Consider the following 115,343-nt stretch of genomic DNA (forward strand, 5'->3'; position numbering starts at 1 on the left):
TATTTGTGCAGCGGTTAAAACAATGCTTTGGGGTGTAGTGCCATCAGTTATTGTAATGGTATCACCTACCAAGGCTCCCGCTGGTACGCTCACCTTCACATCAACATCACCAGATAATTCAGCTTTATTGATTAAACCATCATTATTGATATCTTCAGTAATCGTCACTGTTGGAGCTAAAAGGTCATTATCTATAATGGTTGCAGCACCAGACACACCGCCTACATTCAAAGTAAAGGTTTCACTACCTTCATTGATGCCGTCATCTGTCGTTGATACTGTCGCTTCAAACTCAGTAACGCCTGCTGGCACAGTAATCTTTCCTGTGCTGGAATTGTAAGTAACTCCATTACTAAACGTCACATGTGATAGATCTGTATCGTAGTCATTGCTGCCCGCCGTGCCGTTCGTCAAGCTGAATTCGTACGTTTGCGCCATGCTGCTCGCGTTGCTTAGACTCACGGTGAACACCGCGTTTTCACCTTCAATCACAGCGTTTCCATCGGCATTTACCGCCGAGCTCACACCGCTAACTGTCGGTACACCATCACCATCAATAATCGTGGTCGTTGCACTATCAAAGGCGATAACTCCAGTCACACCTTCTAAATTGATAGTAAATTTCTCGTTACCTTCATAAACAGAATCATTAATAGTAGGAACATTTAAAGTAACTTTCGTGACGCCAGCAGGAACCGTAAGAGAACCATCAGAACCAATCGCCAATGATTGAGTTTGACCGTTTTCATCCACATAACTCGCGGTCATGGTGCCAATATCATCAGCACTTGCAGTATTAAAGGATGTCGATAATTTAACGGTAACATCCGTTGGAGAAGCTTGGTTGAGTGACAAGGTGAAAATTGCATCTTCGCCTTCAGGAGTGAATCCATTGTCATCAAGACTAGCAATGACGGTACTTTTATCTTGATACGTGCCGTCAGTTGACTCTGATGTAGCAGTAAACTCATTACCTGCAGCATCGGTACCAGTAACTCTTGCGCTAATTACATGATTAGCATCACCAGCCAAATCACTACCCGCTACATCAATACTATAAGTAAGATCACTAGTTACAAAACCTGTGTATTGCACATTGTTAATGGTAAGTGTAACTGTATCGCCCTCAGCAGCATCACCATCCACTCTCCCTGTAATCGTTACAGTACCACTCGCCTCAATAGCATTAAGTACATCATCACCAGCTATTGTATCAATGCTAATAGAGGCACTTGCTTGCGTATCTAAAGTGACATCTAGTGGAGTAGAAGTCKCTGTATTRCCAGCATTATCAGTCACTTTAACGGTAAGAGTGTTAGCACCTTCAGCTAATTGCCCATTAGTCGCTGTAAAACTCCAACTACCATCTGCTGCTTGTACTGCGTTACCTAATTTTGTTGTGCCGCTGAATACTTCAACAAGGGTCACATCACTATCAATGTTAGAAAGAGTGAATGTGGCGGTGGTGTCATTTGTTAGATTGTCGACTGAAGAATCACCAGTATCACTTGCTGAGACCAAATCAATAATTGGTGTACTAATTGCTATATCAACCGCATGAGTCGATGAGCCTGTGCTCTCAACTGTATTTCCAGAACTATTAATGGATGTTACAACTGCATCAAATTCTGTATCCGCCGCCAAATCCGAACCAGCAACCCCAACAGACCAAGTACCAGTTGAGCTAACGGTGGTTGTGTAAGTTACGCCATTAATGACCAAGACAACTTGATCACCTTGAGAAATATCTCCACCAGTAGCTGTACCTGTTACAGTTATAGTTCCATTCGCTTCAGCTTTATTTACAACATCATCTTCAGTGATAGAACTAACCGTGACAGTACCTGCAATTGCCGGAACATTACCTGTTACTGGAATCGTTCTATTTGACGTTGAAGGTGTGGTATCTTGAGTTTGTGTAGTTGGCCCACCACCATTTCCGCTTGTATCATAGCCATATGTTGGCAAAGCACTTGATGAGTCATTACCAAAAGTAGGAAGTGCAGTGTTATCATTTCGATCAATATCGACATCGACACGTTGCTGCTCACCTATAGCCTCACCTGCTGCCGGAGCTTCTTGAACTAAGGTAGGGTCATCACCCGCTAAGATGGCATCTTGTAGCGCGTCTACGTCTGTGGATGAGTCTGCAACCAGATCTTCGTTATCTCCTGTGTTGTAGATTTCATCAGTTATCTCGACAATAGAGTCACCACCAATAACCACTTCGGTACCATCAACGAAGGCTATAGTCACACTACTATTGCTGCCCGTCACAACAGTCTCGCCAAAGAAAACCGCGTCACCGATTTTCACCACACGCTCTTGGCCATCAATGGATTGAATCGTCACTGAGCCGGTTAACTTAGTGATAAAGCCGATCGCGTTGCCTAGTGTTGCAAATGGTGCTTGACTGTCGCTCATGATACGTTCCCTAAAAAGAAGACTAAAAGTAAGTCGTAATAGTTCTATAATTACTCTCAAGATAGGGCAGAAAAGGCAAGGTAGCTATTGTACCTTGGTACAGTCAGTCCACTTTTTTAACATTTTCCATCCTTTTTTGGTTCTTTTTTAGCTTCCTCCCTAAATACCGCAGCCCTTCTGCTCCATTGTCATTGCTATGCATAAATCAACTCTTTATAATTTCTGTTCTTTCGGGCACAGATCTTAAGCACGTAAGAGTCAAACGCTGCACGATACCTATTTCAGAGTCTCTAGGACTCACTCAATGAGCCTTTATGGGAGTGTTTCGCATAGCCCTAATCATGGCGCAATATTTCGAACTCATTTTTATAAAAAACGGCTAACAAGATAAAAAGCCTATAAAGCAAACCGCCAATAAGAATTAGCGACTGCTTATTTGCTCCAATTTATTCAGAAGGTAATACATGATCGATACGATAAAACGAGACTGGTTCTCAAACATTAAAGGCGACTCTCTCGCTGGCACCGTGGTTGCGCTTGCTTTGATCCCAGAAGCGATTGCATTTTCCATAATCGCCGGCGTTGATCCTAAAGTAGGCTTGTATGCCTCTTTCTGTATTGCCGTGGTTATCTCATTTGTTGGCGGTCGCCCTGGAATGATCTCCGCCGCCACGGGTGCGATGGCGCTGTTAATGGTGACCTTGGTAAAAGAGCATGGCTTAGAATATTTACTTGCCGCAACCTTGCTTACCGGCGTATTCCAAATCATTGCGGGGTATTTAAAGCTCGGCGCATTGATGCGCTTTGTCTCGCGGTCCGTCGTAACTGGCTTTGTAAACGCCTTAGCCATTTTGATTTTCATGGCACAGTTACCTGAGCTAACCAATGTTACTTGGCACGTGTACGCCATGACAGCTGCGGGCTTGGGTATTATTTATCTATTCCCACTCCTTCCTATCATCGGTAAAGCATTCCCTTCACCATTAGTATGTATCGTCGTACTGACTGCTTTTGCGATGGTGTACGGTTTAGACATTCGTACCGTTGGCGATATGGGCGAACTACCCGATACTCTGCCTATCTTCTTATGGCCAGACGTTCCGTTAAACCTAGAAACCCTAATGATCATTTTACCTTACTCACTTGGCCTTGCTGTGGTCGGTTTGTTGGAATCAATGATGACAGCAACCATTGTTGATGAATTCACGGATACAGGTAGTGACAAAAACCGCGAGTGTAAAGGCCAAGGTGTTGCCAACATTGCTTCAGGCCTGTTGGGTGGCATGGCTGGTTGTGCCATGATTGGACAATCCGTTATCAACGTAAAATCTGGTGGTCGTGGTCGTCTTTCTACCTTTATTGCTGGTTTCTTATTGTTGATCATGGTGGTTTTCTTAGACGATCTGATTAGTCAAATCCCAATGGCCGCTTTGGTTGCCGTGATGATCATGGTGTCGATTGGTACTTTTTCTTGGGAATCCATCATCAACCTGAAAAAACACCCGTTATCGACTAATATTGTAATGTTAGCTACCGTTTCTATTGTGGTTGCCACACACAACTTGGCAATCGGTGTATTTGTCGGTGTGCTGCTGGCATCTTTGTTCTTTGCTCACAAAATCGGCCGCTTTATGGTGGTGAAAAACGAGCAAGGCGAACAAACAGGTCATCGTACTTATAAAGTCATCGGACAAGTGTTTTTTGCGTCGTCAGATCAATTTAATGCGTCTTTTGATTTTAAAGAAGCGGTTGAAAGAGTTACGATTGATTTAACCGATGCACACTTTTGGGACATCACAGCCGTATCCGCTTTGGATAAAGTAGTAATTAAATTCCGTCGCGAAGGTGCCGAGGTTGAACTGGTAGGAATGAACGAAGCCAGTGCAACAGTCGTCGATAAATTTGGGGTTCACAACAATCCTGAGGAAGTCGAAAAAGTAATGGGTGGTCACTAAAACACCCTCGAATAATAACAAGGAGTGCAACATGACTAACATAATAGCTTGTATCGATGGTTCTTCTCTATCTGAGTGTGTCACCACCGCATCCGTGTGGGCGGCCAAGCAAATGGGCTCGCCATTAACCTTGATGCACTCCTTGGAAAAAGAAGCGGTGAGAACCGATGACGATCTTTCTGGTTCAATTGGCTTAGGCAGCCGAGAACATCTGCTAGAAGAGCTTGTTGCCCTGGATGCTAAACGCGCTAAATTAGCCTTAGAGCATGGCAAGCTGGTGCTCGAAAACGCCAAAGAATTTGCTCATAAGGCTGGCGCCAAGCAAATCGAATTGCTGCAGCGTCATGGCGATTTAGTCGACAACCTCCTCGACCTTGAGGAAGAATCTCGGCTTATCGTCTTGGGTCGTTGTGGCAGCGGTCATACGCAAAGTGCTCACACCATTGGCTCTCACATTGAGCGAGTCGCTCGCACATTGCATCGTCCAATCTTAATCAGCGTCGGCAAATTTAAAGCGCCAACAAACTTTATGATTGCTTACGATGGTCGTGAAGCTGCAGATAATGCGATCGCACGTATCGCGCAAAGCCCGTTACTGCTTGGCCTACCTTGCCATCTCGTCATGGCAGGAGAAGCGACACCTGAGCGCAGAGCAAAATTAGAAGAAGCTCATCAACGTTTGGAAGAAGAAGGTTTTGACGTCACGGCATCTATCATTCTAGGAAAGATCTATCCAGTGCTGACTCAATACCGTGAAGAGAACCAAATCGAACTCATGGCAATGGGCGCGTATGCCCACTCTAAAGTTCGTCAATTCTTTGTTGGCAGCAACACCAGCAAGATGATAATTGAGAGCGATATTCCACTTTTGATTTTGCGTTAGAGCATTCAATTTCTATCAAACTATACTCATCAAGCAATATCCATCAAGGGCGACTTCCTCGGAACTTGCCCTTTTTATTGCCTTCGATTTTTCCACTTCCAGCCAAAATAATAGATGAACTTTTTGTTAAATGTTCGAAATTTTAATATATGGTTTTGCATATATATGTTTTTCCACATACACTTCTATCAACATTAACTGATGTGTTTTTTACAATGAAGCCCGATCATTTCTACAAAGCGCTCGCCGATGACACTCGATTGCGAAGCCTATTACTCATAACTCAATATCAAGAACTGTGCGTTTGCGAACTCACCGAAGCACTAAATGAAACGCAACCTAAAATATCTCGCCACCTTGCCCAGCTACGAAAAAATGGCGTTCTAAGTGATAGAAGACAAGGACAATGGGTGTTTTATCAATTGCACCCAGAACTGCCCAATTGGGCGAAGAGTGTCTTACAAACCACACTAGACAACCAAATTTTGTGGCTAAAAGACAACATAGATCAGCTCGAAACCATGGGTGGCAGGCCAAAACGTACTGGAACTTGCTGCTAAACATCTAATTTTCATCATGCATTTGAGACAACACAATGACTATTAAAGTAGGAATAAACGGCTTTGGTCGTATGGGACGACTTTCTTTTCGCGCAGCTTTTGACTGGAACGATATAGAGTTTGTGCAAATCAACGACCTAAAAGGTGATGCAGCCACACTCGCTCACTTGGTTAACTTCGACTCGGTTCATGGTCGCTGGCACAACGAGGCAAGCAGCGAAGGCAACAATATCATTGTGAATGGCAAAACCATCACTTGCTCACAAAATCGTACGATAGCAGAAACAGATTGGTCACAATGCGATGTAGTCATTGAAGCGACAGGCGTGATGAAGACCAAAGCAGCGTTACAAGCCTATTTAGACCAAGGCGTAAAACGCGTTGTGGTAACCGCGCCAGTCAAAGAAGATGGCGTACTGAATATCGTCATGGGTGTTAACGATAGCGACTACAATCCAAGCTTGCACCCTATCGTCACCGCAGCGTCTTGTACCACTAACTCACTCGCACCAATAGTTAAAGTCTTGCAAGATGCCATTGGCATCAAACATGGCTCTATGACGACAATCCATAGCATCACCAACACACAAACCATCATTGATGCGCCGCACAAAGATTTACGCCGTGCTCGTTCTTGTGGCAGCAGTTTGATTCCAACCACCACAGGCTCTGCAACCGCTATTACGCATATTTTTCCAGCACTAAAAGGCAAACTAAACGGCCACGCTGTTCGCGTGCCCTTGACCAACGCATCTTTGACCGATTGTGTGTTTGAAATGAAACGTCCGACGTCAGAAGAAGAAATCAATCAACTACTCAAAACCGCCAGCGAAGGCGAATTAAAAAACATCCTTGGCTACGAAGTCCGCCCATTAGTATCAATTGATTACCGTACCGATCCACGCTCTTGCATCATCGACGCACTCAGCACCATGGTGATAAACAGTACCCAAGTAAAACTCTATGTTTGGTACGACAACGAATGGGGCTACGCTAACCGCACCGCCGAACTAATGCGGAAAGTTGGCAGATTAGACCTTAAATTTCAAAAATAACCAACACACCTGAAAAAATATAAAGAGCAAAGCGAAAACAACCAATGCTGTCAAAATTACCAAAAAGCGTTCGCCAGTACCTTATCGTCACCGGCAATTACTGGAGTTTCACTTTGACCGACGGCGCGTTGCGCATGCTGGTCGTACTCTACTTCTACCAGCTGGGATATGGCGCATTAGACATCGCTTTGCTCTTCTTGTTTTACGAATTCTTTGGCGTTATTACCAACCTCTTTGGTGGCTGGCTTGGGGCGAAATGGGGACTCAACCGCACCATGAACATTGGCCTCGCAATGCAAGTGGTTGCCCTGTCTATGCTCTTATTACCCACCAGCTTTTTAACCATTCCTTGGGTGATGACTGCACAAGCCTTGTCGGGTATCGCCAAAGACCTCAACAAGATGAGCGCCAAAAGTGCCATCAAAACACTTGTACCGAAGAATGCCAGCGGTACCTTGTACAAATGGGTCGCTCTACTAACCGGCTCAAAAAATGCCCTCAAGGGCGTGGGCTTTTTCCTCGGTGGTTTTTTACTCAGCGCTATTGGTTTTCATAATGCCATTTTAACCATGGCCATTGCTCTTGGCATCGTTTGGCTCGCCAGCTTATATCTACTTCGGGAGGATTTAGGCAAGGCAAAAAATAAACCGAAATTCTCGCAGATGTTTTCTAAAAGCGCTGAAATCAATATCCTATCTGCGGCTCGCCTCTTTCTGTTCGGCGCTCGGGATGTATGGTTTGTCATTGCAGTGCCAGTGTATTTGTCGAGCCAATTTGACTGGGATCACTGGCGTGTCGGCAGCTTCCTGGCCTTATGGGTCATCGGCTATGGCATAGTTCAGAGCCTCGCTCCACATATAACGGGTAAGAAAAAACAGCAAACACCCAGCGGCAAGCAAGCCAGATTTTGGGCCATGCTGCTTAGCGCTATTCCAGCAGCCATCGCGATTGGTTTACAGAATTTTGATCACACATTATGGATTCTATTGAGCGGACTCATAATATTCGGCGTGATGTTTGCTATCAATTCATCCTTACATAGCTATTTAATCGTTCACTATGCCAGTGAAGATGGCGTGTCATTAGATGTGGGCTTTTACTACATGGCCAACGCCATGGGACGACTCATCGGCACAATTTTATCAGGATGGATTTACCAAGACTTTGGCTTAATCGCCTGCCTTTGGGTGTCTTGTGGGTTTCTTATACTTACCAGTGTTATTTCATTCTGGTTGCCACAAAAAATCACCAGTGCAAAAAGCACCAATTAACCTCTTTTCAACCAATAGCCCGGATTTTTACTGTTATGCATGATGGCAATCACATAAAGGTTATCTGAATGCACTTGATAAATGACAGAGAAAGGAAAACGAGATAATAAAAATCTATGATGATTTGCACCGAACTTGGGCCAAGTTCGAGGAAGCGCCAGAATTGTTTTGAATGCAGGTTCAAGCTCTTTAATAAAATCATCACCAAGCCCTTTGGCTTGAAGTTGATACCAATCATAGGAGGATTTAATTTCCTGACTGAGATCAGGATGAAAGGTTAAATTCAACATATTATTTTACAACTTGAGCCTTAATTTCCTCCCAACTTACTGCCTTTACATCGCCAGACAACAAAGCATTGCTGCGATCCTCTGCTAATGCCAACCAAACCGACTCAACATCATTACTCGGCTCACCTTCAAGAGAAGACAAAAGACAATGAGCTGCCAAAGCTTTTTCACTAGGCGTTAATTGCTCCATATTATCCAGTACGGTTTTTAATGCGTCAGACATATGCATCACTCCTATCCACGTTACAAGCAATTCTATCACTGAATGCTAGCTTTTGCCTCCCATCCAAAGCCATAAAAAAACACCAAGCATGTTCGGTTCACAACCGGCATACTTGGCGTTTCTTTAATTAAGAACTAAAGGCGTTTACTTAGAGCTAATCGCTTTGATATGCAATTTGCCTACTTCGGCCTCAGTCACTTCTACTTTCGTTCCAGCTTCAATGGGTTCTTCACTTACCAAAGACCATTCAATACCGGAATAGTGGTACTTAGGAGACTGGGTTGGCGATACAGCTTCTTTCAAATAGAACTGATGATCGGTAAATTCGCTTTTGGCTTTTTTGGTGCTCACCTTAGATTGCATGCGCTTCAATGGCTTCCACAATACTAACGCGGCCAATACGGTCATCACACCAGTACTAAAAGAAGCACTCAGCAAACTATTCGGCAATACACCAACATAAACCAAAGCACCGGTCGTCATAGCAGCTAAACCAACAAAGAACAGCACAAAGGTAGAAAAGCCCAAAACAGCGACTTCGATGACCAATAGAATCAAACCAACAATAAACAAGCTTTGGGCAAGATTATTGGCAATGATATCCATAGCTAGCTCCCTTTCGTCATTTTCTGGATAATCGTCATTGCTTGAGCGACTACAGCAGAAGCTTCCGTTGCGCCATCTGGTAACAAGACAACAGACGATTCTTTGGCAATCGCGCGTTTCGCTTCAATGGCTTTGCTTGCAAGATCAAGCTGAATGGCTTTTTGACCTTCTTCGGTCGCGGCCGCTTCACCTACTTGGCGAAGGGCTTCGGCTTGAGCGGATGCGACGGCAACGATAGCTTTCGCCTCACCTTCTGCGCGCAATACTTGCTCTTCTTTATCTGCTTCTGCCGCCAAAACCACAGACGCTTTTTGACCTTCGGCACGGTTAATCGCAGCTTGACGATCCCCTTCCGATTCCAAAATCTGAGCACGCTTAACACGTTCCGCTTTCATTTGGGCTTCCATTGCTTCCATCACAGATTGTGGTGGAACAATGTCTTTTATTTCATAACGCAACACCTGAATACCCCAAGGACCTGCTGCATCATTGATCGACGCCACAATATTGGTGTTGAGCACATCGCGCTCTTCAAATGTTTTATCCAATTCCATTTTACCTAACTCAGAACGCATCGTAGTTTGCGCTAACTGAGTCACTGCAAAGACATAATTCTCTACGCCATACGTTGCTTTATAAGGGTCTAATACACGGAAATACAATACGCCATCAACACGCAAAGAAATATTATCCTTGGTAATAGCACTTTGCTCAGGCACATCTACCGCCTGTTCTTTTAACGTGCGATCAGCAGAAATACGATCGATAAAAGGAAAGATGAAATTCAACCCTGCCTCTTTTGTAGATTGGTACTTACCAAAACGCTCAATAACGTATGCCTGATTTTGCGGCACAAACTTGATCGAAGTTTTTAGTAGTACAACCACCAGTACAAGTACCAGAGTCTGAACGCTCAATATATAGCTTAATAACTCTTCCATAACAATGAATCCTTAATTTTCAAAACACACCCAACTTATATTCTTTTGATGATGTTATGAATCACCACGTACAAGAACACAAGAGGAACGACAAACTTATCGCCATTACAGTAGGCACTGTTGAGTATCAAATGTCACCAACAATCGCTTAGTACAACTATCCCAAACACACTGTACCCAACTATAGACCTACAAATAGGTTATTTAGTTGCAAACTGTCTCGCACTTTTTATAAAAGCCTCGACACCTTCTTTTGGTGTTCTAAAAGATGTTACCAGCCTGATCACACCTTCTTCCCAACGACCACCATAAAAACCAAAGCCTTCAGCTTGCAGATGGTCGATCATTGGCAAGGGCAAGGTACAGAACAGCATGTTCGCTTGAGCTGGCGTATTAATTTTTACACCCGGAACGGTTTTCAAACCATCTTGTAACAGCGCCATCATAGCGTTGGCATGAGTCGCATTGGTACGCCACAAATCATCCGTTAAGTAAGCAATCATCTGTGAAGACAACAAACGCATTTTTGAATGCAAATGCCCACCGCGTTTACGACGATAACCCAGCTCTTTAGACACTCTATCACTTGAAATCCCTTTCTCTTCAAGAGACTGTTTAAATACCACAATGGCTTCAGATGCCATAACGCCATTTTTCGTCGCGCCAAATGACACTATATCCACGCCCGCTTTCCACGTCATTTCCGCTGGCGTACAACCTAAAGCAAGCAAAGCATTGGCAAAACGCGCACCATCCATATGAACAGGCAAGTTAACCGATTTCGCCACACTCGTAATGGCGTGTATTTCATCTAACGAATACACACTACCGACTTCGGTGACTTGAGAAAGGCTAACAACAGATGGCTGACAAGAATGCACATCACCGATTTTTTGATTGACCAATTTTTGTAGCTGAACAGGATCCATCTTGGCATCAGCGCCACCAATACCAACAAAACGCGCACCACTGGTATAAAACTCTGGTGCAGTACATTCATCATTCAACAAATGGCTTTCAGCATGACACAACACACTGCCCCAAGGCGGCGTTAGCGCACTGATACTTAATACATTCGCTGCAGTGCCAGTAGAGACCAAAAAGACATCCACATCACACTCGAAAAGTTCCGACAACATACGCGTGACTTGCGCCGTGCCATCATCATTCCCGTATGGCATAGCATCGCCTTGTGCAGCTTCCATCATGGCTTTAAAAACGGAATCTGACGCACCGGCAATATTGTCACTAGTAAACGCAACCTTCATTTAGTACTCCTTAAATCAATTCATTCATATCTATGGTTATTATCATGACAGCCTTTAAAAACGAGCGCTTGGATTTTTGTGCAGATATAGCCAATAGACAGATATGCTTTTAATCTAGTTATCTCGTTGCAACCACTCTTTTTTCAAGATGGCGTATTGAAAAGTATTCTCGTATTTAGGCGTACCATCAGGATGATTAACGAAAGTTACAAACTCTATAAAACACCCTTCTTGACGCATCCCCAGCTTCTTACATAAGGCTTGGGAGCGATCATTATCATCTTCCACGTAAGCATAAATGCGTCTAACGTCTTGCTGCATAAATAGATAATCGAGCAATGCCATCGCACTTTCATAGGCATAACCTTTACCTTCATACTTGGCATTGAAGTTCCATCCGACAGAATACGTGTCTGCTTCTTTATGCGGACTTACTGTATTTGCTTCTGCACCCAACTCTTCTTTTTTGTGCATGTCGTCTTTATGCAGAAACAGATCCCCAATCACTGTACCCGTTTCTTTTATGCACACAGCAAGATAAGTATCATCTTGACTACGCTTCTCTGCCTCCTTCTTAGCTTGCTCTAAATTATCGATCTTGCCATCCCAAAAACAACTTACTCGCGGTTCAGCAAGATACTCATATATATCCTCGGCATCCGTAACTAAAAATTTTCTTAAAATTAACCGAGGGGTGATGATGTTTTGCATAATATTGTCCGTACTTGATTGACTTGCAATGCTATGTATTGCAAGTCAATTGTTTGTTTCGAAATCTAAGCTAAGCAGATAGTGTGCAGGAGTGTAACGTGAGGGTATACAAAAACCAATAATGAGAACCGATTACAACAATCGATTAGACTTTCAATACCACCGTGGCTTGAAGACGGCTCTGTCCAAAGCGCGACATTTTTTCAAACTCATCACGGGCAATAGGCACGTATTGGCAATCCAATGGACTTGGCGGATCGTCAGGTAATTTTTTATCGTCGTCTAAGTCTGGATCATGCACAAGAATGCAATGCTCGTCGTAGCCAGACATCACCACCCAATGAGGTGACTTTTTCCCGTCCATACGAAAAGTGCTGATCAAGATAATCGCTAAAGCGCCATCATCAAACGCTTCGATCAATTGCGCCAATGGCATCGCACTATAATGTAAAGGCACACCAACGTCTTCGCATTGTTGAGCAAAGCTTTCATGAACCCGAGTGATCACGTTTTTCTTCAGTTCATTACGCACGCTGTCGACAAATAACGGACCTTCTTCGCTCAACCAAACATCCGCTGACAAGCCACGCTTCTTCGCCGCCAAAGCCAACCCCATAGGGTGACAACCGCCATGACCAGAGGTCATAAAAATCGTCGTCGCTTCACGCCAAATTTCTAACTCATCGTTAGGCGTCGCTTGATAATCAGGATGCATAGAAGACAACACCATTTGCAACGACGCAGGGCCGCACGTAAATGGCGTGCCTTGTGCTAACCAAGGAATCGCGCGAGTGGTTTGTTCATCACCCGCATGACGTAAACGTTTTTGCATACGAATCGCATCGGTTTGGTCTTCGTAATAGGCATCATAATGACCAAATTCCTTGTAACCCATTTTTTGATACAAGGCTATGGCATTATGGTTCACATCACTGACTTCCAAACGCAGCAGCATCTTGCCTTTTTTCAACGCCTTTTTCTCACAGGCTTGGATCAATAATTTTCCAATACCAAGGCCACGTGCTTCAGGCGATACTGCAAGCGAATATAACCGTGCTAAATGAGTACCTTGGCGAAGGTGCAGCAAGGCATAGCCAAGTAGCCCTCCCTCCTGCATTGCGACAAATAGCGCTGAACCAGAACTGGTAATCGCATGACGAAAACTACGACGACTTAACCGATCGCCAGTAAAGGCTTTGCCCTCCAAAACGAGCAATGCTTTTAAATCGTCTATACTCGCTAAACGAACATCAATATTTGGGGGAGAACTGGTGACCGAGCTTGTGATCATTACATCGCCTCTAAAGGGCAAAAGGTCGCTAGGATCGTCGAACCGTAATCTTTATTAATCACTATAAAAGGGAGTAAAAAAGCCACGATTTTACGATGAAAATTTTCGCGCATTCTAGAGCGAAACCTGTCTAAAAGATAGCAAAAGATAGTCTATTTTTTCATCAAAAAAACATTTTATTTTTTCATTTTAGACTATTGTTAAAACAATAAATAAAGCGCACCATCCGCACAAATTGAGGGTGTTTTTTACCCCCCATTTTTGATACAACTTTTAAACACTCAAAATGATTTTTCATTTAAGCAAAAGGAAAAGCATACCCAATGTCACAGACTTACATAGTTGTTGATCAGGCCAAAGATTGGTCAGCGTTTTTACCTAGTGATCGAGTGATCACTTTTACTCAATACTTAAACTTGGCCGCGACAAAAAGCCAAGGGCGCACACGAATCATCAACCTATGTAAAAGCAGCAAATATCTGTCCGACGGTTATTACTGCTCGCTTTTGGCTGAAAGCCGTGGTCATCACGTTATGCCTTCCGTGCGCGTACTTAACGACCTAAGCAAGAAAGATCTATATGAGTTAGAGATATCTCAGTGGTTACCATTGCTTGCAAAAAAACTCGCTAAACCAGAAGCACCGATGGAAATGAAATTCCACTGTGTATTCGGTAAAACGATTCATCCAGAAATGAAGGAATTTGCACGAAAATTATTCGAAAGCTTTCCTAGCCCTGTATTGGAAGTGACTTTGAAATTCCGCAAAGAATGGCAAGTCACCGCCCTCTTCTCTACATCACAAAGTAAACTGAACGACGCAGAAGAAACCCTATTCGCCGAATCCTTAGAAGCTTTTAGCAACAAAGTATGGAGCAAAGGCCGCATTCAACGTGCTGCAAAATTCGACATGGCAATTTTGCTTAACCCAGAAGAAGCTATGCCGCCAAGTGATGACCAAGCGATTAAAAAGTTTATCCAAGCAGGTAAGCAACTTGGTATACACGTTGATACGATTGGTCCAAAAGACATTATGCGTCTGCCGGAATACGATGGCTTGTTTATTCGCGAAACAACCAACATTGACCACCATACCTACCGCTTTGCCAAAAAGGCAGAAGGGTTAGGCTTGGTCGTTATGGACGACCCACAATCTATCATGCGTTGTACCAACAAAGTGTACTTAGCGGACTTGTTTAACACTCACAAAGTGCCGTGTCCTAAAACACGTATCGTACACAAGGGTGAAAGTAACGTGGAAGACGCTTTAGAAGCGGTGATCAGCTACCCAATGGTGGTAAAAATTCCAGACGGCGCGTTTTCTAAAGGCGTGATAAAGGCTGAAAACCGTGAAGCTCTGACCGAAAGTTTGAACACCTTATTTAAAAAATCGTCTTTGCTATTGGTACAAGAATACCTATACACAGAATTCGATTGGCGTATCGGTGTACTGAACAACAAACCCATCTTTGCTTGTCGCTACTACATGGTGAAAAACCACTGGCAGATTTACCAACATACAGGTAGCAAAAGCCAAAGTGGAGGATTTGATACCTTACCAACTTTCGAAGTGCCACGACGCGTGCTACAAGCCGCCATCGCGGCCACCAAACCGATTGGTGAAGGCCTATACGGCGTAGACGTAAAAGAAATCAATGGTCGTGGTTACGTTATCGAAGTAAACGACAACCCAAGTATCGACCGCGGCGTGGAAGACAAATACCTAGGCGATGAACTTTACATGCACATCATGTCAGAGTTCTTGCGTCGCATGCAGGTGAAACGAGGTGATCATCAAGCCTAAACCACCTAACCAACCAACTTAGTAAGTTGGCAATTTAGTTCTTTAAAAGGCGACTAATTAGTCGCCTTTTCTGTTTTTACTGCCCGCTAAGACCATCAAAAAGACGCTAAAAAATACAAAAAAGATATAACAAAAACTTATTTGCCATGTCGCAAAAATCCAATACTCGATAAACCATCAGGACTAGCATGAATGTTAAGACCAATCCTGACAACGGTTTTCATCAAGTAAGTTGTACTTATTTTTGAAATAGCTAAATCAGGAGGAGGCAAAAATAACAACTACCTTCTTGGGGCATTTTTATGACTAACTCTACAAAAATCGATTTTATTTACCTTTCTGAACAAGACATGATCAAAGCTGGCGTAACCAATATGGCGGGCTGTGTTGATACCATGGAAGAGATGTTTCAACTTCTCTACAAAGGTGATTATCGCATGGCAGGTCCAAATAGCGACTCTCACGGTGCAATGATTACATTCCCTGAAGAGCCTGAATTCGAAACCATGCCAAAACACTCACCTGATCGTCGTTTAATGGCAATGCCTGCTTATCTAGGCGGCAATTTTCAAACTTGTGGTGTGAAATGGTATGGATCGAATATTGCCAACCGTGAAAAAGGCTTACCTCGCTCTATCTTAATGTTTACCTTGAACGATGCGGATACAGGCGCACCATTGGCACATATGTCAGCAAACTTATTGTCTGCTTACCGTACTGGCGCTGTACCAGGCGTTGGTGCTCGCCATTTGGCTCGTAAAGATTCTAAAGTCATCGGTTTGCTTGGCCCAGGTGTAATGGGCAAAACATCCGTCGCGGCTTTTATGGCGGTATGTCCAAAACTAGACACGATCAAAATTAAAGGTCGTAGCCAAAAAAGCCTTGATAACTTCATCACTTGGTTAAAAGACACCTACCCACAAATCTCTAATATCCATGTTGTCGATACTCTTGAAGATGTGGTTCGGGGTGCAGATATCGTTACCTACTGTAACTCCGGTGAGACTGGTGATGTTTCCGCCTACCCTGAAGTTAAACGTGAATGGGTTAAACCTGGCGCGTACCTTTCAATGCCTGCTTACTGCCGACTAGATGAAGCAATGGAAAAAACGGACGTCAGAAAAGTCGTTGATAACCCAGGCTTGTACGAAGCTTGGTTTGAGGAAGTTCCTAAACCAGCACATAAATATATCCCTGTAATCGGTGTGCGCTTCATGGACATGATCGCAGCAGGCGAAATGTCCGAAGACGAGCTTGAAGACCTTGGCAAAATTACCGCAGGTGATGCACCTGGCCGTACAAACGAAGAAGAAATAATCATTCTTTCTGTAGGTGGCCTTCCTGTTGAAGACGTGGCTTGGGGTACACAAATTTATCGTAACGCCTTAGCAAACAACATTGGTGTGAAGCTAAATCTTTGGGAAACACCAGAATTATACTAATTCTAAAGTGTCGCCTAATACTAGGTGGCACTTAGTTCAAACATAGTTGAGAGACAAAAATGACAAGTTTAAAAAAAGTAAAAACCGGCTCTAAATTCGAAGAAATTGGCAGTTACTCCCGTGTTGTTGCGGTTGATAATTGGATCTATGTTTCCAACACCGCAGGTCGCAGCCCTGAAACAAAAGAAATTCCTGAAGACATCATTGAACAGACAGCACAAGTATTTAAAAACATAGAAGCGGCTTTAGCCTCTGTTGATTCTTGCCTAGGCGATGTGGTGATGTCTCGAGTTTTCATTCAAAACCCAGAAGACACCCATGCTGTAATGACCTATATAGGTTCCAAATTTAAAGGGATTGATCCTGCTACAACCGTTACTTGTCCACCTTTAGGTTCAAATGTTTATAAAGTAGAAATCGAAGTAACAGCTTATCGCAATGCATCAACAATGGATGTTGAGCAGATAACCATCTCTCAATAGCTTGATTACGGGAATTGCGATATGACAATTACTCTCGAAAAATTCGATACGCCAAACGATCTTCCTGCCTCAACAACCGTTGTCATCATCGGTGGTGGGATTGTTGGCGTCACAGCAGCATTGACCTTAGCTGAACGAAATGTCCCAGTCGTTCTAATAGAGAAAGGACATATTGCAGGCGAGCAATCTTCTAGAAATTTGGGTTGGATACGCAAAACCAGCCGTCATTTTGAAGATGTCCCTATGGCAATGGCGGCGGATAAATTATGGCAAGACATGCCCAATCGAGTTGGCCATGACTTAGGCTATAAACAAGAAGGCATACTCTTTCTAGCCAGCTCTGATGAACAAATGAGTATGCATGAAAATTGGCTTAAATCCGTCAAATCCCTAGATCTTGACTCTAGAATGCTAACGCCGAAAGAAATTGACGATAAGGTACCTGGCGGAAAAGGCAACTGGAAAGGTGGTATTTACACACCGTCTGATGGTCGTGCAGAGCCATCAATTGCTGCTTCTACCATTGCCAAAGCCGCCATCGCTAAAGGCGCTATTATTGTCCAAGATTGCGCGGTTCGAATGCTCTCTACTTCGGGAGGCAAAGTCAGCGGAGTTGTCACTGAAAAAGGTGAAATTCGTTGCGAACAAGTACTGCTTGCGAGCGGCGCTTGGTCAAGACGCTTTTTAGGAAACCACGGTATAACACTACCTACTCTTCCTTTAATTTGTTCTGTAATGCGTACCAAGCCAATGGAAGGACCAACGGATATTGCGGTTGGCGGCCCTGACTTTTCATTCAGAAAACATAAAGATGGCGGCTTCATTGTGACCCAACGTGGCGCCTTAGATGCACCAATTACCCTTGATCATCTCACCATCGGTTGGCGCTATTTATCACAGCTACGTGCTCAACGAAGCTTTTTACGCATTTCATTCGGAAGCCATTTCTTTAAAGACCTTGCCATGAAACGAAAATGGCACGCTGAAAGTAAAACGCCTTTCGAAGATATCAGAACGTTAAACCCTAAACACAACCCGAGTTTAAACAACGAAGCGATGACCAACCTACGGAATGCATGGCCAGTTTTCAATCAAGCAGAACAGGAAGAAGCATGGGCGGGTGTCATTGACATTACTCCTGACTCAAATCCTGTGATTGATCGTGTCGCCGACCTTCCTGGACTGACTATAGCCACCGGCTTTTCAGGCCATGGTTTTGGTACAGGCCCAGCAGCAGGACAGTTAGCCGCGGATATTGTTTTGAATTCAAGCCCCCTTATCGATCCACGACCATACCGGTTCGATCGTCTTTAATAATAAAAATACACTATCGAAGGAACTTCAAAATGAGCGAAAATAATAAATCAAATGAAGCTTATCTATCCGGTACCAAAAAACTCGGCTTAATAAGTATGATGGGCATCTGCATTGGGCTAGTAATAGCTCAAGGCGGTATGATCTCTGGTTTACAGGGCATTGGTATTGGTGGAACAACTTTTGTCGCCGCATTGTTTGCAGCATTTTTGATTGCACAGTTTAACGCTATGAGCTTTGCGGAATTGTCCTTAATGTTTCCTCAAGAAGGTACCCTTGCGACCTATACCCAAAAAGCCATAGGTCACTTCCCTGCTATCGTCGCGGTGTTTTCCGGATATGTCATCGTGGCCACACTAGCTGTGCCTGTGGAGTTATTCCTCGTTGATGCCATGCTAGGACAATTATTCCCGAGTGGATACATAGAAAAATCCGCGCCTATACTCATCCTAGTGATACTGACCATTACTAACTTGGTAGGTGCAGATGTATTCTCCCGTGTACAAAACCTACTAGCTTTCGCCCTAATCAGTGCGCTTATTATTCTTGGTCTTGCTGCCGTAACTGGCGCAAGTGAACCGCACCCTGAACTTACTGGCGGAACAGTAGACTGGGGAATGGGCGGCGTCATGAATGGTAGCTTTATTGGACTAATCGCTCTGGCAATGTGGCTAATGGTGGGCGTTGAATTCATTTGCCCAATGGTCAATGAAGTTAAAAACCCAGAAAAAAATATTCCCCGCGCTATGCACTGGTCACTATTGTTAATTTTGGCAGTATTCTTACTGTTCATCTATGGCGCAAGTCTATACATGGACGCTGCGGCACTGACCTCTTCACCAATTCCATACCTAGACTATGCTCAAGCCGTATTTGGAAAAAGTGGATTATTGATCGCGACTATCATTGGTTTAACTGCCGCCTGTAGTTCAGTAAACACTTTGCTTGCTGCTATTCCAAGAATGCTTCACGGTATGGCGATGCAAAAGCAGGTATTTCCACAACTGAAATCTCTTAACCGATACAACACACCTTGGGTTGGCATCATCATGCTGGCTGTATTCATGGCGATCCCATACTTGGTATTCAGCATTGATTACCTAATCACCTTAGTGATTGCGGCAACAACAAGCTGGTTACTGGCTTACATCGTGGCGCATATTAACGTCATGGTACTTCGACATCGTTATCCAGATTTTAAACGCCCATACAAAACACCTTTCTACCCATTGCCACAGATCATCGGCATTATCGCCATGATTTATGTTGCTCTAAACAACTCACCTTCCCCAGAAATGACAAATACTGTCTTTTCTATTACAGGTAGCATGCTGTTAGTGGTAGGCGTCATTGCCGCCTTATGGGTAAAACTGTACATGAAACGTGGTTTGTTTACGCCAGATATGGATTAAACCTTTCATTTTGGTATTTCAGGGGCATTTTTGTCCCTGAAATATAGAAAGAGATTTCCCCGTTTAGCAGGTTAATTATGTTGTTTAATAATAAAAAGTACATCGCAGAATTAGAAAAAGCGCTAGAAGAGTCACAAAAACAAAACAGATTTCTAGAGGAAGAAATCAATTCATTACGCATACAAAAAAGCGAGCATATTGCTCATGAAAGCATTCCTTCTGACAATACGATTACACTTATAAGTAATCAAAAATCGGTAATTGAGTCTGCGCTAACTGAAATAAACAAGATATCAGATGAATTGTTTGAGCCAATGAGCGCTTCTGAAGGAACAAATGAAAGCATCGAAAAAAATACCCTACAGATTCAAAATCTAACGGAAAAAATGACCGATACAGCCCTTCAGGCTCAGCACAGTCAAACTGAAATTAACGTACTCAAAGACATAACTGGGGAAATAAAGGGCTTCATAGAGACCATCCAAAGCATTTCAGGACAAACTAACTTGCTCGCTTTAAATGCAGCTATTGAAGCGGCAAGAGCCGGAGAGCATGGTCGAGGATTTGCCGTTGTCGCCGATGAAGTTCGATCACTTGCCAATAAAGCTCAAAAATCCAGCGAAAACATTTCCACTTTGGTTGTTCGCATTGATGAACGAACATCTCAAGTAAGTCAAAAAATAGAAAAACTACGCCTATCCGTAGAAGAAACACATACAAGCTTTATAGATCTAAAAACCTCCTTTTCAAATACCGCCATTAACACAAAAAATCTCATGACATCGGGCTATCTATCGATGGCATTTGCTCATACGTCGTCATCCATTCTTGAACTCAATCAATGGAAGTCAAACTGTCTTATAAAAGTGTTAGAAAACGATAAAAACATCAATGATGATCATTTATCAAATACCGACTTCGCAAATTGGTATTACAAGGGCAATGATAATGAATTTGATTTTAGGTCAAATAAAAGCTTTCTTGAAATCCATGAAAAAATTGAAATCATCAAAAAAACCATGAAAACTTTAACCGATCAAAAAACCTTATCGCTGGATAAAATTATCGAGGTAGATCAAGTAGTAACAAGAGAAATAGCAGGTATTAAAGACAGTATGGAATCGGTCCAAAGTTACCTTTTCAAAAAAATAATGTAAATCCGCCGATTCTTACAATACAAAACCAGCTCCATGTATTTCAATGAAAAGAAAATAATAAGGAGCTGCTATGAACAGCATTCATAAAGATTTTAGTATTGCGAATATTCGATCTAAACAACCTTGGTTTGTATTTTGCTCAGCTGGAGAATACTCGGTCAAAATCTCAAGTATTCCATTTATTTCTCATTTTTACAGCTTTGAAGCTAAAACATCTATCGACGTAATCAATGCCATTCCTGATGGTTGCATTGATATTTTATTTGATTGCGATAGTTCAAAGCCAACAGCTATTGTCTGCGGCACAACACTAGAAGCACAAAGTGTCGATTTTATTAATCAGCATCGCTACTTCGGCGTCAGAATGTCTCCAGGTTCCATCCCTAGTTTTCTTGACATTTCTGCTTCAGAGCTAGTAAACCAAAGACCCAATTTTAATGATACTACACATAAAATAAGTGATTTATTCGAAAAAATTGTCAGTCAGAATTCCTTTACCAATCAGGTAAGCATTTTTTCAGATTTTTTAATTAAGTTTGGAATAAGAAATCATTCGTCTCTTACGCAGCAGGTAATAGCACACATTTTCCACTTAAAAGGAAATATTCAAATACAAAATCTTGAGTCGATCACTGGCTACACTAGCAGAACTATTCAACGACAATTTATCAATGACACAGGGATTACACCTAAAGCTTTTTGTCGTATTGTGCGTTGCCAATTTGCTATTTATAACATCAACCTAAACACCAAAATAAAACCATCGGATATAGCCTACAACCTAGGCTTCAATGATCAATCTCATTTTTCTCGCGAATTTAAATCTCTTATCAGCACAACACCAAACGGTTATATCAATCATCTAAAAAACAGCACTTACTTAGAAAAAATACATTTCCATTGACACTTAATTCACATGAAGAAACATTTATAAATGTATGATTTTTGCAATATTTAAAGACGTTCAATAATTTTAATAAAGTCATTTTCGATATACACATAATTTAAAAACCAATATAAAAATTACGTAATGGAGTTTAAAATGAAGAATTATCATTTAATCAACAATGGCCAAGCAATGGCGACCCTTGAAACATTCAAGGTATATAACCCATCTACATCAGAGCTTATTGCAGAAGCCCCAAAAGCGACGTTAGAAGAATTAAACACCATTATTCAAAGTGCCCGCGATGCCTTCCCCCAATGGTCCTCTCTGGCATACTCTGAACGCCAAAACTACATTAATAAAATTGCCGATATCTTGGAGCAAAATAGTGAAGAGATCGCCACTATTATTACCAAAGAGCAAGGCAAGCCGATCGGCGCATCGCTTGGCTCTATGTTTGAGATAGGTGGGGCAATTGCTTGGGCGCGCTACACAGCAACCCTAGAAATGCCGGTTAAGGTTCTACAAGACGACGAAAACGGTCGTGTGGAAATGCATCGTCGTCCATTGGGTGTCGTTGCTTCAATAACCCCATGGAACTGGCCAGTCCTCATTGCAATATGGCACATTATTCCTGCGTTACTGACGGGTAATACAGTGATCTGTAAACCATCACCTTATACACCACTCTCGACTCTTCGCATGATCGAGTTGATGAACACTGTGTTACCTAAAGGTGTTATCAACAGTGTCACCGGCGGTGATGAATTGGGTGCAGCACTGTCCAATCACCCAGAAATTAATAAAATTGTATTCACTGGATCCACTGCAACGGGCAAAAAAGTCATGTCCTCCGCTGCTAACACCCTGAAACACTTAACACTTGAACTAGGTGGCAATGATGCTGGTATTGTATTACCAGATTGCGACCCAGAAGCCATTGCTCCTGGTTTGTTCTGGGGAGCATTCATTAACAATGGTCAAACATGTGCCGCCATGAAACGCCTATACGTTCATAGATCCATTTATGACCAAGTTTGCGAGTCATTAACCAACTTTGCAAAAAGCATTAAAGTGGGCGATGGTTTTGAAGAAGGCACAGAACTTGGACCAATTCAGAACAAGATGCAATTTGATATCGTTAACCGTCTTGTTACACAGTCTGTTGAGCAAGGTGGCAAAGTGCTACTTGGTGGTCCACTAGATAATCCGAAAGGCCTTTTCTTCCCAATCACCTTGGTTGCCATCGAAGACAACCAAAACCCATTGGTGCAAAACGAGCAATTTGGCCCAGCTTTACCAATCATTCCTTTCGATACAATTGAAGAAGCAATAGCCATGGCGAATGACAATGAAGCAGGTTTAGGTGGATCAGTCTGGTCAACAGACACAGCTAAAGCAGCAAACGTCGCCGCCAGAATGGAATGTGGTAGTGTTTGGATTAATAAACACGGTGCAGTTCAGCCTAACTCACCTTTTGGTGGTACTAAGTCATCAGGTCTTGGCGTTGAATTTGGCGAAGAAGGCTTGTTAGCAAACACAAATATCCAGTGCATACTATCATAAGCAAACAATCGGTCGTCTAACTTAGTTAGGCGACCGAACTTTTAATTAATAAAGTGAACTGACAATAGTGTTTCTTTTAATAACTACATTTGAAGTTTCTTTAATGAACTTCTTTGGTGTCATATCAGAAAAAAACTTCACTTCTTTTGTAAAATGAGACTCATCATAATAAGAAGACAACATTAGATCATTCAATGAAGGTAAATGCTGATGATCATTAAAAACAATGAGCTCAATTAAACTTTGAAATCGAACAATTCTGCTATATTGTTTAGGAGACATCCCAACAGCATGAGTAAATTTATCTCTAATAAGACGCTCACTAGAGCCAATATATTCAGCCAGTTCAGATATTTTTAAATCTCCTCTACTTTCCTGTATTTTATTAATACTATAATCAATAAAATCCATTTTTTTGGGTTCAAAAAAACCAAAAACTGTCAACCAATTTTGAGTCAGCAAGATACGCTCTTTGAAGCTTTTTGCCAGTGTTATCTTTTCAGTCAACTCTTTCCCAAAATAATTTAAACCAGATAATGAAACACCTTTATTGATAAGTTCAGAGTAACGAAAAAAAGACAACCTCCTGCTTACAGAAGTCGATAACCGAATACCAAAGTAAGTTTTCCCTGAATTAAATCTGATCTGCTGAGGAGTCAGTACAGAACCCCAGATAGTAGACGAGGCATTATCTTTATCGCAACAAAACTGAATATCCGCACAACCATCTGCGACCACTACAGTATGATCAGAAGACGCACGAAACTGATAGTACAATATGGATATATTTTTGTAGTTAACAATACATTCTTTATAATCTTCAAAGTCAGAAGAAAAACAATACTGAATAGGTATAGAACGATGGCTCATAAAAAACCCTTTTTTTATAATTCTTTAGCCATATCCAATTGACATAAAAAATTAGAACAAAGTCTGCTATCCGAGCGTTTCTCCTAATATTCCTTTTAAGTATTAACAAGATAAAATTTTATCGACACGTTGATCTGAAAAAAGACGCCAAACAAGTATTCCATTAAAAAAATTAGAAATAAATTCAGCGCCTTCGTTATTAAATAGCATAAATTTAGATAAACCACACTTATTATCAGAACAAGGCAACTTAATTTAACAATTCTTTGAACCAACCAGCATGACGCAATAAATCATCGTCTTCACGGACCTTACCAATAAGCTGTAAGCCTAAAGGAACACCACTCGTATCTTTCATGCCCGGCACGTTAATGACAGGAAGCCCCATAGCTTGCCAAGGACGACTCATATGAGGTGCACCTGTTGCAGCATGACCAAGCGGAGCAATATCTGGTGCGGCTGGCGCTAAGATGACATCAGCCTCAGGTGCATAGCTCCATAACCAATCTCGACACGCTTGCGTAGCATCCAAAGAAGCCACATAAGTTGAGCGATCAATGTTCAAGCCCTGATCCATTAACGCAGCCAAAGGATCACTTAGTTGGTTTTTTTGGAAAGACTCTATCGCTAAGTTACGACAAACTTCCCACGCCATGATATTGATATGGTGATCAACCATGTCTTTTATGCGATCGCCAGCTTCTAGCACAATCACTTTGACGTCTTGCGCCTTAAGCTTATCTACGGCCTTTTGTGTAGCACTTTCCATCGCTGGTGACGTATCACCGACCAATTCACCACGACAAACCAACACGCATTTAGGCGCAACGAGTTCACTGGTTTTAGTAGATGCAGTCTGACGCAACAAGACCGCTCGCAATAGCTGAATATCTTCAACATTACGCGCAAACAATCCTAAGGAATCAAGGGATTGTGCCAATGGCTGACCGCCACGTAATGAAAACTCACCACGACTTCCTACATACCCAATAGCACCACAATACGCCGCAGGACGAATCACTGAAGCGGCCGTTTGTGAGCCCAGCGCCATTGGCACCATGCCATCAGCAATCGCTGCAGCTGAGCCACTTGACGAGCCACCTGGTGTACGAGTTAAGTCTGCAGGATTCTTAGTCTTACCCGGTTTGAAATAAGCAAACTCGGTCGTTACTGTTTTACCTAATACTATGCCACCAGCAGCACGAATTAACGCCACACAAGTTGCATCTTCAACCGGCTGTCGTCCTGTATGAATTGGCGACCCCATTTCCGTGGGCATTTCCTCAGTATCAATAATGTCTTTTACACCCAAGGGCAGACCTTTTAACAAACTGGCATCAAAGAAGGCTTTATTCGCTTGATAATAAGCGAGATATTCATCACGAGATCGCTTTACTTGCCAAGCCCCTACCTCAGGTTCACGGGCCTCTATGCGCTCAAAACAAGCATTAATCAGCGCCTCGGTGGTGCACACGCCCTCTTCTATAGCGCGTAGCATTTGGCACAAGCCCATTTCATTTAATTCAATGTTGTTACTCATAAATAAACTGCCTACTCATGTTGCATTTTAGGATAAATAAAGGTGTGCAGGACTCAGTTCATCTAAACGCTGAACGCCCATTAAATTGAGACTGCGAGACAACTCTTCTTGCAAAATATCCAATACTCTTGAAACACCGATCTGACCACCAGCAGCAACACCAAACAAAGTCGCACGCCCAAGCATCACACCTTGTACACCTAGAGCTGCGGCTTTCACTACATCGCTGCCGCGACGAATGCCACTATCTAACAATATGTCTATGTCGCCACCTACGGCTTTCACAATAGCTGGCAAAGCATCGATGGAAGACAAGGCGCCATCAAGCTGTCGGCCACCATGATTACTAACCACAATGCCATCAAATCCTAGCTTCACAGCTTGTTTCGCATCATCAGGGTGCAGTACACCCTTTAGAATCAATTTGCCATGCCATTGATCTCTAATCCTCGCGACACTTTCCCAGTTAAATAAAGTGTCAAGCTGCTCTTGGATAAATTTCATCGCGCCCAATGCGCTTTGTTCATAGGTTGGTAAATAAGGGTTTAAATTACCCATGGTCGGCAATCCATAAGGAAACATGACTCGACAAACCCAGTTTGGATGCAGCATGACGTTGGCTTTATTGTGCCAAGTTAATTGACGAGGCCTGGCAAAATTACGTCGATCCCATTCGCGATTTCCCACTACAAAAGCATCAGAGGTAATGACTAAAGTACTTACGCCAACCGCTTTGGCTCGCGCCAACAAATCATCATTAAGCTGGGCATTTTTTAGACCATAAAGCTGGAACCAGAAATCAAGCTCCTGAGCCGCTTCGCGTACCTGCTCCATGGACGCGTTCGATACAGTACTCAGACAAAAAGGAATCTTTTTCACGTTAGCGGCTTTTGCTAAAGCGACATCGGCCTGCGGCCAAAGCATGCCATTAAACCCAGTTGGACCGATCATCATGGGCAATGCACTTGCTGAACCAACCAAAGAACGAGTTAATTCTGGAGGATAATTGGCGACTAAAGTATGAGAAGTCAGTCGAATTTTAGCGAAGTCACTCTCGTTACAGCTCAAGGTCTGTTCATTTTCAGCCCCACCAGCCAAGTACTCCCAAGCAAAATCAGGCAATCGGTAGCGAGCAAGCGCAGCCATTTCGGCTACACTTTGCACTCTAGAAATATCTGCGCCTTTATAAAACCTACGCACACTCTCTCCTTAAAAAAAGCTAAGCTTTATAACCTATGCGATATTGATTGCCCTATCTAGATTACTTAGTTTGAGCGACAGATTGCTCATTCAAGCAATGATACGCTCGGTTGAAATACACTAAGCCTTGGCCATCTATGCCAACTTTTACGTCTTTCACACGACAATAAAATACAGTGTGAGAACCAATTTCATGGCTTTCATGGATTTCGCAGTCAAAGCTAACTAAGGCTTCATCCAATGCAGGTGCGCCAGTTTTTAGTGTTGTCCATTGGTGTTTAGCAAAACGCTCATCACTGTTTAATTCACGGTTAGCAAAATCCCAAGAAACACCTTGGTGATGGCTTTGCAATACGTTCACACACAGCACTGCATTCTTTTTAAAGTGGGGGTTAGCGAATGAATTACGGTTCATACACACCAACAAAGTTGGTGGCTCATCGGTCACACTGGTTACCGCCGTTGCAGTAAAACCAAAGCGTCCAGCTTCACCATCGGTAGTGATTACTGACACGGCGCCACCAAGCATAGACATGCCATCGCGGAATAATTTTGTATCTATCATGGTATTCTCCTACCCTTTATTAGGGAGTTTTAAATATCTAAGACAAGTCGTGGAGAAAGTGAACGAGAACAACACAAAGTAATTTGGTCATTATCTTCTTTCTCTTCTTCCGTCAGATAAACATCACGGTGATCTGGTGTGCCTTCAATAACGTCACAAAGACAAGTACCACATGTTCCCTGCTCACAAGAAACTTTCACTTTTACACCCGCAGCTTTTAAAGCATCAGCAATGCTTTCGTTTTCGCCCACTTGTACCGTAACGCCACTTTGCTCAGCAACAACTTCAAAACTTGCACCGCCCGTTTTCACTTCAACGTTAAAAAACTCTTTGTGCACGTTGCTATCAGCCATACCGAGATTTTTCGCAGTACTGATTACCCAATCCATAAAACCATTTGGGCCACAAACATAAAGATGGGTATCAGCATCGGCGTCTTTCAAAACTGTTTCCAGATCCAAGCGCTGATCTTCAGAATCAAAATGCAAATCAACATGGCTTGCAAATGAACTAGTCGCTAACTCATCAAGGAAACCACTTGTTTCACGAGAGCGACTGCAGTAATGCAATTCAAACGCTTTACCTTCTGCTTCCAAGGAATACGCCATTGCAATCATCGGCGTAATCCCGATGCCACCGCCAATCAATATGGAGCGCTTAGCACTTTTCTCTAATGGAAAATGGTTACGTGGGACACCAATAGTTAGCTCGGTGCCTTCTTGTAAATTAATGTGAGCAGCAATCGATCCACCACGTGAGTTCGGATCTTTTAAAATACCTAAACGATAAGCACTGGTGTCTGCAGGGTCGCTACACAACGAATACTGACGAATCAAGTCATCACTTAAGTGCACATCAACATGCGCACCAGCTTCAAACACTGGCAATGCCTCACCATTGAGGCTCGCAAGCTCTAAAGCCATCACACCGTCAGTGTGGTTTTCTCGTTTACGAACAACGACTTTCAATAATGTTTCAGACATCCAACTCTCCTCCCGACCCAGGCCTAAGTCGGGACCTTGGTTCACAGACATAACTCAAATAAAACCCGATAAGCAGACAAGGCTGCTTATCGCATAAACAAACCGCCATTGACATCCCACGTTGTTCCGGTGGTGAAGTAGGCTTCTGGACGAGCAAATTGCACAACCATGTCACCAATAAAGTCTGCATCACCTAGTTGACCAACTGGAATAGCCCCCAACAAGGTTGGTAAGCGCTCCTCTGGCACCAAAGCGGTAACCATTGGCGAATCTATCGGGCCAGGCGCTATGGCATTAACGGTCACACCTTTGCTAGCAAGTTCTTTGGCAAAGACTTTAGTTACCGTCAAAATGCCGCCTTTAGAAGCGGCATAATGAGCCCCTGTTGAAGTGCCGCCATTTTGCCCAGCCAAAGACGACATATTGATGATTCGGCCATAGCCTTGTTCAGCCATGTATTTACCCATCACCTGACAGCCAACAAACACACCACCAAGATTGATATTCACCACCTCATTAAACTCTTCAGGGGAAATATCCATAACCGGCGTGGCTTTTGTGACAGCGGCGTTATTGACCAATACATGCAAGGCACCAAACTCAGCCAGAGCAAACTTCAGTGCATTTTCGAAATCGGATTTTTTGGCGATATTTAACTCACAAGCAATGGCGCTTTTCCCTTCAGGATCAAGGGAAAGCGCAGCGGATTTAGCCGCTTCAACATTAGCATCGGTCAAGACCACACGAAAACCTGCCGCATACAAACGTGATGCGATATGAAATCCAAGTCCTTGCGCGGCACCAGTTACCAGTGCCACGTTTGATTGTGTAGATTGAGACATTATTTCGTCCTCTTTTTTGGTCATCAAAGACCGTTAAAAGATGAAACTTACCGTGCGTAAGAAACCATCAGCATGCATCAGCTTGACCACTTTACGATCAATCACAAAACCGTCAGCCGTTGGCTTTAAGCGATACTCTAAGTCTGCTGGATACGTCACTAATTTGCCGTGACGCAATTCGTTCAATGTCATAGCACAGCGTACAACAACGTAATCGGTAGTTTCTTCTAAGATACGTACACGGGATACCATACGAACCGTGCCGTTGACCGAGCCAGCCGACACAGACTCACCACTTTCCAAGCGAGCTACTCGCATACGACGCATATCGGCATCATCTAACGCTAGGTTCAAAGTGTTTTCATAATCTGTTTCATTGTTGTCAGTGGGCACAATGTATAAACCGCTTTTATCCCAAAGAGACAACCAGTCTTGATACTCTTTGTGATCCAACAAGTCTGCTTCGTGCCAAATAAACGCCGTTGCTTTGTTAAGCAGGTCTGTATTCATTGTCATCTTATTTCTCCCCTTCGGCGGCCATCATTTGCTTATATTTTTGGTACGCTCCACGCATGCCGGTTTCAGAACACACGGCACCAGCCACATTACCATCTGGTGATGTATGTAAATTCTCCATACCGCGATTAACTAGAATCCAGCCATCTTTACCCGCCATAGATCCTTTTTGAACACGCTCCCACGCTTCACCATCATCAGGTGTTCCGAAGCCCATAGGCCCTTGGAAGTGTTCGTGTAGGCGCATACGTTTGCGGTTAAATGGTGCTGGCGCACCTTCACCACCAATAGCAACGTGTTGAATCTCTGTTACCTCGGCAGTGACTGGACGCAAGACGCGGAAGAACGCCATTGAACAAGATACGTTGGGGAATAGATTCAAGTTAAAACCTGTACCATGAGCAGCACGTACAAGACGCTTAACCTGCTCCTCATCCTGACCTTCGTCACGTAATGCCTGAGCCAGTTCTTCAAAGCGCCCTGGTATCGGTTGATCCAAATCCGCTTCTAAATCCACTAAGTCAGGAATCATCACCATGACACTGTGGCCATTACCTAAATCTTCAACAAAGCCATCACCATCTAGGAAATCAAAAATGTCCGCTGTAGCATCATCTAATGAACTGATGAATGATTTATGGATGATTGGAAAGTGGTAAGCATCCGTGGTGTTTTCGAGCTGAATTTTCCAGTTTCCAGGAAAGTTAAAACGATGCTCGCCCAATACTTTTAATGGGTAACCGCCGCCTTGCTTAACAAACAGATCGATCCATTTTTTTGCGCCACCCAAGAAATCGACTAGTGGCTCAATGTCATTTTTAAAAGTCGCAAAAACCAAACCTTGGTAAGACTCATGACGCAAACTTTCTAGTGGTAAATCGCTTTTATCAAGAACACCCTCGTATTCTTCTGGTTTCGGGATTGCACGTAAGCCACCATCTAAACCATAGCCCCAACCGTGATAGGGACAAGTAAAGGCTTTAGTTTTACCTTTACGACCTTCACATACCGTTGCACCACGGTGACGACAACGGTTCAACAACACATGCAGATTCATTTTACGGTCACGACTTAGAATCACAGGATGGCGACCCACAAAGGCTGTTTTAAAACTGCCTGCTTCTGGCACTTCGCTTTCGTGACCGATAAAGACCCAGGTGTTTTGGAAGACTTTATCTAATTCTTCTTCAAAGATTTCTGGGTCAGAATATAACGCTTTATGAACGTGACCCTCTTCGACCATATCTGCCGCTTTTTGACTGATATTTTTCAATGCAATTAATTCACTCATCTTCTTTCTCTCTTTAATCTTTTAGACATCGACCCTATTTGTTTTCGTGTCAGCTTATTTAGGTACAGGCAAGGTGGCATCATCATTCCAATCCGATACCGGACGACTGAACAAATTCTCTGTTTGAAAATGCGCCATTCGCCACACGCCGTTATCACGTTGAAACGACACACTTAAACGCGCACTGTTCAAATGTGAGCCGCCAGCGCTAAAGCTCGATACTTGAATCATGTTCCAGCTACCAAAAGCCTTATCACCATCCACACGAATCACTTCTGAAGATAGGTAATGCACATTCAACGAAAAATGCGCAGGCTCAACGGTGTATTTGGACAGCATCGCAACAATGGCATCACGGCCTTCATAACCACCAAAGCTATTTGCGTAGCGAGCCCCCTTGCCTTCCCACTTAGCGTCTTCAGTAAACAGATCACCTAATTGATCCAATGGCGTAGCAGGATTTAAGTGATCACATAGATCCATATAACGGTTGATACAAGCACGAATCGCTCGGTCACTTTCTAAAGCGTCAATTCGTGCCAATATCGCTTCTAGCTCTTTCGTGCTCTTCATACCTATACCCGTCCTCTATATCTATATCGTTAAGTCTTAGGCACGTTGAACAATCAGTTCACGACCAATACGAGATTCAATCTTCACGTAACGCCAAAGCTTGTATGGCGTATCGCCAACGGCAGTGGTACGTAGCAAGTTGCAGCAAGCAACCACAGTGTCGTAATCTTTAACATCAGCCAACAGATAGGTTGTCCACGGGTAGCCAGCAGAAGGACCAACCATACTTTGGTCATCATCCATGTTGCCGATCACTTCAACGCCATCCATGTCATGAATACCATTCCACATAGCACCAAATGCTGCCCAAACGTCTAATTGCTCTTCACGTGCAGCGTCCATAAAGTTTTGGTTAATACCCATGCAAAAAAGTACGCGTAATGGTTTTTTATCGCTCATATTCATTTCTCCAATAATCAAAAAGTTCGTCTAAAATCTGATAAAATCAGACTAATTTCTTATAAATAACCCGGTAATGGTTTTTGTCCAAAGAAGATGGCACCAGCATTTTGCCAAGTAATGTCCCCCATAAAAGCGTGCTGAGTAACAACCTGAGCGTCGTTAACAAAACGCGATAATGGGCTGGCTTTATAAACGCCCGTCATTCCAGATACCATTTGAACCTTGCGCGCCACTTCAGCAGATACGCGAGAAGCGTGCGTCGATGAAAGACGTAATAAATTAATTTGCTCTACAGACAACTCTTCATTCTTCTCTAGAGTCTGCCAAGCATCATTGATGGATTCGTAGAAGAAGCAACGCGCTGCACGTAGATCCGCATCCGCTTTCGCCACTTCCGCTTGAGTTAAAGGACGTTCGCCTATATTTGGAGCACCAGTAACAGAAGCACGGCCTGCCGCCATAGCTTTAAGTTCATCGAGCGCTGCTCGCGCTACGCCTAAACCAACAACAGAAAGAACTTGAGTTGCAAAAGACAAAGAAGGATAGCGGAACATGATTTCATCTAGATTCGAAGCGCCACCGCGAACAAAAGTCCAATCCTCTGCCACATCCACATTGTTGACAACTAAGTCATGGCTGCCAGTTCCAGCAAGACCAACCACATCCCAGTTTTTCTTAACCTCCGCCTTGCTTGCTGGCATTACCGCCATACGAGGAAGACCCAGCTTATCGCCTTCTTTTGGCGCAATACCAACACCAACTACATCCGCGCCCATACAGCCACTTGAAAAACTCCAGCGACCTTTCACGCAGAAACCGCCATCTACTTTTTCAGCAGGTTGAGGAGGGAAAATCCCCCCAGCGAACACAACATCTGGTGATTTAGCATAAACTTGTTTTAGCGTATCGATTGGCAAAGCAGATAAGTACACAACGCCCATGCCAAAGCTTGCTACCCAGCCCGCAGAACCATCCGCTTTAGAGATTTCTTCAATGACTTCACAAAATTGAGCCGCGGTAATTTCATCACCACCTAGACGCTTTGGTACTAAGGCGCGGTAAATACCTAAACTGCGTAAACGCTCAATAATGTCCTGACTAATAAACTGCTGACTATCGAACTCGTTATTACGAGCACGATTTCTAATGTCACCCATCAATTGCTCAAATGCCTCAGTTCCCAAAGCATCAAATACAGATCCCGAGGCTTTTTCTTGGTGAGGCACGCCTACGTTATTCAGACTCATAATTATCTCCTCTAATGCAGATTTAGTTACTGACTCTATAGAACGAGTGAACCGTTCAGTTGAAGATTCTTATTATTTTTACTGCATTAATAAAAAGATTAAGAACTTCTCTTTCTCCATCGAACAACAACCATAAAGCGCGTCATCCACCGTCCCGTTTTGCATCACTCAAAAACATTAAATTAATGTATAACGAATACTAATAAGGTCGTACTAATTACTTTACTTGTCAACTAATTTTTCAAGTTAATTATCAATGAAATATAAGACTTAAAACTGCCCACTGAAAAAAAATTATGTCAACATAACGATCGAAAAACGAACTAAACAACTGATTTAAAACAACAAATAAGCAAATAAAACGATTTTTAATCGCAAGCAAAGAGCAAAACCAAAAGGCAATCAACTCACACCCAAAAGAATAAAACAGCAGTAAAAAGCTATTTTTCGGATATTTTTTATTTATTTTTTATGTTGTTTTTTACAAAAAACAATGGCAGGCTAACTTCGGATTAAGGTATGAATTTAATAAAAATAAATAGAAAAATAGTTACCCGCTAAAAAGACACAATGCCTGTCTTTAAGGGGCAAAAGCGCTGTAAATATCAAATAGTGTTAACTACATACAGGAAAATCTTATGACACCTAAAAAAGTAATATCTGCTGTATTTCTAAGCTCTTCGCTACTCGCACCACTAGCAAACGCCGACATTAAAATTGGCGTAGTCAGCTCCAGCACTGGCCCAATTGCACTCGTTGGCATTCCCCAAAAAAATACCATACCACTCCTTCCCACCTCTGCTGGCGGTGAAAAAATCACCTACATCTCTTTAGATGACGGAAGCGATCCAACTGCTACAGTTAAGGCATTCAAAAAGTTAATTGACGAAGAACATGTAGACGCAATCATCGGTCCAAGTGGCTCGGGCAATGCAATGAGCGTCATCCAATTTGCAGCGGAATCAGGCACCCCAATGTTGGCTCCTGTTGGAACCGCCGCCGTTGTATTACCAATGACAGAGCAAAAGAAATGGGTTTTTAAAACTACGCAGAATGACGACTTAATTGCCGAAGCATTAATCGAACAAATGAAAGCAACAGGCATTAAAACCATTGGACTTATCGGGACAGCAGACCCCTATGGTGAAAACTGGGCCAAGGTAATGAAAGACCTAACCCAAAAAGCAGGCATTCAAATTGTCGCAAGTGAACAATTTCAACGTCAGGATACATCCATGACAGGTCAGAGCTTAAAAATTCTGATGGCTAACCCAGATGCTGTGCTGATTGCCGCACCGGGCAGTTCATCAGTTATGCCGCAAACCACCCTTAAAGACCAAGGTTACAGCGGCAAAATCTACCAAACACATGGCGCAGCTTTAGACCCTTTCCTCCGCCTTGGCGGCAAAGCAGTTGAGGGCACTATCCTAGCCGCAAGCTCCATGCTGGTTCTAGATGAAGTACCGAACAGCCCTTCCAAAGAAATAGCCACAAAATACATCACAGACTACAAAAAACTCTACGGCGAAACACCTGCCACCTTTGGCGGCAACGTGCTCGATGCAGGCCTACTTCTTGAGAACGCTATCCCAAGCGCACTTAAGTCTGGCAAACCTGGTACAGCTGAATTCCGTAGCGCACTGCGTGATGCGCTAGAAAACACCAAAGAAATGCCTGCTACTCAGGGCGTTTATAACATGACAGCTGAAGATCACAGTGGCTTTGACGAGCGCGGCCGAGTTCTAATCACCGTCAAAGACGGTAAATGGGCGCTACTAAAATAATACTCTCCAGCTGGGGGACACACACAACTCTCCCAGCGAGAATATAATTATAAATTTTGCAGCCACGTAGCCGCAAAATCGATGAGAACAAAAGGAATCACACTAAATGAACTTTCAGATCGCCACACTGCTTGGACAGGATGGCCTAACCAATGGAGCCATTTATGCTTTATTGGCCCTGTCTATTTTGCTGGTTTTTACAGTCACACGAATATTACTTATTCCATTAGGCGAATTCGTAACCTTTGGCGCACTTACAATGGCCGCTATGCAGATGGGTAAAGCCCCAAAACTAGAATGGCTGCTACTCGGTCTTGTTTTGATCGATTGCGTCTTAGATTTGTACCAACAAATCAAATACCACATCGATCGAAATAAGATGAAAAAAATAGCCCTCAAACTCGGCTATGCCTTAGCAATGATAGGCTTGTTAAACAATCTGCCTTTATCAGAAATCCCAATGGCCTGCCAAGTTTTATTAACACTTTGTTTAATCGTGCCACTTGGCCCAATTATGTATCGTCTGTTTTTCCAACCTCTTGCAGATGCACCAGCACTGGTTTTATTGATTGTCTCCATTGCGCTCCATGTCGCCATGGTAGGAATCGGTCTGTTATTATTTGGACCTGAAGGCGCTCGCACTCAACCCTTCTCAGATACAGGTTTCCGCTTAGGTGCCGTAATGCTGAAAAGCCAAACACTTTGGGTCATTTTAGTCTCCATCTTCCTCATTGTAACTTTGTTCATCGCCTTTGAACGCACCCTCTACGGCAAAGCACTTCGCGCCACAGCTGTAAACCGAATGGGAGCTCGCTTGCAAGGCATATCACCCGTATTTGCCGGCAAAGCCACTTTCGCTCTAGCCGCTTTTATCGGCAGTGCATCGGGCATTTTAATCGCCCCAATCACCACACTTTATTATGACTCAGGTTTCATCATCAGCCTAAAAGGTTTCGTTGGCGCCATTATTGGCGGCCTTGTCAGCTACCCAATCGCAGCCATTGGTGCCATTGCTGTGGGTATGATTGAAGCTTTTTCCATGTTTTGGGCCAGTAACTACAAAGAAATCATCGTTTTCACCCTGATTATTCCATTCCTAATCTGGCGCTCGATGAACAGCCATCATGTAGAGGATGACGAATAAATGAAATCGCGTAATTTAATTATTTTTGGCTTAGTCGTACTTGCCATTGCACCTCAAGTGCTCCCCACTTTTCAGGTCACTCTACTTAACTATATTGGCCTATATGCTTTAGTTGTACTTGGCTTGGTTTTATTAACTGGTGTGGGCGGAATGACCAGCTTTGGTCAAGCAGCTTTTGTTGGGCTTGGTGCCTACTCCACCGCCTATCTAACCACCACAGAACAACTACCGAGTTGGCTAGCTTGGTCGGCAGGATCTCCTTGGATTGGTTTACTGATCGGTTTGATACTAACCGCTGCGGTCGCCTTATTCCTTGGCGCACTTACCCTCAAACTATCAGGCCACTATTTACCACTAGGCACCATTGCTTGGGGTATCTCGCTGTATTACTTGTTTGGCACCATGAGCTCTATGGGCGGACATACTGGGATTAGCGGCTTACCCTCTTTAAGTCTATTTGGCGTTCTTCTCGACAAAGGGGAAAAGATTTATTACTTAATTTGGGCGATTCTAATGCTAGCCGTCTGGATTACCAGCAACCTACTAAATTCCCGCGAAGGTCGCGCTATTCGCGCCTTAAAAGGCGGCCAGTTAATGGCAGAATCCATGGGGGTAAATACCTTTCGCTCAAAGATGGTTATCTTCTTGATCTCCGCTCTTTTTGCTGGTATTTCCGGCTGGCTTTACGCACACACTCAACGCTTTGTCAATCCGACCCCTTTTGGCCTTAGTATGGGTATTGATTACCTTTTTATGGCATTAGTTGGCGGTGTTGGCAGTGTCTGGGGGGCATTACTTGGCGCTGGCATTTTGACCATGCTCAAGCAGTGGCTGCAGGATTGGTTACCACTTGTCATGGGCGGCAATGGACAATACGAAGCCATTGTTTTGGGGTTGTTAATTGTTTTCATGATGCAACGCTCACCGGGCGGTATTTGGCCTCTACTAGTGAAGTTTGCACCAGCATCGTGGCGCAACCAGGATCACATAAAAATTTCCTCTTCAGCCACCGAATTACCACGCCGTGATTTACCCAAAAAAGGCAAATTGGTATTGGAGGCTTGCAACGTAACTCGTCGCTTTGGCGGTCTGATTGCCAATAACCAAATGAATCTAAAGCTGCATGCTGGCGAAGTTCTTGCGCTAATCGGCCCCAATGGCGCAGGCAAAAGCACGATGTTTAACCAGCTCTCTGCGGTCGATACACCAAGTGATGGCGAAGTACTCTTTTTAAATCAAAGCTTAAAAGGCAAAAGCTCTCGCCAAGTCGCTCAAATGGGCATGAGCCGTACCTTTCAGCATGTAAAATTGCTAACCTCCATGACGGTATTAGAAAACGTCGCACTAGGTGCACACATGCGAGGCAACAAGGGAATTATCAGCTCCGCACTACATCTTGAACGCGAAGAAGAGCAGCGCTTACTAAAAGAAGCACAATACCAACTTGAACGAGTTGGTTTAGGTGAACACCTCTACACAGAAGCTGGTAGCCTATCTCTTGGACAGCAGCGCATTCTTGAGATTGCTCGCGCACTTTGTGCCGATCCATGCGTGCTTCTACTAGACGAACCGGCAGCAGGGCTTCGCCACAAGGAAAAACAAGCCCTTGCTGAACTACTCAAGAAACTACGACAAGAAGGTCTAGCTATTCTACTGGTTGAACATGACATGGATTTTGTGATGAATCTTGCCGATCGAATTGTGGTAATGGAATTTGGTGAAAAGATCGCTGAAGGCTTACCAGAAGAAATTCAAACCAACCCGGCTGTTTTAGAAGCCTACTTGGGAGGTGCCGAATAATGACTCACGCTACAGAAAAAAATTTACTCGACGTCAGCGGACTTCGTGTTGCTTATGGCAAAGTAGAAGCCTTAACTGGTATTGACCTAACACTCCAAGAGGGAAAACTGGTCACCGTCATCGGCCCAAATGGCGCAGGCAAAACCACACTATTATCAGCTATTATGGGAATATTACCTTCCAAAGGCACAATTCATTTTAATGGCCAAGATTTTATCAGCCCAAATGTTGAAACACTGGTTGGACATGGTCTTGGTCTGGTTCCTGAAAAGCGCGAACTTTTCGCCACCATGACAGTTCAGGACAATTTATTGCTCGGCGCATTCCAACGCTACCGCCGTGGCGATAAAAGTTACGACCAAACCTTGAACGAAATTTATAAGATATTCCCTCGCCTATGGGAACGCCGCCAACAGCAGGCCGGCACTTTATCCGGTGGCGAGAGACAAATGCTGGCAATTGGTCGCGCCATGATGAGCAAACCAAAACTCTTAATGCTAGATGAACCTAGCTTAGGGTTAGCACCCTTAATTACACGGGAAATTTTTCGCATTTTTGCCGACCTTCGTAGCCAAGGCGTCTCAATCCTTCTGGTCGAACAAAACGCTCGCGCTGCGCTAAAAGTGGCTGATTACGCCTATGTACTAGAAGGAGGACAAATTGCCATGCAAGGTCCAGCAGCAGAACTAGCCAATGACCCCAAGGTGATAGAGGCCTATCTAGGATTAGCAAGCAAGCACCAAGAGCTGCTTTCCAGCTAAGAATATCCAAAAGAACTGAATTTACCAGCAGTTGGAGAGAGCTCTCATTTTGAGACTTTCTCATTTTTTAATGGGAAAATAACTATGAATATTTGTATTGCAGGCGCTGGCGCTATCGGATGCACACTCGCTGCTCGCCTAGCCAAATCAGGCCAAAATGTAAAAGTGCTTGCTAGAGGCGCAACTCTTGAGACTATTAAAAAGAAAGGCATTCATCTCACAGATATTGAAGGCGAACATAGAGTAGACATCGTAGCCTCCAACTCAGCAGAAGAATTAGGCCAGCAAGATCTTATTTTCGTCTGCTGCAAAGCACCAGCTTTACCTACCATGTTAGAACTTATAACCCCTATGCTGCATGAAAAAACCATTGTCATTCCAGTGGTAAACGGCATTCCTTGGTGGTATTTCAAAGGCATCGAGGGACGTTTTTCTGACGATTACATTCAAGCTATCGACCCAAAAGGCAGCGTCAGTAAATTACTTCCGCAAAATCATCTGATTGGCTGCGTGGTATTTATTACCGCGTTTAGAAACTCACCAGGCGTCGTCACTTCAACCAACCCTCATCTCATCGTATTTGGTGAAGTCGATCATCAAATGAGTGAACGACTAGAAGAAGTTCGCAAGGTAATTGAAGATGCTGGAATCGAGGCGCGCGCCACAGACAATATTCGCGACCAGATATGGACCAAAGTGGCTGCAAACATCACTTCCAACCCACTTTCTGTGGTGACCAAAGGAACACTTGAACAACTCTATGGCGACAAACGACTCAAGCCTCTGGTTCGCAAAATACTTGACGAAGTTTTACTGGTTGCCGCGGCTTATGGCGCAAGAATTCGTTTCGATCCTCACACCTTTATGGAACTAGGTGCAGGTATGGGCGCAGTTAAAACCTCCATGCTGCAAGACTACGAAGCAGGCCAGCCCCTAGAGCTTGACGCTATTGGCTACGCCGTCTTAGAGCTGGCAAACAAGGTAGGCATTCCGATGACCGCCACACAACAGCTTTTGGATTTAACCCATTTTATTGCGTCACAACCCTACTCTCAGAAACAAGATTAACAACAAAATTGCACAACTTAATAAGTACAATGAGGGACAAAACATGAGCGATTCAACAAAACGACCTACCCACATTAGCGAAGAAGAATGGGCACTTCGCGTTAAATTAGCCCACTGCTACCACCTTATAGACTTTTTTGGCTGGACAGAGACTATTTTCAATCACATTTCCGCCCGCCTTCCCCACATCGAAGGCGAATACCTAGTTAATCCTTTTGGTTTAAATTACACAGAAATCACTCCAGAAAACCTGATAAAAGTGGATGTTAATGGCCACAAACTGGATGACTCGCCATATGATGGCAACCCCGCCGGATTTGCACTTCACGGGGCAATTCACGCTGCACGAGAAGACATTCATTGCGTCATTCACACCCACACCAACGAAGTGTCTGCGGTCGCAATGAAAAAACAGGGCTTCAGCCATGACAGCTTTTACGGCGCACAACTTTATGGGCGTGTCGGCTATCATGCTTTTGAAGGCATCACTTTATTTGATGACGAAAAAAGCCGCATGCTAGAGAGCCTAGGACAAAAGCACATTCTTGTGTTACGAAATCACGGCATCGCTGTTGGCGAATTCGACATAGAACGTACTTTTTTCCTTTTATGGACAGTGCAGCGCGCTGCAGAAATTCAAGTCACCTCCGGAGCTCTTGGTGGTGAGGATGTATTACTAGAACAAGGCATTCGCGAAAAGTGCGCAGATTTAACCCAAATGCTGATCAAAGATAGCGGCTTTGCAGACAAATTCTACAACGCTATGGTTCGCAAAATGGAAGCTGAAAAAGGCCCCTGCTGGTAGTAACCCCTCCCCAAAAAAAGACAGCCAACTTTATAGCCAACCAAGAGTTGGCTATTTTATTAAATCCTCTTGCTTGTTGTTGCAATTGAGAATCATTATTGATATAAATACTTGATGTTTCAATTGACTAAAAACGTCATGTTTTGTACATTCTATCACTTATAAGAAGCAAGGATTTTTAATGACCAGCAAACCTAGAGCTCCACGAAGTCAGCGATATAACCCTGCAAGTGAAGACTTCCACAAAGAAGAATTTCCCTTTTACTGGCTAAATCAGGTTCATGGTCGCTATAGTGTAGCTGTTGAAAAAGCACTAAAAAAAGTCAATCTTGATATTCCAAGATGGCGAATCCTGTTCACTTTAAAAGAGGAAGGCACCTGTAGCGTTTCACAAATCGCCGTACACGCCATAGCTAAACTTCCTACCGTCACAAAAATCATCCAACGCATGAAGCAAGATGGCCTTGTAGATACAAGGGTAAGAAGTGATGACGGCCGCGTAACAGAGGTCATGATTACTGAAAAAGGCATAGCGGCCGTTGCAGATATCCGCTTTACCACCAAAGATTTATTCAAGCAAAGCTTCAAAGGCATGACGGAAGCCAAAATACAAAGACTTAACAAATTACTTGAAGAACTGTTCCATAATTTACCAGAGCACTAAAACGAAAAATGGAAACACTTCAGACAAACCACTCCTCCCACATTTTAACGCACCAAAGTTAGTTTAAACGAGATTTTTGCTCAAACTCAGTGCGTTTTTTTGTCTTTTAAATTGCAATCTTTTCAAAAAAATTTCTCTCAATAAATTCCCCCATTTACGCCCCTAGATTAATTAAAGAACGTAAAAAAACTATCACAACCAATTGAAATAAAAAGATTTTATTGTTTTTTTAATGTTTTAAAGTCGTCAAATTACACTAATTAAAACTCGAAAAAAAACGTAAATTTAAAAAAAATCGGGTTGGCATAATACTTGAGTGCATGAAAATTTACTTGAACATTCAATTAAAAATGTGTTTCTATAAAAATGCATTATGACTCTCTCATGAGACTCAAATTAAAGTTCAAATAAAAATTATCGCGGATCAAACCGCTAAATGCAGCTCAAACTATCTCTAGATAGTGAGCACCTACGAGGATACCCCAATGCCTTATAAGCCATTAGTTACTGCGTTTTTCTCATCAATAGCCATCATTGGATCCATGGGAGCAACCGCTTCTTCGGTTCGTCTAGACATTCAAAGCGCTTGGCCACTTACACTACCTGCCAGCGGCCAAAGCGCTCAGCATCTAGCTGACAGGCTCAAAACCACCTCGGAAGATATCAAAGTAAAGCTTTACTCGGCTGGAAAATTGGTTCCACCGTTAGAAATCTTTGATGCTGTTCAGCAAGGAACGCTAGATGCAGGTTACACATCACCTTTGTACGTAGCTGGACGATTCCCTGCACTACAGCTTTTTGGTGGTGTTCCATTTGGTCCATCAGCACTAGAATATTTAGATTGGATTTATAATGGTGGTGGCTTAGAAATTTGGCGTGATATCTATGCCAAACAAGGTGTTGTTACCGTTCCATGCGGCCTAATGGATGCGGAAGCAGGCGGCTGGTACAACTTTGAAATCAATAGTACTGATGACTTGAAAGGTAAAAAAATCCGCTTCGCAGGACTTGCTGGTGAGGTCATGAACAAAGCCGGGGCATCGGTTGTCCTTCTTGGTGGCGGCGATATTTATCCTAACCTAGAGCGTGGCGTCATAGATGGAACCGAATTCTCTATGCCTGCAATTGACGCCGCTATGGGGTTCGAAAAAGTGGCTAAATATTACTACCTACCTGGCTGGCACCAACCCGCTGCGATCAATGAGCTAATCATCAATAAACGCAAATGGGATTCTATGAGCGCAGCACAACAAGGCCTGATAGAAGATACTTGTCGTGAAACTCAACTATGGACAGTCTCTTCCACCACTATCGCCAATGCCGACGCTATTCAGAAATTCAAAGCCGCTGGCACTCAAATTAAATCATTTCCTCCCGCCGTTCTCGCCGCCTTCAAAAAAGGCACTGACGAAGTGTTGAATGAAGAAGCAAATAAAGATGCAGACTTCAAACGTACTTTAGATTCACTCAAGAGCTACCGCCAAAAAGTATCTATGTGGACAGAATATAAAGGCAATTAAGATTTGATAAAACCGAGAAATACATGACGTTTTTCTCGGTTTTATTCTTTCACGTCTACTACACAGTCTTACACAATCGGAGCTATTTTGATGTACACCATAAACTCCATTGCTGACAAAATCGGAGCGTTTTCCGTTGCTGTCGGCAAAGCTGGCTCACTTATTCTGCCCGTTTTAATAATCACCATCTTGGTAAACGTAATATTACGCTATGCTTTCAATATCGGCTTGGTAGAACTAGAAGAAGTTCAATGGCATCTAAACGCCATCGTTGTCATGTCCTGCTTAGCCTATACCTACCAAGTGGATGAACACATTCGTGTCGATATTTTTCATAATAGATTTAGCCCTAAACGTCGCGCATGGGTCGAGATTCTTGGTATTTTATTTTTGTTTTTCCCTTATACCATTCTCGTTTCATGGCATGCATGGGATATCACCTCTTATTCTTGGTCATTACGAGAAGGCTCTCCAATGCCTTCTGGATTGCCTGCTCGCTATATTATCAAAGGTGTAATGGCTCTCGGCTTGAGTCTTTTAGTACTGCAAGGCGCTGCAATTCTTCTCCGCAACGTTGCTTTTTTGATCCAACCCAACGCCGTATCCGCCCCATCTGTACCTGCGAAAAAGGGCTCTCACCATGAATGAGTTATTTGTTTTTCTACTGTTTTCAGCCTTTATGCTTATTCTGTTTTCAGGCTTTCCTGTTGCCTTTGTCTTAGGTGGCGTCGGCGTATTATTTGCCACGTTGGGCAGTATCCTTGTGTCATTTGATATCTATGATGTAGCAGAGCTGCGCACCATAGGTTTTGTCGCCAATAGGACGTTTTCAACCATTTCCAGCTACTCACTAATCCCTATGTCGATGTTTATTTTTATGGGATACATGCTTGATCGCTCTGGTATTGCCGAACGTTTAATTGAAGCAATGCGTCGCGTTTTAGGTAAAACACCAGGTGGATTGGCTATCGCTGTAGTTCTGATCGGTGTTGTGCTTGCAGCATCTACTGGCATAATTGGCGCATCAGTCGTTCTGCTTTCCACTATTGCCCTACCAACTATGTTTAAAGCAGGTTACGCGAAATGGATCAGCGCAGGCACAGTTGGAGCAACTGGCTGTCTTGGCATTCTTGTTCCACCCTCTATCATGCTGGTTGTGATGGGCGATCAATTACGTATTCCTGTAGGCGACCTTTTTATGGGCGCAATCATACCTGGATTATTACTAGCCACCAGCTTCGTACTTTTTATCTTTATTTATGCCCTAATCAAACCTTCCACTATGCCAAAAGTCGCCTTCGCTGAAGAAAGCGGCGTCAGCAAATTCGACATTATTCGAGACATTTCTAAAGCGCTGTTCGCACCATTAGTCTTGGTTTTAGCCGTATTGGGTTCCATCATTGCGGGCATCGCTTCACCTACGGAAGCTTCTGGGATTGGCGCGGCTGGTGCCACCTTTTTAGCTTGGAGTTCTGGTCGACTAAAATGGCAGGATTTACGTATCGTCTGTTATCAAACAGGTCGATCTGTCGCCTTCTTATATGCACTTATTTTTGGTGCGTCCTGTTTCTCGGTAGTCTTACGTGGTTACGGCGGCGATGAGGTTATTGAAAGTGCCCTGCATGCTTTACCACTCAGCCCAGAAGGCGTGTTGTTCTGTGTTATTTTAATCATCTTTTTATTAGGCTTTTTCCTAGACTGGATGGAAATCGTCTTAATCGTCGCACCTCTGGTGATGCCAATTTTAGTGAATTTTGGCTTCGATCCTGTTTGGGTCGCGATTCTTATGGCCTTGTGTTTACAGACTTCTTTTTTGACACCGCCCGTTGGCATGGCGTTGTTCTATATAAGAAGCGCAGCAAGTGGCATCAGCATGGCAGAGATATATAAGGGCGCGATTCCCTTCGTACTGCTGCAATTACTGACGCTTGCCATCGTTGCCCTTTACCCGTCCTTGGTTACTTGGCTACCGAACTAAGCACTCACAACCTTCCTCCGTCACGAGGAAGGTTGTCTCTTTTGATCAGTCAGCTAAGAACTCATCCACTGCTGCCAATGCTTGTGTACCGTAAATAACGGCCGGACCACCGCCCATCATGAGTGCAACGTTAATGGTTTCAATCAGCTCTTCTCGAGTAGCGCCCGCGCGAAGTGCCGCTTTGGCATGAGAAGCAATACAACCGTCACAACGTGAAGCAATGCCGATGCTTAGTGCCATCATTTCTTTTACCTTGACTGCCAATGCGCCCTCTTCCATGGCGGCTTTGTGCATAGCCATAAATCCATCTAGTATCTCGGGAGAGGATTTACGGTATTCACGGGCAAAGGCATTTTGGTCTTTATTGATTTCTTTATAGCTTTTCATGGTTCACCTTAATTAGACTTAACATTAGATAAACCTAATTTAAAGTGAAATATAAATAGAAGATAGCATCGGTTAATAAAAGACTGATCTACCGCAAGATAAAAAAACACCGACTCTATCGTGATTAAGCCGTCCACTCGCGGTTTTGCAATACCACTCGATAACCGTCTAGGTCTTCAAAGGTTTTGCCGACGTCGTCCCAATAATCATTGTAGGATGGCACATGCACAAAGCCTGCTGTTTGCATCTGTTCACAACATTCTTCCCATACTTGCGCATCGGTAAAATAAAAGATGAGTAAATTGTCTTGCGTAGGCGCTTTACCGACAGTCGTGCCTTTGTGGTGGGTGAATTCTAAGTGGTAGTTATGCTGTTCATGACCGACGATAGAGCCATCGAAGCCATTATGACCTTCGAAGCTACCGAGCAGCTTGAAACCCAGGCCATTAACATACATGTCGGTGATTTTAGCTAGGTTGTCAGTTGGTCTTGCGACACGCATTTTTGCGGTCTTCGGGATCATAAAATGCTCCATATTCTTGGTTGATTTAAAGTTTAGCGCCAAGAAATTCAGGAGAAATCGGATTCACCACGCAACACATCTTCCTTGACTAGCCAAGAAGCCTACTACAAGACTTTTATGAGAATCCATAATCGTCACGCTATATTCGGTATATGAATCAATTCGCTGATTAGAACCAGCTTTGTATTTTTTTCTTATCAGGAATCGAGCCGTAATGTACGACAACTTCGTCAATCACTACCGCTGGTGTGCTCATTACGCCATAACTCATAATGACTTCGGCGCTGGTTTCTTTCTCTACATTCACTGGCACTTCGTTTTCCGCGGCGATAGCTTTAATAAGCTCAGCCGTTTTCACACATTTACTGCAACCACTGCCCAGTACTTTGACTTGTTTCATTTGATTGTTCCTTTTTTAATTAGCGTTTCAGTTAACAAGATTCAAAATCCAACCCACTAAAGTGAAGGACAAAAGTAGCATCGCAAAAATGATAGTGAGCAATTTCCATGTCATCACTTGTTTAAGCAGGATAAATTCTGGAAAGCTGGCCGCGACAGCGCTCATGCAAAACGCCATAGTGGTACCGATTGGCAGACCTTTGGTAATCAAGCTTTCCATGATGGGAATCACGCCTGTGGCATTTGAATAAAGCGGAATACCAAGCAACACCGCCAAAGGCACAGACCACCATTGGCCATCGCCAAGATTGCCTTCTAGCCAAGACACTGGCACATAACCATGCAAGGCTGCACCAAGACCAACACCAATAAAAACCCATTTCCACACTCGCGAGAAAATATTCCACAGCTCATTCTTAGCAAAGTCATGTCGCTCACGAAAAGACAGCGTTGGTTTTGCGACAGAATCACCATCTAAGTCAGCGACAGGGGTTGCCGATTGATAGGCTTTTAAAGCAAAAGGCTGCAACATTTTTTCAGCTCGAATGAGGTCAAGAAATACGCCACCCAAGATACCAACCGCCATACCAACCAAAACGTACATAAAGGTGATTTGCCAGCCAACCAAACTGAGCAGTAACAAGACAGCGACTTCGTTAATCAACGGTGAGGTCAATAGAAACGACATGGTAATGCCGACAGGAATGCCCGCCGAGGTAAAACCGAGAAAAACAGGAATGCTTGAACAAGAGCAAAATGGCGTGATGGCGCCGAAGATAGATCCTGTTAAATAGCCAATAAAACGATTTTTGCTAGCGAGATAATCTCGCACTCGTTCAATATTGAGCGACGCACGTAACAGCGCAATAAAATAGATCATGATAACCAAGAGGAAAAAAATCTTGGTGGTATCTTCGATGAAGAAATGTACCGCATCACCAAGTTTCGAATTCGGTGACAAGCCAAATAATATGAAGGTGAGCCAATCTGCTAAATCAGTAAAAATAGCCAGCATCGTATTTCTCTTATTTGACGTTACCTTATAGTGAATTCACAAAGGTTACCTTTCACCCTACTCCGATGCTCGTAACAAGACTATGAATGCTTTGCTATTAACTGACCGAGATCAAATAAAAAAAGCAACCATGAGGTCGCTTTCGAATAGGTGGTTTTAAAATCGACTCTCATGAGGCTATTTATTTGTAAAGCATCTCCCCACGCATCGGCGCGAGCACTTTTAGCACCTGATTCTGCTGTGGATAGGTTAGACCTGCTTTTTTCATAGCGTTAACCAATAAATCGACAGTGGTGTTAAAGTCGGTTTCATTGATTTTTTGACCTTGATGTACTTTCAGCATAGTGTCGCCAGTGTAAGTACATGGGCCACCGGTATTCACACAAAGATGCTCGATGAACTTTTCACGGAAGCGAGTGATATTGGTTTTTTCAAAATAACGATAGATGTCTTTATTAAAGCTAATTTCGTCAATAAAGTTATCGGTAATAGCTTCGACAGTTGGCTTGCCACCAATTTCATCATATAAGCTTTGAGGTGCTTTACTTGGCGCAGCGCAGGCAACCAAAAATACGCTAAATGCAATGAGCGATGCTTTTACTAGGTTTACCATAAGTACCCCGTCATGGATAAATAAATACCTGTTTGATCTTTCTTGGTGGCAACTGTACCTAAGTCGACATAAGCCGCAGTGAAATTAACATTCTTGTTCGGCATATAACTGACAAAAACATCTTTCCAATCATCTTCTTCTACACTAGACAGATTGCTTGGCTTCTGACGATACTCCATACCCACTACCCAGTTAGGCGATAGCAGCAAACCAACACTGCCTTCCATCATCACTTGGTAATCCTTGTTGTCTGGCCCGCCGTAGCCTAACAAGCCCATTTCATTGGCTTTGGTCGCGCGAGCGGTAAGATTCCACACTAGGTTGTAACCGCCAACTGCACCTAAATGCACTTTGGTCGCCGCCACATAAAAATCCGTACCGCTGTCGTTTTTTGCCCCAAGATACGAAGCAACAACATCACTGTCTAATTGCTTATGCTGTAAACCAACGCTTACTTGAGGATAGGCGGAATACAAGACGTCGCCATACAAACGCACTTTAACGCCAAAGATGTCTTGTTTTATGTCACCAACGCTTAACGCTTTTACCAGATCAACAGGCAAATCAAACGTCTGCTGAGCGTAACTTAGCTCGACTCTGTCATAGAAGCTGGTCGAGGCACCAATGGAGGACAAGCGATAATCACTGACATTTACATCTGTCATAAAAAACGATGCAGCCGTTTCGTCGCGACTGTCGTAACCTGCCAAAGTCGCCCATGGAACCAGCCCACCACCGCCACTGCCTTCTACTTGTGAAAGCCCCGCTGTCGCCAGAATTTTGCCATCGGCTGCCATAACAAACGAAGCTGATAACACAAAGCTGCTGACAGCTAATATTTTGATCATGTTTTTATTCATTAAATTCCTGCCACGCATTTAATCTGGATCACTTTGACCATTTCTTTTTACCGAATCCCTTATTCATATTACTGTGATCCATCATCCCAATAGGAGGCAAAAGCTCCAACGAGATACTTTGCTCTACATTACTTGTGATAGCGACTTTCTTTACAGCACTCACACCCTCAATAAATCGTTCACTCCACAAAGATACGATATCGCCACTTTTGGCTGGTATCCGCACTTTACCGTTTTGGTCTGTTTTCAGCGCAAAGGAGTTATCAACAACGACAATATAACCAATCATATCGTCATGTATGTTACAGCCAAGAACAACAAGTCCGGCCTTATCAAACAAGATCGGGGCAACTTCTGTGCCTTTATAAAGTTTAATCTCGAACGTTTTGGGCTGAGAAAAGCTGTAAACGTGATGTCGAATATCATCACTATTAGGAAAGCTAACGTATTGACCTTTCTGCACGACTAATACCCGCGGCACAAAAGACTCGTCAATCTGATCCATTACAGCCACAGCTCTTGGCGTACTTACCGCATTATTAGATACAATAACCACAGCATCAGATACAGGAAGGTTATCTTGGTCCAACACGGTCAACGTCATTTCAGCCCATGCATTTGACAAGGAAAATAAAAACACCAGAGCAAATAAATGACGCATTTTTTATCCTTTTAATTAATTGGCTTTTAACCTGTACACTTACTTTTAAATATACTGACAGAGAATATAATTACAGTAATTCGCAGAGAGGTCATTATACTTTCTGTAACTCACTTAAAGGTAAGAGTAGGAAATAAGGATAGAAAACCATGCGAGATCTCATAGAAGTCATTTCCTATAAAGATACGGCCAACGCCCACTCACATGCCCATACTCAAATTGTACTACCGCTTTCCGGTCACCTAATACTAGACGTAGAAAATCGTCAGCAGGCAGTTCAGTTTGGACAAGCTTGTATGATTTCCTCAAATCAAACCCATACTCATTTGGCAAGAGAGAATAACCACTGCCTGATCCTCAACTCTCTTCCCGTTTGGGACAGCCAGATCGAAAGCAAAAACAACTTTGTTGAGCTTAATGCACAAACTAAGGCGTATTTGCCATTCCTATCTAGCTTAATTGGTGAATGTCATAATCCACTTAAAACTCAGCAAGCTTTAAATTTACTAGAACATTTACTCCCTATCCCACAAAGCAAAATACTGCAAAGCGACTCTCGTCTAGCCAAAGCCAAACATCGACTGGACCATAATTTTCAGGAGCATTGGAGCTTGGCTGAGCTAGCTTGCGATGTGCATTTAAGTCCAAGCCAACTAACGGTTTTATTTAAACGTCATTTAGGGATGACGCCAAAACAATATTTACAGCAACGTCGTTTAACAGAAGCAAAAATGTGGTTAACGTCAAGCAATAAAAGCTTAGAGTATATCGCCAATAAAGTGGGAATAAGTGATGCAAGCACCCTTGTTCGCTTATTTTCTAAGCACTATCTCATGACACCAGGCAACTATAGAACTAATCACACTTCTAGAAAAACATAACTTAATCTACACGAAAAAGGCCATACAAGAACAATTTTAAGCCCTCGTTACCACATCTAGAACACCTTACATTACTAAATTTCATATCTAGAAAAAAATATGAAAAAAAAGTAAAAAAAGACAAAACAAAAGTGAAATAGCTCTTTTACACCGTCAAAAAAGTGAAAAATATATAAAAAACTCTAATATCCCTCTTAAGGTTTCCTATCCTATTTAAGGGGGTTATTTAATGTCATCAAATATCAGCGAACTCTCAGCAAAAGATACTAAAGTGTTTCTAAAAAAACAGGATCTTATCGGCCAAGGAAATGAAAGATCTTGCTTCACCAACCCTTTAAATAAAAACACTTGTGTCAAAGTCATCAGAACAAAGCATCGCAGTCAAAACAAGATTGAGAAGTACTATTACACCAAGCTAAAAAAACGAAACAATTTGTCACCTTACATTTCGGAGTATTATGGGGAAATAAACACGAATCTAGGAAAGGGGTTAGTGTTCGAAAGAATTTTAGACAGTAATGGATGCTCTAGTGAGTCCCTTTACACATTAATGAAAAATAATGCTATTTCATTAAATGAGGCGAAAAAAATCTTAAAAACAGTTTTTGAAGACCTATACCTGAACGCCATTGTAATCGGTGATGCAACAAAAGATCAGATTCTTTTAAAGAAAACAGACAGTGGCTATACACCTAAGATAATTGATGGCTTAGGCACAAGACGTTACGGAATAAAGCTGTTCTTAATGAGTAATATAAAATCATTCGCGCGTAGAAAACTCAAAAAAAGTTGGAAAACATTAGAAGTAGATTTAGAACTAGCGTGAAGGTGTCAATCCCCCCCTGCTGACTGGCGTTAGAAATTAGTCTTCTTCGCTAATTTCTAACGCCATTTCCCAGTTACGAATAAAACGCTTTTGCTTAGCATAATCACGTCCTACCAATAATTGCTGATCTAATTCGATGATGCCAGTTGGTCCAGGCGCATTGACAACATAAGGATCATTTGGATTGTTCATATCAGGTTGAATTGGGAATAATAAACCTTGGGTTTGCATCATTTTTTGTGCCTGATCTGATAGCAAAAAATCTAGAAATATTCCAGCATCTTCTTCGTTTGGCGCACCTTTAGGAATTAAAGCTGCACGCATTAACATGAGCGTATAATCTTTCGGCAAGATCATTTTCAATCTATCATCTTCTTGGGCTCTTTGTGATGCATAAGAACCCAGCAAGTTATAACCTAGCACCAACTTACCGGAAGCGACATCATCAATAATGTCATGAGTACAACAATAAGTTTGCACATCATGACTGCCAAAGGCTTCCAACAAACGCCCCCATGTCACATCGGCTTGGCGCGCATCCTGGCTTGCCAATAAATAACCAACGCCACTTTGACGAATATCATAAGTACCAATCCGTTTGGTCATCGCTTTTTCATTTTGACGAATGGTTTGCAACAATGACTGACGATCTTCGGGTAAAACACCAGGAAAGGCTTTTTTATTCACCAGCATAACAATCGGTTCAAGGGAAAACGCAAACAGCTGATTTCGCCATTTGAAGTTACTAGGCAAACGATCAGTAAAACTCGACTGATAGGTTTGCGCATAACCATCGTTTACTAATTTAAGATGTAAATCCATGGCGCTGCTTATGACCAAACTGGCCTCTGGCTTTTTTTGATCCTTGATAGTGAGATAATACAATTCAAGTGTATTCACATCGCGATAGGCCACACGAACATCAGGATGTAACTCAACAAATTTTTTTAAAATAGGTTCAAACGACGCCAAATCCATAGCAGAATTAATTCTTAAAATACGTTGCGCATTTTCATTACCAAACCAGACAGGCTCGGTCGCCCACAGCTTTGTCGCATTCAAACTAACCACAACTGCTAGCCAGAAAAAAAACTGTTTCATACCGTATCCTCATTAAATCTAAGCTTGGCAAAATCCACTTGAAAAGTTGTACCTTTTGGCTCTGTATCCAATATTTGGATTCTTGCCGAATGGTGATCCACAATATCTTTCACCATAGCAAGACCAACACCACTACCTGCAATGTCATAACGACCACGATAGAAACGTTCGAACACGCGCTCTTTTTCTATATCTGGAATACCAACGCCATAATCAATCACCTTAATACGATAGAAGCGTTCAAACTCACTTACCTGAACGATAATTTCTGTCCCTCGCTCTACATCTTCTCGGCTATAACGAACCGCGTTTTCAATGAGATTTTGCATCATTTGTTGAATCGAAAAAGCATCACCTAAAATAAGCGTTTCTTTTAAATCACAATCAAGAGAAAGCAAAACTCCTTGATGAAGTGCTGCAACGGCCTGCTCCCGACAAGACGCGGTAATTGGCGCTAATAAATCAATCGGCTCTAATCGGTGTGTCTGTAAGCGATGAGAAACGACCGCTTGATTAAGTAATAAGGTGACTGTTTGGCTTAAGGCATCACATTGTTTAACGATGTTTTCCAAGGCCTGATGCTGCCTTTCTGGTGATGTGTTATCTCGTGCATTTTCTGCCAAGGCTCTTAAGCTGGCCAAAGGCGTACGCAATTGATGAGCCGCATCAGCGGTATAATTTTCCAGCTGCTCAAGGTTGCTCTGTAATCGCTCCATAAAATGGTTGATGGCAACTTTTAGATGGTGAGTTTCCTTTGGTGTATTGATATCAATTGGTGTGAGGTCACCCATGGCGCGCTCTTCTAACGCTCGCTCAATCCGATGCAAAGGCCTTAAGACAAGATGACTACCAATGATGATCAAGGTGATAGCAACCAAGGCAATAAACACCACCACTTCGACCGCTTTTTGCGTCACCGCGGATGCCATTTGCTCTCTTGATAATCTAGTCTGACCTAAAATAATACGAACAGTTTGTGCAGTTTCTGGATCGGTAATATGGCGCTGTACCCAGGCAAAACGCACCATTTCACCAGAGTACTCTTGGTTATAAAATTGTATTTGATCTAAAACAGGAGGTTGAGGCGGCTGACTGTCTAAATCTTGATAGCCGGTAATAAAACCTTGTTCCAAGCTCTCGACTTTATAAAAAACACGGTCTTCTTCCGCCTGCGCCAAAGTAGCAAACGCAGACCATGGAATATCTATACTGACTTCATTGCGCATCAAGCCGACGTTTTCGTCCATTTGCAATAAAGCACTACGCAATAGACGGTCGTAGGATAAATCGGCGAGTTTCTGACTGTAATCAAAAATCAGATTAATCGCCAAACCAGCAATAATCCCGATAACCAAAACACCTGCGAGAATAAAGCGAAAACGTAACGAGGGTGCGTTTTCTAAGGCTTTCTTTTCCTCGTCTTCACTGAGAGCTCGATGGTTTGGCGATTTCTGCCACATAACCGATTCCTCTTAGGGTACTAATGACTAAATCACCTTGCCCCATTTTCTTCCTTAAACGCCCTACATACAGCTCAATCGCGTTAGGACCTGGTGTTTCATTGAAGTTAAATAAATGGTCGGTAATTTCGTCTTTGCTTAATACGCGGCCTAAATGGCCAAGGAATATTTCCAGCAAGCGAAACTCTCGATTGGTGATAACAGTGAGTTCGCCATCAATAAATACCTGACGACTGTCTCGGTTTACCACTATATTACCGTGCTCTGTGATATTGGTCGCGTAGCCCTGTTTGCGGCGTAATAAAGCCCTACAGCGAGCTTCTAGCTCACCAAAATCAAATGGTTTCGTTAAATAATCATCGGCTCCGGCATCGAGCAATCGTATACGATCTTCTATCTGATCCCGAGCAGTTAAAATTAACACTGGCGTGTCATCATCGCGCTGGCGCAGTTTCTGCAGCAATTGTAATCCAGATAAACCAGGCAAATTAAGATCTAGCAGTATCAAATCTACAGACTGATACTTCAATAACTCATCCGCACGTTTACCATCCCCGATTAAATCAACGCCATGTCCTAGGCTTGTTAATCGTTCACAGATCGCTTGTCCTAAGACCTGAGTATCCTCTACCACCAGAATTCGCATAACCTTTAGCCATCATGTTTTTTTATTTTTCGATCTAAAAACAAGAAAAATCGAGCAACCTAAGTTGCTCGATTTTTTTGTCACAATGCCTCTAGTATTACAGGGCTTAAACGTCTTTAACAGCTTCTTTTGATTTAGACATTTTAGCGCGGACAATAGGGCCTACTATCATAGGTAGAATTAAACCTAGTATCGCAACAGTCCACAAACCAATACTCAAACCGCTATTGAAGAGCACCGTCCAATCACCATCAGATAGTACTAATGCATGACGAAGACTTTTCTCCATTTCTGGCCCAAGCAGCATACCCAAAATAATCGGTACTAATGGAATATCAATCTTACGGAAGATATAACCCAATACACCAAAGCCAATCATGAAGTACAAATCTAAAGCGCTATGGCTAACAGAATAAATACCTACAGACGCTATCAAGGTAACAATCGGCATTAAGTATTTAGGCGGAATGCTCAACAACTTAACAAAGATGCCTACCATTGGAATGTTTAGCAGTAACAAGACTAAGTTACCAACAAACATTGCTGCAATAACACCCCAAACCAAATCCGCATTTTGTTGGAACAACATTGGACCAGGAGAGATATTTAAAGAGATCAACATCGCTAGTAGAACTGCTGTTGTTCCACTACCAGGAACCCCAAGAGTCAACATAGGTACCAGTGCACCAGACGCCGCACCGTTATTACCGGCTTCAGGAGCAGCAACACCGCGTGGATCACCCTTACCAAATTCGCCTTTATCAGATACGCGTTTTTCCAAGGTATAACTAATAAAGCTACCTAAAGAAGCGCCTGCACCCGGCAATACACCCGCAACAAAACCAAGTACCGCACCACGGAAGGAAGCAGGAAGCACTTTAATGATGTCTTTTGCAGATAATTTCAGCTTGTTAATCGCAACTTGTTTTAAGCCATCACCAGCATGACGCTCTAAGAAGAACAACAATTCACTGATCGCAAATAAACCAACAATTGCGATAATGAAATCAACACCTTCGAACAATTCAAGGGTATTAAAAGTAAAACGCTGTACGCCCGTAGAAATATCGATACCAACTGTAGCGATCATTAGGCCAATAGCGGCAGCCATCAAGGTTTTAAATTGGTTTTTACCCGTAATACCACCCAGAGTTGCAAAGGCTAATGCAAACAAAGCAAAGTATTCAGATGGACCAAATCTCAAAGCAAATTTCGCTAAAATTGGCGCAAGAATAACCAGTCCGATTGTTGCAATAAAACTACCGATGAAAGAGGCAATTGCAGAGATAGCCAAAGCTTCAGCAGCTTTGCCTTTTAGTGCCATTGGATAACCATCTAAACAGGTCATCATCGCTGGCTCGTCACCTGGGATGTTCAACAAGATAGAAGAAATACGACCACCGTACATGGCACCCGCATAAACAGATGTTAACAAGATAAGAGAAGAAGTTGGCGACAAACCTAAGCTAAACGCCAATGGAATCAAAATAGCAACACCGTTTGCAGGGCCAAGACCTGGCAATGCGCCAATTAACGTACCTAAAATGGCACCGATAACCGCAAACATAATACTTTCCGGCGTTAACGCAACCGCAAAGCCTTGCATTAATAAGCTCATAGTATCCATATTAAAACTCCAATAGACCTAGAGGCAGTGCTAATTCAAGCACATTATTGAAAAGGAAAAAGATAACTACAGAGCTAGCCACACCAGTGATAAGACTCTTAGTAATACTTGCTCCCATTCGCCAACTTAAAAAGCTCACAACTAAAGCCGCTGCAGGCATGAATCCGATTGGCTCAATTGCCCAAGCAAAAGCAAGCATAGAAAGAACCACAACACTAAGTTCGATCAACATGGCCACAGGTGCCCACTTCTCGTCTGGATCTGGACGAACAATCATATAAATAGAACTAATACCTAAAATGATAGATAGCATAATAGGAAAAGTTTCAGGTCCAACACTTTCCTGTCCACCAAAAGGAATGGGGAATTGCGTTGCTTCCCAGCCGTAAGCTACAGCAAGAATCAGCATCAGCATGCCAAACACACGATCGTTAATACGCATGTCTCTGCTCCATGTTAATAAATCAAAGGGTGAAAAATAGTCGAAAACAGGAGAAGCAAATGTGTCAGAACAGATGCTTCCCCCAATAGCGGCCTGAGGTTATTTAATTAGACCGATATCTTGCGATAGGATTTTGATATCCAAAGTTTGGTTTTTTACAAATTGAGTGAATTCTTCACCAGACTTATGGAATGGCATCAAACCATTTTTAGTCATGATGTCTTTCCATTCTTGAGTTGTGTACAACTCATTCATGGTTTTTACCCACCAATCGTAAGAATCTTTGCTCGCATTACCTGGAACGTAGAATCCACGCCAGTTTGGAGCAACAGAGTCGATACCTTGTTCCATTGCAGTAGGAATAGAGTCATAAGGTGCTGGCAAACGTTCCTCAGAAAGCACCGCTAGAACGCGTAAGTCACCAGAGTCCATGAAGCCTTTTACTTCAGAGATGTCACCAGTAAATGCATCTACGTGACCACCAACAACTTGAACCAAGGCTTCAGAACCACCGCTGTATGCTAGGTAACGAACTTTTGGCAAGTTTTCAACATGCGCTTTTTGAGCCGTCATCAATACTTTCAAATGGTCCCAACCACCTGACGCACTACCACCAGCAAATTTAACTGCGCTTGGGTCTTTTTTAAGAGCATCAAGAACTTGTTTAAGAGAAGTGTATTTTGAATCTTTACCTACAGCGATAATGCCGTAGTCAGCACCCAGAGTACCAACCCAACGTACTTGGTCAGCATTCATACCTGGGAATTGGCCTTGAGCAAGGCGAGTTGTTGTTGCCGTACTTGCTGCAACGATAAGGTTTTCATCTTTGTCACGTTTACTGACCGTATGAGCAAATGCCACACCGCCACCAGCACCCGTCATGTTAACTGTCTGAACGTTACCTTTGAAGTAACCTTCATCCACTAATACTTTTCCAACGCTACGACAAGTAAAGTCCCATCCACCACCTGGGTTCGCTGGGGCAATACATTCACCACTGCGAGCTGGTTCGAAGGCGTAAGCCTGTCCAGCCATAGTTAGTGCTACAGCACCAGAAATTAGAACAGACTTCAAAGAAATGGTTTTAAGCATGGTTATCTCCTGCTTGTTATTTTTTTTGTTGTTAGCTGATCAAGCTCTTAAAATCGATGTTTCAAATAACTTGAGTAAGCAAACAGTACCCCTTAAACCTGTCACCACCCTGTCATTGATCAATATTTCTTACTTAATTACGATAAAAAACGTATTTTCGACAAGGTAAGTCACGCATTTTTGACAATGTTATTAACCCTTAACCAAGATAACATCTGCTTAATCAGACTAGATCAGGATTCAGGAAACAACAAGATGACAACACATTCTCCACAAGCCACACTCATTGGAAGTATCGCTATTCTGCTCTGGAGTAGCCTTGCGCTTTTTACCACTCAAGCCAACTTAGTCCCACCCTTATTGTTGCTATCCCTAACTTTTGGTGTAGCTAGCTTATTATTTTTTATCGTTTACTTAATTAAGGGCGAGCTAAAATCTTCTTGGTCGAAAACACCAATAAGTGCCATTGTCATGGGTGGATTAGGATTTTATTTTTACCACTTCTGCTACTTTTACGCGTTTCAACATGCACCACCAGTAGAGGCAGGACTCATAGCCTATCTGTGGCCTTTGCTCATTGTATTAATGGCAGGAATGACCAAAGGAAACTCTCTATCATGGACACATTTAGTCGGTGCCGTCATTGCTTTTATTGGCACAGGCATCATGCTGCAATCGCGGGCATCAATCAGCACGATAGAAGTAAACACAACATATGATTGGACAGGATACGCCGCGGCATTTGCCTGCGCGTTTATTTGGTCAAGTTATTCCGTTGCTAATCGACGTTTCCAAAGCGTCCCATCAAGCGCCGTACTTTGGTACTGCCTTGTTACCACCGTACTGGCCGCACTATCCCATTGGATGATTGAAGCCCAAAATACAGCAACATCGCTGGATTACCCTGCTAGCACTTGGATTGCCATTTTAGGACTTGGATTTGGGCCTGTTGGCATTGCCTTTTTCTGTTGGGACTTTGGTGTGAAAAAAGGCAATTTATCATTGCTTGGCGTGTTGTCTTACACCGCACCAGCACTCTCAACGGCCTGGTTAGGGCTATTTACTGAAGCTCAATTAACCACAGGACAAATCATTGCTTGCCTACTCATTACCGCTGGTGCGCTATTCGCCAGCTTAATGCCCAATAAAAAAATGCCTTCTACTTACAAGAAAGCAGAAGGCATTTAATCGAATTTTCAATACTAGCAAGGCATCTTCCATGCCTTGCATTGTTTCATGGGCGATTAAGCCACTTGATAAAGCGTACGTGGCACACTTTGCAAATAGGCTTCCATTTCCGCCATGCCATTTGGCTGATCTACCTTGACGCCTAAATCTCGCATAGTGCTACCAAGCGCATGCAAGGTACGGAACAAGTTATGCTCACGGCACTGCTCACCCATTTGACCAATACGAACGATTGGCTGACCGAATGAACCTGCAATCTCTACTCGATACATTTCGGAAATATGTCGACAGATCTGTCCAGCTGTTAAGCCTTCAGGAATATTAATCCCCACAACAGAATTTAAACGAGAAGCAGGAGGAATAAACAACTCCAGTCCCATTCCTTCAATGCCCGCTTGCAAAGCTTTAGAACAACGCAAATGACGTGCAAAACGGTTCTCTAAAGTTTCATCACATACCAGTTTCAGAGCTTCATGCAATGCCATAATGCCAGACACTGGCGCGGTATAATGATAACCATCGTTATGCCAAAAGTTTTCCGCAAGCTGAGCATCAAAACACCATTGTGCCGTTGGCTTGGTGCGACTTTTTACTGCGGCCCATGCTTCGTTTGAAAACACAAGAAGCGACACGCCAGGGATAGATGACAACCCCTTTTGCCCCCCCGTAATCACCACATCTACTTGCCATGCATCCATTTTCAACGGCATGGTACTCAAGGTACAAACTGCATCTACAACCACCAAACAACCATAAGATTTAGCAATCTTGGTGATTTCTTCTAACGAATGGTTAAACACAGTATTCGATGTTTCACCTTGCACCAGCGTTAATACTTTTGGACGCGTTTCTTCAATGGCTTTACGAACTCGCTCTGGATCTGCCGCTTCATGAACACCAACATGAAACTCATGAACATCAGCACCAATACGCGTTGCCATTTCCGCCATACGATGACTAAAGAAGCCATTGTTAATACATAAAATACGCTCGCCCGGTTGCAACAAATTGGCAACCGCCATTTCCATCGCCGCTGAAGCTGGCCCTGCTACGCCAAGTACCCATTTAGACTCTGTTTGAAACACATAACGCGCCATTGTTTTCACTTGCCCAATTACCTGTGCCATGACACTACCAAGGTGGTTAATCACCACAGAATTGGCCTTGGCGACACGCTCAGGAATAGGTACAGGGCCTGCGCCCATCATTAACAAAGGTTCGTGAGGAAGGATTTCGTCTAAAGATTTCACCTGGGGGCGAGGAATACCCATTGGCGATGAAGCAGTCATTTTATGCAGCCCTATGCTAGTTAAAATTAAAAAAAACCGGTCAATATTAAAAAAATATTTCTAGAGTAAAACGCAAATATTTACACTTTTACAGTAGAAAATATCGTGTTTTGCATTTTAACAAAATAATATTTTGCAATAGTACAATATCCCTACGAATAATAAGAGACAGTAAACTGAAAAGAGTTTAATAAACCACAAGCTTTCACTTTCGCCTTAGATCTGACTGGTTTCTATTTCAACAAGCAGTATTTTTTACTCTGCAAAATAGCGGTTAACTGTGCGAGAGAGGAATAAAATATGCCATAATGCGCGAAATCTCTTATTCAGGACCTTGTTATGATCACTTGTGGTATTGAAATCAAAGGCAGCGAAGTCATCCTATGCCTTATGTCTAAACAGGACGGACTATTTCAAATTCCGGATTGTCGCCAAACTAGACATACATTGAACAACCCAAACGACAGTGAAAACGTACGTAAATTTCAATTTACGATGAAGAAGCTCTTTGAAGACTACAAAGTGAAACGAGTCGTTATTCGTGAGCGCCCCACCAAAGGTAAATTCGCAGGTGGCGCAGTAGGCTTTAAAATTGAAGCGGCACTACAATTGATTGATACCGTTCAGGTTGATTTATTCAGTGGCGCAAAAGTAAAAGACATCATTCAGCACAACCCAATGCCGATTCCATTCAAAGCAACTGGCTTACGCGCCTTCCAAGAAAGTGCGTTTACCGTGGCGTACGCTGCGCTTTCTGAATACATTCCTGAAGCGTAAACTTAATCCTACCGGATAGACGATTGCGCTACTGTTTATCAGTCGTCACTTTACTGAACCGAGAGTGACGACTAATTCTGAGATAACAGCTTAAATACGCGACGTCCAATATTCAGGAAGTCGGGAATGATGAGCAACCGCGATAATAACAATACCTTGATTATCTTGGCGATACACAATAGAAAAGGGAAATCGATTTACAAATACTCGCTTAGTACTTTTTGAGGCGGATGACCCAGAATCAGGAAAAGCTAGAGCTCTAGCTACAGCATCTTCAACTTATTTGAGCAAAAGCCACACCAAGACCAGCCTCTGGACTCAGGCTTAATGCCTACTCTTCGATTTGTTTAAGTGAATTATTCATAATCCCCTTCTTTGCTTCCCTCAAAGTCTACACTCCATATTGATCCATGTGGAATGTTAAAAATACAATAAAAAAGAACACGACTAAAGTGTCCATTTTTTGTCTACCTATTTCACTTTCCGGCGCCCTTAGTGAAAAGCGCTTTAAACAACGCCTCTGATTTCGCTAGCCCCTCCTCGGTTAATGTCACCGATTTCGACTTACCAACTGGATTATGAATATAACCTTTCTCATGCAATCTATTAGTTATGCTCCAATCAACCTGCTTCCAAGCATGCCCCAAATCATCATGCAAAGTGAGGTAAAAAAGAGCGAGGGCGGCATCATCGATTTTGTCTTCATCTATGTTCACACTAGTCTCCTTATTAAATAGAGTGCTACACGCTATAGGCTGCTCTGCCAACGAGCTAAAATAGAAAACGCATTGCGAATTCCCCCAAGTCTGATTACTGTCACTGGCTATATGTTTTTACAAAGCGGACCATTTTGAAACTACAGCAATTAAGTGAAATAAACCAATAACCAAACAAATAGCTGAACTCCAAATCCAAAAAGCTGTGCTATTTTGCTTTATTTGTGGGTGATTCGTTACAAATGGAGCAATTAACCCGCCTACGCCACGGAACAAGTAACTAGCCGTAATTAATGACAAAGCAAGCTTAATAAAAGGCATGCTTGGAAAAAAGCCAGCACCAGACCATGCATAGCAACCCCAAACAAATAAAATTGCAGCAATACTAAGCGTTATGATTGTTGGTTTCACAGAACGCTGTTCAGCCATTAGTGCCATTGATTCCCCTGCGCCGAAAAAACGATACCAGTTTGGACCACCAATAACGACTCCCACATGCAAGGCTGCAGCTAAAAAGCTAAATGAGCCAGCAATTACCAAAAGTTCAAAATCCATGAAGAATGTTCCTATTTTTCATATACATAACCCCCATATAAAAGGCGAGCGTTAGCGAGTCCAGCTCACGCTTTTTGTGGGCGTTTTTTCATCTACTTGTTATGTATTTTCATCTGGCTTATAAAAATGTGGTTCGTATATTTGAGGATTTACCTCGTATAATCCACCCATTTCTTTTGGCCTAAGCTCAGGATAACGCTCCCATAGAGGCTGTAGCATCTCTAAGAAAATCTCTCCCATAACTTTCCCTGCATTTGACCTATAAGATTCAAAATTATCTTTGGCATCCTTATCCATAACGAAACGCACGCTTTGGTCGAGCTTTCCTGAAACTTGCATTAATAGAACACTTAGTTCTTCGGCTTCCTTCTTATTCACTTCGATCTCCGTATACATAGCGCCACATTCAGCGCTTGTGTAAGGTGGTGGCTTTTGTACGTCTTTTTTAATTCACGTCTCCAGAAGTAGCCGCGGATGCAGCTTTCGAAGTCATTACAAACCGTCCAAACAAGCGCTGGCACTTTCCCGCTCACGTTTTTCCATAAACATTTGCTTGTAAGATTGGGTTTGCAAAGCGGATGAGGTTAAGCCAAAGCGTTGAGCTAATTCTTCAAGCTCCACTTTGTAGGTAGATAACATTGACTCGTCATCCGTCATAATGGCGAACTCGGCAAAGTCACCAATCCCTTCCAAAGTATCGACTGTGATATGAAATTTATCGATAAAATAAATGCTACGGACTTTTTTCGTTTTCAGCACAACCTCGTAGCCCATCGTTTTCAACATACTCATGGCGTTGGCTGCATTGGTGATGTTGGTTGCTTCGCACCGATCAGGCTCTGGACCTTTAACAATCCATAACTTAATGCCTGATGGCTCCATGATGCGAATAGAAACACTTTTGCTTTGTGCTGCCAGCTCGCCATCTGAGGTATCAAAATGCCAGTCCGATTCTATATTGTCTTGCAGCATTATTTCGTGGGGGATACGACTTAATGTCTGCATGAAATCGGCTTTAGATTGAAGTCGATATTTAAGTTCCACTTCAAACCGTCCTTGAAAATGCTCTTGGCTCATACACTACTCCTTCGTACAAGGGCAAATAAATCTCAATGCACAATCCGTTTTATAAACGGATCTCACCGTGCGCTAACGCTAATTACTTTAAGTTCAACAGGAACTTACGAAAGTCTCTCTCTGCACGCATAACAAACAGAATGAACACTTTGTCACCGTCTTGTTTATAGAAAACACGACATGGATTAACAACAACTTCGCGATAACTTAAATGTTCTAGTTCAGGTGGAATTCGACCCGATGCAGGGAAGGTTTCTAGACGTTCAACTTTAGAGAAGATCGTTTGAACCAATTGTTTTGCAGCTTCGACATTTTCAAACGCGATGTATTCAGCGATATCATTAAGATCAGATAGCGCTGGCTCAGTCCAGACTATTTCAGCCATTTTGACATTTTGTCCTTGGCTTCAGCGTGACTCTCCACTTTACCATCAACTAATGCACGTTCGCCTCGCGCAATACCCTCTAAAATCGCCAAACGATTTTGCATAAACTCATAATCATCGACATCAACCAGGTAGGCCGAAGGTTTACCATGCTCGGTAATCAACACAGGCTCTTTAGTGTCGTGAAGATCTGCAAGGATCTTGGTTGCTTGACGTTTGAGTGAGGTAACCAGTTCTACTTTCATGAGAGCTGCTCCAAAGTAATACTAAAGTAACACTACTCTATCACTTTCGTACTGCAAGCTCCATGACAGCTAAGACTGCGGTTAAATGATTAGCAGTGGATGCAAAACAATAATTGATTTAACTCGTTTCAGGCATAAGTGGCTTGGTAAGATGGTGACAAATGATCCCGCTATTTTTTAGGGAAATATTCAAGTATCTCATCGTCCGCATCATCAAATAGGCCAGTGGAACGCCAGCCTAAGTGTCGATAAAAGCCATATGACCGAGCTTTCGGATCGGATGAGCATCCAAGAAAAAGCCTTTCAAACCCTAAAGAGCTGAAAGACTCAACCATCTGATTTAATAGAGCTTTTCCAACACCTTTATTTTCATATTCTGGCAACAGCGCCAAAACAACAATTTCCCCAGTTTCGCTATCACCGAGGCAATAGCCAATAATCTTTTCTTCACTAACGCCGACGAAACCTGGTAAGGAGCCATTGCTGATTCCTGCCTGCCAACTCTCTAAAGTAATACCGAGTTCTTTAAGTTGTTCAATAGAGAAAGCGTTTTCTCTCGTCTTTCCTCTTAGTGCGATGCATTCAGCCGTATCGTCAGGCGTTGCTATCCTGTATGCAACTTTCATCAGAGTCTCCACATTTATCTCTTGATGGTAAATCTCACGCCGCGCTAAATAGTGAGTAACGCCAACCACCTAACCCAAACCAAAACACAACTTTAAATACAAGCGCCAAGCGTTGGAAATCTGCCTTAAACGCCTTGTTAGCCATCGCTCATTTTACTAACGATGAACTGCACTCTTTCTTTAACTGAAACCTTAGGAACTTCAATTAAGTCATAGCCAAATTTAATATATGCACTCACCATTTCATGAAATGTCGCTATTGCTTCAGTAAAGTCTTGTTTTCGCTCCGCGTCATTTTCATAGATTTCTTCCCAAGGCGGAAAAATGAAAACTTTACGGCAATAAGTCAGTTCACCACATTTCGCTAACAAAAGATCCGATATAGGTATACGCTCAAGCTTACTGTACCCATACGAGTCGATAATACTTCGGTCGTAGAACGTTATTTCAGTGCCACCAAAGTTTTCGTAATTATAGATTTCTTCAAGGACCATTTCATCGCGGAATGCGGCCTTGTCCAACCATGGTAAAGCTGTACCTTGCAATTCCACTTGAGCTTGGATAACTTTTCGCCCAACTTCAGGTGCACTTGGGTACCCCATCTGACGCAGAAACTCGAGAACTGAAGTCTTCCCAGAACCTGGGCCACCTGTAAAAACTACTCTATTATTCAAACAAAACTCCATAGACGGCTAACGCCAACCATGAAGGGCGTATTGGCAGCGGAGCCCGCAGGGCCTAGCGGAGAATGCGTCCCTCTCCATGGTTTTGTTAGACCTAAGCGCCTAGCTCCGACGTTAAGGTTTACCAAGACACCCACGTTAAATTATCTTCAATTCCTCACGTGTGCCCTTTAGGGTATGAACCAACTAATATCTATAAGCCGATTTCTAAAGGTTTCGTCAGGCAATGACTCACCTCGTACAAATTGCTGAGTAAACACGGTGCCTTTATGTAGCTTATACCACCTTTTCAGAACCTCTAATGTAGACCACTTCGAGGCTTTTTCTACATTGATATGCAACACCACATGCAGATAGTTATTCATTACCGCATACGCACAAACGTCGATAGCAAAGACACTGGCAAGAAATAACAATCTATTTTCAACCCAACCTCGACGGTGCTCAAAGCTTTCACCAGAGATCGGATCTTCGCCACACAAAAACTCCCTAAGAACACAGCGAACTCTCTACAACGAAAGTACAATGATAGTAAGGCGTATCTTGTGGACTAACTTGCTGACTTCTGGCTCTTGGCATGACAAAACCTATCTTCCATGAAAAACAAACAATACTGGTTGAATATACAACATCATTCTTAGACATCAAGTTTGTGTGGGTGTCTTGTTAGTCACTAAACTAATTTGCTGACTTCTAGCTCTTGGCATGACAACTTCCCTTCCATGAGAAATAAAATTACTGGTTAAATATACAGTATACTTTCAAATCAGCTTAAATGGGTGTCCTTTTCAAATCTCGTCTTCTGAGTACAACTTAGCAATACTAATATCATCACCAGCAAACGATTTAATACAACCTAAGTCTTCCCAGTAAGTCAGCAAGGTGATTTCAGCATCCCCACCTAGATCTCGATTCAAAATTTGGGCTCCAAGGAAACCTTTAGTCGCCGATGTATCTTTTATGCCAGTCTAGTAAAGGTAAGCTATAAAGCCTTCTTCATGCTCTTTAGGACAAGTAGCTTTCCATTCTCTCGCGATCATAATTACTCCATTTTATACTGCGGTCACAAAGAACAGAGCTTAATTTAGGAGCAGATGAAAAAATACTATTTCTCATCTGCCCCTAATTCACATTGGTGAACTAATTATGTCTTTGATTATCGACGATTTTCGGTAGCCTCAGCTCTTCCCGCAGCCTATTTCTAACCAACAAGTTAAGCTCATGCATTTTGCGAAGCCAATCTGGGTTATTCCGGTCATTAGTTACAGTTTTGGCAATACTCTCTACCAAGTCAATTTCATCTTTATAACCATAAAGATAAAAGGAGACCTGAACGTCATTGAAGCCATCAAGAGATTTTGTTTTTTGAGCCCCGATGTAAAAGGATATATATTCTTCCAGAGTTTCAATGCGGTGTTCCATCTTTCTCACCGCCACTTCATGTCTTCGATTTAGTTCATTATTCACGAACCACCCCAAAACGACTATCGCAGCGGAAACAATTAGAATCCAATCACTAGCCTTCAAAATTCCTCTCCTTTCAAACATAGCGCTTTGCTCACCGGTAATTAAGGAGCGTAGCGAGTAATTTTTCCGAGTGTAGCAACTTGTTATACGCTGCTCCATTTAACCTGATACAGCCATAATAAAGATGAGCAACTACACGTTATCATTCTGTTAGATCAATATGTCTTTAGATGTAATTGTTTTCTCTCTTCCTTTTATTCTTGAACTGGATAAATCAAACCACGCGTTCTCCATCTATTTCCATTGACTAAAGACTCAAACAATACGCCATTGGTTAATGTCAATTCATCAGCATGGTCAGTGACAATAATTTGGGGACTGAATCCATAAACCTTTTCTATCTCGTTACAATAGTTCGATAACTGACTAAACAAATTTTCGACAGCGACAACATCCTCATCAACAGCTCGTTCATTGGCAGAGCGTTGTTCGTTTTCCTTAGCTTTCTGAGCTTCAAAAGACTCAGAGTTATCGCGTTTAAAATTAGGAAAATAAACTTGAGTAGGCTGATCCAAAAATAATACAGAAGGGATAGCACATTTTTCACCTAATTCAGCAAAATACTTATGCAATGCCAAAAATAACGTTACATGACAGTAAAGCCAGTTTGCGCCACTGCCCATTGAACGTAGGTAAATCTTTTCGTTATCAGGGGTTAAATGATAAAGGTCGAATGTATCAAATGAAAAATGTAGGTTAATTGGTTTATAGCTTGCTTCAAATTCAAAATGGCTGCCTATTTCAGCCATATATTTGTTTACTTTATTCGAAGCAGCTGCCAAACCTTCTTTCACATCGTACTTTTCGAGTGCTTTATTAATTTTCTTAAGCTTACTTTTTAACTCTTTTATTTCTTTTTCAAGCTCAACATCATCAGCCATATTTATAGTATCAAGAAGAGCATACAACTTAGCTTTTTGCATAATAACGCTTTCATACAAGCTCTTCTGTTCTGTTAACTGCTGATTTGATTTCTCAATTTCAGTTATTTGTTGATTGAGACCGGTTAACGACTTACTAACTATCTCTGCATTACGCTGAGATTCAATCAAAGATGACTCAAACTTTGCTTTCATTGGACGAGCTTGAGCAAGATTCCCCGATACTTTCGTAATAGCCTGCTGAAGTTTCTCAGCACTTTGCCGTAAGTTGTCATTTTCAGTATGACAGAATGGGCATACCGAGGCTGAGATATGAACATTCTGAGGAGAGTTAAGCCGATCTACATTATCAACAAATCGCTCTTCTTCTTGGATATGTTTATTAATTGATACAATTTTGCGCTGCAACTTTCGCAACTCTGCAGTTTTTTGATTGCGAGCTAGCTCCAGCTGTTCATACCTCTGTGTAATAGCATCGGAATTATGATTAATTTTCTCGGCAATTATAATACTATCAAGCTGATCCTTAGCATTTTGAGGATGTTGGAGTACCTTGATCAATGATATGGGCTCATCTTTGAACCCCATCAGGGCGAACAGTTGTTTTAGTACTGGGGCGACTTTTTTCTTATAGCTCTCCGATGCACGTTTATTAGTTTCTTTTTGCCGTTCTAAGCGTTTTAAGTCCGCACCTAACCGTTCTTTTTCTTGCGATAAGTGAAAGAACTCTTGATCGACAAGCCCTAAAAATATCTTTGTATGCTTAATTAACTGATCGCGCTTTTCCTTTTCGTCGAACCGGTAAAACAACGCATGCTTATTGGCAACCAGATTTTGATGTTGAAGTATGAAAGATGAAAAACTTCGTACCGATGGTGTAGGTGCTTTTTGATTAAATCTCCTATTAGCCCTCGCGGCTAAAGATTCATCAACATCATCAAAATCTAGAAAAAAGTCTCTTAGGAGCTTCTTGAAATCACTTAACGGACAAAAATACCTAGCATTAAAGTATTCACTATTAATATCTACCGAATCGAATGTATTAACACGGCGAAAGAATGCTTTTGTTGTAACATCGGGATTGCGAGCAATCACCATATCTTGCTCGTTAACAGCAAGCGCAACATAGTAAATCTTAGCACTTTTTGTAATAACACCTTTTGGAATAGTGTCTTCATCGCTACCAAAGCAATAATCAAAAATTTCAATCAAGGCACTTTTACCAGTTGATGACTTACCAGTCACAACATTAAGTCCTGCCTGAAAACTAACTGGGTGTTTGAGCCCTTGCTTGTCAATCACACCAATTTCATGAATAAGAGTTTTCATCGCAGTTTCACTCCTAAAAACGCATAAATATCTACCACTGAGAGCCCACTAAATAGTCGCCCTAACTTTTCTGCACTTTTTCGAGTGGTCAAGTTTGAGGCGACCTCATTACTTCTCGTTAGGGATAGTCGCTGCTCATTAACGATTAACCAATCGTTGACTAAACAGTATTGAATGCACTGTTCTGTTAGGGCTTGAAAACCGTCAATTCGTTCTTGAAGGTCGTAGAGTTTTGTCCTATTGTCAAAAATAGACCATATTGAGCTTTGTATTTTCTGCCCAAAAACCGCTCCGTTGATCTTATTAGCAAACACTGGATGGCTACAAAGTGGTATGACCAACTGGGCAAGCAACAAGTTGTTTTCAGATTCCTCTAGGGTCGTATAAAAAGAAACCAAGTATGGACCATACTCAAATGGGTTGTACTTTAATTCATACAGAGCGTCGACAATACTACTCATGGCTCAACCCTCCACTTCAAATCACGCTCGTCATCGTCCATTGCATCATGGATAAGACCATTTCTAAAAACTATATCTGGATTAGGGTAGCCCTCAATACCGAATGGAATTTCACTGGTGACTTGATCATATAGATCTTGTGATATTGCTACTGGACTACCTTTTTTTCGGCAAGCACTGCGATATTTAGCAGAGAAAATTTTAATCCACCTTTCTCGATATTGACTAACCACTTCCCTGAATTGAGGATAGCCATTTAGTTCCTCGATTAACGCGTTTCTAAGTTCAAGCCAGCTACCTATGGCCTCTGGTAAAACATCGTCATACTCAATCTCAATGATTTTATGGGCAAAAAACTCTTCAATATATGTATCTACTTCATCTTCTGTTGCATCTCTGACAGCAAAAGCAGGAATCGTAAATAAAGTAGGCCCCCATTTTGCGGTCAAGGACTCTCTTTTTTGGTCAAATGAGGTTTTATCAATTACCCATTCTGTATCATTTGCCTGCTCATAGATAAAGCCAATTAGACCTTCTGCAAAAGCTTGCCTATTAGACGGTGGAATGTAGCCACTGAGCTTATTGAAATAGCTTTTTTTCAGTGTTTCTAAATCTGCCGATTCAACATGTAATACAACTTTTCCGAGTACGTGCATCAAACATTCTTGAGCTGTATCCACCACAACGGCTTTCTGCATTTTTATGATTTCAGATGGCTTTTTAGCATTAAGCCGTTCATCAGTGCGTTCGGCAAAAATATCTTGTAGCGCAGCCAAACGTTGTTCAGATGTTTGTGTATTCCAATCCTTTAGCCGAGTGGTTGCTCCAAAAGCCTGAGTGGTATGCAGTACCAAAACACCATATTGGGTATGGTCGAACTCAGGAGCTAACCAGTTTTTGAGTGTTTTCCAGAGATTTTCGTGGTGGTCTGTAAGCCGATCAGCATAATGTTTAACTTCCGTTTGGGATGAAGCTAATACATCAGGCGACATAAGACTCACATCACCGTCTTTTTCAAACCATACGGATTGGCCTTCTTCCAATGCAAAGCACTTATCCAAGCCAATTAAAACTTGGTAATGGAAAGCTAAGGCGGTTGTTAACGCAGCATTTTTAGTTTTTCCTCCACTCATGACTTTCAGTTCCTAATATCCCTTTATGTGTAGTGGTCTAGTAAAACTCTATTCTATTTTTTAAATACGAATGTGCACAATAGTTTCTTTAGCATATAACGCTCTTTAAAACAGTGAGACATGCTATTTCATTCATATCCACAAAAATCAAAACTGGAAAAGTGATCGTACGTGTTATTTCGTTCACCCACAACGAGTTACTGTATCTGTCGATATTTTTAATAATTGATATTATTCGACTTTTTCATTTTCTACCAACCCAAGCACGCTCTATTTTGATTTTTTAGATAAAATAGAGCAGCGCTATTACAGCACGTTTCAAAATATATCAAAATGCTTTGCTTATCCTGCCCTACAGGGAATGACGCTAAGGGAGAACCGAGCGGTGGTGTTTGGTTTGCTCTAAGCGCCAAGGTGGAAATCAGGGTCAAAGCCCATTTTGAAGAAGTGCTTATGCCTGCAACATGCTTGTAGGGTAAAAAGGGGTTCGACCCTTTAGCAAACACCAAGAGCGAGGTCAAACGACAGTGTCGAGCGGTGGTGTTTGGTTTGCTCCAAGCGCCAAGGTGGAAGTCAGGGTCAAAGTTCCGAAGTAATAACAGCACCCTAGCTCCCCTTGAAAGACATAAAGAGAGAATAAATACATTATCAGTCTGGATAAAACGACCAAATTTCAGCCAACAAGCCTATCGATCATGGCGCATTGAAATAAAAATGCACCAAAACTAGGCGTTTTTAGGGGGTCGTTTTCTTGCGAGAATCACGAGTAGCACGCCACCCAGAACGCTTAAGGTGGCTATAACGAGGTGTAAGGTGATGGATTCATTGGCAAAAATCACGCCGCCTAGCGTGGCGATGATAGGAACCAGCAGTTGTAACACGGCCGCCATGGAAGCACTAAGATAAGGCAAAGCCGCATACCATATGGCGTACCCTATTCCAGACATTATTGCACCAGAAGCGATCGCTAGCATAATGCCGTCAAGCTGCGGGCTGGCGGCTTGTGCCGTATTAAAATGAATGGCGACTAGAGCAACCAGTAATATAGGAATAGTTCGAACAAAGTTGGATGTTGTTGCAAACAATGGCTTGGCCGAGATTTTACCTCGCCATGTGTACACGCCCCACGCTACGCCTGCTAAAGTCATTAGAACAAAGCCCAATAACGAAGGTGACGACAAGGTCGGTAACACCAGATAAACAAAGCCTGCAAAGGCGATGGCTAAGCCTAACCACTCTAACCACACCAGCTTCTGACCTGCCCAGACAGCCAACAATATTAGTGTTAATTGCACCGCCCCAAATAGGATCAAGGCGCCTATTCCCGTTTCCAAGGTGACATAGGCATAAGAGAAGCCCAAGGCATAGATAAAGAGTGCAAAAGCAGACAGCCAGCTTCCTTCTAGCCAGATGGTTTTCAAACCACTATGACGATGTTTGAGACAGTGTATCGCGCTTAATAAAACCAAGGTCACAGCGCCGCTAAACAAGCGCCACGTTGTAAATTGAGCTGGATCGATTAGGCCGTTATTTAATGCCAGTCGGCACAAGACAGAGTTCGCCGCGAACGCCAGCAAAGCCAAAATCACATAGACACATAAACGTAGCAAACTTGTCATCAATCTGTTCAACAGCCTAGTTAGTCTTAGGCATGTGCCTAATATGGAAAAGGCTACTTTTACGCACTGGCACCAGATTTGCAAGTCTCATACTAACGTCCACCAGCGGTATTTTGATGGACCCAAAAAGGAATCGATATGACAACGCTTTTAATTTTTACAGATTTGGATGGCACTTTACTCGATCATCATACTTATAGCTTTCAACCAGCCAAAGCTGCGATGCAGGCTTTAAAGACATTTTCTATTCCTTGTGTGATCAACACCAGCAAGACATTTGTTGAACTTATAGCTCTAAGAGAAGAACTCAACCATCAAGACGCTTTTATCGTGGAAAACGGTTCTGCGGTTTATATCCCTAAAAATTTATCCCTCGTTATAGAAGAAGCTCTAGAGGACTGCGGTGATTATTGGCGCAAGTCATTTGGTCCAAAACGTGATGAGCTAATCGAACTCACCAATGACAAACAAAACCAATACACCTTTAAACGCTTTAGCGAGATGACCTGGCAGGAACTGGTTTCCATCACAGGTTTGAATGAAGAAAACGCCAAACAAGCCATGCAACGAGAGTTTACTGAGCCGATGGTCTGGACAGATTCTAACCTTGCTCTAAATGCTTTACGTGAAGACCTTGCGCCATTTGGTGTGCAAATTCAAAAAGGCGGCCGCTTCGCGCATCTGATGGGCGAGCACTGCGATAAGGCAAATGCCATGTTATGGCTCAAAGAATTGTATGAACAACAAGGTGACGAAGACGTTACCACCATGGCTTTAGGCGATGGTGAAAACGACGTAGGCATGCTGAGCAAAGCCGACATTCCTGTGGTGATTCGCTCCCCTGTTCATGCTCCACCTGAAATTCCAAATCGTTGTGATGCTTGGCTAAGCGACGCCTACGGACCAGAAGGTTGGGCACAAGCAATCAACAAAGCATTGAATCAACAAGGCATTTTGTAACGGCACTTTTTAACGACAGAAAGAGAAGACAACAATTACGATAAGAGGCCTTTTTACAACGTCACGAGCGAAGCCAAGACGAGGCAAAAATAGACGAGAAAGCGGAGTTTATGGGTTATAAATGAGCATTTTGAGTCTATTTTTAACGAAGTAATGGCAAGCGCAGTAGTTGTACAAAGGTCGCTATAACAATACTAGGAGAACAACTATGGGCGACTTTCATCAAAACGGTATCATCACCACACTTCACAACTTGGCGCACCGCCCGTTAGAAGAAATGGAAAAAGAACTGTGTGAGTTTGCTAAAACGCGCCCAATGTCTCTTATCCTACCTTGTCTGTATTCCGAGCTGGAAACAGATGCCATGCCAAATATTTTGAAACATTTACAGCAAGTTCCGTATTTGTCTGAAATTGTTATTGGCTTAGACAGAGCAACAGAAGAGCAATATCGACATGCGCTAGAATTTTTCAGTGTTTTACCTCAAAAAGTAAAAGTTCTGTGGAACGACGGCCCGCGATTAAGAGAAATAGATAACGTGCTAAAAGGCGAACATCTTTCTCCTTCCGATCCAGGCAAGGGTCGAAATGTGTGGTTTTGCATGGGCTATAATTTAGCGGCTGGGGAAGCCGAATCCATCGCCATGCACGATTGCGATATTGTCACTTATGACAGAGAACTACTGGCTCGACTGATTTACCCTGTCGCCAACCCGAATTTTAACTACGAATTCTGTAAAGGTTTCTACGCTCGCGCTGCCAACGGGAAAATGAATGGTCGTGTTAGCCGCTTATTAGTCACGCCACTTTTGTGTTCCCTGAAGAAAGTGTTCGGTCATTTAGATTATCTAGATTATTTAGACAGCTACCGCTATCCGCTAGCCGGTGAGTTTTCTTTCCGCCGCGATGTGATGACGGATCTACGCATCCCAAGTGATTGGGGATTAGAAATTGGCGTGTTAAGTGAAATGTATCGCAACTACTCCACTAACCGTTTATGTCAGGTAGATATTGCTGACATTTATGATCATAAGCACCAAGATTTGTCTGCGGATAACGACGACGGTGGCTTGTCTAAAATGTCTATCGACATTACCAAAGCCATTTTCAGAAAATTAGCGACAAATGGCACCATTTTCAATCAAGAAACTTTCCGTACCATTAAAGCCACTTATTACCGTGTTGCTCTCGACTTTATTGAAACCTACCGTAATGATGCTGAAATAAATGGTCTAAAATTAGATGTTCATACAGAAGAACAAGCGGTGGAATTATTTGCCAGTAACATTATGAAAGCGGGCAACATGTATTTAGACAACCCAATGGAAACGCCATTTATCCCTAGTTGGAATCGTGTCATTAGTGCATTTCCTGGCGTGATGAAACAACTTGCTCAGGCGGTTGAATTGGATATGGAAGAATATGGTCCAAAAAAATAAATAATCTAAAAGCTATTTTCTTGCTGCGTTGAGCGTCACTACGTTGCTTTTCAATCATTTAATTTAACAGGTAGGTAAAGATGGAAAACACTCCAATGTCGCATCTTGAGCAACGCCTGATTGCTCATCTGCAAGTCATTTACCCAAGTTTGGATCATAAAGATTTGGCGCAAAAGTGTTTAGCGACTTTTCATTTAGATCCGTCAACCGAGTCACCTCGCCCCCATAGAAATCTATGGGATCAATCTGACATCATGCTAATTGCCTATGCAGACACACTGCGCAAGGCAGAAGAAGCACCGCTCGAAACGCTGCACAAATTTGTGAAAAGCACCTTGTCAGACTGTATTTCTGCCGTTCACCTACTGCCATTTTTTCCTTATAGCTCGGACGATGGTTTTAGCGTGATGGATTACACGACCGTCAATCCATCCTGCGGTCGCTGGGCAGATGTGGTAAGCCTGTCACAAGATTTTAAAGTGATGGGGGATTTGGTTATCAACCATTGCTCAAGTCGAAGCATGTGGTTCGAAAACTACAAAGCGGGCATCGAGCCTGGAGCCAGCTTCTTTTTCGAAGCCGATCCGAATGCCGATTTAAGCGCGGTTGTTCGCCCCAGAACCTCTCCTTTGTTGCGTGAAGTCCAAACCAAAAACGGCGAAAAACACGTTTGGTGTACTTTTAGCCATGATCAAGTGGACTTAAATTTTGAAAATCCAGCTGTGCTGCTGGAGTTTCTTCGCATTATTCGTTTGTACCTAGAAAAAGGCATTCGCTGGTTCCGATTAGATGCGGTGGCTTTTCTCTGGAAGATTCCAGGTACTTCTTGTATCAACTTGCCGCAAACTCACGAAATTATTCGCTTATTACGCTTAATGATTGAGCATTACGCGCCAGAGTCTGTGATCATTACCGAAACCAACATCCCTAATCAGGAAAACCTAACTTATTTCGGTAATGCCAACGAAGCCCATTTGATTTATAACTTTTCCCTGCCACCGCTGTTGATCAATAGCTTGGTTACAGGCAATAGCAGCCATTTAAAACAATGGTTGATGAGCATGACTCCCGCACAACAAGGCACAACTTACCTAAACTTTATTGCCTCTCATGACGGTATTGGCTTGCGACCTACGGAAGGTCTTCTGTCTGAATGGGAGCTAGAAACACTCATCAATACCATGAAGCGTTTTGGTGGCAAAATAAGTTCCCGCACTACACCGCAAGGTGAAGCGAAACCTTATGAAATAAATATCAGCTTATGGAATGCCTTGTCAGGCTCCGCATTACATGGCCCAGACAAATGGCAGTTTGCCCGCTTCCTATGTGCCGCGGGTGTAATGATGGCACTAGAAGGCGTACCGGCTTTTTACATTCACAGTTTGTTTGGCACAGAAAACGATTTAGAGCGCGTTGAAAATACTGGGCAGTTCCGCTCGATCAACCGCCATATATGGGACATGGAAGATTTAGATCATGTCTTAAATACTCCGACTCATAATCAGAAAGTCTTCCAGAGCATGACTAAGCTGATTCAAATACGTCGATCGCAACCCGCATTTCATCCCAATGCGACTCAGTACGTATTGCACATGGGTGAAAACTTGTTTGCTTTCTGGCGTCAAAGCCTTGATAGAAGACAAAGCTTATTTGCGGTTTATAACATGACAGACCAACCGCAAAGCTTTAATTTGTCAGAATTAAACCTAATCGCAACCGATACCTGGACAGATTTAGTATCAGAACAAGTCTATGAAGACCATTTAGCCAAGGTCACTTTAATGCCTTATCAATTCGTTTGGCTTGCTAACAAGAAAAGTAAGCTCAAAACCAGTTAGTTTTCGTTTCATGTTTAGCAACACACCGTACTAGGTTATAGCCGCAAAACCTGTCAATAAAAATGAGACAATGATAACCATTATCAGGAATTGATAATGGTTATTTTTATTTCAAGCTCTTTTTATTAAAGCTCTTTTTATTTAAGACATAGGTAATTGTGAACATGATGAATTTAAGAAAAATCCTAGCCATAGGAACATTGGTCGCCTTCAGCCAGCTATCTACTGCAGAAACACAATTGCCTAAAGCTGCAATTTTTGATCTTGGCAGTTTAGACACTATTGCCGCATTAGGTTTAGAAAGCCACGTAGTTGGGGTACCTAAACAAGTACTTCCAGACTATCTTAAGCAATTTAATGATGATCGGTACACTGATGTGGGCGGTTTAAAAACACCAGATTTAGAAGCAATCAAAACTCTCACCCCTGATCTTATTGTGATCACAGGTCGCCAAGCAGGCCAAAAGAGTGCCCTAGAGGCCATAGGTACAGTTAAACTAGTGGAAGCTTTTGGTGACAATTACTGGGAAAGCTTCAATGCAAACGTCACCTCAATCGCGACTTTATTTAATGCCAAAAACGCCGCAGATACAGCGCTTGCGAAATTAAGCACAGATATAGAGTCAACAAAAACTGCCATTAATGGTAATCCAACTATTCTGGTTGTTACGCATAATAATGGTTCTTTCGGATTACGAGATGAACCTATAGCGACTCAATTATTAGGCTTAGAGGCATCAAAAGTTCCGTCTCATGTAACGCCACAAAAACGCGGTACTCGTACATTTACATCACTTAGCGTGAGCGATATTGCACAGATGAAACCAACGACTTTATTTATCGTTGATCGTAGCGCCGCAATTGGCAACACAAAAGAATCACTCAATATTGAAAAGCTAAAATCAGAGCTTGCTGCTCAAGGTGGTCAATCCATACAAATCGCCTATTTGTCACCTAAACTTTGGTACTTATCTGGCAATGGCTTACAAAGTCTTAGAATGCAAGTGAAAGAAATTGCAGACGCTCTTTAAGTCTTAAAACTGCTTTACAATGGCGCCTAAAACAAAAAAACTCGCTGAAATCCATCAGCGAGTTTTTTATACTTCCAGTATTCAACTATTTATTAATGGCTTACCGTTTTAGAAAATACATTAATCACCACCACACCAGCGACAATCAAAGACATTCCAATACAAGCCGCCAAATCTAGCTTTTCACTGTTAAATAGATAACCAAATACCGAAATCAGTACGATACCTAATCCAGACCAAATTGCGTAAGTCACGCCCGTGGGCATAGAACGCATTACTATGGTTAGCAAGTAAAAAGCCACGGCATAACCGACAACCAATACAATGCTTGGGCCTAATTTAGTAAAGGATTCTGACGCTTTTAACGCCGTCGTAGCAATGACTTCAGCCAATATAGCTAGAAACAAAATAAAATACGTCATAAGCCCTTCTCTAAATTATCGATTACAACAAGAACAGTATTTTTACTTCGCGCCTTCCAGCTCAATATCTTCGATATCAATGTCTTCCGCTAAAAAGCCACCAGTTTGATGCGCCCAAAGGGATGCATAAATACCAGCATGCTGGATCAACTCTTCATGACTGCCCTGTTCAATGATGTTGCCTTTATCCAATACAATCAAACGATCCATGGCGGCAATTGTCGACAAACGGTGAGCAATCGCAATAACGGTTTTGCCCTGCATTAGTTTGTATAAGCTCTCTTGAATCGCAGCTTCTACTTCAGAATCCAACGCAGATGTTGCTTCATCTAGAATCAACAAAGGTGCATCTTTTAACAAGACTCGCGCGATGGCAATACGTTGACGCTGACCACCGGAAAGCTTGATACCACGCTCACCAACCATGGCATCGTAACCCGCATTACCAAACGGATCGGTTAAGTCTTGAATGAAATCATGAGCTTCTGCTTGCTTAGCAGCAGCAATCATTTCTTCTTCTGTTGCATCGGGACGACCGTAGAGTAAATTTTCGCGAACTGTTCTGTGCAACAAAGACGTATCCTGAGTCACCATACCAATTTGACCACGCAACGAGTCTTGCTGAACAGCACTGATATCTTGTCCGTCAATTCGAATTTGACCTGATTCGATATCATGGAAACGCATCAATAAATTAACAATCGTTGACTTACCGGCACCAGAGCGCCCCACTAAACCGACTTTTTCACCCGGTTTGATAGACAAAACAAGGTTTTCAATGACTTTACTGTCCTGCTTGCCATAGTGGAAATTGACCGCATCGTATTCAATATATCCCTCAGATACATTTAATTCAGGCGCATTTGGCTTATCTTCTATCTCGATAGGTCGAGACAGCGTTTTCATACCATCGTTCACCATGCCAATATTTTCAAATAGCGCGCTAATTTCCCACATAATCCATTGGGACATACCGTTTAGCCTAAGCGCCAAACTCACTGCAATCGCAATGGCACCAACACTAATAATGCTGCCCGTCCATAACCAAATAGACAAAGCCGCCACCGAAAATGCCAATACATAGTTACAAGTTTGAACTCCTACGCTAAGCATAGTGACCAAGCGCATTTGTTTATAAACCGTCTGCAAGAAACCATCCATACCATCTTTGGCATAATCCGCTTCACGTTGATGATGAGAGAAAAGCTTGACGGTTGAAATATTGCTATAGCTGTCGACAACTCGCCCTGTCATAGTAGATCGTGCATCGGCTTGCTCTGCTGAGATTTTTTTTAGTTTAGGCACAAAGTATATTTGCAGCAAAACATAACAAACCAACCAGCCCAACATTGGAATCATCAAGCGATAGTCTGCTTTAGCAATCAACACCACCATAGAAATAAAATACACGCCGATGTAAACCAAAACATCGAGCAATTTCATCACGGTTTCGCGAACCGCAAGTGAGGTTTGCATTACCTTAGTAGAGATACGTCCAGCAAACTCATCCTGAAAAAACGACATGCTTTGACGCAAAATATAATGATGAGACAGCCAACGAATCCGCATTGGGTAATTACCCAAAAGCGTCTGATGAATAATCGCCGAATGAAAAAATGTCACTAATGGCATAGCTACCAGAATCATCAAAGACATCATTAATAAGTGCGTACTTTCTTCAGCAAAAAAAGTGTCTGGATTTTTATTAATCAGCCAATCTACCAACTGTCCCATAAAGCTGAATAAGGTCACTTCTAAAATAGCAATGGCAGCCGTTAAAATAGACATCAATAACAGAGGAAGCTCCACGCCTCTTGAGTAGTAACGACAAAAAGCAAACAGTGTTTTTGGTGCTTGCACAGCTTCTATATCAGGATAAGCTGGCACCCATTTTTCAAAAAAACGTAACATGATCTTCCTTATCGAACTTAAAAATAGACACTATCAAGAAAAACACAGAGAAAATAAGTGCCTTACTGAACAAGAAACTTCCTGTCCACTAGAAATAGAGACGAAATTGAACCACGTTCCATAAATGAAAACCAGAAAAGATAGTCTTCCTGAATTACCGCAAACTGGGGTTTACTCAGTAATTGCACAATTAAACTAAACGACGAAGTGTAAACCTATTATAATTATCGCCCTATTACAGATTTATGATTTCTACTCAATAAAGCCGACTAACCCATCCATTAAGTTGCTATATGAAACTCACATTTCCCATTATTTTAGTACTTGGTCTTTTGTCTGGGCTGACGCCGTTGGCGATTGATGCTTACCTGCCTAGTATTCCAACGATTTCTAAAAGTCTGAACACTGACATTGGCCTCATCCAAATGACACTAAGTATCTACTTATTAGTCTTCGCTTTTTTACAAATTCTTTTTGGCCCTATTTCAGACGCTATTGGCCGACGCAAAGTTGTCGTCGGTGGCTTGACGGTTTTTGCTATTGGTAGTTTTGTTTGTGCTTTAACTCAAAGCTACGAACTGCTAATGATTGGACGAGCAATTCAAGCCTTGGGTGGTGCAGCCGTTGCTGTATGCGTTCCGGCCTTAGTCAAAGATGGCATGTCTATTAATCAATTTGCCAAAGCCATGTCGATGATCATGTTAGTCATGTCACTGGCACCTTTAGCGGCACCGATTATCGGTGGTGCCATCCTCACTATTTTAAACTGGCACTACATTTTCGTAATGTTAGGCATTTTAGCCATTATTGCTATCGCGTTATTTCTGCGTACCATACCAGAGACTCTGCCAGTAGAAAAACGCACCCCCTTCTCATTTGGCAACGCAATTCGAAACTATATCACTCTACTTAAAAACCGATCTGTTATGGGTTATATCGCAGCGTCTGCCTTTTACTTTGCAGGCATGATGAGCTTTATCACTGGCTGCTCTTTTGTGTACATTGAAATTTATAATGTTGATCCAGCTAATTTTGGTTTCTTAGTCGGCTTGAACGTCATTTCTATGATGCTGGCTTCAACTATTAATGGCCGTTACGTGGAAAAGCTTGGTACTGAAGCTCTCTCTAAATACGCGATTTATATTCCCCTGATAGCGTCAATTTTAATGATTGTCCTGAGCTTTTTTAGTCACCCTCCGCTCTGGCTAATTATCATTTCCAGCATGCTATTTATTGGCCCAATGGGCATTTTAGGCGGTGGATTTATGGCCGGCGCGTTAAAGTACGCTGGCAATAATAATGGCAGTGTCACAGCTCTTGCTGGAACGTCACGGTTTGCCTTTGGTGCCTTAGGTGGCGTTGTTATCAGTATCCTTCACAATGGTACTTTTGTTCCAATGCTTGGCACCATTGCTGCTTGTGGCATAATTGCTTTTGTTTGCTTCAAGGTTACAGTTCGATATGCCGAACCAACCACTGAGCATTAATCTTTTGCAACAACTTAATAATATCAAAAAAATAAATCTTATATATCAAACGGAGTCCCAATGCTAAGTACTCAAACGCTCATAGAAAAAATCAAGAGCACACCTGAGCAAGTACAATTTAAAGAAGTGATTGATGTGATTGAGCGTGAATACGATTTCACGCCTGCCGCGTTTTCTAATGGCAAACAAACCAATGGCATTAATGAAAACAATGGTTCTTGTAAGATTTTTTCTTTCGGATCTATTCACCAACTAACAGAAGTCGAAACCCTAAATTTGTTTGGTGACTTTTACCGTGTTGATGTTTTAGAAAATCCAGAAGCCAGCGACCACCAAAACATTCGCCAATTTATTGAAAATGGCTGGAGTGGTATTACTTTCGAAACTGTCGCGTTGACTCAAAAGAACATGTAATAACTAAAAAGGCCGGAAGCGTTACCGCACCGGCCCATATCAACTTCAGGGACAATAGGAGTGGATATAAATAACCATATTAGATTACAAAGACCTCGCCTTGCGTTTACGCTGGCGCCAAGCTACTAAAACAACCAATAAAAAAGCGGGGATGAAGAACCATTCTTTTGCAGGTCGATCAGCATCCACTTCAAATTGTGTTATTTCCCAATCAAAATCCAACTTCTGCTGTTCTGCATAACTGCCAAACGATAAATTGTCGATCAGATATTTACCCTCTTCTTCACGCAATTCAATGCCAGCACCGTTGAGCAATCTATCAGCTGCATCACCTTGACCTAATAGCGGCATATGTACCGTTTTCGAAATCCAACGACCATCTAAATTTTCACCTTCAACCGACATTCTTAGTGTATCTAAAGCTGGATGCTGATCAATGTAGCTATACATTTCTTGGGTTGGACGCTCTTTATATGGAGCCTCGACCATATCAAGCCAAAAGCCGGGACGGAAGAGTGTGAATGCAATCAATAGCAACGCGGCACTTTCATACCATTTACTTCGATGCATAAAATACCCTTGCGTACCCGCAGCAAAAATCAGCATGGCTGCCAAGGAAACAATAAAGACAATGACACCCTGAACAAAGGTCACATCAATCAACAGCAAATCGGTATTGAAAATAAATAAGAATGGTAACAGAGCAGTTCTCATCGAGTAGAAAAATGCCGTGAAGCCAGTCTTAATTGGATCGCCACCTGATACTGCTGCCGCCGCAAAGGACGCTAAACCAACAGGGGGTGTAACATCAGCCATAATGCCAAAATAAAACACAAACATGTGAATCGCGATAAGTGGCACTATCAAACCAGATTGTGCCCCCAGCTCCACAACAACACTTGCCATTAAAGACGAAACGACAATGTAGTTAGCTGTGGTTGGCAAGCCCATTCCAAGCACTAGAGAAATAAGAGCCACCATGAGTAGCATGATGATTAGAACTCCACCAGATACTAGCTCAACGAACTCCGCCATAACTTGCCCGATACCCGTCAGAGTAACTGTACCCACGATGATACCTGCGGTTGCTGTCGCCACACCGATACCAATCATGTTACGAGCACCAGTATTCAAGCCTTCGATTAAATCAAAAACACCTGATTTCGCCTGCTGAACGACGTTTTTTTGCTTACGAAACCAAGCTTTGAGAGGCTTCTGGGTGATCAAAATAAATGCCATCAACATACAAGCCCAAAAGGCAGACAAGCCTGGAGACTTACGTTCAACCATCAAAAACCACACCAACACAACCAATGGCACGAGGTAATACAAACCAGATTTGTATACTTCAGCGAAAATTGGCAACTTAATTATTGCTTCATCGCTTGCGTCAATTTCTAAGTCATCAGATTTTGATGAGATATACAACAAACCAAAATAACCGATCACCACAAACGCAAGCAAACCAATATTTGAAAAGTCCCCTAACAGCCACTTAATCGCCGAAACGATATAGTACAAAATACCTGCCAGTATCAGCATGCTGGATACAACGATACCTGTACGAATCAATTGTGCCGTCCAAGTACGTGCAGGTGTAGAGCGAGGCAAGCCTTTCATATCCGCTTTAAGCGCCTCTAAATGCACAATATAAAGTAAGGCAATGTACGAAATGGTAGCCGGTAAAAAAGCGTGCTTAACGACATCAATATATGGAATACCTACATACTCCACCATTAAGAAAGCCACGGCACCCATCACTGGAGGCATAATGACACCGTTTACCGAGGAAGAAACCTCTACCGCTCCGGCTTTTTCAGCACTAAAGCCCACTTTTTTCATAAGTGGAATTGTAAACGTACCCGTCGTCACGACATTGGCAATCGAAGAGCCAGAAATCAAACCAGTCATTGCAGATGACAAAACAGCCGCTTTTGCTGGACCGCCGCGCATATGCCCAAGCAAAGCAAACGCCACTTTAATAAAATAATTACCTGCACCAGCTTGATTTAATAAGGCACCAAACAGCACAAATAAGAAAACAAAACCAGAGGAAACCCCTAAAGCAATACCAAATACACCTTCTGTGGTTAGCCACATATGGTTCATAGCTTTTTCGAAAGAAGCCCCCTTCCAACGAAGTATCTCAGGTAAAGCAGAACTGTCTCCAAAAAATACATATAACAGAAAAAACAAAGCAACTAGCATCAAAGCAGGCCCTAGGGACCGTCTAGCTGCCTCTAGAGTCAGAATCAAACCGATAGCAGAAACAACAAGGTCTGTCGTGGTTGGCAAGCCTGGTCGCATTGCTAACTGATCATAGAAAAAATACAAATACGAAGCACATGCCGCCGCAAGAACTGCCAAAATATAATCTAACCACGGGATATGACGGGTGGGACTTTTACTAAAAGCAGGGAAAGCTAAGAAAGCCAAAAAAACAGCAAAAGCCAAATGAATAGCACGAGATTGAGTGTCGTTTAAAAAGCCTATGCCAAATTGTGATGGCAAAGGCGAGCCTGTCCATAGCTGAAACAACGACCACATGAGTGGTACAAAAAAAAGCAAACCGATAGAGATCTTTCCGGTTGGATTACGCTTACCTGTATCAGCTTCCGCGACAAGCTCTTCTAACTTATCTGGTGAGGCTGAGGTGGTTGTATTAATAGACATACAGACTCCTAGTCATACACTTCACAGTGTCGACTCATTGCAAAACTCAAAAAGCACCAGTCAAATGACTGGTGCTTCATTCAAGGTGCATGAAAATTCATGCAAAGAGATACTTACTTGATGTAGCCGTTTTCACGGTAATAACGGACAGCACCTGGATGTAATGGCGCAACAAGTGATGTATGAACCATTTCAAGTGGCTCTAGGCGAGCAAACGCAGGGTGTAATCGCTTGAAAGAATCTAGATTTTCAAAGACGGATTTAGTTAGTTGATAAACCGCTTCATCAGATACATTTGCTGACGTAACAATCGTTGCTTTAGGACCAAATGTTAAAACATCTTGGTCGTTTCCAGTGTACATACCAGCAGGAATAACCGCTTGTGAAAATGCACTATTCTTTTGAATAACCGCAAGTGATGCAGGGTCAGTCATTGGGATCAACTTGACGTCACAAGTCGTTGTTGCTTCTTGTGCGACACCATTTGGAAGACCAGATACGTAGATGGTCACATCAAATTTATCATCACAAATACCTTGTGCTTGCTCAGACGCTTTTAACTCTGCAGCAATAGAAAAGTCTTCGGTCGTCCAACCTTTTTCAGCCATTAATAGTTCCATCATAGAACGATTACCTGAACCTGGATTACCAATATTTACACGCTTACCAGCAAGGTCATCAAATGTTTTGATACCTGAATCTGCACGAGCCATTAAGTGAATAGGCTCAGGGTGCAAAGAAAAAACAGAACGCAATTCAGGGAAAGGATTGCCCTCGAACTGACCAGTCCCTTCTAACGCTGCCGTTTGAACATCTGATTGAGCAACACCAAACTCCAACTCGCCAGAACGGATACTGTTTACGTTGTAACCAGAACCACCAGTCGACTCGACAGAGCAACGAATACCATGCTCTTTACGATCCTTGTTTAACATACGGCAGATAGAACCACCTGCTGGGTAATAAACACCTGTTACACCACCAGTACCAATCGATACAAACTGAGTGTCCGCCATAGATAACATGGAAGCGCCTGCAATAGCAGGTACAAGCAAAGCTTTAAATAGTGTTTTTTTAATTATCATAGAATCCTCAAGCATTCCGGTATTTAAAATAATGTCATGTAGCGAGGATCTAATCGCAAAATAAATGCCAAGTTTTAAATAAAACCCTAAGTTATTGATAAATAATAAAATAACCCAATAAATACACCTATTTACTTGCTACTAAAATCTATAACTTAAGTTATAGAAAGATTAGAAGTGCAAAGAAATTGTCAGCTAAACCATGTGAAACAAGCACATTCAATGCACTTAATAACAAAAGCTATGGATATAACTTTTGTTATATCACTCAAAAAATTAACCCTGTCGCCTTTTCCAATTCCATTTTTCGCGCTTTTTTTATTGAGCCGATACCGTTAGTATTCGCCTCAATAACATTCATAAAAGAAGATTTTCTCTACATGCAAAGCCTTTTAAAAATACACAAGCTTGTCTTTTTACTTTGCTTTTTTCTAAGCCTAGCAACACTTTCTAGCGAGCTATCCGCAGAAGATAGCTTTACAGGACACTCTGGAAAAAGAATGATTTCAGTGGGAGCTGATTACAACTTTCCACCCTACGAATTTGCTGGTGAAGATGGAGAACCAACGGGTTATACCGTTGAATTAACAAAAGCCATTGCGGAAGTAATGGGTGTTCATGTCGAAATCGAAATGGCAGATTGGCAAAGCATATTAAAAGGCTTGCACTCTGGTCATTTTGACATACTTCAAGGAATAGCTTACTCAGATGAACGAGCGCAGAACATCCTCTTTTCTTCTCCACACTCTATAATTAATTACTCAATATTCGCCCGCAAAAACTCCCCTTCAATTAATGATGTTTCGCAACTTAAAAACAAAGAAGTAATAGTTCAAAATGCTAGCATCATGCATGAATACCTTCTTGATAATAATATTCAAGCCATCATTATTCCCGTTAAGACTCATGAAGAAGCGTTACGCTTACTTGCTTCAGGTAAACATGATTACGCATTAACAGCAAACTCCCCCAGCCTTTATCTCAGCAAAGAGATGAAGCTTAATAATATTCATGCCATAGCGAGTCCAATATCAGGTCAACGTTTAAGTTATGGTGCTTTGCAAAAAAATGAAGAGCTAATTGCTATTTTCAATGAAGGCTTAGCCATCCTTAGAAATACTGGCCAGCAACAAAAAATTCATGAGAAATGGTTTGGAGCATTACAACAGTCGTCCTTCCCATGGAAAGAATTAGGATTGTATGCGGCCTATATTATTATCGCTTTATTGTTGGCAATCGGCGCCATAGGTATATGGAATGCGATGCTGCGAAAAGAAGTTGAAAAGCGGTCTTCCCAATTAAAAGCGCAGCAAGAACAGCTAATACAAGCCGATAAAATGGCGTCATTAGGTGTACTTGTGTCTGGTGTGGCACACGAAATAAACAACCCAACAGGCTTGCTTATGCTTAATCTTCCTATTCTAAAATCAGCTTGGGAAGATGCTCTACCCTATCTAGCTCAATACGCGAAAGAAGATCCGAATTTTTCATTAGCGGGCCTTAGATTTGATCGTTTGAGTCAGGAGTTACCATATTTATTAGACGAAATGGATCAAAGCACCTTAAGAATTCGAAACATAGTGAATGATTTAAAAGATTTTGCTCGTGAAGAACCAAATGAAATAACTCAAGAAGTGAACCTCAATGAAGTCGTATCTACCGCTATTCGCTTGGTAGATACGACTATTCGAAACACTACAGATGATTTTGAACTGTACTTAGATAAACGCAATCCAATTATTATCGGAAGTGCTCAACGGGTAGAACAAGTTATCATTAACCTAATAATCAATGCTTGCGACGCAGTTGAAAAACGCACAGAAGCCATTCGAGTCACCACCACTCAGAGCTTAGATGAAAAAGAGGTTATTCTTGTTATTGAGGATGAAGGACGAGGCATTGATCCAGCAAACATTCTGCGTTTAACAGACCCATTCTTCACGACAAAGAGAGAGCAAGGCGGGACAGGGCTGGGCTTGTCTGTTTCTTCTGCTATCATAAAAGCACATCATGGTACATTAGCTTTTGATTCTGAGTTAAATAAAGGCACCAGCGTCACTGTTTCTTTCCCCATTTATAAGCCAAATGATGCAATGGAAGGCACTTTTATCAATACTGTTCACTCAGAATCATCTATATAAAATAAGAGCCTTTCATGAAATATAATCTCTACCCGCAATTTAAGATTTTATTAGTTGATGATGAAGTTGCTTTTCTTCGAAGCATGTCATTAACCTTAGAAAGACAAGGGTATAACAATTTAATGACCTGTTCAGATCCAAGCCTAGTCCCCTCACTCATGGAGAAGGAGGATGTTGGTTTGGTTTTATTGGATCTCACCATGCCGAGAATTTCAGGTCAAAAAGTATTGTCATGGTTAAAAGAAGAATACCCTAATGTGTGCGTCATCATTATAAGCGGTGTAAACCAAGTAGATTCAGCGGTAGAGTGTGTCAAACAAGGAGCCTTCGACTATTTTGTAAAAACCTCGGATCAAAATCAAATTCTAGATGGCTTAAAACGGGCAATCCATACCCAAGAACTCACTCTAGAAAATCAAGCTTTGCGCTCACAAATTCTATCCAATGAACTAGAAAGACCTGATATTTTTTCAAAAATAATCACTTCAGATCAAGTAATGTGGTCAGTTTTTCGTTATATCGAGTCTATCGCTAGCACACGCCAGCCAGTTTTAATTTCAGGTGAAAGTGGTGTCGGTAAAGAGTTAATCGCTAATGTCATTCACGAATTAAGCAACTGTTCAGGCCCACTAGTGAGTGTCAACGTAGCGGGTGTAGATGACAACGTATTTGCAGATACACTCTTTGGCCACTCTCGTGGTGCCTTCACAGGCGCAGACAAAACACGACTAGGGCTAGTCGAAAAAGCAGCAAACGGAACGCTATTCCTTGATGAGATTGGCGACTTAAGCTTAGCCTCTCAGATTAAGCTTCTGCGGCTTCTACAAGAAGGTGAATACTATCCTGTTGGAAGTGATAAACCAAAAAGAATGGAAGCAAGGATAGTAGTTGCTACACATCAAAAATTAGAAGAGCTACAAGCTGAAGGCAAATTTCGAAAAGATTTATTCTTTCGCTTAAAAACTCATATGGTCAACATACCACCACTAAGAGAGCGTTTAGCCGATCTTCCTTTATTAATTGATCACTTTATCAAATTAGCTTGTGAAGAAATGAATAAACCAGCTTTAACTGCACCAAAAAGTTTATCTGTAAGTTTATCTCAGTACACTTTTCCAGGTAATGCCCGTGAACTAAAAGCACTTGTATATGATGCAGTTAGCCAAAGCACATCAAACAAACTCAATTGCACTCCTTTCGAGCCACTTTTAAGCAAAGAGAATCATTTGGCTTTCACGGAAAGTCCAGTTCAATTTCCAAGCAACACACAGTTACCAACTCTAAGCAATATGGCAGATTTATTAGTCGAAGAAGCAATGAAAAGAGCAAGCAACAACCAATCATTAGCAGCAAGAATGCTTGGAATTTCTCAGCCTGCACTAAGTAAGCGATTAAAAAACATGAAAGAAAACCTACACAGAAACTAAAAAGGCACTTGAATATTCAGCTAAGGCAATGCGATAGTCTATAAGCATACATATGAGGTAATTATGGAATTAGTAGCATTTGATCTAGACGGAACCCTACTGAATCGGCATCAACGTCTTTCTGACTACACGCTAGACACCCTAGAACGTTTAAAAGCCGCAGGGGTTTTCTACACGGTTGCAACAGGCCGTACTCACTTTGCCGCCATGCCTTGCATTGAAGGCCATGAATTTCCTAACTGGCAGATATTCAAAAACGGTGTTGAATGGTGGGATCCTCAACAAAACCTTTACCGTCATCGTAACCTGCTGTCACAAGGACATATATCAGAGCTCCTTACTTCTTTTGAAGAAAACGACGTCACGCCTTTTATCTTCTGCCTAGAGGACGATGGTTCACACAAGGTTTACCATTCACCGCTGACAGGACATTTGAGCGATCACATCGCCAATGAGCTGGGCAATCATAAAAATATGAGCCTTCATCCAATCGCGGAGCTATCTCATAGCGCAAGAATTACCAATATTAGTGCGATGGGTCGACCTGAGTTTATTGAAAAAATTGTCCTAGATAGCCAAAAACACAGTCACTTAACCGCCTATTCTGGTGGTGGGATTTACACCCCTGACGCATTTTGGCTAGACATACACCATAGCAATGTGTGTAAAGGTTCTGCGTTGATGGAACTAAAAGCAGAAATTGGTGCCGAAAGGTTGGTAGTATTTGGAGATGGAGACAATGATCTGTCTATGTTCTCTGCCTCTGATGAAGCCTTTGCAACTGATAACGCATTGCTTCATGTGAAAGATGCTGCGACCGATGTCATTGGTCATCATGATGAAGATGGTGTAGCAAGGTATCTAAGAAAAAGGTATAACTTGTAATCTTAAATGCAGGGGTTGATTTACAAAAACTCTCCTCCATTAACTAAAAGACTACATAATTGCCTTTACCCAACGATCATTTTGAATCATGATTGTTAAAAGAATAATTAGTTTGGAGAAATGCCATGTTTGAATTTTTGTTATTCGTCGCTCCCTGCGCAGCAATTGCTTTCTTGGTAGCCAATATCCAGAAACACACAGCACAACCGAAAACAAAGCTACAACCAATCAAAATTGAGCGCAAAGAAGTACGTCGTCCAGTACCACGTCATAGACGCCCATACTAAATAACCCTTTCTCCATTCTATCTATTTGCCAGATTGAAACCTTTTCAATCTGGCATTTATGTATTTATCTCGTACTCTTTTAGTTTGTTCGCAATTGCACTGTGACTCATACCAACCGCCTTGGCTAGTCGCCTTGTACTTGGGAAATTGGGATAAAGTCGCTTCAATAATTCAGCTTCCCATTGCTTCACTGTCACTTCTAACGAATCATCAATCAAAGCCATGTCTACCATGTAATTGTTTTCTGGTAACAGAATATCTTCAGCTTGCCACTCTTTGTCTTTGATTGTCAGTAAGGTTTGTAAGCAAGTATTTTGTAATTCTTTCAAATTACCCGGCCAAGAATATAAAGCCAACTTGGTTAAAGCACCTTTTGAAATAGAAGGTACGGGCAAACGATAACGTTCAGCCTGAGCTGATATTACTTGCTGAATAAGTCCTTCTATATCCTCTTTGCGATCTCGAAGCGATGGCATAGACAGTACCAAGGTTGCCAAAGAGAAATACAGTGTTTTATTTAATGTCTCGCTATTACTAAGCTGCGTTTGACTTATCGAAGACAAACTGATTAAACGAACATTACTATCAAGACTGGTACTTTCACCAGGATGACGAGACAACCAACTGGCCAGATCTAACTGTACCTGCTCATCAAGACATTCAATATCTTCAATAACAAACCAGCCCGATATTTTATCTAGCTTGTTCATATCTTCTCTGACAAATTCTCGCGCATGACGAACAATCAGTTGAGCCTCTCTGTCTCCCTGATACTTTTGCCAATACTGAAACAGCGCATCAACCAAATCTCGCTTACCAGTACCAACTTCCCCTTGCACCAATAAAGGCATTGGCACTTCTGCAAACGCTTTAGCTTGAAGCAAGGTTCGTCTCATTGCTTCACTTTTCATCACCGCTGGTCGGAAATAGTTTTCTAAATAATTTTCCGCGTCTGGAGCTTGTTTTAAGCTTTCAGCTTGACGATCCAAACGTGTTTTAGATTTCAGATAAATCACAGTGCCAGCAGGATTGGCAACACCTTCGGCGTCACTGACAAAAATCGGCTTCATTTCCAGCAATAAGGTTTTGTTGCGAATGCGAATCCGTTTACTCATGCCATCTCGTGGGTTCGCCCAGGTGTCCTTGGATACATTAATTCCCTTAATAAACTGCTGAACAGGTTTGTGTAGCAGGTTCAGCACAGGGACATTTAGGTCTTCCGCGGCCAGCTCTGTCACCATAGTGATATTGCCCTTCAAATCAACCGAAATCACACCATCAGGCAAAGCTTCTAATAAAGTATAAAGCGCATTATGCTCTCTTTCAGATGGCGTAAACATCACGGTTTTGACATCCTCAACGCTGTCTAAGCGACGAATATCAGCCAATAACAGCTGTAGTTTTGAGAAAGGTATATCGGAAAAGCCACAATAAATACAACGTCGCTTGGTATCCACTTCCACTAAGCGCATATCGATACCATGAGGAATAAATAGATCGAGAGCCTCTCGTACCATACCTATTCTGTCTTCACATTGTATTTCTAATCTCATTACTTCTCTCTTTGGTTTTCTCTTTCGCTCTCTTTTTAAGAGGCTAAAACTGCGGATTTAGAACTTAGCAATAATAGGTTTTGCTGGGGAGCAAAGCTTCCATACAAAGGCAACACTGCCGCACCCAAAACACCGGCGGTATGACCCGTTTGAGCAATACGAATCGCTGGCAAAGGCAGCATACTGTGTGCGGTTAACCTATTTTCGATACAAATAATTAATGCTGCTAATACTGGCGATGGCAAACGTCCACCAATCAATATCGCCTCTGGATCGTATAAAGCAACCACCGAGGCCAAAGCTGGAGTCACTTCGAAGGCCACCTCGCTCGCCCATTGTTCGATAAGTGTAGTGTATTGAGGTTCAAGCCACAGATCATCAGTCGAAGGCCACTGAATTTGCTTATCAGCAAAGAAACGCCGCAACGAAGACAGTGATAACGCCTCAAGAATCCATTTGCCATGCTTTCCTGTTGCGGTAGGAATTAAACCAAAGCTACCGGCTTTTCCATGAGCACCAAAGTAACACTCACCATTGGCTACAAAACTACCACCGCAAGCAGTACTGACGAAGAGGTAAAAGAAGTCACGCTGTGGTGCAACAGACGCCAGTAACAACTCACTGGTCGCCGCGGCAACAGCGTCGTTTTCGCAGAAACATGGCACGCCAGTTAAATCCGTCAGCCAAGATTCAAACGCATCCGATTGCCAATAAGCCAAGGCGGCTTTTAGATTGCTCAAATCCGCTCTTTGGTCAGAGTCCGTCACCAAGGTTTCTAGCCAAGAATCCATATAGTCAGGTCTTGCCAGACCAATTCCTTGAACCTTGCTCCAGTCTTCACCTAACGTTGTTTTCACTTCTTCAATTAGATCTTGAGCGATTTTCTTCGCTAAATTTTCGGTGGGAAAAGACACTATTCGCTCTAACAACAAAACACATTCACCACTAAAATCTAGCAAAGCAGCACTGATATGGTCGCGATCAACATTAATACCTAAGCCATAAGCGCCTTTTTTGTTGATACTAAGTTTTATTGAAGGCTGACCACGACGGCCTTTTACTTTGCCGTCGACTTGTAGCAATTGTCTCTCAAGCAAAGATGACGTGATCACGGAAATCGTCTGAGCACTCAGCCCCGTTTGCTCTGCAATCTTTACTCGGGAAATTTCGGGGTGCTGTCGAACTAAATGAAGAATGATACGCTCATTATAAATGCGGCTTTGTTCAGAAGTACTACCTGACGATTTCATATAACCCTACTCTCATATTGAGCCCGTAAACTAGGAACATTTTCTCTACTGCGCTAATAACATTACGCAAATACATCAAAGGATTGTCCTCATTTAATAAATCTAATTGATTTAATAATATAACCCATTAAGATGAGAAATCAGTATTAGATCTTATAAACAACTTAAACAAAAATAAAAAGGCTCGCATTATACAGCAGAGCCAAAGTAAAGGACGAAATCATGCCTTCTTTTCCAGAGTTTACATCTATCGCTTTTTTAAAAGACCACATCCAATCAACGATGCAATTCTATCACCCAAACTGTATTGATCCTGCAGGTGGTTTTTTTCAATTTTTCAAAGATAATGGCGACATATACGATACAGATACTCGCCACTTGGTTACCAGTACGCGTTTCGTTTTCAATTACGCAAAGGCGTATCAAGCAGAAGGAAAAGCCGAGTATTTAGAGACGACACGTCACGGCTTAAGCTATTTGAGAAATCGTCATCGCCGAGAAAATGGTGGTTATGTTTGGCTGCTAAACAAAGACAAAAATCTTGATGAAACCAATCATTGTTATGGCTTTGCCTTTGTTATGCTCGCTTATGCAACCGCTTATAAAGCTGGTGTAGAAGAAGCAAAACCATGGATTCAAGAAACCTTTGATACCATGGAAAAACATTTTTGGGATGCTGAGTTTGGCTTATACAAAGACGAAATATCCAGCGATTGGCAAAATGTTTCGCCCTATCGCGGTCAAAACGCCAACATGCACAGCTGCGAAGCACTGCTTGCTGCTTACGACGCCACACAAGAGCCTCATTATCTTGAACGCGCTAAGTTATTAGCAAATAACATTTGCTTGCGCCAAGCCGCTCTCGCTGGTGGAGAAATTTGGGAACACTACACGATGGATTGGCAAGTTGACTGGGACTACAACAAAGCAGACCCAAAACACTTATTCCGTCCTTGGGGATTTCAACCCGGTCACCAGACAGAATGGGCCAAATTGCTACTTTTGATCAACCAGCGCTCGCCACTAGACTGGTTGGTTCCCACGGCTCAAAAACTGTTCAATTCAGCGTGGAAAAAATCCTGGGATGAAACCAACGGCGGCCTTTGTTATGGCTACAATCCAGAAGGCAATATTTGCGACGGTGACAAGTATTTTTGGGTTCAAGCTGAATCCTTCGCTGCTGCGGCTATGTTAGCCCTCGCCACCAAAGAAGAGCATTATTGGGATAAATACCAACAACTTTGGCAATACAGCTGGTCCCACATGATCGACCATCAATACGGCGCTTGGTTTAGAATTCTAACTCAAGATAATAAAGCCTTCGATGACTGCAAGAGCCCAGCAGGCAAAACCGACTATCACACCATGGGCGCTTGCTATGAAGTTATAGAGCAACTCGCCAAGTAACCTCATAATGCCTCACTAACGTAAGGGTTATCATTCTATTCATTGGCAAAATGAAGTATCATGCAGCCCCTACGATTAGTGGACATGGGCCCCTTCCCTTATGCAGTTAGATAAAATAGATCTTAACTTACTTCGTTATTTAGACTCCTTATTACGGGAGCAAAATGTAACCCACGCAGCAAATCAGCTAGGCATTACACAGCCGGCGATGAGCAATGGACTAAGACGTTTAAGAGATCTATTTCATGACCCACTATTAGTCAGAACCAGTGATGGCATGATGCCAACTGCTCTGGCTATTCAATTGCAGCCACGTGTTCAAAGCATCTTACAATCGGTTGATGAAGTTCTACACCTAGGACAAAGCTTTGAAGCGGAATCCAGCTCTCGTGTTTTTCGTATTATGGCCAGTGATTACGCTGAAGCCACACTGATTCCACCACTAATGAAAAAGCTCCAAGCCGAAGCGCCAAACGTCATTCTTGATGTGATGAACCCAAGTGATGTGAGCTTTCATGATGTTGAAAAAGGCAAAGTCGATTTGGTCATCAACCGCTTCGATGTCTTACCACAATCCTTTCACCAAAAATCAGTTTGGGTTGATCATTTCTCTTGTTTGGTTCCCGCTGATTCAGAGATTGCTAAAAACTTTTCTCTAGAAACCTATCTTGCTTCACCTCACGTTTGGGTGAGTAAAACAGGTTTTGGCGTAGGTGTTGGTATTCAGCCAGAAGAAGTTCAAAAACTAGGCTGGGTAGATGGTTCACTGGCAGACTTAGGTTTTAAACGCAACATTCGTCTGTTTACCCGTAACTACAACGTCGCCATGCGCGCCACAGAACAGCTTGGTTTAATTGCTACCTTGCCGTCATTGGCAACTCGCTTGATGAAAGACAATACTAGCGTTGTTGTTTTGCCTCCACCGTTTGACATTCCGCCAGTAGAACTAAAAATGCTGTGGAGCCCATTACTACAACACGACCCAGGTCATATTTGGCTACGTTCTACTATTGCTGGTTGCGCTCGCACTATTGCCGAAAACAACAACCTGTAACTCCCTACTCTAGATACCTTCTATAGTCTCTAGAAGACAGCAAAAGTGACTGACAATAAAAAACGAGCACATGGCTCGTTTTTTTGCTTTTAAAGAAAGTTCGCGATGTACCGCCGACTTAGTTTTTACATGTTATTCATTTGCTCAAGTGACTCTTGTGCACTAGATACCGTTCGCTTCAGGTCGGTAATATGACCATCTTCGATGCTGTAACACCAACCATGTACATGCAATTCTTGGCCAATTTTCCAAGCATTTTGCACAATACTACTCTGGCAAACGTTGGCAACCTGTTCAACCACATTCAACTCGCACATACGATCAAAACGAGTGTGCTCGTCTTCTATCGCGTCCAATTCGACTCTGTGTAAACGGTATACGTCTTTAATGTGACGCAACCAGTTGTCTATCATACCGTGCTCTTCAGAGCCCATTGCAGCTTTAATACCACCACAACCATAATGACCAACCACCATGATGTGCTTCACTTTCAACACATCAACCGCAAATTGAATAACCGATAAACAGTTCAAATCGGTATGCACTACAACATTGGCAATATTACGGTGAACAAAAACTTCACCAGGCAATAAGTCAACAATTTGGTTAGCAGGAACTCGACTGTCTGCACAACCAATCCAGAGATATTCGGGTTGCTGCTGCTTTGATAACGTTGAAAAAAACTCTGGATCTTCAGCGGTTACTTTAGCAGCCCACTCTCTGTTTTTATTAAAAAGGTCATCTAAATGGCTAGACATGATTCACTTCCTTAATTTTCTTTCGATACCAGCGAAGCTTAATGTCCGCAGTGAGGATGATAGAATCGAGCAGTTTTACAGCTTCTCGACCTTCGTACGACGCCTTATGAATATGAGGTGTCATACTTAATAAATCTTGAATTTTTTCTTGCGAATCTAGGGTAAAAGTAAAGGTTTCTACTTGTTCCAAAACCAACTCAAAATCCGCCACACCCTCAGAAAAAGTTTGTTTGTATTCGTGAATCGATGGATAAAGTATTTTACGTAATTCGATGAGATGATTTGGGCCAGACTCTACCAGCAGCATCAAGCCATCTTCACTGAGTACTCGAGAAAACTCCTTAAAAACTGGGAAACCAAACAGGCACAACACTAAATCGTAACGCCCATCAGGAGCCGGTAAGCTCGCATTACTACCGACTAACCAACTGACCGCTTTGTCACGCTTACTAGCAGCGACAATAGCCCACTTTGAAATATCAAGACCTGTGCGCTCGGCACTAATACCTTGATTACTTAAAGCTTTACCAATTTCGCTGAGATAATAACCTTCCCCACAACCAGCATCGAGAATTCGAACACCATTAACTAAATGATCTGCTGGCCAAGAAGATAAAATCGCACTAACAATGGGAAAGTAGTGCTGCTGATTTAAGAAGTTTTGCCGCGCGGCGACCATCTCTTTGCTATCACCTGGGTCTTTAGAGCGTTTGTTTTGTACAGGAAGAAGATTAACGTAGCCGGTTTTAGCTAAGTCATAGGTGTGTCCATGTTCGCACGTTAAGACTCGCCCATTACGAGTGAGCAGTGCGGCATCTATCGGACAAGAAAGGTTTTCGAGCGTCGACACAGTGTACCCATAGTTTATTAATTAGCGCTTGAGCAAGAAGAATAACCTATTAGCCGCAAGCAGAACATCAAAAAATCCACCGCCATAAAGCTTTCTTATCTCGACGTTTCATTTTCATTTATAGCGCCTAAACCTTCACACTGTGGGCTTTCAGATACATAAGAAAGTCATCACTGGATAAAGGTTTAGAAAACAAATAACCTTGAACCTCTTGGCAATCGTAACCATTCAAGACATCGACTTGTGAGCGGTTTTCCACCCCCTCGGCGATCACCTTTAAATTTAAACTATTCGCCATTGCTATAGTGGCCTTCACAATAGCATCGTTATCGCAATCCAAACCTAGATCATGAATAAAAGATCTATCTATTTTTAGCGTTTGGATTGGGAATTTTTTCAAGTATGCAAGAGATGAATAGCCCGTACCAAAATCGTCAATAGACAGCGTCAGCCCCAACTTACGAAAGCTATGCAACTTTTCAATCGATTGCTGGGCATCCGCCATCAACATACTTTCTGTTAATTCAAGCTCAAGATACTCAGAATCCACTCCGGTTTCTTCCAGTGCCCTTTGCACCATATCAACCAAATCTGCTTGCATAAATTGACGACTAGACAAGTTAACTGACAACTTAATAGGATCCAAACCAGCTTCACGCCATTCTTGCAGCTGACGACAGGCCCTTCGAATAACCCATTCACCCAAAGGAAGAATCAAACCACTCTCTTCTGCTAGTGGAATAAATTGATCTGGGCTAATCATCCCAAGTTCAGGATGGACCCAGCGAATCAAGGCTTCTGCGCCTACAACGATTTCATCTGGGAGTCGAATCTTCGGCTGATAATGAAGAATGAATTGCTCTTCCTCTATCGCCTTTCGTAAGCCGCCACCCAATGTGAGATGCGCATTGATATTGTCGGCCATGTGATCCTCATAAACACAATACATGTTGTGTCCAGTAGACTTGGCTCGATACATGGCGGCATCCGCATTTTTGAGTAAATTATCTACATCATCCGCATGCTGGGGATAACTTGCGATACCAATACTCGCGGTAATCATCATTTCCATTTTTGCCACAGGATAAGTATTACTCGCATTTTGCATAATACTTTGGGCAATGCTTTCTAGTTCTTCAATTTCATTGGTATTTTCCAATACCACCACAAACTCATCCCCCCCCAACCGATATAAACAAGCGCTAGAGGGAATACTACCTTTGATCCGTTCTGCAACACGCTGAATAAGCTCATCACCGACTCTATGACCAAAGTTGTCATTGATAACCTTAAAGCCATCTAAATCTAAGTACAAAAGACCAAATTGGCGATGACGTTTACGAGCATTCACTAGTGCACTTTCTAGCTGCTGATACAGCAAATTTCTATTCGGTAAATGAGTTAAGCCATCGTAATTATTCAGTCGATAAAGCGCGACTTCATGGTCTCTTTCTTCTTGAATATCATGAGTTAATAAATACACAACGTTTGTCATTGGCTGATGTGAGACTTCAATTTTGTGCCAACGAACGCCATTTTTTGTAGACAGCCTTATCTCTTGAGATAAGCTCTCCCGTTGAGCTAAACGACCAATAAAGCTGTTTGCGGCACCAGCTACAGCAAATAAATCCCGTACATGCTCAATGTCACCAAATTGCTCTGTAAAGCACTTACTGGCTTCTAGATAAATGCCACTCTGTTCAAAAACAGCGAAGGACAAAGTGGTAAAATGCGAAAGAAGACTAGAATGAGAACTTTCTACTGAAACAAACGGCCATTTAAAAGGGAGTGTCTTTCCTACATCGAGCGTTTCTAAATACAAAGACAAACGATTTTTTAACTCGGCCCCAATCACACGTTGGCCGGATTTAATATCACTCAGAGAATCCATTAATAGAACTTCTGCCGCTTCATTACACCATGGCACGCTTGATTGCTCTATATCTATAATCCAAGCAGCTAATGGCATCTTACGATGCAATAATGTAGATAAATCGGTCATTTGTTATAGATACTACTAATAGAATACGGTTCATACATTTTAGGAATAGACTCTATCGAATCTGTCACCATGAATCAGGCACAATAAATACATTTCGATGTATTTGGTCTGTTTTATAAAGAGCCGACATAAGAAAAACATGCCGTGGGCGATCATCAAGTAGGAATTCCCCTACAAGATTGTAGGCAGATTGTAGAGAATTGGAAGAAAAATTATCATTTATATTAGGTACAGACAACCAATTAGGCTTTTGTAAGATTAAAAAATCCGAAAAAAACGGCATGAGCAAACTAATATTAGACACACGAATCCAACCACCACGATCACTCTGCTTAAGCCACGCATCAACCTCCTCTTTACTATTTAAAGCAGAATACAAGCGACCAAAAACCAAAAGATTGGAAATAGGATGCCGACCTTTAGCAACTCCTTCAATTGCAGAAATCCCTTCTTCCGTTTGCAAGATCTGTAACTGATGCTCTCTAGCTCTCGTGACCTTCTTTAATAAACTGTCATTCTTGTTTGGCCCGATCCAATCATGAGGAAAAAGATCAGGCCTTTCTAAATAAAACTTAATCGCTATTTCGAATTGATGAAGCTCACCATTAGGCGTTTCAACCAACATGTCTACTTCACCCAACGTTTTCCCTTCATTTACAATTTGAAAATGCTCCAAATGTATTTTTAAATGTGATAAATGCGCTATCGCAAACGAAAATAACGTCTCAAAATAACTACCAAGAAAATGGGATTTACAAGCTGCCATTGCAGTTACAAGAGACTCTGGATCCTGATCCAGTATTAACAAACGCTCATTCACATCCGCAACCCAATAAGGCTGAAGATCAAAATCACGCTCGATATAATGCCCTTCCACCAGCCAAGCAAGATCTTTGACTAATGGGTGATGAACCCGATTTGATATCACAAAGTACCACTTAGATGCTGATCAATGCGGTTTAAGCATGTGACTATATGGCGAACTTTAGCGTGTGGTTTATCCTTAAAAGCTTCCTCCGCCATGGGAGAAATATGACAACGTACAGGCAAATCACTTCCTGTTGCCAACATAGTTTTAAAGCGTTCTATCATCACAAAACGTAACCATTGCTCGAATCTCATGGTATCAATACAAAAAGGCTCTGAACTTTGTAACGCTTCTTTTGTTGGTTCTTCACATAGCCAAACATCGCAATCTTGCATTGCCATTTGCAAGTCCATCAATAAATCGGCTAACAAATGATGGTCAGAAAAGGCTTTTTTCAACCTGCTTTCTCCTTTGAAAAACGGTAATATAACGTATTTTTATTTACACGCATAATTGCGCTTTTACGGACAATATAGAGCGCAAATAAAAGCGGCAACAAGAGCCAAAACTTTATCATGAACAAAATTGAATCTCTGTCTGACTTATTTGATATGGTCGGTTGTGATGTAAGCTACTACGACATTGGTCGCAACATCACCAAAATCACCCCGCAACAAGCGATCCAATTCGACCGCAAGCAACAAGCTTACCCATTTCCTTTCCGTCAACATGCTTGGTTGGCGTGCTTACTAAACATGGGCAACGAACAAGGTAACAAAAGCAAAAAAGAAGACATCATAAAGCAAGGCGTTATTTGGTTTATCAAGTTACCACTCGACGAAGCAGGCTGTCTGAACCTTGGTACGCGGGATCACTTTATCAAAAGCATTGTCGATAAAATATTACACAAAGGCGAAGAAGCGGGATTATCAGAAGCACTTGAAGACAGCCCTTATGCCTTCAAACCAGATCAAGAACGCATGGCAAGCTTGCACGCCATTCTAGGCAAAGACCTTCACAAAGCGCCATCACACTACTTTGATGACGTGGTGAAATACCTTTCCTCAGACTTAAGCCAAGAAGACGACAGCTGGCAAACACTGGGCCTACAAGGCATAGCCGAACTTGCCGCCAGAGTCGATGAAGACAAGTATCAAGCGCTAATCGAAAAAGCCATTCAACAAGCAGCCAAACCAGTTGTTAGTGCCCTATGTCACGCTCTTGAGCACGAAACTCTATTAAGCGAATTGCAAGATACGCTTATCACGCAACTGCAAACCGAACAAGATACCTTGATGCAAGCAAGCTACCTGCGCGCCCTATCCAGAGCTGACTTAAACGACACACTATTATTACCACTGTTTGGATTGCTTGGCAGCCTAGCAGAATGCAAAGACGACGACCTTCACCCTATCGCTGCCCTCGCCGCAAAATGCCCACATTGGTTAGGCCATAACCCGCAGTTACTGCGCATTATCATGGAAAAACTGGCGCACCGAGAAGATGGCTTCATCGCCTTCAAACAAATCGCCGCAGAACTAAGCCAACACCCAGAAACCAAACAACCACTTTGGACACTGCTACGCAGTGGACACGTCAGCCCGCAACTGGCACAAGCCGTGAGCTACCTATTCACACAAACACCAAAGTCAGTGCAGTGATTGGGAAAGGTTAGAAATAGAAGGATTGGAGTCTGAATCGCCTAAAATAGAACGAGACAGACTCCGTTATTTTTGGAGTGAATGAAGATGGTTTATTGCCACTCCATCTTCAAGTCACGGTGTGACTGCGCACAATCCCTTAAATACAAATTGATTAAGCATAACGTAGGTCAGATGAGACGAGGAACGAGGCGTGATCTGACGGAACCAGCCTCAATAAGGTTAGCTTCAAACAATATAGATTTCCAAGTAATGTCCAAGCTGGTAGGACTAATGTCTGGTTAAGAGGATATTTATCGCCCCGCTAAACGGCGAACGCAATCAAGTATGATGGAGGCCACGCTTTTTGTGGCCAGAACCTATTTAAGTAGTTTGTTATGTGTTTCTCTTACTGCAAGAATCTTGTGCAAAAAAATTAAATACTAAAAGTATCGGCAGCAAAACAACTGACCAAATAGTTGATAGGAATAGAATTAGCATGGGAATGGAAATGCTACCTCCCTCAAGCTCAAAATTAATGGCGTATGCGGTAACCAAAGACAACACCACACATAAAAACGTCATTTTAATAGGCGGAAAGTAATACTTTTCAGGAAGCCATTTCGCTGACAATGACCAGACTAGTAAACATGGCCCAGCCGAAATACACGCTAATAAAACGACGATCCCTGCGAATATCAATATTTCCAATTAGTGAACTCTCCTTGACACATAACGCCCGCTCAGATGGTGAACAATGCTTTCCTAACCAAGCACTGGTCTGAAAAAACTACGTTCGTAGCTAATAATGCAATCGACTTTATCTGCAAACTTAAAAGCCTCAATACACTCGGGATCATTTAGAGATTTAAGACGATACTCTTCGTATTCTGATAAGCTTTCAAATGTGAACAAAGCTAGAGCTATATTATTCGCACCTTCTGACGGTAGGAAATAGCCATTGTGTTGACCACCGAACTTCTCAACAAGTGGAATCCACATTCTTGCGTATTCTTCAAATTCTTTAACCTTTTTCGGGTCAATCACGTACCTGACATAACAAGTAATCATGAAATTTAAATCCTTCTAATCGCCTAATTTAATACGCAATGTATAACGCCAAACTGCCATGCTTAACTGCTTACAAAACTAAAATCAGCAGGGTAAGAATGAAGACCATCAAAATCCCCTTTACTCACCGCTACTCCATTACTTTTAGCAATAGCGTAGACTATACCCATATGAAAGAAGAAATTAGGCACTATGTATTGATGAATAAAATCTGACTGGCATAGCTGAACTTCTGAAAAACCCGCTTTATCATTCAAAAATTTACTATCATCAAAACAACGAATGTCAGGAAGATTTTCTAACATCGCTCTCGTTTCAATGATTTGACGAACAACAGCGGCTTTCCCCACCTCATCAGACATTAATGTAACGGCCTCTTTCCCCAATAGCGGGTAATATCCCCTCAACACAAAATTGGCTGCGATTTTTGCGTTCATCTCAAGAGAAAACATATCATCCGTTAAAGACTCAGAGAACAACTCGGACGGTACTTTATTAACAATCGTCTCCAACTGTAATAAGTAGCCCTTGAACAATTGTTTAATCGTACGACTCATTAGTAATTCTAAGCCTCATTGATAAAATATGATCAGACAAACATTCGCCCAACCGATCACGTAGGTCTGATGAGACGAGGAACGAGGCGTGACCTGACGGGACCAGCCTCGGTAAGCATTTGCGATGTGATATTTAAAAGTGAACGCGTTAATAAGATAGGCTTCTGAAAAGTAATGTTTATGCTCATAAGGCTAACGCCCGCAGCACGCGCGGCTTTGTAGTGAAGGCAAAGCCGCAGCGGAAAAGCCGTCGCTGTGACTGCGATTGTTAGGCTTCTACTAAATAGACGTCAAAACCGTTCATCATATATAGCAGGCAGCACAAGTTCACGGACGTAAGACGCGCTAGACATGTTAATGAGGGTATTTACAACGTTGACTACGTCGTGAACGGGTACAAGTTGTCCGTTACCTCGGAGAGCGGCTTCATCCAATGGCACAGAAAGAGCATCGTCTGTGTTGAGGTAGCCAAGCTGTAAACAAGTAACCGCTAAACCGTCCTTTCGGAAACCCTCTCTCAATGCGTCACCAATACCTGTCAGGGCAAACTTTGACGCGCCAAACGTAACTTCCGGACGTCCACTCTGGCGAAGCCCGGATGTTGAACCAGTAAGAATCAATCGAGGATTAGTGGAATTGAGAAGTTTGGGAATAAGCCTTTTTAGCAGCAGTATGGTTCCAGTGATATTGATATTCACCATCCCAACAATGCTCTCATCAGAATCATCAAGAAACTTGTACTCATCCGTAAAAGCCGTCTCTTCCCAGACTCCCAGATTGTATATAAGCACATCCAGCTCCGGGGGAGTTTGCCGCTCAATCTCTAAAGCTGCCTCCAGAGGGGTTCCTAGGTCCGCTTCGATCCAATCAAGACTAACGAAATCAGGCAGCTTAAGCTCTTTCGGACGCAGGCGTGAAACACCAACAACATTATCACCAGCCGTGCATAACCCTTCTACAAAAGCTCGACCTAGGCCTTTACTCGCCCCAACGACCATTAACTTCATGAACCAACCCTCCTTTTTGCCTAACCATTTTATCAGGATACGCATGTTAACAACCTTGTAAATACTGACTTTCTAAAGTGCGTGTCTTATGAACGGTCCTTCTTAACGGCCCTTAACGTTTGATAGTTTTGAGTCCAATATACCACTTGGGCTGCATTTCGTTAAAATCGGTTCGAACCTTAGAAGCCAAATAACTAGCAGAATCGAGAACAAGGTCTCGCCCATCCACACGTTTAAAAACAACCCAGTGCCAAAAATCTCTCCCCTCTTCCTGATGATGCTTGATAGCCAACAACGCCAGATCAGGCAATGCGCCCCAAGATTCAAATAGGATTTCATTCTCAGTAGCCTCAACACCAACACGGGACAGCATATGTCGGACATATTGCGTATCCGGCCACAGCGATGTATCAGAAGCATAAATACCCATTGAATTCGCTAATGCCTTCATCTCCGCGTAACTTTTACCAACAACATTAGCCACAGAAGCAATCCCGCATCCTGTGGTTTCTTCTTGTATAACGGGACTAATCACAGATGCTCCTTTTGCATATAACGCCAGTATGCAAATGTTTACCAACTACATGCTGGTCTTTTTGTCTCAATATTATATTTTGATAGCGTCTATCTTGTGGTCGGCCATTGTACATAAAACGACACAAGGCTCTTTCGACTCCGAGCTGAAAACTCGCTCTCCACTTGCATTCCAAACTGTGTTATTACCGCATGCCGCCCAACCGCCCGTTGTAGATATATGGTTGCTCAAAAGCACAGGAAAACCATGTGTCGCTGCGATGGAGGACAACATTTTGGCGTCCGCTTCAAAGCCACGTTCAGATATTAAAGCGCTGGCAATGTATATATCAACACCCAGTTCGCGTGCTTTTTGCGCGTGTTCTGGCGACGCAAAATCCGCGCATATCGCCAAAGCAATTCGATAACCATTTACAGTAAAGACGCAGTCAACCACACCGCTCGAACAATGCTTACCCTCACCTTCATGCAAATACTGCTTAGCATAGAACTCTCGTGTCCCATCAGGAAAACAAATAACCGCTCCAATAGTTGGTTTGGCGTCTCTCCCCAATGTAAGAGTGACTTTAAGAGGACACCCTGCGAGAACAATAATATTATGATCTACTGCTGCTTGAGATAACACTTCGAACACATGTGATGTTTCAGATAAAGCCAGTTCTTGAGCAAGTTCAAGCTCATAGCCTGTCAAAGATAACTCAGGAAACACCACCAAATCGGCTTTGCACAATGAAGACTGCTCAATCATCTTAATATGCTGTGCGAGATTTTCTGTCACATCACCTTTAACAACAGGAACCTGAGCCAAACTGATACGAATACTTGTTTTCAACGTTTTTCCTTAACGCACTTCAATTGATAACGGCTTTTGAAAAATCGGTTTGATAAGTACACTCTTGTTAAAAACCTCGTAAATGCTGGCTTTCAGAGGTGCGTGTGCTATTAACGCTAATTATTTTGCGATCTCTAATTAGATCCAAGGCATCCATGAACTCTTGGAAATCTCTAATATTTTTGCGAAGTGACACTAAATCACTAAATATACCTTCCAGTATAAATCCTGCCAATTGATCAGGAACAACCATCCACATTGCATTGCCGAACGTACTTGGGTATCCAAGCTCGCTCTCTCCGACCATCCATCTCATACCAATTGAGTCGCTCTCGGAATCCTTGTAACGACCTTTTATCAATGCAATTTCACCATCAAAGTAAAAAACATCTTTGTATGGGTAGTTTTGCGGTCTAGGAAAATCTTGCTGCATGAACTAATCCTTTAGTGGATGGATGACTTAATCGTCGTGCCTAACGCTGCCAACACGGGCGAGCGTAGCGAATCCAGCCAGCTTGCTGGCTTTTGTGATTGGCCTTGTTAGCCGCCACTACCATAAAACCAAAGATATTTATCGAACACTCTCTCGTGAAACCATGTTTCAGTAACAAGCTGTTGGATTTCTTTATCGGTAGCAGTATTAGCATGACTGTATTTTTTAACAGTATGTAAATCTACGCATGACAATTTAATTTCTTTCTCTTTTTCGTAAAAAGCTCTGAGCCAGCTTTCACGGAAACTAGCATAAGAATTATCTTCTGGCTTAAATCCATTGCTTTTAAGCCAACCCAATGCACGACTATCATAAATTATCACTGGACTTTTAAAGCGCAACCATAAGAATTTTGATGATGCAGAGATAGTGTTTTATCATATTCAGCTTTTAGTGCTTCACTCAAATAGCTAACGGTCTTGACTATATTTTCGGAGTCGACAGGTCCTTGAACACTTTCGAATAGATCCAGAGCGAGTACAAGCCTATTTTCTTCTTCTACCTTCTTGAAATTTCTAGTGACTTTGTAGAATTTAGCAGCAGCATGAAGTGCTTTCAATCTCTCTGACTTATCCGTATCTCCCAATCGTTCGACGAATGGCTTATCACACCAGTACCAGTCATTTAGATACATAAGCGAAAAAATTTCATTTCTAGCATGACTCTCCTTATCGGCTAATGCCGCAAATCACCGGAAGCAAAAAGCAATGCGAAGCGGCCCTTTTGCTGTCCGAGTGAATTTGCTTTGTTAGCCATTATTTTTACGACGATTGGCCACGGTTGTGTTATGTCTTTCTTGAATGCGTCTCGTAGCATCAGAAAGTGACTCAAGCCCTACTTCCTTGCGTAGCGTTTCAACATTTTCAGGCTCTTCAATTGGCAATGGATAGGCAATTCCATTTTCGTCAATATCATGCTGGGTGCCATATATTTGAGGCTTGCCAGACATTGTAAGAACCCTATCTTGAAGGTATGCCAAGCACCATCCCTCTGACTCACCCTGATTTATTGCATCTTGTAATAGGGGTAAGCATTTATCCATGAAATCTGTATCCAGAACCGCATGCTGAATTACTAACCAGGCAGCCTTTGAACCTTCTTTGCCGACTAGACTAAAACCCGGCCAACCATATTGGTTGATAATTTCTTTGATGCGTGCATTGTTCTTTTCATGAACTGCTTTCATTCTAGGGTGGTAATCATTGGTTCCCAATTCCCCACTATCAATTAATTCCTGCAAAACTCGTTGATCTTCCTGTTGCATCGACTGCAATTCATTTTTCAATTGCTGGTTCAATTCTACGATTCCTTTGATGGCTAACGCCCGCTTAAGGGGCGCCGCAGGCGTCCCATTTGAAGCGCTTGTTATGTGGCTTTTATTGTAACGAATTTATTACGTCAGAAAATCTTGCACGCTTTCCCTTAAACTTGACAGTAAGATGTGAAACGTAACACTGATCTCGGCTTTTATTTTCAAGGTACATCAGGTTTTTCCATACCGTATCGAGTATTTTTACTGCATCACTTAACCCGACTTTTGTAGGAATTGTGTTTAGCTGTAGTGAATTTGTTTTTTCACTTTCAATATCAACACTTACTTTAAATTTATTGTCGCCTGAACTGTATCGCCGTACTCCATTCTTTTGCATACCCTCATCAGTAAGTATATAGGTTGTTTCTAATAAATGATTGTGAGCAATCAAATCTCGTATTACAAAAACTTCTACAGTTTCTTCTTCGTATGGATAGTCACTATATGTATTTTTTATAAAATTTATAACGGAGGTTTTGAGTTTATTTTCGCTCACTTGATGGATGTATCTACAGCGCATTACATAAGATTCGAGTAGCACTACAGACAAAAGGCAAATTGAAGTTGCATACCCATTTTGGTAATACCCTGCCATTATATTTTCTTCACGACCATCATCATGTTGAATCAGTTTTTCAATGAGGTCGGTTATTGGTTGAAAATAGGAAGAACCAACTATTGATACTACTTCACCGTTCACTCGGTACTCCTTGGTACGGGGCCACATAACGCCAACAGCAAGCGCGCCGCTTTTTGGCGTCGCCTTGGCTGTTTTTGTTAACTGTTGAGTTCGGTAATATGCCACAGCTCGCCTGATGGCCCCCACAAATAAATGACTTTACCCCAAGGTTCCAATTTAATTGGTTCATATCTAACATTTAAGCCCTCAATGCTTGATACCGTAACGAATGCTTCCTGAATGTCAGAAACAATTAGTTGCAGCATTAAGTTACTTGCAAAATCTTCGTTGTAAAATCGCTGAAGAAAGAATGTGCAGTTGCCGTTGCTAAAAATGGATAGATCGCCGGTAGCCGGTTCCATTTCAAAGCCTAGTGCCTGATAAAAGCATTGTGACTCATCGTAATCCTTACTTGGTACAAAAACTCTTATATCCATTGCTTGCATACTACCTCCTGAAATACAGTTAACGCCCGCATTTGCGGCTGGTTTGGAGCGTAGCGGAAAACCAGTCCGACAACATGCGCTTGTTAGTTTTCTTCTCTTCTCTCTTTCGGCACATAATTCCAGTGCTCTTCTATATAAAGAGCTCCCATTAATGCGCTGAACTTCCCAATGCTTATTTGATCATTTTGAGCAATTTCAACAATAGCCTCATCATAACCAGCCTCAGGCCTAGCAATCAAAATAAATGCCCCTTGACTAATTTGGGCTGGCTTTTGAAAGTAGTCCGTCAGAGAGTAGGAATACTCATCCGATGCATGAAGAGTTATATCTGATAGCCCATCATTTCTCTTGATTAGATAAATGAAATCATCGTCATTTTTAGGATGATCGATTCGTTGCCAAGCTCGAACTTTAGTGTGGTTATCTAGGGCATCTTCTAGATACTTGGGTATCGTGTAATATAAATTTCTTCCCACCTCAAATTATCCTTATTGTCTTAGCTAATTTGGCCTTAAATGCGTCATATGAGCGTTTTTCCAGTTCAGAATACACTTTTAAGTGCAATTTTAACCCCTGCTCTAGATAAAACCTATCCTTGAGTTTTTCATAGAAGTCAGCATCAACTTTTATGTCTTCTACTTTTATTGCTTTTGTTTTTATCAGCAAATCTACGTCGGTACTTTCGGCACCATATAAGGCGCTACCAAATATATATGCAGCCTCTATGTTCGCATTTTTTATTTTGGATTGTTCAACAATCCAGGTTTTATACTTTTCTAAGCTATTTTTCCCAAAAGAACAATAGCTCAAGATCAAATCTGAAAAAGCGATGGGAAATTGATTTTGTGAATAATCGAAGCTTGGATCTTCGCAGTGCTTCTTAAATGCTTGAATATGAGATTTCATTTCAGAAACAACTAACTCTTCACGTTTGTCTAGCTTTTTAACTCTATTTAATATGCTCAATATGCTGTCATTATTTGGAACAATTTGATCGAGCTTTAACTGTTCCCATACCTCGTAATCGTGACGGAGTTCATCTGTGCTACCAGCACTTGTATTAGGTCCAAACGTGGTAAATATTCTCCTATTATCATCCATCAATGGTCGAATATCACGAGCTGCTTTAGATAGCGTTTTGTATCTTTTGAAAGAGCCCGTTTTATTACTCAGTTGCTTTAATGTAAATAAAACAACTGAAGATACGATCATAAAAGCACCAATAACTATAAAGACACTATCGACGCCCGAATTCAGCGAAAGTTTAATATACAAATCTTCTTTGAGAATCTCTAAGCTTGAGCCTAACTGTATGACCCTTTGGTAACTTACAAGGGCTATTCCTGACGTCAATAACAACCATATAAACTTAGTATCGAAATTAGGATTTAAAAATCGATTAAGTTTTTCTGAAAGAATGCCTTTTATGGTCAAATCGTTGCTCATATCTTCCCTAGAAAACTAACAATTAAGGGTTATACGGCAGCGTAGCTGCGGCTATAACCCACTGTTGAACGGCTGCGTTGTCTATATAGGGGATTTGCTTTTTTCATGGTGGGACTTCCCTGTTATATAACTCGCTCAATACCAACGTCTGTCTGGACTATGCCGCTTCAGATCGTCTTTGATCGCCGCTATATTAATTCTTTATTTGCTCTTTTGTAGCGCGATTTGACCCGCGAGGCAAGCGATTCCCTCAGACCTTATGACCTGATCTGTTTTCAAGGCAATGTATTTATGTCTAACTAAATGGAAGGAAATTAATTACATTGTCGGGCTGATGCCGTGACCTACAAAAAAACGAAAAAACTTGTCCGTAGCTTCAATACGTTATTCTTTTATGACCAACGGCAGATTACGCTCCGCTTATCGTGCCCTACGGGTGAGTTGGGAATTTTTCATCTGACCCTAAATTCCAGACCCTAAATTCCAAGGCTCGACATTTTGGGTGCTGAACATTGTTTGGTATTTCGATGAGGTATGTTGTCATTGCGAGTTTATAGCGCCTGATTACGGTCGTGCATCCCTTATGCAGGCCTACAATTTGGTAGTGCGGAAAGTTATGTGGTGTTTCGATAAAATAGGTTGTGGCTACGAGGCTTTATGTCTGATTACGGTCGTGCCTCCCTCATGCAGACCTACAGGGAATGTTGGTTTACAACACGAGTAAGGACAGTCTTCTTATTCTTGCAGCACGTTCGTTGCTCCATGGATCACGGCAACAATATCAATTTGCTCTGCCATAATATGATATATGATTCTATATGGACCCGCGAACACCTCCCTTATTTGATCAAGCTCATATTCTGGCACTTTTCTTCCTGATAGAGGAAAGTCACCAATCTGTTCAGATCGCCTTGTAATTCGATCCACAGTTTGCAGTGCATAGGTTTCTGAGTCTTGGCATAAATTGCATCCAAATGAGCTTCTGCGGTTTTAGTCCATTGAACTCTCATTCAGGCAATCCATATTTTTTTCTAATGTCAGCAACCCCCTTTGTTCTTCCAGCCTTGCTATCTTCGAGCCCTTTTTCAATCGCTTCTCGAACATATATTTCATGCATCAGGTCATCCCATGTTGCATTGGCAGGGAGTTGATCAATCAGCTTATGTGCTTCTTCCTTACTGACAATCGTTGACATTTTATACCTCCAAATGTGTCTAATTTAATTTGGTTATCTGTTGATACTAAAAGACTTTCTAATGAGCTGCCAGCGCAAATTCAATAAAACGCCTGATTACGGTCGTACCTCCTTCATGCAGACCTACAATTGAGGATCGCGGAAAGTTATGTGGCGTTTCGATGAGGTAGGCGTTTAGTTTCGAAAAGAAACGCCATATAACTTGGAGCAAGGTAATAACAAATAAGAGGAGGGAATAATTACGTGGGCCTATAAAAAAGGCCCCATTTACCTGAGTAGACAAAATGGGGCCAAGGTAGTCGTTGATCTTTTGTTAATGACGAGTCTGTTCTGGGTCGTTCATTTCACGCATTCGTTTGCGATGTTCTACGAATTCATCGCTGAGCATGTAGTCGCCCTGCTCGGTGTGAGCCAGTGCACCGCGATTGACAAGTGCGTCTAAAGTTTTTGGTAATACCTTTTGGCGGCGTTCACCTTTGATAAAATAAAATTGCTCACCCAATTGGATCAATTTAAAACCAGATTCTAGATACCCAACACATAAGTTTTGAGTTGGCGTTAACTTGAGTTTCATTGTTCACCTCACATTCCATGCCGTCTCTTAAATTTAAATCAATTGATCATTTATCGTTCACTATAGACTATAGACACTTTTTTCAAGAAGGGTAATTTTCTACCATTAAGATTACAAAAAAATAAAAAAGAAACTGTTTCTCCTACCTCAAACTTCGTCATTGCTTAACGCTCTCAGAAAGCCCAAAAAAAGGGAAGACATCAAGCCTTCCCTTTTCACAAACTTTGCAATGATTGCCTTATTCAGCAAACACGACGGTTTTATTACCATGTACCAGAACACGATCTTCCAAGTGGTAACGTAGACCGCGTGAAAGTACAAGTTTTTCGATGTCTTTGCCTAGACGAACCATGTCTTCTGCGGCATGGCTGTGACGAACACGAATCACATCTTGCTCGATAATCGGACCTGCATCCAAGTCAGCTGTGACGTAGTGGCAGGTCGCACCAATCAGTTTCACACCGCGAACGGCGGCCTGATGGTAAGGCTTAGCACCAATGAAAGACGGCAAGAAGCTGTGGTGGATGTTGATCACCTTATGGCGATACTTCTCACACAAGTATTCCGGGAAGATCTGCATGTAACGTGCTAATACAATGGTATCGGCTTGCGTCGAATCAATGCAGGCTTCAATTTCTTGGAAAGCTGGCATCTTATCTTCTTTTGGCACAGGAATGCAGAAATATGGAATCTTATACCATTCAACCATAGAACGCAGGTCTTCGTGGTTCGCGATAACACCAACAATTTCACAGTTCAGTTCGCCTGTGTGCCAGCGATGCATGATGTCGTTTAGGCAATGAGATTCTTTGGTTGCCAACAAGACAACTTTAGGGCGGTCTTCACTGTCTTTCACATACCAACGCATGTTGAATTCTTCTGCTATTGGCGCAAATTCTTTGCGAAAGGTTTCTACGTCAATATCTAAGCTTTCAGCATCAATATCGTGACGCATAAAAAACCACTTTTGCTCTAAATCTGTGTGGTGACTCGCTTCGATGATCGAGCCTTGGCGTTCATTCAAAAATTGACTCACCGCCGCCACAATCCCCACTCTGTCGGGACAACTAATCACAAGTCGAAATGTTTTCTTTCTCATAGTAAAACTTATAAACCTTAAAAATCACAAAAGCTGAACTAGGTGTTTAGCCTTAAAAAACGTCGGCGAATTATACTGAATTCTCTTACTTATTCTTAACTGCTTTTACTTAATTACTTGTTCTTAATAATGTAGCACTGATGAATTTTGTCGTTACGATCAAAATCTGGGTCCAGCGTTTCACGAGTAATGTTTTTCACATCGTATTCTTGCTCTAACGCTTCGTCCAACACAAAACGACGGTAGTTATTAGAGAAAATAAGCTCACCACCTCTCGCCAGTCTTGCCATCGCTAAACGTACAAGTTCACCATGATCGCGCTGAATATCTAGAATGTCTGCCATTTTTTTTGAGTTCGAAAACGTCGGCGGGTCCATGAAGATCAAATCAAACTTATCGCGGCTTTGTTTTAGCCATTCGATACAATCGGCACGTTCTACTTGATGGTAACGATCTGAAAACTCGTTTAGTTCAATATTACGACGCGCCCACTCGGTATAAGTGTTCGACATATCGACACTCAATGAACTGCGCGCACCACCTTGTCCAGCATGAACAGACGCGGTCGCTGTGTAACAGAACAAGTTTAAGAAGCGTACGCCATTGGCTTTGTCTTGAATCAGCTTGCGTACTGGACGGTGATCAAGAAACAAACCTGTATCCAAATAATCTTTTAGATTAACAATGAATTCACAGCCGTATTCTTCTACGATCATTTCGTGTTTCGTTTGATCGAATTTTTCATATTGCTCTTTACCTGTCTGTCTTTGGCGCTGTTTCAAGATCACATTAGATTCTGAAATATTCAGCGCTGTCGGAATGGCAGACATCACCTCAAACAAACGTTGTTTGGCTTTTTCTGGATCAACACTTTTAGGTGCCTGATATTCTTGAACATGTGCCCAATTGCCATAGATATCAATCGCAACAGAGTATTCTGGCATATCAGCATCATAAACGCGGTAACACTGGATCTTGTTTTTCTCGACCCATTTTTTCAGTTTCTTAGCGTTCTTTTGCAGACGGTTAGCAAACATTTGTGCACCCGGCGTCATAACCGATTGCGCGACGACATCTTCTTTTATGCTGCCAGCCAACAATGGAAACTGATATGCGCGACATTCAATGCCACCGTTTATCACTCGTGTACTTTTTTCTGGTCGAACAGGAATTTGTCGAGCCAGATGGTCGTTACTGGTTAGCATCATAAACTGCCAGCCACGCACGTGAGTCACCACCCATTCCCCCAGTTGGCGATACAAGGCAATCAAGGCCATTTCATCACCAATACGCTCACCGTAAGGCGGATTGGTAATCAAAAGACCTGGAGCATCGGGATTAATATCGAACTCATGTTCTTGGAACGACGACATGGTCACATCAATGACGTCAGTTAGTCCTGCGCGCTTGATGTTTTCGCGCGCGGCAGCAATGGCTTTTTGCTCTCTATCCGTACCTTGAAAACGAATACCCAAGGTTGCTGGATCTTTTTTCCGGTTCTTAGCAAAGTCCATTAGCTGTTGCCACATCCGGTGATCATGCTGTTTCCAGCCTTTGAATCCCCAATATGGGCGACGTAGACCTGGAGCCATGTCCAAAGACATCATCGCAGCTTCAACTAGAAAGGTACCAGAACCACACATTGGATCGATTAATTGCGTCAAACCGCAATCTGCTCCCCAACCTGCACGTAGCAAAAGGCCAGCAGCTAAGTTTTCTTTAAGAGGTGCCATGCCGCCTTGTTGACGGTAACCACGGCGGTGCATACTTTCGCCAGACAAATCAATACTAACTGTCACTACTTCACGTTTGATACGCAAAGCAATACGGACTTCTGGCTGCTCTTTTTCAACGCTAGGACGCTCACCAGACAAGGCTACAAAATAATCGGCAATCGCATCTTTCGCACGAACCGCACCAAATTGTGTATTACGAATATGGTGATTAGTGCCATGGCAATCAATCGCGATGGTGTTGCTTGCATTCATGTGGTCGGACCACTGAATCGCTTTTACGCCATCGTATAAGTCGTCGGCAGATTCCATTTTAAAATTGGCAATCGGCAACATAACGCGAGTTGCAACGCGAGACCAAAGGCAAGCTTTGTACATACCTTCTAAATCTGTTGTCAGTTTAACCTGCGCTTCACCCAAGCGAGTTTGCGTTAGGCCTTCGCCATGCAGCTCTTTTTCTAAGACATTTTCTAACCCAAGAGGACAGGTTATTTCTAATGCGTAAACCTGACTTGCTGAATCAGTTGTCTGTAATATCGTGCTCATTTATAAAATACTTTTTTAAATTTCAATGAATGTTTCGAAACGCATAAAAAGGACGGGATTGTGTCCCGCCCTCTTTTTTAAACAAGATACAAAAATACGCTGCATCTTGTTTTCAATTCGATCTTTAGATGCCGAGATCAAGTTCTCGGTAATAAGCATCAGTGCTTGCTACAGCTTCCTTAATTAACTCTGGACCGTGATAAATAAAGCCCGAATAAATCTGTACTAAACGCGCACCTGCTTGCAGTTTTTCTACCGCATCCGCGCCACTTGAAATACCGCCAACACCAATAATAGGCAAGGTGTCTTTCAAATGTTCAGCCAATACTTTAACCACATGAGTAGACGCATCACGAACTGGCATACCGCTCAATCCGCCCGC

Annotated in this window: 118 protein-coding genes (1 of these 118 running past the window's edge); 40 read left to right on the plus strand and 78 right to left on the minus strand. The window is 42.3% G+C overall.

Annotated features, from left to right (window positions below):
• Positions 1-2,424, minus strand: a 2,424-nt coding sequence (locus tag B6N13_RS17625; protein WP_169460142.1) for a retention module-containing protein, incomplete at its 3' end; no start/stop codon positions are given.
• 464 nt (positions 2,425-2,888) lie between these two features.
• On the opposite strand from B6N13_RS17625, the gene B6N13_RS17630 reads away from it, so the two are divergent.
• The 5 genes from B6N13_RS17630 (at position 2,889) to arsJ (ending at position 8,148) form a co-directional block, all read left to right on the plus strand.
• A complete protein-coding gene (locus B6N13_RS17630) occupies positions 2,889-4,379 on the plus strand; it encodes a SulP family inorganic anion transporter (protein ID WP_169460143.1) in 1,491 nt (496 codons plus the stop codon).
• 31 nt (positions 4,380-4,410) lie between these two features.
• The gene (locus tag B6N13_RS17635; RefSeq protein WP_169460144.1) at positions 4,411-5,262 is read left to right on the plus strand and encodes a universal stress protein; all 852 of its coding nucleotides are present in this window, start codon (positions 4,411-4,413) and stop codon (positions 5,260-5,262) included.
• 215 nt (positions 5,263-5,477) lie between these two features.
• Positions 5,478-5,822, plus strand: coding sequence for a metalloregulator ArsR/SmtB family transcription factor (locus tag B6N13_RS17640; RefSeq protein ID WP_012069554.1), 345 nt, complete (start codon positions 5,478-5,480; stop codon positions 5,820-5,822).
• Between the two features lie 35 nt (positions 5,823-5,857).
• On the plus strand, positions 5,858-6,877 hold the full coding sequence (locus tag B6N13_RS17645; RefSeq protein WP_169460145.1) for an ArsJ-associated glyceraldehyde-3-phosphate dehydrogenase: 1,020 nt from the start codon (positions 5,858-5,860) through the stop codon (positions 6,875-6,877).
• A gap of 44 nt (positions 6,878-6,921) precedes the next feature.
• A complete protein-coding gene (gene arsJ, locus B6N13_RS17650) occupies positions 6,922-8,148 on the plus strand; it encodes an organoarsenical effux MFS transporter ArsJ (RefSeq protein WP_169460146.1) in 1,227 nt (408 codons plus the stop codon).
• On the opposite strand, the gene B6N13_RS17655 is transcribed toward arsJ, so the two are convergent.
• From B6N13_RS17655 to B6N13_RS17685, 7 genes are all read right to left on the minus strand, one after another.
• Positions 8,145-8,438 carry a type II toxin-antitoxin system RelE/ParE family toxin gene (locus B6N13_RS17655; protein WP_012069551.1) on the minus strand — a complete coding sequence of 98 codons (294 nt, stop codon included), beginning with the start codon at positions 8,436-8,438 and terminating at the stop codon, positions 8,145-8,147. The two genes, arsJ and B6N13_RS17655, sit on opposite strands and share 4 nt — an antisense overlap.
• A gap of 1 nt (position 8,439) precedes the next feature.
• Positions 8,440-8,661, minus strand: coding sequence for an addiction module protein (locus B6N13_RS17660; RefSeq protein ID WP_012069550.1), 222 nt, complete (start codon positions 8,659-8,661; stop codon positions 8,440-8,442).
• Between the two features lie 144 nt (positions 8,662-8,805).
• Positions 8,806-9,267 carry an NfeD family protein gene (locus B6N13_RS17665; RefSeq protein ID WP_012069549.1) on the minus strand — a complete coding sequence of 154 codons (462 nt, stop codon included), beginning with the start codon at positions 9,265-9,267 and terminating at the stop codon, positions 8,806-8,808.
• 2 nt (positions 9,268-9,269) lie between these two features.
• Positions 9,270-10,208 (minus strand): slipin family protein, encoded by a 939-nt coding sequence (locus tag B6N13_RS17670; protein ID WP_169460147.1) that lies wholly within the window; start codon positions 10,206-10,208, stop codon positions 9,270-9,272.
• Positions 10,209-10,408: 200 nt separating this feature from the next.
• Positions 10,409-11,476, minus strand: coding sequence for a low specificity L-threonine aldolase (locus tag B6N13_RS17675; RefSeq protein WP_169460148.1), 1,068 nt, complete (start codon positions 11,474-11,476; stop codon positions 10,409-10,411).
• Positions 11,477-11,590: 114 nt separating this feature from the next.
• Complete coding sequence (locus B6N13_RS17680; protein ID WP_169460149.1) at positions 11,591-12,187, minus strand: GNAT family protein; 597 nt, start codon at positions 12,185-12,187, stop codon at positions 11,591-11,593.
• A gap of 145 nt (positions 12,188-12,332) precedes the next feature.
• Complete coding sequence (locus B6N13_RS17685) at positions 12,333-13,478, minus strand: GNAT family N-acetyltransferase/peptidase C39 family protein (protein WP_169460150.1); 1,146 nt, start codon at positions 13,476-13,478, stop codon at positions 12,333-12,335.
• Between the two features lie 323 nt (positions 13,479-13,801).
• Here B6N13_RS17685 and B6N13_RS17690 point away from each other — a divergent pair, with 323 nt between their 5' ends.
• From B6N13_RS17690 to B6N13_RS17725, 8 genes are all read left to right on the plus strand, one after another.
• A complete protein-coding gene (locus B6N13_RS17690; protein WP_012069544.1) occupies positions 13,802-15,280 on the plus strand; it encodes a RimK family protein in 1,479 nt (492 codons plus the stop codon).
• Between the two features lie 302 nt (positions 15,281-15,582).
• Positions 15,583-16,722 (plus strand): tyramine oxidase subunit B, encoded by a 1,140-nt coding sequence (locus B6N13_RS17695; protein WP_169460151.1) that lies wholly within the window; start codon positions 15,583-15,585, stop codon positions 16,720-16,722.
• A 59-nt stretch (positions 16,723-16,781) separates the two neighbouring features.
• A complete protein-coding gene (locus B6N13_RS17700; protein ID WP_012069542.1) occupies positions 16,782-17,204 on the plus strand; it encodes a RidA family protein in 423 nt (140 codons plus the stop codon).
• 21 nt (positions 17,205-17,225) lie between these two features.
• Positions 17,226-18,518, plus strand: coding sequence for an FAD-binding oxidoreductase (locus tag B6N13_RS17705; RefSeq protein ID WP_169460152.1), 1,293 nt, complete (start codon positions 17,226-17,228; stop codon positions 18,516-18,518).
• A 32-nt stretch (positions 18,519-18,550) separates the two neighbouring features.
• Positions 18,551-19,930, plus strand: a complete 1,380-nt coding sequence (locus B6N13_RS17710) for an APC family permease (RefSeq protein WP_012069540.1) — start codon at positions 18,551-18,553, stop codon at positions 19,928-19,930.
• Positions 19,931-20,007: 77 nt separating this feature from the next.
• Positions 20,008-21,087, plus strand: a complete 1,080-nt coding sequence (locus tag B6N13_RS17715; RefSeq protein WP_012069539.1) for a methyl-accepting chemotaxis protein — start codon at positions 20,008-20,010, stop codon at positions 21,085-21,087.
• 70 nt (positions 21,088-21,157) lie between these two features.
• Positions 21,158-21,991: an AraC family transcriptional regulator gene (locus tag B6N13_RS17720; RefSeq protein WP_012069538.1), complete on the plus strand. Its 834-nt coding sequence runs from the start codon at positions 21,158-21,160 to the stop codon at positions 21,989-21,991.
• A gap of 138 nt (positions 21,992-22,129) precedes the next feature.
• Positions 22,130-23,539 (plus strand): aldehyde dehydrogenase family protein, encoded by a 1,410-nt coding sequence (locus tag B6N13_RS17725; protein ID WP_169460153.1) that lies wholly within the window; start codon positions 22,130-22,132, stop codon positions 23,537-23,539.
• Positions 23,540-23,584: 45 nt separating this feature from the next.
• On the opposite strand, the gene B6N13_RS17730 is transcribed toward B6N13_RS17725, so the two are convergent.
• The 11 genes from B6N13_RS17730 to B6N13_RS17780 all read right to left on the minus strand — a co-directional run bounded on the left by B6N13_RS17730 (position 23,585) and on the right by B6N13_RS17780 (position 33,568).
• A complete protein-coding gene (locus tag B6N13_RS17730; protein WP_169460154.1) occupies positions 23,585-24,409 on the minus strand; it encodes a hypothetical protein in 825 nt (274 codons plus the stop codon).
• A gap of 250 nt (positions 24,410-24,659) precedes the next feature.
• Positions 24,660-25,949, minus strand: a complete 1,290-nt coding sequence (locus B6N13_RS17735; protein WP_169460155.1) for an amidase — start codon at positions 25,947-25,949, stop codon at positions 24,660-24,662.
• A 27-nt stretch (positions 25,950-25,976) separates the two neighbouring features.
• A complete protein-coding gene (locus tag B6N13_RS17740; protein ID WP_012069534.1) occupies positions 25,977-27,149 on the minus strand; it encodes an alpha-hydroxy acid oxidase in 1,173 nt (390 codons plus the stop codon).
• A 61-nt stretch (positions 27,150-27,210) separates the two neighbouring features.
• On the minus strand, positions 27,211-27,714 hold the full coding sequence (locus tag B6N13_RS17745) for a flavin reductase (protein WP_169460156.1): 504 nt from the start codon (positions 27,712-27,714) through the stop codon (positions 27,211-27,213).
• Between the two features lie 29 nt (positions 27,715-27,743).
• Positions 27,744-28,697: a PDR/VanB family oxidoreductase gene (locus B6N13_RS17750; RefSeq protein ID WP_048813975.1), complete on the minus strand. Its 954-nt coding sequence runs from the start codon at positions 28,695-28,697 to the stop codon at positions 27,744-27,746.
• An 86-nt stretch (positions 28,698-28,783) separates the two neighbouring features.
• Positions 28,784-29,539, minus strand: coding sequence for an SDR family oxidoreductase (locus B6N13_RS17755; protein ID WP_012069531.1), 756 nt, complete (start codon positions 29,537-29,539; stop codon positions 28,784-28,786).
• A gap of 33 nt (positions 29,540-29,572) precedes the next feature.
• Entirely contained in the window at positions 29,573-30,055 is a 483-nt protein-coding gene (locus tag B6N13_RS17760) for an aromatic-ring-hydroxylating dioxygenase subunit beta (protein WP_012069530.1), read from the minus strand.
• 1 nt (position 30,056) lies between these two features.
• The gene (locus B6N13_RS17765) at positions 30,057-31,346 is read right to left on the minus strand and encodes an aromatic ring-hydroxylating dioxygenase subunit alpha (RefSeq protein WP_169460157.1); all 1,290 of its coding nucleotides are present in this window, start codon (positions 31,344-31,346) and stop codon (positions 30,057-30,059) included.
• A 54-nt stretch (positions 31,347-31,400) separates the two neighbouring features.
• Positions 31,401-31,919, minus strand: a complete 519-nt coding sequence (locus B6N13_RS17770) for a nuclear transport factor 2 family protein (protein WP_169460158.1) — start codon at positions 31,917-31,919, stop codon at positions 31,401-31,403.
• Positions 31,920-31,955: 36 nt separating this feature from the next.
• Positions 31,956-32,318, minus strand: coding sequence for a hypothetical protein (locus B6N13_RS17775; protein ID WP_012069527.1), 363 nt, complete (start codon positions 32,316-32,318; stop codon positions 31,956-31,958).
• A gap of 59 nt (positions 32,319-32,377) precedes the next feature.
• Positions 32,378-33,568, minus strand: a complete 1,191-nt coding sequence (locus B6N13_RS17780) for an acyl-CoA dehydrogenase family protein (RefSeq protein ID WP_012069526.1) — start codon at positions 33,566-33,568, stop codon at positions 32,378-32,380.
• A gap of 638 nt (positions 33,569-34,206) precedes the next feature.
• Here B6N13_RS17780 and B6N13_RS17785 point away from each other — a divergent pair.
• The 10 genes from B6N13_RS17785 to B6N13_RS17830 all read left to right on the plus strand — a co-directional run bounded on the left by B6N13_RS17785 (position 34,207) and on the right by B6N13_RS17830 (position 45,092).
• Positions 34,207-35,352 carry an ABC transporter substrate-binding protein gene (locus tag B6N13_RS17785; protein WP_169460159.1) on the plus strand — a complete coding sequence of 382 codons (1,146 nt, stop codon included), beginning with the start codon at positions 34,207-34,209 and terminating at the stop codon, positions 35,350-35,352.
• A 106-nt stretch (positions 35,353-35,458) separates the two neighbouring features.
• A complete protein-coding gene (locus B6N13_RS17790; RefSeq protein WP_169460160.1) occupies positions 35,459-36,496 on the plus strand; it encodes a branched-chain amino acid ABC transporter permease in 1,038 nt (345 codons plus the stop codon).
• Entirely contained in the window at positions 36,497-38,296 is a 1,800-nt protein-coding gene (locus tag B6N13_RS17795; RefSeq protein WP_169460161.1) for a branched-chain amino acid ABC transporter ATP-binding protein/permease, read from the plus strand.
• The gene (locus tag B6N13_RS17800; protein WP_012069522.1) at positions 38,296-39,057 is read left to right on the plus strand and encodes an ABC transporter ATP-binding protein; all 762 of its coding nucleotides are present in this window, start codon (positions 38,296-38,298) and stop codon (positions 39,055-39,057) included. Before B6N13_RS17795 ends, B6N13_RS17800 begins: the two co-directional genes overlap by 1 nt.
• An 84-nt stretch (positions 39,058-39,141) precedes the next feature.
• The gene (locus B6N13_RS17805; protein WP_169460162.1) at positions 39,142-40,125 is read left to right on the plus strand and encodes a 2-dehydropantoate 2-reductase; all 984 of its coding nucleotides are present in this window, start codon (positions 39,142-39,144) and stop codon (positions 40,123-40,125) included.
• Between the two features lie 43 nt (positions 40,126-40,168).
• A complete protein-coding gene (locus B6N13_RS17810; protein WP_169460163.1) occupies positions 40,169-40,930 on the plus strand; it encodes a class II aldolase/adducin family protein in 762 nt (253 codons plus the stop codon).
• Between the two features lie 181 nt (positions 40,931-41,111).
• Complete coding sequence (locus tag B6N13_RS17815) at positions 41,112-41,594, plus strand: MarR family winged helix-turn-helix transcriptional regulator (protein ID WP_012069519.1); 483 nt, start codon at positions 41,112-41,114, stop codon at positions 41,592-41,594.
• A 485-nt stretch (positions 41,595-42,079) separates the two neighbouring features.
• Positions 42,080-43,114, plus strand: coding sequence for a TRAP transporter substrate-binding protein (locus tag B6N13_RS17820; RefSeq protein WP_169460164.1), 1,035 nt, complete (start codon positions 42,080-42,082; stop codon positions 43,112-43,114).
• 90 nt (positions 43,115-43,204) lie between these two features.
• Positions 43,205-43,762, plus strand: coding sequence for a TRAP transporter small permease subunit (locus tag B6N13_RS17825; protein WP_012069517.1), 558 nt, complete (start codon positions 43,205-43,207; stop codon positions 43,760-43,762).
• Positions 43,755-45,092 (plus strand): TRAP transporter large permease subunit, encoded by a 1,338-nt coding sequence (locus B6N13_RS17830; protein ID WP_012069516.1) that lies wholly within the window; start codon positions 43,755-43,757, stop codon positions 45,090-45,092. The genes B6N13_RS17825 and B6N13_RS17830 overlap by 8 nt, the downstream gene beginning before the upstream one ends.
• 45 nt (positions 45,093-45,137) lie before the next feature.
• On the opposite strand, the gene B6N13_RS17835 is transcribed toward B6N13_RS17830, so the two are convergent.
• The 7 genes from B6N13_RS17835 to B6N13_RS17865 form a co-directional block, all read right to left on the minus strand.
• On the minus strand, positions 45,138-45,479 hold the full coding sequence (locus B6N13_RS17835) for a carboxymuconolactone decarboxylase family protein (RefSeq protein ID WP_012069515.1): 342 nt from the start codon (positions 45,477-45,479) through the stop codon (positions 45,138-45,140).
• Positions 45,480-45,603: 124 nt separating this feature from the next.
• Complete coding sequence (locus B6N13_RS17840; RefSeq protein ID WP_169460165.1) at positions 45,604-46,002, minus strand: VOC family protein; 399 nt, start codon at positions 46,000-46,002, stop codon at positions 45,604-45,606.
• A gap of 169 nt (positions 46,003-46,171) precedes the next feature.
• Positions 46,172-46,402 carry a thioredoxin family protein gene (locus tag B6N13_RS17845; RefSeq protein WP_169460166.1) on the minus strand — a complete coding sequence of 77 codons (231 nt, stop codon included), beginning with the start codon at positions 46,400-46,402 and terminating at the stop codon, positions 46,172-46,174.
• 27 nt (positions 46,403-46,429) lie between these two features.
• The gene (locus B6N13_RS17850; RefSeq protein WP_169460167.1) at positions 46,430-47,416 is read right to left on the minus strand and encodes a permease; all 987 of its coding nucleotides are present in this window, start codon (positions 47,414-47,416) and stop codon (positions 46,430-46,432) included.
• Between the two features lie 181 nt (positions 47,417-47,597).
• A complete protein-coding gene (locus tag B6N13_RS17855) occupies positions 47,598-48,029 on the minus strand; it encodes a group 1 truncated hemoglobin (RefSeq protein ID WP_169460168.1) in 432 nt (143 codons plus the stop codon).
• Positions 48,023-48,889: a DUF3034 family protein gene (locus B6N13_RS17860; protein ID WP_211172926.1), complete on the minus strand. Its 867-nt coding sequence runs from the start codon at positions 48,887-48,889 to the stop codon at positions 48,023-48,025. Before B6N13_RS17860 ends, B6N13_RS17855 begins: the two co-directional genes overlap by 7 nt.
• A 28-nt stretch (positions 48,890-48,917) precedes the next feature.
• Positions 48,918-49,550, minus strand: coding sequence for a methylamine utilization protein (locus B6N13_RS17865; protein ID WP_169460170.1), 633 nt, complete (start codon positions 49,548-49,550; stop codon positions 48,918-48,920).
• A 149-nt stretch (positions 49,551-49,699) separates the two neighbouring features.
• Between B6N13_RS17865 and B6N13_RS17870 the strand changes: the two genes are divergently transcribed.
• Together B6N13_RS17870 and B6N13_RS17875 are read left to right on the plus strand one after the other, a co-directional pair.
• Positions 49,700-50,431 (plus strand): AraC family transcriptional regulator, encoded by a 732-nt coding sequence (locus tag B6N13_RS17870; protein WP_169460171.1) that lies wholly within the window; start codon positions 49,700-49,702, stop codon positions 50,429-50,431.
• Between the two features lie 229 nt (positions 50,432-50,660).
• A complete protein-coding gene (locus B6N13_RS17875) occupies positions 50,661-51,257 on the plus strand; it encodes a YrbL family protein (protein WP_012069508.1) in 597 nt (198 codons plus the stop codon).
• A 36-nt stretch (positions 51,258-51,293) separates the two neighbouring features.
• Here B6N13_RS17875 and B6N13_RS17880 read toward each other — a convergent pair whose 3' ends face one another.
• The 6 genes from B6N13_RS17880 to B6N13_RS17905 form a co-directional block, all read right to left on the minus strand.
• Entirely contained in the window at positions 51,294-52,358 is a 1,065-nt protein-coding gene (locus B6N13_RS17880) for an ABC transporter substrate-binding protein (protein ID WP_169460172.1), read from the minus strand.
• Entirely contained in the window at positions 52,355-53,818 is a 1,464-nt protein-coding gene (locus tag B6N13_RS17885; RefSeq protein ID WP_169460173.1) for a sensor histidine kinase, read from the minus strand. The genes B6N13_RS17880 and B6N13_RS17885 overlap by 4 nt, the downstream gene beginning before the upstream one ends.
• Positions 53,781-54,464, minus strand: coding sequence for a response regulator transcription factor (locus B6N13_RS17890; protein ID WP_012069505.1), 684 nt, complete (start codon positions 54,462-54,464; stop codon positions 53,781-53,783). The genes B6N13_RS17885 and B6N13_RS17890 overlap by 38 nt, the downstream gene beginning before the upstream one ends.
• 106 nt (positions 54,465-54,570) lie before the next feature.
• Entirely contained in the window at positions 54,571-56,091 is a 1,521-nt protein-coding gene (locus B6N13_RS17895) for a tripartite tricarboxylate transporter permease (RefSeq protein ID WP_012069504.1), read from the minus strand.
• A gap of 1 nt (position 56,092) precedes the next feature.
• Entirely contained in the window at positions 56,093-56,533 is a 441-nt protein-coding gene (locus B6N13_RS17900; protein WP_012069503.1) for a tripartite tricarboxylate transporter TctB family protein, read from the minus strand.
• A gap of 99 nt (positions 56,534-56,632) precedes the next feature.
• On the minus strand, positions 56,633-57,625 hold the full coding sequence (locus B6N13_RS17905) for a tripartite tricarboxylate transporter substrate-binding protein (protein WP_012069502.1): 993 nt from the start codon (positions 57,623-57,625) through the stop codon (positions 56,633-56,635).
• Positions 57,626-57,880: 255 nt separating this feature from the next.
• Between B6N13_RS17905 and B6N13_RS17910 the strand changes: the two genes are divergently transcribed.
• A complete protein-coding gene (locus tag B6N13_RS17910; RefSeq protein WP_169460174.1) occupies positions 57,881-58,813 on the plus strand; it encodes an EamA family transporter in 933 nt (310 codons plus the stop codon).
• A 56-nt stretch (positions 58,814-58,869) separates the two neighbouring features.
• Here the strand turns inward: B6N13_RS17910 and B6N13_RS17915 are convergent, their stop codons facing one another.
• Positions 58,870-60,102 carry an alanine--glyoxylate aminotransferase family protein gene (locus B6N13_RS17915; RefSeq protein ID WP_012069496.1) on the minus strand — a complete coding sequence of 411 codons (1,233 nt, stop codon included), beginning with the start codon at positions 60,100-60,102 and terminating at the stop codon, positions 58,870-58,872.
• A 339-nt stretch (positions 60,103-60,441) separates the two neighbouring features.
• On the opposite strand from B6N13_RS17915, the gene B6N13_RS17920 reads away from it, so the two are divergent.
• Positions 60,442-60,879, plus strand: a complete 438-nt coding sequence (locus tag B6N13_RS17920) for a DUF3010 family protein (protein WP_169460175.1) — start codon at positions 60,442-60,444, stop codon at positions 60,877-60,879.
• Positions 60,880-61,355: 476 nt separating this feature from the next.
• Here the strand turns inward: B6N13_RS17920 and B6N13_RS17930 are convergent, their stop codons facing one another.
• The 16 genes from B6N13_RS17930 to B6N13_RS18005 all read right to left on the minus strand — a co-directional run bounded on the left by B6N13_RS17930 (position 61,356) and on the right by B6N13_RS18005 (position 72,116).
• Positions 61,356-61,595 (minus strand): DUF6429 family protein, encoded by a 240-nt coding sequence (locus B6N13_RS17930; protein WP_169460176.1) that lies wholly within the window; start codon positions 61,593-61,595, stop codon positions 61,356-61,358.
• 117 nt (positions 61,596-61,712) lie between these two features.
• The gene (locus B6N13_RS17935; protein WP_169460177.1) at positions 61,713-62,150 is read right to left on the minus strand and encodes a hypothetical protein; all 438 of its coding nucleotides are present in this window, start codon (positions 62,148-62,150) and stop codon (positions 61,713-61,715) included.
• 99 nt (positions 62,151-62,249) lie between these two features.
• A complete protein-coding gene (locus B6N13_RS17940) occupies positions 62,250-62,528 on the minus strand; it encodes a hypothetical protein (RefSeq protein WP_169460178.1) in 279 nt (92 codons plus the stop codon).
• A 114-nt stretch (positions 62,529-62,642) separates the two neighbouring features.
• Entirely contained in the window at positions 62,643-63,227 is a 585-nt protein-coding gene (locus tag B6N13_RS17945; RefSeq protein WP_169460179.1) for a class IV adenylate cyclase, read from the minus strand.
• Between the two features lie 82 nt (positions 63,228-63,309).
• Complete coding sequence (locus tag B6N13_RS17950) at positions 63,310-63,612, minus strand: type II toxin-antitoxin system RelE/ParE family toxin (RefSeq protein WP_169460180.1); 303 nt, start codon at positions 63,610-63,612, stop codon at positions 63,310-63,312.
• Positions 63,600-63,857, minus strand: coding sequence for a type II toxin-antitoxin system Phd/YefM family antitoxin (locus tag B6N13_RS17955; RefSeq protein WP_012069486.1), 258 nt, complete (start codon positions 63,855-63,857; stop codon positions 63,600-63,602). Before B6N13_RS17955 ends, B6N13_RS17950 begins: the two co-directional genes overlap by 13 nt.
• Before the next feature lie 170 nt (positions 63,858-64,027).
• Positions 64,028-64,483 (minus strand): GNAT family N-acetyltransferase, encoded by a 456-nt coding sequence (locus B6N13_RS17960; protein ID WP_169460181.1) that lies wholly within the window; start codon positions 64,481-64,483, stop codon positions 64,028-64,030.
• A 137-nt stretch (positions 64,484-64,620) separates the two neighbouring features.
• Positions 64,621-65,157, minus strand: a complete 537-nt coding sequence (locus B6N13_RS17965; protein WP_169460182.1) for an AAA family ATPase — start codon at positions 65,155-65,157, stop codon at positions 64,621-64,623.
• A gap of 179 nt (positions 65,158-65,336) precedes the next feature.
• Positions 65,337-65,648: a hypothetical protein gene (locus B6N13_RS17970; RefSeq protein WP_169460183.1), complete on the minus strand. Its 312-nt coding sequence runs from the start codon at positions 65,646-65,648 to the stop codon at positions 65,337-65,339.
• 306 nt (positions 65,649-65,954) lie between these two features.
• Positions 65,955-66,083: a hypothetical protein gene (locus tag B6N13_RS23600; protein ID WP_282434090.1), complete on the minus strand. Its 129-nt coding sequence runs from the start codon at positions 66,081-66,083 to the stop codon at positions 65,955-65,957.
• Positions 66,084-66,306: 223 nt separating this feature from the next.
• Complete coding sequence (locus B6N13_RS17980; RefSeq protein WP_169460184.1) at positions 66,307-66,693, minus strand: hypothetical protein; 387 nt, start codon at positions 66,691-66,693, stop codon at positions 66,307-66,309.
• 194 nt (positions 66,694-66,887) lie between these two features.
• Complete coding sequence (locus B6N13_RS17985) at positions 66,888-68,903, minus strand: DUF3732 domain-containing protein (RefSeq protein ID WP_169460185.1); 2,016 nt, start codon at positions 68,901-68,903, stop codon at positions 66,888-66,890.
• Positions 68,900-69,364, minus strand: coding sequence for a three component ABC system middle component (locus tag B6N13_RS17990; RefSeq protein WP_169460186.1), 465 nt, complete (start codon positions 69,362-69,364; stop codon positions 68,900-68,902). The genes B6N13_RS17985 and B6N13_RS17990 overlap by 4 nt, the downstream gene beginning before the upstream one ends.
• Positions 69,361-70,497, minus strand: coding sequence for an adenylate cyclase (locus B6N13_RS17995; protein ID WP_169460187.1), 1,137 nt, complete (start codon positions 70,495-70,497; stop codon positions 69,361-69,363). The genes B6N13_RS17990 and B6N13_RS17995 overlap by 4 nt, the downstream gene beginning before the upstream one ends.
• A 251-nt stretch (positions 70,498-70,748) precedes the next feature.
• Positions 70,749-71,102: a hypothetical protein gene (locus tag B6N13_RS18000; RefSeq protein ID WP_169460188.1), complete on the minus strand. Its 354-nt coding sequence runs from the start codon at positions 71,100-71,102 to the stop codon at positions 70,749-70,751.
• A 120-nt stretch (positions 71,103-71,222) separates the two neighbouring features.
• A complete protein-coding gene (locus B6N13_RS18005; RefSeq protein ID WP_211172929.1) occupies positions 71,223-72,116 on the minus strand; it encodes a DMT family transporter in 894 nt (297 codons plus the stop codon).
• A gap of 138 nt (positions 72,117-72,254) precedes the next feature.
• On the opposite strand from B6N13_RS18005, the gene B6N13_RS18010 reads away from it, so the two are divergent.
• From B6N13_RS18010 to B6N13_RS18025, 4 genes are all read left to right on the plus strand, one after another.
• On the plus strand, positions 72,255-73,076 hold the full coding sequence (locus B6N13_RS18010; protein WP_169460189.1) for an HAD-IIB family hydrolase: 822 nt from the start codon (positions 72,255-72,257) through the stop codon (positions 73,074-73,076).
• Between the two features lie 208 nt (positions 73,077-73,284).
• Positions 73,285-74,514, plus strand: coding sequence for a glycosyl transferase (locus B6N13_RS18015; protein ID WP_169460190.1), 1,230 nt, complete (start codon positions 73,285-73,287; stop codon positions 74,512-74,514).
• 80 nt (positions 74,515-74,594) lie between these two features.
• Positions 74,595-76,352 carry an alpha-amylase family glycosyl hydrolase gene (locus B6N13_RS18020; RefSeq protein WP_169460191.1) on the plus strand — a complete coding sequence of 586 codons (1,758 nt, stop codon included), beginning with the start codon at positions 74,595-74,597 and terminating at the stop codon, positions 76,350-76,352.
• A 164-nt stretch (positions 76,353-76,516) separates the two neighbouring features.
• Positions 76,517-77,383: an ABC transporter substrate-binding protein gene (locus tag B6N13_RS18025; protein WP_169460192.1), complete on the plus strand. Its 867-nt coding sequence runs from the start codon at positions 76,517-76,519 to the stop codon at positions 77,381-77,383.
• Between the two features lie 92 nt (positions 77,384-77,475).
• Here B6N13_RS18025 and B6N13_RS18030 read toward each other — a convergent pair whose 3' ends face one another.
• Positions 77,476-77,805 (minus strand): SMR family transporter, encoded by a 330-nt coding sequence (locus B6N13_RS18030; protein ID WP_012069474.1) that lies wholly within the window; start codon positions 77,803-77,805, stop codon positions 77,476-77,478.
• A 42-nt stretch (positions 77,806-77,847) separates the two neighbouring features.
• Entirely contained in the window at positions 77,848-79,716 is a 1,869-nt protein-coding gene (locus B6N13_RS18035) for an ABC transporter ATP-binding protein (protein ID WP_012069473.1), read from the minus strand.
• A 293-nt stretch (positions 79,717-80,009) separates the two neighbouring features.
• Between B6N13_RS18035 and B6N13_RS18040 the strand changes: the two genes are divergently transcribed.
• Both B6N13_RS18040 and B6N13_RS18045 read left to right on the plus strand, forming a co-directional pair.
• Positions 80,010-81,203, plus strand: coding sequence for a Bcr/CflA family multidrug efflux MFS transporter (locus B6N13_RS18040; protein WP_012069472.1), 1,194 nt, complete (start codon positions 80,010-80,012; stop codon positions 81,201-81,203).
• Between the two features lie 60 nt (positions 81,204-81,263).
• Complete coding sequence (locus B6N13_RS18045) at positions 81,264-81,617, plus strand: HopJ type III effector protein (RefSeq protein ID WP_169460193.1); 354 nt, start codon at positions 81,264-81,266, stop codon at positions 81,615-81,617.
• Between the two features lie 84 nt (positions 81,618-81,701).
• Here B6N13_RS18045 and B6N13_RS18050 read toward each other — a convergent pair whose 3' ends face one another.
• Positions 81,702-84,290 carry a TRAP transporter permease gene (locus B6N13_RS18050; RefSeq protein ID WP_169460194.1) on the minus strand — a complete coding sequence of 863 codons (2,589 nt, stop codon included), beginning with the start codon at positions 84,288-84,290 and terminating at the stop codon, positions 81,702-81,704.
• A 113-nt stretch (positions 84,291-84,403) separates the two neighbouring features.
• Positions 84,404-85,375, minus strand: coding sequence for a TAXI family TRAP transporter solute-binding subunit (locus tag B6N13_RS18055; protein WP_012069469.1), 972 nt, complete (start codon positions 85,373-85,375; stop codon positions 84,404-84,406).
• A gap of 500 nt (positions 85,376-85,875) precedes the next feature.
• On the opposite strand from B6N13_RS18055, the gene B6N13_RS18060 reads away from it, so the two are divergent.
• From B6N13_RS18060 to B6N13_RS18075, 4 genes are all read left to right on the plus strand, one after another.
• Entirely contained in the window at positions 85,876-87,516 is a 1,641-nt protein-coding gene (locus B6N13_RS18060) for a transporter substrate-binding domain-containing protein (RefSeq protein WP_248280381.1), read from the plus strand.
• A gap of 14 nt (positions 87,517-87,530) precedes the next feature.
• Positions 87,531-88,943, plus strand: coding sequence for a sigma-54 dependent transcriptional regulator (locus B6N13_RS18065; protein WP_169460195.1), 1,413 nt, complete (start codon positions 87,531-87,533; stop codon positions 88,941-88,943).
• Positions 88,944-89,006: 63 nt separating this feature from the next.
• Entirely contained in the window at positions 89,007-89,828 is an 822-nt protein-coding gene (locus B6N13_RS18070) for an HAD-IIB family hydrolase (RefSeq protein WP_169460196.1), read from the plus strand.
• 125 nt (positions 89,829-89,953) lie between these two features.
• Complete coding sequence (locus B6N13_RS18075) at positions 89,954-90,115, plus strand: hypothetical protein (RefSeq protein ID WP_169460197.1); 162 nt, start codon at positions 89,954-89,956, stop codon at positions 90,113-90,115.
• 56 nt (positions 90,116-90,171) lie between these two features.
• Here B6N13_RS18075 and B6N13_RS18080 read toward each other — a convergent pair whose 3' ends face one another.
• Positions 90,172-91,668, minus strand: a complete 1,497-nt coding sequence (locus tag B6N13_RS18080; protein ID WP_169460198.1) for a TyrR/PhhR family helix-turn-helix DNA-binding protein — start codon at positions 91,666-91,668, stop codon at positions 90,172-90,174.
• 35 nt (positions 91,669-91,703) lie between these two features.
• Positions 91,704-92,918: an ROK family transcriptional regulator gene (locus B6N13_RS18085; RefSeq protein WP_169460199.1), complete on the minus strand. Its 1,215-nt coding sequence runs from the start codon at positions 92,916-92,918 to the stop codon at positions 91,704-91,706.
• 222 nt (positions 92,919-93,140) lie between these two features.
• Here B6N13_RS18085 and B6N13_RS18090 point away from each other — a divergent pair, with 222 nt between their 5' ends.
• Complete coding sequence (locus tag B6N13_RS18090; RefSeq protein ID WP_169460200.1) at positions 93,141-94,325, plus strand: AGE family epimerase/isomerase; 1,185 nt, start codon at positions 93,141-93,143, stop codon at positions 94,323-94,325.
• Between the two features lie 100 nt (positions 94,326-94,425).
• Positions 94,426-95,379 carry a LysR family transcriptional regulator gene (locus tag B6N13_RS18095; protein ID WP_012069462.1) on the plus strand — a complete coding sequence of 318 codons (954 nt, stop codon included), beginning with the start codon at positions 94,426-94,428 and terminating at the stop codon, positions 95,377-95,379.
• A 125-nt stretch (positions 95,380-95,504) separates the two neighbouring features.
• Here B6N13_RS18095 and can read toward each other — a convergent pair whose 3' ends face one another.
• From can to B6N13_RS18120, 5 genes are all read right to left on the minus strand, one after another.
• The gene (can, locus tag B6N13_RS18100) at positions 95,505-96,137 is read right to left on the minus strand and encodes a carbonate dehydratase (protein WP_012069461.1); all 633 of its coding nucleotides are present in this window, start codon (positions 96,135-96,137) and stop codon (positions 95,505-95,507) included.
• Entirely contained in the window at positions 96,130-96,987 is an 858-nt protein-coding gene (locus B6N13_RS18105; RefSeq protein WP_169460201.1) for a putative RNA methyltransferase, read from the minus strand. Before B6N13_RS18105 ends, can begins: the two co-directional genes overlap by 8 nt.
• Positions 96,988-97,114: 127 nt before the next feature.
• Entirely contained in the window at positions 97,115-98,989 is a 1,875-nt protein-coding gene (locus B6N13_RS18110; protein WP_169460202.1) for an EAL domain-containing protein, read from the minus strand.
• A gap of 64 nt (positions 98,990-99,053) precedes the next feature.
• Positions 99,054-99,917, minus strand: a complete 864-nt coding sequence (locus B6N13_RS18115; protein ID WP_169460203.1) for a DUF1853 family protein — start codon at positions 99,915-99,917, stop codon at positions 99,054-99,056.
• On the minus strand, positions 99,914-100,255 hold the full coding sequence (locus tag B6N13_RS18120) for a YqcC family protein (RefSeq protein ID WP_012069457.1): 342 nt from the start codon (positions 100,253-100,255) through the stop codon (positions 99,914-99,916). The genes B6N13_RS18115 and B6N13_RS18120 overlap by 4 nt, the downstream gene beginning before the upstream one ends.
• A gap of 117 nt (positions 100,256-100,372) precedes the next feature.
• Between B6N13_RS18120 and B6N13_RS18125 the strand changes: the two genes are divergently transcribed.
• Complete coding sequence (locus B6N13_RS18125; RefSeq protein WP_169460204.1) at positions 100,373-101,458, plus strand: DUF3549 family protein; 1,086 nt, start codon at positions 100,373-100,375, stop codon at positions 101,456-101,458.
• Positions 101,459-102,202: 744 nt separating this feature from the next.
• On the opposite strand, the gene B6N13_RS18130 is transcribed toward B6N13_RS18125, so the two are convergent.
• From B6N13_RS18130 to B6N13_RS18215, 18 genes are all read right to left on the minus strand, one after another.
• Entirely contained in the window at positions 102,203-102,508 is a 306-nt protein-coding gene (locus tag B6N13_RS18130) for an NIPSNAP family protein (protein ID WP_169460205.1), read from the minus strand.
• A gap of 62 nt (positions 102,509-102,570) precedes the next feature.
• Complete coding sequence (locus B6N13_RS18135; RefSeq protein ID WP_169460206.1) at positions 102,571-103,065, minus strand: DUF1993 family protein; 495 nt, start codon at positions 103,063-103,065, stop codon at positions 102,571-102,573.
• A gap of 290 nt (positions 103,066-103,355) precedes the next feature.
• The gene (locus tag B6N13_RS18140) at positions 103,356-104,072 is read right to left on the minus strand and encodes an SDR family oxidoreductase (RefSeq protein ID WP_138773101.1); all 717 of its coding nucleotides are present in this window, start codon (positions 104,070-104,072) and stop codon (positions 103,356-103,358) included.
• Between the two features lie 112 nt (positions 104,073-104,184).
• Complete coding sequence (locus B6N13_RS18145; RefSeq protein WP_169460207.1) at positions 104,185-104,607, minus strand: hypothetical protein; 423 nt, start codon at positions 104,605-104,607, stop codon at positions 104,185-104,187.
• A 72-nt stretch (positions 104,608-104,679) separates the two neighbouring features.
• Positions 104,680-105,438, minus strand: coding sequence for a carbon-nitrogen hydrolase family protein (locus B6N13_RS18150; protein WP_169460208.1), 759 nt, complete (start codon positions 105,436-105,438; stop codon positions 104,680-104,682).
• Between the two features lie 67 nt (positions 105,439-105,505).
• Complete coding sequence (locus B6N13_RS18155; RefSeq protein ID WP_169460209.1) at positions 105,506-105,871, minus strand: hypothetical protein; 366 nt, start codon at positions 105,869-105,871, stop codon at positions 105,506-105,508.
• A 107-nt stretch (positions 105,872-105,978) separates the two neighbouring features.
• A complete protein-coding gene (locus B6N13_RS18160) occupies positions 105,979-106,254 on the minus strand; it encodes a hypothetical protein (protein ID WP_169460210.1) in 276 nt (91 codons plus the stop codon).
• Positions 106,255-106,679: 425 nt separating this feature from the next.
• Positions 106,680-107,228, minus strand: a complete 549-nt coding sequence (locus B6N13_RS18165; protein WP_169460211.1) for a DUF6624 domain-containing protein — start codon at positions 107,226-107,228, stop codon at positions 106,680-106,682.
• 79 nt (positions 107,229-107,307) lie between these two features.
• Positions 107,308-107,943, minus strand: coding sequence for a hypothetical protein (locus tag B6N13_RS18170; RefSeq protein WP_169460212.1), 636 nt, complete (start codon positions 107,941-107,943; stop codon positions 107,308-107,310).
• A 77-nt stretch (positions 107,944-108,020) separates the two neighbouring features.
• Complete coding sequence (locus B6N13_RS18175) at positions 108,021-108,368, minus strand: lactoylglutathione lyase (protein WP_169460213.1); 348 nt, start codon at positions 108,366-108,368, stop codon at positions 108,021-108,023.
• An 83-nt stretch (positions 108,369-108,451) separates the two neighbouring features.
• Positions 108,452-108,844, minus strand: coding sequence for a hypothetical protein (locus tag B6N13_RS18180; protein ID WP_169460214.1), 393 nt, complete (start codon positions 108,842-108,844; stop codon positions 108,452-108,454).
• 1 nt (position 108,845) lies between these two features.
• On the minus strand, positions 108,846-109,814 hold the full coding sequence (locus B6N13_RS18185; protein ID WP_169460215.1) for a hypothetical protein: 969 nt from the start codon (positions 109,812-109,814) through the stop codon (positions 108,846-108,848).
• Between the two features lie 839 nt (positions 109,815-110,653).
• Complete coding sequence (locus B6N13_RS23435; RefSeq protein WP_248280382.1) at positions 110,654-110,824, minus strand: hypothetical protein; 171 nt, start codon at positions 110,822-110,824, stop codon at positions 110,654-110,656.
• Positions 110,821-111,009, minus strand: a complete 189-nt coding sequence (locus B6N13_RS18195; RefSeq protein ID WP_111607702.1) for a hypothetical protein — start codon at positions 111,007-111,009, stop codon at positions 110,821-110,823. Before B6N13_RS18195 ends, B6N13_RS23435 begins: the two co-directional genes overlap by 4 nt.
• 313 nt (positions 111,010-111,322) lie before the next feature.
• Positions 111,323-111,583: a formyltetrahydrofolate deformylase gene (locus tag B6N13_RS18200; protein WP_169460216.1), complete on the minus strand. Its 261-nt coding sequence runs from the start codon at positions 111,581-111,583 to the stop codon at positions 111,323-111,325.
• Positions 111,584-111,821: 238 nt separating this feature from the next.
• Positions 111,822-112,682: a formyltetrahydrofolate deformylase gene (purU, locus tag B6N13_RS18205; RefSeq protein WP_169460217.1), complete on the minus strand. Its 861-nt coding sequence runs from the start codon at positions 112,680-112,682 to the stop codon at positions 111,822-111,824.
• Between the two features lie 113 nt (positions 112,683-112,795).
• Complete coding sequence (gene rlmKL, locus B6N13_RS18210; RefSeq protein ID WP_169460218.1) at positions 112,796-114,961, minus strand: bifunctional 23S rRNA (guanine(2069)-N(7))-methyltransferase RlmK/23S rRNA (guanine(2445)-N(2))-methyltransferase RlmL; 2,166 nt, start codon at positions 114,959-114,961, stop codon at positions 112,796-112,798.
• A 124-nt stretch (positions 114,962-115,085) separates the two neighbouring features.
• A protein-coding gene (locus B6N13_RS18215) for a quinone-dependent dihydroorotate dehydrogenase (protein ID WP_012069445.1) crosses the window boundary here: on the minus strand, positions 115,086-115,343 show its end. The gene runs 783 nt beyond the window's last position; 258 of the gene's 1,041 nt are visible here — the last part of the coding sequence; the start codon falls outside the window, past its right edge; it ends in the stop codon at positions 115,086-115,088.

It is taken from the genome of Marinomonas sp. UCMA 3892 (genome assembly GCF_012726345.1).
Taxonomy (GTDB): Bacteria; Pseudomonadota; Gammaproteobacteria; order Pseudomonadales; family Marinomonadaceae; genus Marinomonas.

What these genes read in the sequence shown, in the direction of transcription:
- B6N13_RS17630 (WP_169460143.1), top strand. Translation starts at nt 2,889, where the DNA reads ATGATCGATACGATAAAACGAGACTGGTTCTCAAACATTAAAGGCGAC.
- B6N13_RS17635 (WP_169460144.1), top strand. Translation starts at nt 4,411, where the DNA reads ATGACTAACATAATAGCTTGTATCGATGGTTCTTCTCTATCTGAGTGT.
- B6N13_RS17640 (WP_012069554.1), top strand. Translation starts at nt 5,478, where the DNA reads ATGAAGCCCGATCATTTCTACAAAGCGCTCGCCGATGACACTCGATTG.
- B6N13_RS17645 (WP_169460145.1), top strand. Translation starts at nt 5,858, where the DNA reads ATGACTATTAAAGTAGGAATAAACGGCTTTGGTCGTATGGGACGACTT.
- arsJ (WP_169460146.1), top strand. Translation starts at nt 6,922, where the DNA reads ATGCTGTCAAAATTACCAAAAAGCGTTCGCCAGTACCTTATCGTCACC.
- B6N13_RS17655 (WP_012069551.1), bottom strand. Translation starts at nt 8,438, where the DNA reads ATGTTGAATTTAACCTTTCATCCTGATCTCAGTCAGGAAATTAAATCC.
- B6N13_RS17660 (WP_012069550.1), bottom strand. Translation starts at nt 8,661, where the DNA reads ATGTCTGACGCATTAAAAACCGTACTGGATAATATGGAGCAATTAACG.
- B6N13_RS17665 (WP_012069549.1), bottom strand. Translation starts at nt 9,267, where the DNA reads ATGGATATCATTGCCAATAATCTTGCCCAAAGCTTGTTTATTGTTGGT.
- B6N13_RS17670 (WP_169460147.1), bottom strand. Translation starts at nt 10,208, where the DNA reads ATGGAAGAGTTATTAAGCTATATATTGAGCGTTCAGACTCTGGTACTT.
- B6N13_RS17675 (WP_169460148.1), bottom strand. Translation starts at nt 11,476, where the DNA reads ATGAAGGTTGCGTTTACTAGTGACAATATTGCCGGTGCGTCAGATTCC.
- B6N13_RS17680 (WP_169460149.1), bottom strand. Translation starts at nt 12,187, where the DNA reads ATGCAAAACATCATCACCCCTCGGTTAATTTTAAGAAAATTTTTAGTT.
- B6N13_RS17685 (WP_169460150.1), bottom strand. Translation starts at nt 13,478, where the DNA reads ATGATCACAAGCTCGGTCACCAGTTCTCCCCCAAATATTGATGTTCGT.
- B6N13_RS17690 (WP_012069544.1), top strand. Translation starts at nt 13,802, where the DNA reads ATGTCACAGACTTACATAGTTGTTGATCAGGCCAAAGATTGGTCAGCG.
- B6N13_RS17695 (WP_169460151.1), top strand. Translation starts at nt 15,583, where the DNA reads ATGACTAACTCTACAAAAATCGATTTTATTTACCTTTCTGAACAAGAC.
- B6N13_RS17700 (WP_012069542.1), top strand. Translation starts at nt 16,782, where the DNA reads ATGACAAGTTTAAAAAAAGTAAAAACCGGCTCTAAATTCGAAGAAATT.
- B6N13_RS17705 (WP_169460152.1), top strand. Translation starts at nt 17,226, where the DNA reads ATGACAATTACTCTCGAAAAATTCGATACGCCAAACGATCTTCCTGCC.
- B6N13_RS17710 (WP_012069540.1), top strand. Translation starts at nt 18,551, where the DNA reads ATGAGCGAAAATAATAAATCAAATGAAGCTTATCTATCCGGTACCAAA.
- B6N13_RS17715 (WP_012069539.1), top strand. Translation starts at nt 20,008, where the DNA reads ATGTTGTTTAATAATAAAAAGTACATCGCAGAATTAGAAAAAGCGCTA.
- B6N13_RS17720 (WP_012069538.1), top strand. Translation starts at nt 21,158, where the DNA reads ATGAACAGCATTCATAAAGATTTTAGTATTGCGAATATTCGATCTAAA.
- B6N13_RS17725 (WP_169460153.1), top strand. Translation starts at nt 22,130, where the DNA reads ATGAAGAATTATCATTTAATCAACAATGGCCAAGCAATGGCGACCCTT.
- B6N13_RS17730 (WP_169460154.1), bottom strand. Translation starts at nt 24,409, where the DNA reads ATGAGCCATCGTTCTATACCTATTCAGTATTGTTTTTCTTCTGACTTT.
- B6N13_RS17735 (WP_169460155.1), bottom strand. Translation starts at nt 25,949, where the DNA reads ATGAGTAACAACATTGAATTAAATGAAATGGGCTTGTGCCAAATGCTA.
- B6N13_RS17745 (WP_169460156.1), bottom strand. Translation starts at nt 27,714, where the DNA reads ATGATAGATACAAAATTATTCCGCGATGGCATGTCTATGCTTGGTGGC.
- B6N13_RS17750 (WP_048813975.1), bottom strand. Translation starts at nt 28,697, where the DNA reads ATGTCTGAAACATTATTGAAAGTCGTTGTTCGTAAACGAGAAAACCAC.
- B6N13_RS17755 (WP_012069531.1), bottom strand. Translation starts at nt 29,539, where the DNA reads ATGTCTCAATCTACACAATCAAACGTGGCACTGGTAACTGGTGCCGCG.
- B6N13_RS17760 (WP_012069530.1), bottom strand. Translation starts at nt 30,055, where the DNA reads ATGACAATGAATACAGACCTGCTTAACAAAGCAACGGCGTTTATTTGG.
- B6N13_RS17765 (WP_169460157.1), bottom strand. Translation starts at nt 31,346, where the DNA reads ATGAGTGAATTAATTGCATTGAAAAATATCAGTCAAAAAGCGGCAGAT.
- B6N13_RS17770 (WP_169460158.1), bottom strand. Translation starts at nt 31,919, where the DNA reads ATGAAGAGCACGAAAGAGCTAGAAGCGATATTGGCACGAATTGACGCT.
- B6N13_RS17775 (WP_012069527.1), bottom strand. Translation starts at nt 32,318, where the DNA reads ATGAGCGATAAAAAACCATTACGCGTACTTTTTTGCATGGGTATTAAC.
- B6N13_RS17780 (WP_012069526.1), bottom strand. Translation starts at nt 33,568, where the DNA reads ATGAGTCTGAATAACGTAGGCGTGCCTCACCAAGAAAAAGCCTCGGGA.
- B6N13_RS17785 (WP_169460159.1), top strand. Translation starts at nt 34,207, where the DNA reads ATGACACCTAAAAAAGTAATATCTGCTGTATTTCTAAGCTCTTCGCTA.
- B6N13_RS17790 (WP_169460160.1), top strand. Translation starts at nt 35,459, where the DNA reads ATGAACTTTCAGATCGCCACACTGCTTGGACAGGATGGCCTAACCAAT.
- B6N13_RS17795 (WP_169460161.1), top strand. Translation starts at nt 36,497, where the DNA reads ATGAAATCGCGTAATTTAATTATTTTTGGCTTAGTCGTACTTGCCATT.
- B6N13_RS17800 (WP_012069522.1), top strand. Translation starts at nt 38,296, where the DNA reads ATGACTCACGCTACAGAAAAAAATTTACTCGACGTCAGCGGACTTCGT.
- B6N13_RS17805 (WP_169460162.1), top strand. Translation starts at nt 39,142, where the DNA reads ATGAATATTTGTATTGCAGGCGCTGGCGCTATCGGATGCACACTCGCT.
- B6N13_RS17810 (WP_169460163.1), top strand. Translation starts at nt 40,169, where the DNA reads ATGAGCGATTCAACAAAACGACCTACCCACATTAGCGAAGAAGAATGG.
- B6N13_RS17815 (WP_012069519.1), top strand. Translation starts at nt 41,112, where the DNA reads ATGACCAGCAAACCTAGAGCTCCACGAAGTCAGCGATATAACCCTGCA.
- B6N13_RS17820 (WP_169460164.1), top strand. Translation starts at nt 42,080, where the DNA reads ATGCCTTATAAGCCATTAGTTACTGCGTTTTTCTCATCAATAGCCATC.
- B6N13_RS17825 (WP_012069517.1), top strand. Translation starts at nt 43,205, where the DNA reads ATGTACACCATAAACTCCATTGCTGACAAAATCGGAGCGTTTTCCGTT.
- B6N13_RS17830 (WP_012069516.1), top strand. Translation starts at nt 43,755, where the DNA reads ATGAATGAGTTATTTGTTTTTCTACTGTTTTCAGCCTTTATGCTTATT.
- B6N13_RS17835 (WP_012069515.1), bottom strand. Translation starts at nt 45,479, where the DNA reads ATGAAAAGCTATAAAGAAATCAATAAAGACCAAAATGCCTTTGCCCGT.
- B6N13_RS17840 (WP_169460165.1), bottom strand. Translation starts at nt 46,002, where the DNA reads ATGATCCCGAAGACCGCAAAAATGCGTGTCGCAAGACCAACTGACAAC.
- B6N13_RS17845 (WP_169460166.1), bottom strand. Translation starts at nt 46,402, where the DNA reads ATGAAACAAGTCAAAGTACTGGGCAGTGGTTGCAGTAAATGTGTGAAA.
- B6N13_RS17850 (WP_169460167.1), bottom strand. Translation starts at nt 47,416, where the DNA reads ATGCTGGCTATTTTTACTGATTTAGCAGATTGGCTCACCTTCATATTA.
- B6N13_RS17855 (WP_169460168.1), bottom strand. Translation starts at nt 48,029, where the DNA reads ATGGTAAACCTAGTAAAAGCATCGCTCATTGCATTTAGCGTATTTTTG.
- B6N13_RS17860 (WP_211172926.1), bottom strand. Translation starts at nt 48,889, where the DNA reads ATGAATAAAAACATGATCAAAATATTAGCTGTCAGCAGCTTTGTGTTA.
- B6N13_RS17865 (WP_169460170.1), bottom strand. Translation starts at nt 49,550, where the DNA reads ATGCGTCATTTATTTGCTCTGGTGTTTTTATTTTCCTTGTCAAATGCA.
- B6N13_RS17870 (WP_169460171.1), top strand. Translation starts at nt 49,700, where the DNA reads ATGCGAGATCTCATAGAAGTCATTTCCTATAAAGATACGGCCAACGCC.
- B6N13_RS17875 (WP_012069508.1), top strand. Translation starts at nt 50,661, where the DNA reads ATGTCATCAAATATCAGCGAACTCTCAGCAAAAGATACTAAAGTGTTT.
- B6N13_RS17880 (WP_169460172.1), bottom strand. Translation starts at nt 52,358, where the DNA reads ATGAAACAGTTTTTTTTCTGGCTAGCAGTTGTGGTTAGTTTGAATGCG.
- B6N13_RS17885 (WP_169460173.1), bottom strand. Translation starts at nt 53,818, where the DNA reads ATGTGGCAGAAATCGCCAAACCATCGAGCTCTCAGTGAAGACGAGGAA.
- B6N13_RS17890 (WP_012069505.1), bottom strand. Translation starts at nt 54,464, where the DNA reads ATGCGAATTCTGGTGGTAGAGGATACTCAGGTCTTAGGACAAGCGATC.
- B6N13_RS17895 (WP_012069504.1), bottom strand. Translation starts at nt 56,091, where the DNA reads ATGGATACTATGAGCTTATTAATGCAAGGCTTTGCGGTTGCGTTAACG.
- B6N13_RS17900 (WP_012069503.1), bottom strand. Translation starts at nt 56,533, where the DNA reads ATGCGTATTAACGATCGTGTGTTTGGCATGCTGATGCTGATTCTTGCT.
- B6N13_RS17905 (WP_012069502.1), bottom strand. Translation starts at nt 57,625, where the DNA reads ATGCTTAAAACCATTTCTTTGAAGTCTGTTCTAATTTCTGGTGCTGTA.
- B6N13_RS17910 (WP_169460174.1), top strand. Translation starts at nt 57,881, where the DNA reads ATGACAACACATTCTCCACAAGCCACACTCATTGGAAGTATCGCTATT.
- B6N13_RS17915 (WP_012069496.1), bottom strand. Translation starts at nt 60,102, where the DNA reads ATGACTGCTTCATCGCCAATGGGTATTCCTCGCCCCCAGGTGAAATCT.
- B6N13_RS17920 (WP_169460175.1), top strand. Translation starts at nt 60,442, where the DNA reads ATGATCACTTGTGGTATTGAAATCAAAGGCAGCGAAGTCATCCTATGC.
- B6N13_RS17935 (WP_169460177.1), bottom strand. Translation starts at nt 62,150, where the DNA reads ATGGATTTTGAACTTTTGGTAATTGCTGGCTCATTTAGCTTTTTAGCT.
- B6N13_RS17945 (WP_169460179.1), bottom strand. Translation starts at nt 63,227, where the DNA reads ATGAGCCAAGAGCATTTTCAAGGACGGTTTGAAGTGGAACTTAAATAT.
- B6N13_RS17950 (WP_169460180.1), bottom strand. Translation starts at nt 63,612, where the DNA reads ATGGCTGAAATAGTCTGGACTGAGCCAGCGCTATCTGATCTTAATGAT.
- B6N13_RS17955 (WP_012069486.1), bottom strand. Translation starts at nt 63,857, where the DNA reads ATGAAAGTAGAACTGGTTACCTCACTCAAACGTCAAGCAACCAAGATC.
- B6N13_RS17960 (WP_169460181.1), bottom strand. Translation starts at nt 64,483, where the DNA reads ATGAAAGTTGCATACAGGATAGCAACGCCTGACGATACGGCTGAATGC.
- B6N13_RS17985 (WP_169460185.1), bottom strand. Translation starts at nt 68,903, where the DNA reads ATGAAAACTCTTATTCATGAAATTGGTGTGATTGACAAGCAAGGGCTC.
- B6N13_RS17990 (WP_169460186.1), bottom strand. Translation starts at nt 69,364, where the DNA reads ATGAGTAGTATTGTCGACGCTCTGTATGAATTAAAGTACAACCCATTT.
- B6N13_RS17995 (WP_169460187.1), bottom strand. Translation starts at nt 70,497, where the DNA reads ATGAGTGGAGGAAAAACTAAAAATGCTGCGTTAACAACCGCCTTAGCT.
- B6N13_RS18005 (WP_211172929.1), bottom strand. Translation starts at nt 72,116, where the DNA reads ATGACAAGTTTGCTACGTTTATGTGTCTATGTGATTTTGGCTTTGCTG.
- B6N13_RS18010 (WP_169460189.1), top strand. Translation starts at nt 72,255, where the DNA reads ATGACAACGCTTTTAATTTTTACAGATTTGGATGGCACTTTACTCGAT.
- B6N13_RS18015 (WP_169460190.1), top strand. Translation starts at nt 73,285, where the DNA reads ATGGGCGACTTTCATCAAAACGGTATCATCACCACACTTCACAACTTG.
- B6N13_RS18020 (WP_169460191.1), top strand. Translation starts at nt 74,595, where the DNA reads ATGGAAAACACTCCAATGTCGCATCTTGAGCAACGCCTGATTGCTCAT.
- B6N13_RS18025 (WP_169460192.1), top strand. Translation starts at nt 76,517, where the DNA reads ATGATGAATTTAAGAAAAATCCTAGCCATAGGAACATTGGTCGCCTTC.
- B6N13_RS18030 (WP_012069474.1), bottom strand. Translation starts at nt 77,805, where the DNA reads ATGACGTATTTTATTTTGTTTCTAGCTATATTGGCTGAAGTCATTGCT.
- B6N13_RS18035 (WP_012069473.1), bottom strand. Translation starts at nt 79,716, where the DNA reads ATGTTACGTTTTTTTGAAAAATGGGTGCCAGCTTATCCTGATATAGAA.
- B6N13_RS18040 (WP_012069472.1), top strand. Translation starts at nt 80,010, where the DNA reads ATGAAACTCACATTTCCCATTATTTTAGTACTTGGTCTTTTGTCTGGG.
- B6N13_RS18045 (WP_169460193.1), top strand. Translation starts at nt 81,264, where the DNA reads ATGCTAAGTACTCAAACGCTCATAGAAAAAATCAAGAGCACACCTGAG.
- B6N13_RS18050 (WP_169460194.1), bottom strand. Translation starts at nt 84,290, where the DNA reads ATGTCTATTAATACAACCACCTCAGCCTCACCAGATAAGTTAGAAGAG.
- B6N13_RS18055 (WP_012069469.1), bottom strand. Translation starts at nt 85,375, where the DNA reads ATGATAATTAAAAAAACACTATTTAAAGCTTTGCTTGTACCTGCTATT.
- B6N13_RS18060 (WP_248280381.1), top strand. Translation starts at nt 85,876, where the DNA reads ATGATTTCAGTGGGAGCTGATTACAACTTTCCACCCTACGAATTTGCT.
- B6N13_RS18065 (WP_169460195.1), top strand. Translation starts at nt 87,531, where the DNA reads ATGAAATATAATCTCTACCCGCAATTTAAGATTTTATTAGTTGATGAT.
- B6N13_RS18070 (WP_169460196.1), top strand. Translation starts at nt 89,007, where the DNA reads ATGGAATTAGTAGCATTTGATCTAGACGGAACCCTACTGAATCGGCAT.
- B6N13_RS18075 (WP_169460197.1), top strand. Translation starts at nt 89,954, where the DNA reads ATGTTTGAATTTTTGTTATTCGTCGCTCCCTGCGCAGCAATTGCTTTC.
- B6N13_RS18080 (WP_169460198.1), bottom strand. Translation starts at nt 91,668, where the DNA reads ATGAGATTAGAAATACAATGTGAAGACAGAATAGGTATGGTACGAGAG.
- B6N13_RS18085 (WP_169460199.1), bottom strand. Translation starts at nt 92,918, where the DNA reads ATGAAATCGTCAGGTAGTACTTCTGAACAAAGCCGCATTTATAATGAG.
- B6N13_RS18090 (WP_169460200.1), top strand. Translation starts at nt 93,141, where the DNA reads ATGCCTTCTTTTCCAGAGTTTACATCTATCGCTTTTTTAAAAGACCAC.
- B6N13_RS18095 (WP_012069462.1), top strand. Translation starts at nt 94,426, where the DNA reads ATGCAGTTAGATAAAATAGATCTTAACTTACTTCGTTATTTAGACTCC.
- can (WP_012069461.1), bottom strand. Translation starts at nt 96,137, where the DNA reads ATGTCTAGCCATTTAGATGACCTTTTTAATAAAAACAGAGAGTGGGCT.
- B6N13_RS18110 (WP_169460202.1), bottom strand. Translation starts at nt 98,989, where the DNA reads ATGACCGATTTATCTACATTATTGCATCGTAAGATGCCATTAGCTGCT.
- B6N13_RS18125 (WP_169460204.1), top strand. Translation starts at nt 100,373, where the DNA reads ATGAACAAAATTGAATCTCTGTCTGACTTATTTGATATGGTCGGTTGT.
- B6N13_RS18130 (WP_169460205.1), bottom strand. Translation starts at nt 102,508, where the DNA reads ATGATTACTTGTTATGTCAGGTACGTGATTGACCCGAAAAAGGTTAAA.
- B6N13_RS18135 (WP_169460206.1), bottom strand. Translation starts at nt 103,065, where the DNA reads ATGAGTCGTACGATTAAACAATTGTTCAAGGGCTACTTATTACAGTTG.
- B6N13_RS18140 (WP_138773101.1), bottom strand. Translation starts at nt 104,072, where the DNA reads ATGAAGTTAATGGTCGTTGGGGCGAGTAAAGGCCTAGGTCGAGCTTTT.
- B6N13_RS18155 (WP_169460209.1), bottom strand. Translation starts at nt 105,871, where the DNA reads ATGCAGCAAGATTTTCCTAGACCGCAAAACTACCCATACAAAGATGTT.
- B6N13_RS18175 (WP_169460213.1), bottom strand. Translation starts at nt 108,368, where the DNA reads ATGCAAGCAATGGATATAAGAGTTTTTGTACCAAGTAAGGATTACGAT.
- B6N13_RS18185 (WP_169460215.1), bottom strand. Translation starts at nt 109,814, where the DNA reads ATGAGCAACGATTTGACCATAAAAGGCATTCTTTCAGAAAAACTTAAT.
- B6N13_RS23435 (WP_248280382.1), bottom strand. Translation starts at nt 110,824, where the DNA reads ATGAGAGTTCAATGGACTAAAACCGCAGAAGCTCATTTGGATGCAATT.
- B6N13_RS18195 (WP_111607702.1), bottom strand. Translation starts at nt 111,009, where the DNA reads ATGTCAACGATTGTCAGTAAGGAAGAAGCACATAAGCTGATTGATCAA.
- B6N13_RS18200 (WP_169460216.1), bottom strand. Translation starts at nt 111,583, where the DNA reads ATGAAACTCAAGTTAACGCCAACTCAAAACTTATGTGTTGGGTATCTA.
- purU (WP_169460217.1), bottom strand. Translation starts at nt 112,682, where the DNA reads ATGAGAAAGAAAACATTTCGACTTGTGATTAGTTGTCCCGACAGAGTG.
- rlmKL (WP_169460218.1), bottom strand. Translation starts at nt 114,961, where the DNA reads ATGAGCACGATATTACAGACAACTGATTCAGCAAGTCAGGTTTACGCA.